We start from the raw sequence: 115,343 nt of genomic DNA, 5'->3' as shown, positions 1-115,343 counted from the left end.
GCAGAATTAATTTCGCCAAAAACTACACCTGCATCAGCAAGATATATTTTAACAATATCAATATTTTGCTGAATATCATCAACGATCAACACCCTTGCATTTCCGAAATTCAATTTCTCTTTATCCCAGTCAATTACTCCTTTTTTCTTTTTTTCTCCTTTAACGCTTTTAATGTTTTTGAGTTTTACGGTAAAGACACTACCGACACCTATTTCGCTTTTAACTGAAATAGTACCGTTCATCATTTCGATAAGTCTTTTTGAGATTGCGAGTCCCAAACCTGTTCCTCCGAAATGTTTAGCACTAATACCTGCGGCTTGCCTGAAAGAATCAAAAATAGCATTCTGATCATTTTCTGAGATACCAATTCCGGTGTCTTCAACTGAAATAGAAATATCATACATATTATTTGCGACGTCGCACTTATCCATTTGCGAAGATACTTTAACGTATCCGTTGCTAGTGAATTTAATTGAATTACCTACCAGATTCAAAAACACCTGTCTGATTCTGACTTCATCCAAAAAGAGATATTTGGGAAACTCTTCAGGAAAATCAAAAATCAATTTTAACCTTTTCTCTTCAAGTTTTTGCGAGAAAATATGACTCAAATCAGATAATATATCCCTGAGATTGACAGATTCAGAATGCAATTCAAGCTTACCGGCTTCAATTTTTGAAAGGTCTAAAATATCGTTAATCAAAGAAAGCAATGTTCTACCGCTGTTTAAAATAGTTTTAAGGTAGCTTTTAGACGACTGATCAGTGGAAGTATTAAACAGTATTTCCGAAAATCCAAGTATCGCGTTCATAGGAGTTCTTATTTCATGACTCATATTTGCAATAAATTCACTCTTTGCTTTATTTGCAGCATCAGCGATTGATTTCTGTTTAATCAACTCAACTTCAAACTTATGCCTGAAAATAGCACCGGCGATAATTTCGCCTGTAAGTTTTAGCAAATTGATATCAGCTTCATCCCAAACTTTTACTGAGTGAACGGAATCAAATCCAATAAAACCCAGAAGTATATCACTGTAATACATAGGAACAGCTATCAAAGATATAATTCCCTGAGGTTCGAGCAAATCCTTTTCTGCTTTAAACTCATCTGATATTTCTGATACTTTAGGAATATACACATGCTCATTCTTTCGAAAACTTTCTATCCATCTTGGAATCTGATCATAATGCAAATCCTGTAAGTTATCTATTTCAGATGTGATACCTTCATTACACCACTCATAAGTGTTGCTCATCAACTTTAAGTCATGATTAAAATCAAAGATATAAACCCTATCAACCTTTGTAAATTCACAAAGTTTTTTTAGAGAAAGGTTAATACTCGAATCAATATCATCTGAAGATTTTATAAGCGACGAGGATATTTCATTAATTAAAGAATGCATTAAATTCAGAGATTCTAAACGTTGTTCCGCCAATTTTTGTTCAGTAAAATCACGAATAAGTACAAGAATTTGATTTTCGACAAACTCTTTTATTCTGGCTTCATAGTATTTGGAATTACCCAGCGTATCCAAATGGTATTCGAATGATTCAAGGCTGTTGGTCTTTTTCGATAAGTTTATAGTGTCCTCAAAACCCTTTACAAGATTTTCGGGTAATATATACCGGAAATGGTTACCAAGAAATTTCTCGGGCGGAACCATTAACTGATTACGGTTTGAAGTATGGTAATCGACAATTATTCCATCTGAATTAATATTAAAAACAAGGTCAGGAATTGCATCGAGTAATGCACGGTTTCTCTGTTCGCTTTTCTTAAGTGCATCTTCGGCAATCATTCTCTGCGTAATATCGACAAAACTTTCTATTAACATATCTTTACCGTCGATACTGATTTTATTAACAGATTTTAGAATATCTAGTTTTTTACCTGTCGGAAGTATGAGTGCCCTTTCCTCTCTTTCGATAATGCAACCCAAGTCAGTTATAGGACATTTTCCCTCATCTGCAGGACATACAAAATTGTGACAGGTTAAACCTACAATCTGATTCCTATCTCTTTCCATCATTTGCAAAGCAGTAGTGTTAACGTCAACAATAATATGGGTAGCGGGGTCAATAATCATAATACCAGCCTGTACATTATCCAATATAAGTCTAATACGTTCTTCACTAATTTTAAGCAGTTCAGCGGTCCGTTTATTTTCGTTTATCTCTTTTCTTAGGAGTTCATTCGCAAGAACGAGTTCTTTAGTTTTAAGTTTGACAATTTCCTGCAGGTGCACATTAGCTTCGAAAAGAGAAAAATCGTTACCAGACAATTCTATACTTTTCTCAACTTTCAACATCAAGGCTTTTTGAATTTTTCTCGACTTTAGAAGTTCTTTTTCCAGCTCATCTATTTTATTATGGAGCTCTTCAACATTATATTTATTCGCCATATACTTAAAATTAAATATTACTTACCGAAAGCTACTCCTGTCAGGGTTTGATTAACGTGGACAAAATTGCATTGTTCTCCATACGAATTGAAACCAATGATATTTTCTTTTGAGAATATTTTGTTCATTTCTTTGGATAAATTTTTTTGTTCAACTTCCAATCTTCTTAGAATACAATCGAACACCAGAATCAAGCTTATTTCCCCTATCTGCGAGTGGATTTCAAATAATTTATTTTTTAAATTTTGGATTATATCATTACCTTTTGCAATAGTTAAAACTAAACCAGAATCTATGGCACAAAAAAATGTCAGACTAAAATCATCATTCACTTTTGCGATTGAACGAATATACCAATTCCCACCAATATTGAGCATGACAGGATATCTCGCAAAAAACTGAGGATTAAGATCATTAACTTCAATACCAAGAATTTTAGCATATTCAATTGCGGCTTTTTCACCGTTTATTTCATACACAATTCTATTGGAAGGATCAGCATCTGTAATAACGAGTTTTTGATCGACAGGTTCGAAGTGCTGAGTGTTAAATGCAATATAAGGAACTTCGGTTTCTATGATTAAGAAAACTGCTGAGTTGGTGAGAAATTCTCCGTCATTGTAAATATAGGTTTTATCGAACCTTAAATCATCACCGGAAGAGCCTCCTACAATTTCTACATTTTCAAAGGTTTTTGAAAGAATAGCGATAATATTATCTTCTTTCATTGATAATCCATCAATAATCACAATACCAATGTATTTCGCTTTATGCAAACTTGAATTCTCAAGATCTTTTAAAAAGGTGGAGTGTAATTCTCTTGCAGAAACCGAATCAAAATCAGCTACATCGGGAATAAAATACTTATGGAACTTCATATTTTTGGAAGAAATACTTGCACCTACAATACTATCATTTGAATAACCTTCAGATGATATTTCCCCCGATGTTGTGCAGCATATCACATTATTACCAAATGCATTTTTTAATTCAGTACCGAGTATTTCAAGATTATAATTAGCTGAACAGAACAAAAAGCTGAACTGTTCATTGCTAATCATCAATTCCTTTTCTAACTTTAAGACAGCTGCTTTGGGATCCGGGGACGCAGCAAAGCTTCTTCTAACTTCTAAACTTTTCATCATCGAAAAATTTGATGTTATAAAATATTAGTAAGTTTATGTTATTCTATTATATATTTCAAGTATATAAATCCTTAAAGAATGAAAATTTTTACAATAAAGGATTTGTAAATATAAATATAATTGATTAAAAAACCAAATAGTAAACAAACTAAATCTTAATTATACAACAAAAAAATCTCATATGTTGTATTCCAATTAATGTATATGATATTTGATAAAATTCTCTTAAATTATGATTAATTAAAATCTACTATGCCCAACATAGTTTCTCCCAAAAACAAGATAAAGATACTTGAAACAATACGCCAAGGAAACATTGGCGGAGGTGAGTCGCATGTTTTGGATCTTGTTCTGAATTTGAATAAAGAAGTATTTGAACCTGTAATATTGTCTTTCACAGACGGTCCGATGGTTGAAAAGCTGAGAAGTGCCAATATTAAAACATACGTGGTTCACACCGAAAAACCATTTGATAAAGGAGTAAGAGGTAAGGTTGGTGAAATTTTTGATAATGAAAAGTTTGACCTAATCCATGCTCATGGGACGCGTGCACTTTCAAATACTTATTATATTGCAGAAAAGAGAAAAGTACCGATTATTTACACGGTTCATGGCTGGTCATTTCATCCGGATCAGAACTTTTTAGTAAAAAAGCTAAGAATAATATCAGAAAGGTTTTTAATAAAAAGGACTGACTTAACAATCGTTGTATCTGAAGCTAATATGCGTGAAGGCATTAAATATTGTGGAATGAAACGGTATAAATTGGTTCATAATGGTATTAACCTTGATAAATTTAATCCAGACAAAAACTATCCAGACCTTAAGGAAGAATTAGGTATTCCAGCCGGAAAAACAACAGCTGCTTTTATTGTAAGAATGACAAAACAAAAAGATCCTTTCACTGTAATAAAAGCAGCAGCGATAACTGCAAAAAAATCGAATGAAGTGTATTTTTTAATGATAGGAGACGGAGATTTAAAAGAAGATGCGATAAAACTTGCGAAAGAATTAGGCTTGGATGAAACAATGATAAGGTTTCACAAATTTATGCAAGATGTTCCTTCTGTTTTAAATACTATTGACATATATGTATTACCTTCTTTATGGGAAGGGCTACCGATTGGACTGATAGAAGCAATGGGAATGAGAAAAGCAGTAATTGCTACACCGGCAGACGGTACAAAGGAAGTGATTCGAAACGGGGAAAACGGTTTACTTGTTCCATTTGAGAATCCTCAAGCATTATCGGAAGCAATAATATCATTTCATAATGACGAAAAACTAAGAAAGAAATGTGAATCAAACGGAAGGATAAGTGTTGAACGAGATTTTGAACTACATAAAATGATTAAAACTATTGAAGAGATTTATTTGAATATATATAAAAAGGAATGGGTTTTGTAAAAGATTCATATTGGATGAAATCAGGCATCTTTATGCTTCTAAACAGGATTACTGATTTTCTTGCAGGGTTTGGTACATTTCTGATTCTGGTTAGAATACTACCAAAAGAGGACCTCGGTGTCTGGGTACTTTACGTTACTGTGGGAGGTTTACTCGATTTCACAAGATATGCTTTTGTACAGAATGCTTTCGTAAAATATTCTGTTGCTGCCAGCGGTGAGGAATACCAAAAAATACTCAATGCTTCGTTTTTTCTAAACGCCGTAACAACAGTGATATCAATGTTATTACTACTATCTTTTGGAGGTTTGCTGAGTAAAATCTGGGCTTCAGAGAATTTGCAGTATTTGCTATATCTATATGCAATATTGATGTTAATTTACATGCCGTTCACACAGTCAATAGTTATAATGCAGTCAAAATTTAATTTCAAGAACATTTTTTATTCCCAATTCCTGAATAACGTGGGTTTTTTTATTTCGATCCTGCTTATTTATATATTTTCTATAAATGTAAATCTGTACCAGCTAGCGGGTTTACAAATATTATTTGCATTACTTGCTGCAATTTTATCTTATTTTTTAGTCAGAAAATATTTCACTATTTCGACAAAGGTAGACCGCGAATGGGTAAAAAAATTATTTCGATTCAGTAAATTTGTGTTTGGAACGACCATTACGTCAACTGTAGCTAACAGTATGGACAAGTTTTTAATCGGAGGAATTTTGAACACATCTGAGGTTGCTACTTTTAACACTTCGACTCGTGTATTAAATTTAATAGATGTACCGCTTTTTTCAATATCATCAATAGTATTTCCGAAGAGCGCAGAAAGAATAGAGAAGGACGGAAAGCAGGCGGTGAAATACTTGTATGAAAGGTCAATTGGGCTTATGCTGGCAATGGCAGTACCATTTGTAGCATTATGTTTTATATTTGCAGAACAAATAATTTTAATAATTGCCGGAAAATCTTATCTTGATGCGGTTCCTCTTCTGAGAATAGTCATATTTCTGAGTTTATTAAAACCATTCGACAGACAATCAGGTTCATTTTTAGACGCGATAGGAAAACCAAATATCAATTTTTATACGGTAATAGTTAATTTTGTTATTACAATTACTATAATGTACTTCGCATTAACGCATTACGGAGTTTTCGGTGCTGCAATCGGATTGCTCTTGTCACTCTTTATTGCTGTTGTCATTTCTCATGTAATATTGTACAAGCTATTAAAAATAAATCCATTCAATACGTTTATATATGCTTACCGATTTTATGCAGACGGTTTACAAATTTTAAAAGAACGTTTTAAAAAATCAAAGGGTTGAAAATGGGCAGATTCTTTTTACCTTCATGGTTAAAAAATCATTTATTTACTTACAGTAAAATAAATGATGTATCTCAAGATAAGATTAACAGAATTAAAGAAGGATTAAGCAAACTAAAATCAGAATCACCTGATGTTTCAATAGTTATTCCAGTCTGGAACGAAGAGAATAATATACTGAGAACTTTATCTTCCATTTCTGAAATAAGAACAAATTACAATTGTGAACTGATTTTGGTAAATAACAATTCAACAGATGATACTCAGGGTGTAATAGACTTTTTAGGTGTGCGTTCAGTATTCGAAAAAGAACAAGGGATTGCACATGCGAGGTCGGCAGGTCTAAAAGCTGCCAGGGGTAAATATCATCTATGTGCAGATGCTGATACTTTTTATCCTCCTACATGGGTTGATGCGATGGTTGAAGTATTAAAAGAAGAAAACGTTGTATGCGTATACGGTAAATACTCATTTATACCGCCTGAGAATACGAAAAGATTCGGTCTTGCAATATATGAATCAATATCTGAGATATTATTCTTTTTGAGAAAAAAGGGGCATGAATATATTAATGTACTTGGTTTCAACTTTGGATTTATAACTGAACTCGGCAGAAATATAGACGGTTTCAGGATGGAAAAATCAAGAAAAGGTGAGAATATAAAGGGTAGTACTGATTACGTACAAGCGAGTGAAGATGGTATGATGGCTATGAGGATAAGTGAATTCGGCAGAATAAAGAGAGTGAAATCTGAGAAAGCCCGTGCATGGACAGGTACTAGAAGGTTATTAAAGGACGGAAGTCTTGCAAAAGCTTTTAAAAACAGAGTAAAAGCTCAGAGCAGCAGATTGTTGGAGTACATTAAGGGTAAGTAGTGATTTGAATATTTCATTTTGGGAATAAAAAGATCATACAATTGGATACGGATAATGAACAAGATGCATAGTTTTCTGTAAAGACTTTAAAAAATAAATACATTAAATTGAGAAATAGTATTAAATATAAAACGTAACAGATTATGGACTTAGAAGGGAAAAAAGTACTAATAACGGGTGGAGCCGGATTTCTCGGTTCACATTTGTGTGATCGTTTCATTAAAGAAGGATGTCATGTAATAGCAATGGACAATCTTAGCACAGGGACATTGAATAACATTGAACATTTATTTCCATTAAAGAATTTTGAATTTTATTTTTATGATGTGACAAAATTTGTACACATACCGGGGAAACTTGATTACATTCTTCATTTTGCATCGCCTGCAAGTCCCATTGATTATTTGAAAATGCCAATACAGACTCTTAAAGTAGGGTCACTCGGTACGCATAATCTGCTTGGTCTCGCAAAGGAAAAGAAGTCCAGATTTTTAATTGCATCAACATCAGAGATTTACGGAGATCCTGACGTACATCCTCAAACAGAGGATTATTGGGGAAGTGTAAATCCTATCGGTCCAAGAGGAGTCTATGATGAAGCAAAAAGATTCATGGAAGCAATTACGATGGCTTATCACACATTTCATGGAATTGATACAAGAATAGTTAGAATCTTTAACACTTATGGTCCGAGAATGAGGTTAGATGACGGAAGAGCGTTGCCAGCATTCATGAAACAGGCAATTGAAGGACATGATATAACGGTATTTGGGGATGGAAGCCAGACCAGATCGTTCTGTTTTGTATCGGATTTGATTGAGGGTATTTACAGACTGCTTTTAAGCGATTATGTATTTCCAGTTAATATTGGAAATCCGAACGAAATTACTATTAAGCAATTTGCTGAAGAAATAATAAAACTAACAGGAACGAATCAGAAAATTGTTTATAAAGAGTTACCTACTGATGATCCCAAACAAAGACAGCCGGATATAACAAAGGCAAAGGAAATACTTAAGTGGAGTCCGAGGGTTGACAGAGCTGAAGGTCTTAAGATTACATATAACCATTTTATGAAAGTATTAGGTAAAATATAGGATAGTGGCAAGAGAATTGAGAGATAACGATGATCTTAAAGACAATAATGAGATTGAGAGAAGTATTGCTGAGTTCGATAGATTAAATTTTAAGAGCAAGGAACCGCTTGATGAAAAACTGAACGAACTAATTGAGCTTTTGGAAAAAAGTGAATTAGACAGTGATAAGGCTCAGGAATATTTATATAGAATTGAAAACAGCATTAAGAACCAGTCATTAAAGAATAAATTTGGAAAATTCAAAGATGTTGCAAATGATGATGATATTTCCAGAGACAAAATGATAAATGAGTTTGAATTTTTGTTATCATCGAGTGATTTAAATAGTGAAGATGCATTTAGATATTTAAAGAAAGAAAAGCATAAAATTCTTATATTAAGCATTCTCGGTGTACTATTCATAATTCTCGGTTTAGGAATGATAATACTACCAGCACCGCAAAATTTCGAAATGTTTACAATATTTTATTTCACAAGAGATGACGGTATTACTTTAATGGACGTAATAGCCTCTATTATAACAGTTAGTGGTATTTTTATACTTGTAAACAATTTAAGACATCTTAAATCCAATCTGTAACAATACAATATTTTATTTTCAGAACTTCTTCTCTTCTTAAAATTAATCTATACACAAATTTGACATCGAACATTTCAAAATGTAGGTAATTTCTTGATTATAAATTCATAAGTAAGCCTTCCTCTATAATCACCTGATATTTCAGAGGTTTAAATGACTGAAAAGGGGAGATGTGTGTATTTATTGATTTCTATTGAGATGAATAAATATCGCAGGCATATCGCAGACATATCGCAGGCATATCGCAGGCATACATAAAAAAGTGACTTTAATGAATAGAAACAAGAAATTTGAAGTTAAATTATGATTTATTGTACATTTAGGAAAAATCTACTAAACCTATTTAGTCTTAACCTATGATAAAAAGGTCAATAATTGTTCGATTTCAGATGATTATTATTGTTATCAAGAACGATTTGATATAGAATTTGATAGTTTAGGCTATTAATTAAATAAATTTATTTTTAGTCAACCAGCATTATCAAACTGCCGGGCTTTACTAATCATAGCAATAGCCGTGAAAAAGAAAAGGCTTGTAGGAATTTGTCCGATTGCTTCCTGAGGAAAATTAGCAACAGTGAGTACATAAATTGAGGTAAGTAATGCTCCTGATATTACTTTAAGTTTAGGACTTCGGATTCTGAAATAATCTTTAATACCTTTGTAAAAGACAATAGAAAGCATCAGACAGTAAATTAGAAGTCCAACCCACCCGAGCTCGACAGCAATTCTCATATATCCGCTGTCTGGAGGGAATGTTGCCAAACGGGAGTTTGGAGAAAATCTTTCACCCCATACACCAGTACTGCCCAGTCCCCCACCTAACGGATGTGATTGAATAAACGGCTGAATAAATTTCTGGTTCTCTACTCTGACCTGATATGACAAGTCATTACTGGGTTTAAAGGCAGTTTGAATTCTTACTATATTCGGGTTACTTGACGGAATTAAAACAATAATAACTCCAATAAAAAGTAAGACAGCTACACCTAAGAGAATTTTCTTTCTAAAAGTTAAAATTGCATAAAAAATCAGACCTGCCGGCAAAACAGCATATGCTGCTCTTGTTCCAGAATAAACCATACCCAGAAACATAAGGAAAGCTGAAGTTATCAAAATCCCTTTTACAAATTTACTGAAAGGTCCGGTGGATAAAATTATGCACATCAAACCCGTATAAGCCATGATAAAACCAAACACAGGCGGGCTTGCCAGAAACGAGAACTTTCTCATACGTCCCATAACAAAAAGCAGTTTCACTCTTTTTTCTTCTTCATAAATCCAATTATAATCGTAATTAGTGAAACCGATGTATTCCTGTGAAAGACCATACAAAGCAGCTAAAAAACTTAAGAAAAGCCAAAGTTTCAAAATAAAAATAATATATTTCTCACTGTTTATCGAATACATTACAAGATAGAACATAATCATTGTACCTGCCATGCCACGAATAGTATAAACCCAAGCTAATCTAGATTCAGCAGATGGATTAGCAATCTGAAGCAAATTGTAAATTATCCATATTGCAATAATTTTACTAATTGGATTCTTGACAAAATCCCAATTTCTTTCATTTATTTGTTTAATAAGCAGCCCAAATGACATAGTAGCTATTAAAAGGTCATTAAAAACACCCAAAGGAAAATCTATCAGCCTAATAGCGCCAATCAGGAAATATGATACGACAAGAATAACAGCAACTCCAATTCGCAAATTAAACATACAAGAGAAAATGAACGGTACACCGATTAGCATAGCGACAATAACTGCACCTACAGTAAATCCCTTCTTATATGTGATATATGCAAGCCCTGCGGAAATCAGAAGAAACAATGCATAACCAAGAGGATTATTCAGTTTTTCCTGAATTATATTATATTTCAGTAATGCGACAAATCTCTGAAGAATATTTTTATTTTCACAATCTCCTTTTAAGTTTAATATAAATTCTCTGTTTTCAGGCATAAATTAATATATTAAACTTTCTTTGCTGAAATGCCAAATAAATGTTTTCAAATAAATTCTTAGCTGAGTAATATCGCCTGTAGAATCTTTTCGAAGTATTTTCTTTATCAAGGAGCCTATTGAAAACCGCAATATCCAAATAATACAATAAAACACTACCCTTATCCGATAGATATAGTATGAATAAAACGGATAATTCTTTTTGAGAAATATATAAAGACTTTTATAATTCTGAATAAACATTTCGGATTTCTTTTGCCGTGAACTGGATTTACCGTGGTGTATTATTTCAACATCGGGAAGGAAGACAGCTTTAATATTATTCTTTCTTGCCCGATAATAGAAGTCAATTTCCTCTCCATAAATAAAATATCTTTCATCAAGCAATCCAATTTTATTCATCACTTCTCTTGAAAATAATAAGACAGCACCTCTTGCCCAGTCAATCTCTCTTAATGAGTTATGGTCCCAAGCAGAATAAATTTTTGCTTTGGATAATTTTACATTTTGAAGAATTTCAGCAACCAGTCTATTATCAATAAAAGTTTTCCAAAGAGAATAGAAACCTGAAACTGATTTCTGAAGTGATCCATCGGTATTCAGAAGTTTACAAGTAACAATTCCAACATTATGTGAATAGATATAATCAAGCATTTTATCTATTGCATTATCTTTAATAAGAGTATCGGGATTTAACAACAACAGATTCTTTCCAGCAGCAACTCTCAAAGCTTGATTATTTGCGGCAGAAAATCCTTTATTATCAGAATTTGCGATCAAATTAACATCAGGAAATTCTTTTCCTACCATATCGGCTGAATTATCCGGAGAATTATTATCAACGACCCAGATATCATAGGAATATTTTGTGGTTTCTTTAATAACCGAATTAATACAATCTTTCAGCAAATTTTTTGTATTCCAACTTACGATTATAACGGAAACATCACAAGCATTCATATTTAAAAGAATACAATTTTCATAAAAATACCGAAACATGTAAGAAAACAAAAAGCTATCACAAACTTTTCCAGCTTTTTATCCTTTTCACTTAAATCATTTTCTTTGTTATCTTCCATTCTCTTTAATTAATTTTTTCCCACTGTTTACTTTCAAAGTTGTAATGTTTAATAATTCTTGCAGGATTACCAACAGCTATGGAGAATGGTGGGACATTTTTTGTTACAACGCTACCTGCTGCAATTACAGAGTGCTTTCCTATAGTAACTCCAGCGACAATAGAGACATTAGCACCGATCCAGACCTCATCTTCAATATGTATTGGTGATGTTGTAACTTTCTGGTATTTAGGTGCAATATCTACATCTTCATAACCATGGTTTAATCCTGACATCACTACATTCTGAGCGAGAATAACATCATTACCGATATAAACCGGTCCGATAATAACATTACTCATTCCTATACGTGACCTGTCGCCAATAATTACTTCTCCAACACCATTATTAATGGTTGAAAAATCTTCAATTGTAGAAAATGATCCAAGAGAGAAATTATTAAAAGGAAGAACGTCAATACGTGTTCTTCTCCTTATTTTAGAACCCTTACCGCGTTTATGTTTGAACGGATTTAAAAACCATTTAACCCAAACCCGAGGTCTTGCTTGATTCTTGGGGGTTAACAACCGCAAGGATAATTTCTTTAATTTCGGGGATGATTTTATTTTTTCAGATAAGCTCATTTATTTATAACTTTATTTATCGAATTATAGATTTCATTTACATTATTTTCCCAAGTATGAGAGGCAGCAAAATCTTTTCTTTGCTGAATTCTTTTGGTTTCTTCGGCATCATTAATTTGTAATAATGCTTTTGAAATTGCTTCTATATAACCTTCTTTCGATTCGGGCTGGAAAGTATAATCGGAAAAGATTGACATTGCTTTTGTTTTTGTGGCGACAACGGGTTTTCCCATAGCGAGGTATTCATCTATCTTACGGGGATAATTTCCTATTGTAACCTCGTTTAATATTTGAGGATTAATGCAGACATCAAATGCCTTCACGTAAGCCGGAAGGTCATCTGGATTTTTCGGTCCTAAGAAGTGTACATTATCCAGTTTATGCAATAAACTTTTTTTAAATTCCGCATCCTCCGGACCGACCAAGACTAAAGACCAATCGGGCATGGACTCTGCAATAAAATATAATAAATTAATATCTAACCTTAATGAATACAAAGCACCGACATAGCCAATTACCGGTTTTTTAATATTTGAGATATCTTCAGGTACAAAATCAACCAAAGACTCGTTAAATTGTGAAATATCGCATCCTTGACCTACATAATAAGAATAATCATTGTATCTACTTCCAATTTCAGCGAGGTAAGTAGAGTTAGAAACAACCAAATCTGATTTCTTCATAAGTTCGCTTTCCATTTTCTTGCCGTGTGCCTTCCAATAACTTACTGCAGAAAAGAAATCACGACTGTAATATATGTATAAACGAGGTTTTAAAAGCTCTTTAAGGTAAAAGCTTCTATACATATCACCATCATTAAAAATAATATAATCAGAAAAATTTAGTTTCTCAATCGCATATTTTATCTGCCGGGCAAATCTCTTGTTGTTAACTTTATTAAACAAGTGAAATAGAACATCAGGTTTTAATTGGCTTATTGATTCAAGAATTGTTTTAGGATAGAAATTCCACATGTTGTCATTTATCCTAATTATACAATCCTCTTTCCCTTTTATTATTTTCAATCTTTTTTGAACTTCGGGAGAATTTTTCCTTTTAAGAGCAGTGCTTCTGTCTAAAGGTGAATTTACGTATAAGACTCTGTTGTTTTTGGAAAACTCGAGAGCAATATTCTTACAGTTGCTACCAATATCAAGGTCCCATGACTGCAAGCCAACGATCACAATATCCAGGTTTTTCATTTTATATCCTCCAAAACATCTTCAATATAAACAAGATGAGTGTGTTCCGTCTCTAAGAATTGTTTATTAGCTTTTTTCAAATGAAATAATGATATAACCTGTCGGTACACAAACAAGGGGATTGAGAATAAAGATTTCCAAATTCTTGCATCAGTTTTATGTAATACAAGAGACGATAAAAATGTGATTACGAAAACAGCAAAGAAAATTATTACTGTGTAAAACATATATAATGACACAAAATAATTGACAGCAAGTATAAGAACAGAAGGCAGTATAAAGATAAACAAAGGAGGTCTTAGAAGTAAAAATCCGAATAAGGTCTTATTGAAATCAAGAGAAAAGATGCCACGGAAGAAAATTCCAAATCCAAGAATAAAATACTTAAACCATGAATTAATCCAACGAGTTCTCTGTTTTTCAAGCTGAGCAGATTTACTTACTTTTTCATCATATATTACGGCATTGTTAGCGTATGCAATTCTATGTCCTGACGATACGATGTTTGCCTGAAGAATTTTATCAAATCCACCAACAATATTTTCCGGATTCAGACAGTCATTGTATAATTTTACGTCAAAAGCCATACCGGACCCCGCAAGTGAAGACGACGAACCAATATTAAACATCACTAATCTATCATAAAAATTATAATAGATGTCCCTTGCTTCATCAAGACACGCATAAGAGGTTTCAAGGTTTTTTGCTTTTCTCTCACCCTGAACAGCTTTGAAACCCGCATTAAATAAAGTATTAACATTATGCAAGAAATCAGGGTGAGCTAAATTATCTGAGTCAAAAATAATTAAAGCATCGTGTTTCCTTACAAAATTCTTAACAGCAAAATCAATGGATTTAACTTTTGAACCAATTTTGGATACGGGTTTTAATAAAACAATATTATCATTGCTATAGTTTAATAATTCAGTGTTACATTCATCGGCAACAATATATATTATGTAGTTATTATAATTCTGTTTCTGTAAAGAATCAACCAGCGGGATTATTATTTCTGTTTCTTTGTATGCAGTAATGATTGCAGCGAAATCGTATTCTTTAGAAGCTTTAATAAACTTTTTAGAAGATGAGAATAAATACAAGAGTAAGAGCACTAGCGGGAAGGCGAGATGAATAGTGAATAAAAATTGAAAAACAAAACAAATAAGCTCAAAGTACTGCATGATAAATAAATTTTAATTAATGGGGTTATTAAATCGTATCATGCCCCATACTACACCAAAAATGACGATTAAAATATTTTAACAACAAACAGTAAATCCGTATAGTAAGTTGTAAAATACTAATAAATTAAGAGAACAAAAATAAATAAAATAAATTACTTAATGATTTCTTTTTCTTTTCTGTTACTTTTATCGCTGGTTAGTCTTCTTTTCAAAATTCTCTTAACAAAAATTCTGGTTCCGCTTCTTTGTTTGTCCATTTCGCCATATATCTGTTCAAGATTATCCAGAGTAAGATTATTCAGTATTGCCCCGATAAATTTATCACTCAATCCTTTCAAATAATCGACTGAAAGCTTATCGGGTTCTTCAAGAACTTTTGTTGCAGAGAATACGCATATAATCTTCTCAGACACTGCTTCCAGTTCTTTTGAGCCTGAATAACGATTCAAGGATGGACCTTCGATAAATACATAATCATAATGCACTTTTAACACATTAAAAACACCTGCATTTAAACTCCTACCCGCAACTTCAAACGGTGAATCAAAACTGATGTTACATCCAATTGTATCAATACCTTTTAATGAAGAAACAGTAACTGCTTCTTTACCTGAGATTGTTCCTTGAAAAAATTCTTTCAATTTTGGTTCGGATTGAAAATTACGTGATATAGTATTGTTTCTGAAATTACTATCGACTAAAAGGACTTTTTTTCCGATCAAAGCCAATGAATAGGCAAGTGAAATAATGCAGAAAGATTTGCCATCTTTTTCAGAAGTGCTAGTAAAAAGTAAAACTTTTTTACTGTTCATCTTACTGTCAATTTCGCACCTTAAATTTCTCAAAAGATGTTTAAAAGTTTCATTTTCGACTGAAGTATCTGAAGCAGAGAAAATATGTTTAAGGTTTAAGGTTTTATCTTTTAAGTAATTCAAATAGCCTAAGACATTTAGTCCGGTAATTTGCCTAAATTTCTTCGGGGTTTTTATAGTCAGATCAATGTATTCGAGAACAAAAATTACAACCACACAGAGAACAAAACTTATCAATCCAGATAATATAATAATCATCATTTTTTTAGAGGGAATCGGAGGGCTTGGAATTCCTACTTGAGATTGAACCAATTTTGTATCGAGATTAGTGCTGAGGTTTGCTTCGTTCAGCTTTCCTAAAACATCGAGATACACCTTGGAAGCTACATCTACATCCCGTTCATAAGCCTGAATAGTACCTTCGAGCGGAGTATAAACATCGAATTTTCTTCTAAGTCTTTCAATATCTTTATCTATGGATTTGACCTGATTTTCAGCGACCTCTAAATCAATTTCATATGTAAGTTTCCTCATAACCAGTTCTTGCTTTGGTGCGTTTGGATTAACCAAATACTCATTTGAAGCTTCTTTAATTTTACTTTCGAGCAAAAGTCTGGTTCTAATGATAGAATCCTGAATCCTGCTGTCTTCCAAACCACTAACGATAAGCCTATCATTCAGGTATTTTAGTTTTTCTTTTAGAAGGACAATATCTTTATTTGTGGAAGATAATCCATACTCAAAAAAACTTTTTTCTGAATCTGAAAGTCGAGAATTAATATCCCTTAGAGCAGCTTTGTAACCGGGAACAGTTTTATTAACTTCTTCCCTAACAACTTCCATCCCGGCAATCTGATTGTCGATTGATTTAGTTTGTTCATAAAGATTAATAACCCTATTCTTGATTTTGTAATCTTTCAGCACAATTATTTTATCATCAAGTTCCTTTTTCTTTTGGTCAACAATTTTTGTCCAGAAATCCAGTGATTCATATTGTTTGAGTTTAAAACTACCCTTATAGTATTTAATAAATTCTTCGCATAGGACATTAACGATGAACGCAGATAAGTCCGGATTCTCACTTTCTGATTTAATACTAATATAATCGCTATTTTCAACCCGAGAAATTTTAATTTTTCCAGATAGTTCATCTTCGTCATATTTCATACTTTCAAGGACTTTCAGCAAACCGCGTTCACTTTCAAATTCATAATTCAAGGCTTTGACAGAATCCAATTTCAGAGTAAAAGTATTTATCGCATATTGTCTACCATCAGGAGAAATTTCAAGAATTAATTTACTTAAAGTTCTGAAGGGTTTATCTGAAGTCAGGTCATGAAGAATTAATCTGTACGAAACCAAATCGAGAATTTTTTTGGATTTCATTAATTCGATCAAATTACTGAATTTTTGTTCGATAACAGATTCTTTCTCCGCATTTTCCTTTGAAGAGAAATCTACATTTGAACCATCTGTGATTCCAGCAGTAATTTGAGCTTCAGAAGAATAAATATTTGGAAGATTTTTCGTAAGAAAGTATGAGATAATAATTGTAATAACAGGAACGATAATAAGAATTAATTTTCTTTTAGCCAGAACTCTAATAAAATTAATTAGATCCATATTATTTTATTTCCTCTAATGTTGTACCAAGAAATTCCTCTAGGCTAGCCTTTGCAGACACAATTTCAGCCTCACCCTTGGCTTTTTCGACGAGAGTATAAGTTAAGGCACTTAAGCTACTGTTATAATTTTCGAGAGTTTCTTCACCTTTATCAAATCTTATCCTTGACATATAACTCGTTTCAGAAGCGTCGTTAACTGCCTGTGATTTAATTTTCAACATTTTTATTGAAGTTATATAAGCAGCAAATCTTCTAATTGTTTCTGCCTTCAGAAAATTCTTTTGTCCTTCGAGGTTATACTCCTCAATTTTAAGTTTTTCTTTGGCTTGGGATATTGTTCTTGGAACGTTGAAGAGAGAACCGAAATTCAAGTATACCCCAAGTCCAACACGATAATCTATAATACTATTTGTGTTTTCCTGAGTTGGGTTCAGAAATCCAGGATAATACGTAAATGAAATACCAAGGAAATTCAGCCAAGACCATTTTTGAATACTAACTTCATCTTCGGCTATTCTAATCTTGCTTTCATAAATTCTATTTGATGGATTTTTTTGCAAAACAACTGCATACAATTTGTTAATGTATGCTGTATCAGACATAACTCTATTCAATTCTTCATCAGACATACCTTTAAACTGAGCAATTGAAACTGCTGAAAACACAGATAAAAACAATATTAATACAATACTTTTCATTCAGTTTTTACTGATATGTTTACAAGTATGAATACAGACTAAAATCACGATTAACTGCAAAGGTATTAAAATTTGTACTTACACAAACATACGAATAATTTGGTAATACTGCAACGCCTTTTTAAAAAAACAACATTTTTACTTAGAATACAAATATTAGTATAAACTACATAATAATACCGATAATTCATCAAATATCATCGTACACTGTACATGATATAAATATTATTCCAAGTTAAGTCTAAATTAAGATAACTAACAATTCTTTTTATTTCAAATAGTTCTTATCAATTTGAAATTTAAATAAGCAATTGATATATCAATTTTTATTTGTATACACTACATTTGCAAAATATGGCTTTAAGAAAACTATATTTATTTCATATTACCATATTTTTCTAACTATAAATATTTTTAATATATATTAAATTGAATTGCATGCATCAACTAAATAAAATTATTTGAAATGAAAATCGGCATATTATGCAGAGAGTTTAGTCTTTTAAGAAACTGGGAATTACGGATTATAAATGAACTAATGATTAGTCCATCGTACACAATTTCATTAATAATAAAAGACGGGAGAATCAATAAACATGAAGGTATAAACAATACATCGTATACTTCAGACAAAAGATTAAGCGGTTTTTTATTTAAGTTGCAATCAAAAATTGAGAATAAATTATTTCATGAATCTGTTTCAGTAAATAAGGAGGAAATAATAAATTACTTAAGCCGAATAGAATCAATAACATTATGTCCCCGAAGAAATGGAGTTACGGATGAATTTAGTAAAGAAGATTCAGATAAAATTAAAGAGTATAATCTTGACCTTATTCTAAAACACGAATTTGCAGAGATAAAAGGTGACATTATTAATTCAGCAAGGTATGGTATCTGGGAATTAATCCATTCTGACAACAGAATAATAAAAAATTCTCCAATAGGATTTTGGGAGATTTTCTCTCATCAAACATGCGTCGGGGCAACTTTAACAAGATTAACTAAAGATCAATGCAAAGAAATTGTAATCGAAAGAGGTTATTATATAAATGATTATAGTTACACCAGATCCCGTAATCTTGTTTATGAATATTCCGTTAATTTGTATTTAAAAAACTTAAACTTATTAAGTAAGTATAAAACAGTTGAATACAGAGAGTCCGAAGAGAATATTGCTCACTTTAGTGGAATGCCCAATCTGCTGCAAGTAATAAAATACATGTTGTTATTCTATACAAAATTGTTTAGAAATGCAGTAGAAAGAAAGATTGATAGTTTAGCATTAATGATTGGTAAAAGGCCAAAATGTTGGGCAGTTTTTACATCTGCCGGAAGTGTGTTTAATACTAAATTAGAAAATACTACGAAAATAAAGCCCTCTAAGAATGAATTCTGGGCTGATCCTTTTATATTTAAGCATAAAGGTGTAGAATATTTACTATACGAGAATTATGAATACGGTAAGAAAAAAGGGATTATATCGTGTGGTAAATTAGAAAATGATAAAATATCGGATACAGAAAACATACTAACAGGCAATTATCATTTATCATATCCCTTTATCTTTGAGAATAATGAAGGGATTTTTATGACACCTGAATCGAATCAAAATAAAAGACTAGAAATATACAAGTCGATTGACTTTCCAACAAAGTGGGAACTTTATACTACCGGTTTTGAGGGTGAGTATATAACAGATCCAACTTTTTTTACGGACTCAGAAAATAAATTATGGTTATTTGTGAATAAAAGTATTCTACCCGTCACTGACAATAATTCAGAGTTATATATTTATCAAATTGATTCACTTAGACTTAACAAAATTATCCCTCATAGAAATAACCCTGTTGTTATAGATTGCAGATACGGAAGAAATGGAGGAACCATTTTTATGAATGGTAACCAAATAATCAGGCCTTCTCAATATAACAATTTTTACGGAAGTTATGGATACGGTTTAAATTTATCAATTATAAAGAAATTAACATTAGACGAATATGAAGAAGAATTAATAACAACAATCCGACCAGTTTTCAGAAAGGGTCTAATAGGTGTTCATCATTTATGCCAAAGAGAAGACAGATTTGTTATTGACGGCAGATACAGATATTTGTGATGAATTATTTTAATCGAAGTTTTCTGAAAACACTTTCAACTTTTTCATAATAAGAATCCTGGTCAGTAAATTTAACTCCTTCACTTAATGCGTTTGAACCTAACCTATTAATACTTTCACTATCATCATACAGATTTCGGATAATCTTTTTTAATTCAGAAACCGAACCCGGTTCAAAAAGGAAACCGTTCACGTTATTTTCAATTACTTCCGGGAAGGCTGCAAAATCAGAGCCTATAACCGGTTTACCAAGGAGCATACCTTCTATAACAGTATATGGATAGACTTCATAAGCAGTTGAAGGTACTACAAGAAATTTTGAATGCTTTACGATATTTAAAGCTTCAATGCGCTCTTTATTCCCTGTAAATTCGATATTTCTTATTTTATTAAGTTCGCAGAATTCTTTTAATTCTTCAAGCATTGTACCATAACCAATAACAATAAGGTTTACTTCCGGTAAACCGGCTACAGCTTCCACAAGGGTTCTGATACCTTTACCGACTATTATTCTACCGAGATAAGAAATATATTGTTTTGTGCTAATAGGTTCATGCGAGATTCGGTTAACATCATCAATAATTGACTTGTCATAAAAATGGTTGATAGTAATTAGTTTATTTTTATCAAATCCATTCTTAATAAAAACATTGCGAATAAAATCTGAGGGACATATAAAGTAATTTATTCTATCGTATATTTTTTTAAGATTATAATAATAATTCTGTATGGATGATTGAACGCTAGGTATGAGTTTCCCGCCCTTACATTTATTCACAGTGCATTTGTAAAATTTTCCGCCAAAACATTCTTCGCAGATTTTTCCTTCTCTAAATAAAGATGTAAGCGAGCAAATAAATTTGAAATCATGTAAAGTAATAATTGTAGGAATGCTGTATTTTTTTAATATTCTCAGGAATTCATTCGTCAGATAATGATTAAGATTATTAAGATGGGCTACATCGATATTATTCGAAAGGATTAACTTCTCCAATTTTTCTCCAGCAGACGTTATATTTTTGAATAGCTTAAAAGGATTTCTTGATTTAGTATCAAATTTCTCAATAAAGAAGTCTGAATATTCTGTATATATATTTTTAGTATCTTTACTAGAGAAGGCTATCACATTATGTCCCTTATTTTTGTATAAATTTTCCATACTGTTTACGTATGTGAAATCACCTCCTGAAGGGAACCATGTCCAGCTTTGAAGCAGAATATTCATAATTATTGTTTTGTAATTTATCATTTGAAAATGTGTCTGTAAATTTTCTTTCTTAAAATATTATTCTTACTTAAGATAACTCTAATAATACCAAACCAACAATAAGACGTAAAACCTTTAATGCTATTTCTGAAATAGTATTTTTCGTTAATATTTCTAACTGCTGAAGAGAATTTATGTTTATATTCTTCTCCTCCATAACAATTGAATGATAGTCACAAATAAAATTCATACAGAATAATTTACATGGTCTATTGACTAAAATTATTACAACTGCCCAAAAATATATAAAACATACGAAACATTATGAATCACTTAACTGGTTGACGACCAATACTATAATAAACAAAGCCAAGCTCCTTCATTTTTTCAGGTGAGAATATATTTCTTCCATCAAAAATGACAGGATTCTTTAAATCCCTTTTTAATATTTCAAAATCTGGATTTCTAAACTCATTCCATTCTGTCATAATTAATAAAGCTTCAGCGTTTTTAAGCGCACTGTATTCACTTTTGGCATATTCAATAGAATCTTTAAGATAGAATTTAGATGTTTCAGTTGCAGCAGGGTCGTATGCTGAAATCGTAGCACCTTTTTCGAGAAGTTTTTTGATAATTACAACAGAAGGTGCCTCCCTCATATCATCAGTATTTGGTTTGAAAGCCAAACCCCACACAGCAAAATGCTTACCTTTTAAATCTCCGAAATGGCTGATGACCTTATTAAAAAGAACTGATTTCTGGAACTGATTTACTTTATCGACAACTGTAAGTATAGACATTTCTGATCCTTTATCTACTGAGGTTTTAATCAGAGCGTTTACATCCTTTGGAAAGCAAGAACCGCCATAGCCAATACCAGAAAACAAGAACCGTTTACCAATCCTATAATCAGTACCCATTCCTTTTCTTACAAGGTCAATATCTGCTCCAACAATTTCACAAAAATTTGCGAGTTCGTTCATGTAAGTTATTCTCATAGCGAGATAAGAATTCGCAGCATATTTAGTTACTTCCGAACTAGCAGTATTCATTTCGATTATAGGATTTCCCTGTCTAACAAAAGGTTCGTATAATTCCCGCATTATTGATAGGGCTTTACTACTGTTAGAGCCAATAACAATACGATCAGGTTTTAGAAAATCTTCAACTGCAAAACCTTCTCTTAAGAATTCAGGATTTGATACAATATCGAAATTTTCATAACCATGAGCTTTTAACTCTGATTCAACAAGCTGAGCAGTACCAACCGGAACGGTACTTTTATTTACTATGATTTTATAATCATTCGTCCCGCTTTCCATTAAAATCTTACCGATATCATTTGCCACCCCTATAACATACTTTAAATCAGCAGAGCCGTCTTCACCTTGCGGTGTCGGTAAGCAAAGAAAAATAACATCAGAATTCATCACAGCTTCTTTCAAATCACCTGTGAATGAAAGTCTATTTTTTGCAATGTTTCTATAGAAAATTATTTCCAAACCGGGCTCATAAATCGTTACTTCTGCATTTTTGAGTTTTGAAAGCTTTTCAGGGCTGTTATCAACACAGATAACCTGATTACCCATTTCTGCGAAACAAGTACCGGAAACTAAACCAACGTAACCAGTACCAATAATTGATATATTCATAAGATTTTTCCTTTACCTTTATTTAATAATATTCAAAATAGTTTAAATGTTTATTATTATTCCGCACCTGTTCTTTTTACAACCGAGATAAAAGTTTCATACAGCATTTTCAGATATCCCTTGTAGGAATTAAATTCGGTGTACTCGCCAAGATAATCTTTATCTTTATCGGTGATATTTTCCATAACAGATTGAACAGTGTCATGTAAGGCTCTTTCTTCCGCGGTAAGGTTTGAACGACCACGAGCCTGCCAAAATCCTGCAATTCCGGGTTTCCCTTTGAATCTTACCTGCGCAACTTCCGATAAATCTACACTCGAGTCATCTGCCTCGGAAATTAATCCTTTTTCGTGAAGATGAGTTGCCTCATATGACGGAAGCGCCCATACGCCAACAAGACTCATATTACCCTTAAACACATTCCAAAACAAAGGAAGCTCATCAATCGATGTTTTTCTTAATATTCTACCAATTTTAGTTATTCGAGGATCATCTTCAATCTTTACATAAGGACCAGCCTGATATTTATTCTTAAGCTTAGAGATACGTTTATCAGCATCGGTGTACATAGTCCTGAAAACATAATATTTAACAGGCTTTTCCTTGAAAAAAACATACCAGTGTTTTCCTTTTTTTTCAATTTCCGGAGATTTTAATCTTTTTGAGATATAGAATACAGGTCCTACTGAATCTAATTTAATTAAAATTGCTGTGACAAGAAACACTGGAGATAGTAAAAGCAGAGCAAAAAATGCTACAACCCTATCCGTGGCATTAATCAGAAATATATTTAACTTTGTTTTAAAAGGAACAATATAATGCGAACGTAAGACTTTATCGTCGTCAATAAAGGTTCCAAAATTTGTTGGTACACTAAGATGATAATTTTGATTCACAACGGAATCGTTTATTTCCACATTTTTACCAACGTACGTATTATTCAGTATAACACTGTCATTGATTGATGAGTTTTCATCAATAAACACTTCATTACCTATGACAACCTTACCGTTTAACACCACAGAGGATTTAATGTTACAATTATTTCCTATTATTATATTTCCGTTTAGTTTATCTAAAAAGGATTTATCAAGTTTTGTGTTTTTGTGGATAAATACTCCGGGTTTTGTTTCTAAATATTGATTATCAATATTATTGAAAACCTTAGTTGATTCAAGGTTCACCTTCCAATATTCTTCGAGACTGCCAATATCACTCCATTTACAATTTACGGGGTAGGCATAAAAGGCCACTTCACTTTTTAACAATTCAGGAAACAAATGATAACCGAAATCATATTCCACCTTAGGTGGTATAAAATCAAGAATATCGGGTTCAAAAATATAAATACCCAGATTAGCTAAATTTGACTTTGCATCTTCCTTTTTAGGTTTTTCCTGAAAGTTAGTTATTTTGTAATTGGTATCGGTAACGACAACCCCAAACTTCGAAGTTTCGTCAACTTCTTTAACGGCTATTGTAGCTTTTGAATCATGCTGTCTGTGAAATTCAAGCATAGCAGTTAGATCGATATCTGTGTAACCATCACCGCTAAGCACAACAAAAGTTTCATCGAAAAAGCTCTGGATTCTTTTGATTCCACCTGCAGTTCCGAGAAGTTTTTTCTCAATAGAATATGAAATATCAACACCGAATTGTTTACCGTCTTTAAAATAATTATCTATGTATTCGGGAAGATAGAACAAATTCATTTTAATCTTTATGATATTATGAAGCTTACATAAATTTATAATATGCTCTAATGCAGGTTTATTAGAGATGGGAAGCATAGGTTTCGGAATTGTCAACGTGAGCGGTAATAAACGAGTACCAGCCCCTGCGGATAATATCATAGCTTTCATGAGCAGCTCATTTAATTAATTTAGAAATTTTAAAAACATCTACACCAACATCAGAACGTGAGTATTCAAACCTGTCTGTTAGGGATGTAATAAGATAAAGTCCAAAATGTTCAGGAAGCGAGCAGGTTTTCAAAGACCCCTTTTTTAGTTTACATAATTGAAACAGTATAGTATTTTGATTTAATATTTTACAGTTAACTGTACTTTCAATTCCCTGATATACTGTAATTACCTGATTATGAATATGCTTTGGGAATGGTGCAGAATATACCAGAGAGGATTTATTATTGTAGAGCGGTTTAAGCCCAAAACCTTTCCCACGTGAGTATAAGCTTAGTTCAACAACATCATTATCGAGAACTATTTCAAAACAAAGGGAGGGAGAATCATTATGAATAATACAATTAGAGAACAATTCATAGCTTATAACTTTGAATTCTTCAATGAATTTTTTACCACATTCAAAATTAAGTTTACCGCTCAAATGTTCAGAGAGCAGAGCATCAAAGTCGTCGTTTACCTTATTTATTTCAGGTAAAGAAGAATTAATGGAAAAAGAACGTTTTTCCATATATGATTAATTTAATTTAAAAACTATTAATAACGTCCAGTTTGTTATCAAATACTTCAAATACCTTGTAAAGCCTTGTTAATTCAAACATTGCTCTTACAGGTGGCTGAAGACCGAGAATTTTGATATCTCCTTTTATTGCAGTAACTTTTTTAAGTCCAGAAACTATAGCTCCTAAAAATGAACTGTCAACAAATTCAACATTAGATAGATCGATAATAAGCTTTTGTTTTTTATCGACATCAATTAATTTGAACAAGAAATCTTTAAATTCTTTTACGTTTTCAGCAGTGGCCCTTTTAAGGCTGATCTCAATTATTGAAATCCCTTTTTCTTCACTAATAATAAAATTCATAATATTGAGCTTTAATTAGTTTATAAAAATTATCTTGATACTCTTTCCCATACTACATTTTGCTGTGATTTCAAATATCGCTTCAATCCGACATATGCAGCGATATTCATAGTAATAATAACATAAGGTAAATAAAAAATCTTAATCTTAATTTTCTTTTTTTCAAGTAAATAGCCGATTAACGACATAATATAAATCAATATCTGCATAACAAACAATGCAAGATATAAAGGTGAAGAAATGGTTAATAAAAAAATGTTAATTATCAATATTAGAGGCAACAAAAACGGAACCACAGCCCATCTTAAAACCCGGTGAGACACATATTGAAAAGTAAGAACCCGGTATTTAAAAAGATTAAGCAACCCCTTTAACCAGACAATTGACTGGAAGCCACCTGCAGCAATTCTTCTCCGGCGTATGAATTCAGACTTCATATCCTTTGTGGGATCTTCTTCGGCATATGCATCGGGCTCATAAACGACTCTATATCCGTTTTGAGCGACTCGCATTGACAGAACAAAATCTTCAATTATAGCATTATGTTCAATTCCGATACCCCAAAGAGACTTTCTTATCGCAAATATTTCTCCTGCAGCACCAACAGTAGTCCATATTTTGGAATCGATTTTCTTAAGATACGATTCATATTTCCAGTAGAGACCTTCTCCTTCACCGCTTGTAGAATTTACGTTTTTTCTTACTCTTTTCTCTCCTGCAACGCATCCTACCTGTTTATTTCTGAAGTGTTTTGTTAGATTTTTAATTGAGTCCTTGTTAAACATTGAGTTTGCATCAGAAAAAACAAGTATTTCCCCTGAAGCAACTGAGACGGTTCTATTGACCTGTGATATTTTACCTTTTCTTTCAATATCTTTAGTTACGAGAACTTTAAGTTTAGATATTTTATCTCCACCGCTTAAATGCTCATCTATTTTCCTTTTAGTATTTTCTCTGATCTCTTCAGAATTAGCATTAACCTCAAATAAATTCTTTTCCACCGCTTCGAGAAATTCAGCATTACGTGACTCATTTATATTTTCGAATTGCAAGAAACGTGCATACAATTCTTCTTCTTTCTCGCTAAGGTCCAGGACGAAGTTATCACCCATGAAAGCATTATAGAATTCGTTAACAGTTTCGTCATTATTGATTGTAGAATCGTAAGCAATAGCAAAAATTACTTCAAGCTTATCATACGGATAATTAAGTTCCAACGTATTAATAATTTTCTCTCGAATAATTTCTTTCGGTTCTCCGGAAGCGGAGATTATCATGCTCACATAAGGAATGTAATTATTTTCATCCGGTTCTACATATTCCTCTCTGATATAATTAACAGGTTTAGGAAAAAGCTTCATTAAGAAAGGGATTTTCGATATGATTGTGATAAGAACGCCATATCCAACATAAGAATAAATAACGATAATAACTGAGATCCAGAACAATATTTCCAAAGTGAGCGTCAAATGAATAATACCGTTTTAAAGTGTTTTTATTGTTAATAAAGTAATATCATCTTCAAAATTACTCTCTGTGTAACCTGAGAAAGTATCCTTAAGAACATTTAACCTATCAGTATCCACATCAGTAAACTCAAGAGTATTAATAACAGACGCCATACCGAACTGTATCCCCTCTTTATTTCTTGATTCAATAATACCGTCAGTAAAGAGTATTATCTCGTCATTTTTATTTACAGAAATTTCAATGTTGTTATACTCACCATCCTGAGACAAACCGAGAAGCATACCTTCGGAGTTATATACAGATACTTTACTATTTTCAGCACAGTACTTTAGAATACTTAGGTCACCAGCACCTGAATATTCTACAGTATTATTTTTGTTATTAAGAATCAAACAAGAAACTGTTGTGAATATTTCCGATATTTTGGAGTCGTTGTAAACTGTTTCATTAACTCTTTTTAGAATCTCACTTGCGGTGATTTCATTTACGGAATTAATTGATATTCTCACAGCACTTCTAATATAACCAATGAATGAAAAGGCAAAGAACCATGCGCCCCATTGTTTACCCATAATATCACCAAGTATAATGCACATTCTATTGGCATCAATTCTAATGTAGTCGATGAAGTCTCCACCCGGCATTCCCTTATAAGGAACGTGCCAGTGCTTGATTTGATACCCCTCAAAATCGGGTGCATTAGCCGGAATTACTTCCATGCTGATATTACTCGCAGCTTCCTGCAATTCGTTTAGTGCTTTTCTACGTTCTTTACGCAGATTCATTACGATGTTTTTAACTCGAATACAAATCAATTTGGGGTTCGAGGTTTTAATAATATAATCCTTTATGTCAAGGTCATAACCTTTAATGAGAGCTTCTTCCTCGTTTATGGAAGTTAGGAAAATAAAAGCAACATCTTTAAGCAACGGTTCTTTAAGTGTCATACGCCGGAATTCAAAACCGTCGACATCCGGCATCATCAAATCTGAAAGTATAATATCGGGTCTCTTATTTTTAGCAAGTTCGAATCCATCTAAAGCATTATCGGCAGTGAGGCAATCAAATCCTGTTTCTTTAAGTTCAAACTTCAAAATCTCCTTGTTGAAAATATCATCATCGACGAGCAAAATGAGAGGCTTCCTGTCTTCAACTTGATCTTCAATCTTTTCACGTACACCATAGATTTTATATATTTCAAGGCGCTTAAACAGAGCTTCCATTTTAATGTATAACTCGTCCGTATTAACAGGTTTTGTTATAAAATCATCAGCACCAAGGCTTAAGGCGTACTCCTTATCTTCTATCGCATGTTTTGAGGAAATAAAAATAAACGGAAGGGTTTTGTGCTTGGGATTTTCTCTAACTTTTTTACAAAAGCAAAATCCGTCATCACCCGGCAGAATTATATCGCTGAGAACAATATCAATATGATTAGAAGTAAGTACATCATAGCCATCACTCGTAGTACCTGCAGTAAAAGTATTATATCCCTTTTTTCTTAACGCCGTACCTAAGATTTTCTGTAGAATAAGATCATCATCAAGTATTAGAACATTTTTAGCTGTACTTTGCATTTATAAAATTGTAAGTGAATGAGATTAATGCTTATAGAATTTACAAAATTAAAAAACACTTTTCAATTGCAGTTTTTATTATATTGACAAATCTATAAGAAATATAATATGCTATTATTTATGCATTACGACACAACTACTAAAATTAATAATAAATATACTCCTTTAAAGAAAGACAAAAAAGGGAATGATAATTTACTGTTTTAAATTTAAAATATTTTACAGCGTGATAAAAAAGGATAATTTATATGGGTTTGAAGTAATAATTATGCGTACTTTATGCGCACATTATGCGCACTTTGTGCGCACTTATATAATATTGTTGATTTGATATTCATGCATTTAAAAACCCTATATAAAATTTGTTTCTAATGACTTATTTTGTAAGAAGGAAAAACTGGTTATTTGTTATACAAAAGAGACAAATTATCGAATTTTAGTACTTCGTTTCATATTTATTGAGATTTTTGTTACATGTATTATGAGAGAAATGAAGCCCAATTAAAGCAAATGAAAGTTTAATGACTCTAAATATATGGGAAGACAGCATCATTGAATTAATTTTTCAAAGTGTAAATATGTCAAAAAGTAAGATTATAAATTTGTTTGATATTTGGGGAACATTTAGTTATTTTCGGAATATAAAACAAAAAACTTCATTATGGAAAACCAGAGCAGAAACAACTATTTACCATTTGCGGTGATATTAGCGATTGGTTTTATAATAGCAGCATTTATTATTTCAGGAACATGGAGAAAGGTAGCGAGCAGCAACGTAACCATAGCTGTAACGGGATCAGCTTCGAAAGAGATAAAGTCTGATTTAGGGATATGGGATGGTTCTTTTTCGAATGAATCTCCGTCAATGACAGACGCTTATGCTAAACTTCTTGAGACGAATTCTAAGGTGAAAAACTATTTAGTATCATTCGGATTTCCTGAGGAGAAAATAGTATTTTCATCAATTAACACAACAGAGCTTTATGAGCAGAAATCGCGTGGGGAGATGTACTTAGGTGAGAGTTATAGTACAGGGAAAGTGATAGGATATAGATTAACTCAGAATGTATCGGTTGAGTCTCAGGAAGTAGAAAAGATAGACAGACTTTCAAGAACCGTTACAGAATTGATAAATCAGGGTATTTCAATAAACTCGAATCCACCGAGGTTTCTTTACACAAAATTAAGCGATTTAAAGATAGAGATGATAGGACTCGCTGCACAGGATGCAAAGACAAGGGCAGAGCAGATAGCAAAGGCAACGGGAAATAGTGTGGGTGATGTACGTTCTTCAAAAACGGGTGTTATGCAGATTAATGCAAAGAACTCCACAGAAGTATCGGACTATGGAGTCAACGATGTGTCGTCGCTTGAGAAGACAATAACAGCGGTTGTGAATGTGAGTTTTTCGCTGGATTAAAAATTGTTTAACGAAATATTTTATATGTCGTCCTTACGGGACTACACTAACTACAGATTAAGTTGCTAGAGACGATTACGAAACACTTTTGAAATAAAAAAGGCGGTCCGGAATGACCGCCTTTTGTGTTTATAAAGAGAAATTTAATTCAGAATCACTTGATAAGCATCATTCGTTTGAGGTCTGTAAAATCACCGGCGTTAATTCTATAGAAATACATGCCAGAAGATAAATTATTATAATCACGACTATCAAACTCTACTTGATAATTACCAGCAATCTTTCTTGAGTTAACGAGTGTAGCTACTTCCCTACCGAGTACGTCAAACACTTTGATTGAAACCATTGATTCCTTTGCGACAGAATAACTTATTATCGTTGAAGGATTGAACGGATTCGGATAATTCTGAGATAATGAATAAGTCATAGTCTGTTCATTACCTGATAATGAAGTAACTGAACCGAACGGGAAATTAGTCGCAAATGGTTTAGTTGTGTAATAAGCGACTACTTGATTTGTATCAGTCAGTCCAATATTTACGTTCATAGAGCCAGTTGCTGTAGAAGTAGTTCTTGCGGCAAGAATAAGTGTTCTTGCTGTATCGAGAAACTTAAACTTCAGGCTATCGAATGTAAGAGGTCCGTTAACAAAAGGATGTGATTTAAGTATAATATCGCCAGCTGAAACAACGTTATTCCTATCTTTATCCCAGTAAAGGTCGAAAGAGGTTATGTTTGAAGCAGTTGCGTTTGTGGTCATCCCAAACTTCAGTAGTTTTAATGAGCCGACCTGTGGGTTAACAGTTGTAGAGATTTTTAATCCTACGAGTTCTCTTGCAGTATCGCTGGCAGCGAGAGTGCTGTTGATAAGCATATTACTACCATTGTTAATACCTTCGAGAGTAAACTTTGGCGAGTTTGTAGCGGCGAATGCATCAATTCTTCCTGTTCCATATCTATAATCTTTTCCCGGATCGCCTTTTTCAACGGCTGTTAATTCGATTACTTTTGAAACATCTTGTGGTAACATTTCCGGATTTACCGAAAGCATCAAGGCAACACAACCTGCAGTATGGGGCGTTGCGGAAGAAGTGCCTCCGAATGAACCACCATAACCAGTACCTGAGCTTACGTAAGTAGAAATAGAACCTTCACCCGGAGCTGAAACATCGGGCTTTTTCAGACCCATAGAGTCGGGCTCAACGGGTGTAGTTCTGCTATATGGATAATCTTTATGATTTGAATCTATGGGATACGTGTAGGTACCCCAGAGTGCCCAGTTTCCCCATGTAGTAGGACCCCAAGGAGAGGAGGTAGAGATAATATCAGTAGCGCAACTTACATTACCAACACCGATAACACCGCTGACATTACCTCTTAATGTTTGTTCAGGGTGAAGCCATGGCGGAGGACAATTGCCTGCTGTAGAAATATTAAGAGGCACACCTCTATTATTACCGTCATTACTTGTTGAATTAGTATGAATCATACCACCGGCCAGAGACATATCGGTTGCTAGTCTCATAGCAGAATAATCAGGTTTAGGAGACATGCTCCATTTCCAGCTTAAAGAACTGGTAAAAACATCAACACCCATAAGCAGGGCATACTGAAAAGCAGCCATCTGCTGTGACTGTCCAGAATTGTTACGATTAAGCAAACATTTCGACTCAGGAGCGACGCCAGTCTGAGTACCCATGGTGCCATCACCGACAACGTGTCCAAGAGTAGCAGAACCATGAGATGCAGTAGTAATGTTATAACTATTAGTCGTGTAATCCCATCCTATCAGGTCATCAACTTTTCCATTACCATCATTATCTACACCATTAATATCACCCGGGTCAAAAACCGAGGTTGTCCCAGATCCCCATATAACAGTCATTCCGTTATTATTGGCATCTTCGCCAAGGTTTTGGAAAACACCTTTGACAAGGTCAGGATGTTTCCACCAGAAGCCATCGTCAGCATTACCGACAAGAACTCCTTTACCTTTATTACCTTGAGCCCAGCAATCATCGGCATTCATTAGAGTAATCCCAGGTTCGATTGCCTGAGGGCTCGTAAGCGCACCGATAAAAGGAGGAGTAGTTTGCTTAGTATCGTGAAGCTCTTCCATCGGGTATTCCGGGTCATAAGTAAGCATTATAACTTCATCAAAACTTTCCGCTAAGTCGTAAATAGTACTGACGTCAGCTTTAAGAGCAATTCTATTAATAATCCAAAGGATTTCAACATCGGCGGCGGCACCTGAAGATTTTTTACTGTCAATAAAAAACCTAACCTGTCTTTGAGACTGGTCGGCGAACCTCATCAATCTATCAATTACGATAGCACGTCTTTCTTTTTTAGGGGTATCGTAGCTGATATCGTTAAAATCATTAAGAGATAAGTGCTTATTGAATACAATCATCAGAGGGATTTTTTCATTAGGTGAAGCACTGTTTAATTTGTTTTGCAAATCAGGATGAATTCTCGGATTTGCAAAAACAGCTGTGTATAACAAAGTTATAACGAGCAGATAAGTAAGTTTCATTAAATAAGACTCCTTTAAATGTTTAGGTAACATAACGAAATTATTCGAATTAAGAAACAAAATTAAACAACTGTAGATGAAAAAGTAAAGGGTTGAATCCGAGAAATTCAACCCTCTTTAGAACTAAAAAATGAATATTAATTTATTCCGAACAAAACTGCTGATACCTCTGCCAGTTTAATTAGCGGTGCGAAGTATATACCGAGAAACATAGTAGGTCCAGCGAGAAGAAGCAGAACTACGTAGCTACCGATACCATATTTAAATTTGGGAACAACTTCTTCTTCTGGTTTCATAAGGAACATGTACTTTAGAATTTTAATGTAGAAGAACAAAGACACGACGCTATTTAACATTCCGACCATAGCCAACCAGATTAAGTTTGATTCAATCAAAGCTGAGAATAGGTAGAACTTACCTATAAATCCAGCGGTAGAAGGAATGCCTGATAGAGCAAACATAAATATACCCATAAAGACAGCGACAGCGGGAGCCTTATATCCGAAACCTTGCATGTCGGACATTTCATCAGAATCGATTTTATTAACGATAAGAATCAATGCATAGAATGCTCCAAGTGTCATAAACATGTATGCGATGAGATAAACAATCATAGCTGTAAGACCCTGCTGATTGGCAACAGTTAAACCAAGCATAATATAACCGCCCTGAGCGATAGAAGAATAGGCAAGCATTCTTTTGACACTTTGCTGCCATACTGCGGCAAAGTTACCGAAGATCATGGAAGCAACAGAAAGTACTATTATAATTTCAAACCAACCGATACCTCCAATAATCTGCAATTTACCATCAAGCATCGTGTAGCTTTTAAGGAAAGTGCTGAAAAAGAATCTAATCATAACAGCAAAACCTGCAGCCGATGAAGTAACGGCAAGAAAAGCAGTTACCGGAACCGGAGCACCTTCGTACACGTCGGGTGTCCAGAAATGGAATGGTACAGAAGATATCTTATAACCAAAACCAGCAAGTATCATGATAATCACCAAAACGATGAGCGGATTAGCTGTTATGTTAGCGGTTGTAAGGAAAAGTGAGATATCATAGATATTCATCGAACCGGTGAATCCATACAAGAGACTCATACCATAAATCATAATTCCGGACGAAGCAGCTCCGTAAATAATGTATTTCATAGCAGCTTCAGAAGATCTTTTGACTTTTTTAGTGTACCCCGAAAGAATATAGGAAGATAGACTAACGGTTTCGAGAGCAAGGTACATCATTATCATGTTGACGGAAGAAGCCATCAGATATGCTCCAATAGCCATCGCAATCATGAGGTACACATGTTCATTATGATGAGTGGAATTCTGAATCTCTTTAGAAGAGACAGTGAAAATAATCACGAATATTGTAGATATGATGAAAAGGAACTTAAAGAAAATCGAATAAGGGTCAATGACAACCATCCGAGAAAACAATATTCTTTCGGTTCCAAACTGCAAATAAGCAAAATATCCGCTGACTATTAATCCAATTATACCCACAACGGGGACGACCACTGATTTTTTCCTGAGAATAAGGTCAAGAAATATACATACAATGACAGTGGCAATTAAAACCGTTTCGGGGATAAAACTGTTTAAACTAATTAATGTTTGCTTTATTATTTGTTCTTGCACTTAAGTATAATTAAATTTTTAATTTATTCCCCAGATAAAATTAACTAACTGATTAACTGAAGTTGACATTAAGTTCAGCATGTACGAGGGTAATATTCCGAGGAGTACTACGATAATAATAAGAGGTACAGTACTGAGCAATTCCCTGCCGTTAATATCCGTCAGGTCATTCCATTTTTCGGGTAATTTACCGAAGAACAATCTTTGAATAGTCCAAAGAATGTAGGCAGCGTTCAGAATAATACCGAGAAGCGAGATGATTGCAATAACTCTAATGAATTCATTCTGGAAACCGCCAAGGAAAATAAATGTTTCGCTTATGAATGCGCTAAATCCGGGCAAACCGATAGAGGCAAACATAGCGATAGCAATAACTACAAAGTATTTCGGCATTTTGTTTGCAAGTCCTCCAAAATCATACAGTCCTCTTGTATGTGCTCTATCGTATATAATACCAACAGAAAGGAAGAGGATTGCAGTAATGGTACCATGATTGAACATCTGCAGAATAGCACCGTTAATACCGATAGTAGTGTTTGAAGCCATTCCGAGCAATACGTAACCCATGTGGGAAATGGATGAATATGCAATGAGTTTTTTGAAGTCTTTTTGAGCCATTGCACACAGAGCACCATAAATAATGTTTATTGCAGCAATGATTGCTATCGGATACATGAAATATCTGGCTCCGTCTGGAAAGATTGAATAAGAAATTCTAAGCAGCCCGTATGTACCCATTTTCAGAAGAACACCAGCGAGTATAACTGATATTGCAGTTGGTGCTTCAACGTGTGCATCAGGCAGCCATGTATGGAAAGGAAATGCAGGTACTTTAATCGCGAAACCAATAAACAAAGATACAAAAGCTAAGAGCCGCCATGTTTCATTTAACATACCAAAAATAGAATCAGGCGGGAATGTAGCGGGATCCATTAAAGTAAGCATGTTGAAAGTATGAAGACCTGTTGCGGGGTCTTTTGAACTAAAATAAAGACCGATCATGACAACAAGAATAAAAGCACTTCCAAACAAAGTGTAGAGGAAGAACTTAATAGCAGCATACTCTCTTCTTTCACCTCCCCAGATACCGATTAAGAAATACATCGGCAGGAGCATTATTTCCCAGAACACAAAGAAAAGGAAAAGGTCTAAAGCAACAAACACACCCATCATTCCTGTAACGAGGAAAAGATACATAATGTAGTATCCTTTTTCATTTCTTTTAACGCTGAATGAAGCAATTGCGCCGATAAAGGAAATCAGTGCCGTCAATAAAACCATCGGGAAAGAGATACCATCAACACCTAAAAAGTATTCAATTTTAATCCTGCCATCCCACAGGAATGCAGGAACATCAATCCAGGTTAACTTTTCCACAAACTGGAAACCGGCAAGAGTATTAATTCCTGCTTTAGCCGGATCATAGGCACTAAGCATCACAACAGACAGGACAAGTAGTAAAAACGTAAATCCTACTGTAATGTACTTGATGGATTTTTCTGCACTTTTCGGAACAAAAAGAACGGCAATCATACCCAGTAAAGGCAGAAATACCATCCATGTCAGTATCCCAATTCCAAGAAGTTTAAATTCAATCATCTCAAATATTTTTATTTATATATTAATTGCTTTTAAATAATGGTGCCGAAAGAGGGAGTCGAACCCTCACGAGATTTGAGTCTCGCTGGATTTTGAGTCCAGTGCGTCTACCAGTTCCGCCATTTCGGCATATATCATATATTTAAAGAACGTTAAAGCTAAAACAAAAACTACATAACACGGAAAACGAAATACAAAATCAGAATTCCGAACAACAAGAATGCAACATAAGTTTGAATTCTACCTGTTTGGAATTTTCTGAATATAAGACCAAAAGCACCGACAATACCGCCTGTAAGATTTACGAGACCGTCAACAGCTATATTATCGAATAGTCCGTTATATTTTGAGAAGACCCTTGTAACAGAGGAAGCACCATTTACAGCACCGTCAACTATATTATTATCGAACCAGGCACTAATTCTGGAAAGACCTATTGTAGTTGCAACAGCAATCTTGTCGTAGAGTTCGTCAAAATACCATTTATTAAGAGAGAAATTATATAACGGTTTTATTGAATCAGTAAGTTTATCAACATTGACTTTCTTCCAGTAATAAAAAACAAAAGCTGTAAGGATACCGATACCTGAAATTATGAGAGAAAGAACCATTGCGGTATAATGCGCATGATGGATGTGTTCCATGTATTCCTCAAGCGGAAGCAAATTGTACATAAAGCCTTTAGTGCCTGCGAGAAGATGTTCGGGCATCTTAACAAGATTCAGGAACCAACCTCCGTCACCTGAAAGCGGATTGAAGGAGAAGAAACCGAAAAAGGATAATACTGCAAGAGCAATTAAAGGTATAGTAATTTGTTTCGGAGACTCGTGGCAATGATCGTATTTTTCTTTGTTTTTCGGTTCACCGAGGAAAGTGAGGATTAAGAGTCTAAACATGTAGAACGCTGTCAAACCTGCAACAAAGAAGGCAAGCACCGGTACTATATAATTTATACCCCCGTTTATGGAACCGAAAGCAAGTGTAGCAGAAAGTATTGCATCTTTACTAAGAAATCCTGATGTTAAAGGCACGCCTGAGATAGCAAGAGTTGCCATTAAGAAAGTGTAAAATGTAATCGGCATCTTCTTTCTTAATCCGCCCATTTCCCTAATATCCTGAACGTGATGCAGACCGTAGATAACGGAACCAGCAGTAAGGAACAAACATGCTTTAAAAAAAGCATGTGTAACAAGATGGAAGAAACCGAATGAATAAGCACCGACACCGATTGCCATAATCATATAACCAAGCTGGCTAATAGTAGAATAAGCCAGTACTTTTTTAATATCGTTTTGTGTAATAGCAATAGTTGCAGAAATGAAAGCAGTAATAACTCCTATATAAGTAATAACCGTTAAAGCGTCAGCAGACAGCATAACGAACATTCTTGCAACAAGATATACACCAGCAGCGACCATCGTTGCCGCGTGGATTAATGCTGAGACAGGAGTAGGACCTTCCATAGCGTCGGGCAGCCAAACATGCAACGGGAACTGTGCTGACTTACCAATTGCACCGCAGAAGAGCAGAATTCCAGCAGCAGTAAGCATACCTCCTGAGAGTTTACCTGCTGAGACGCCATCAAAAATACCGTTAAAAGTAAAAGAACCAATTGTAAAAAAGATTATTAAAATACCGAGAAGAAATCCTGCATCACCGATTCGATTAACTATAAAAGCTTTCTTAGCAGCTTCCTGCGGCGCGGGTTTTTCATACCAGAATCCTATCAGCAAATAGGAACTAACACCTACGAGTTCCCAGAATATATACATCAAAAGAATGCTATTACCAAGAACGAGTCCAAGCATAGAAAATGTAAACAAACCGAGATAAGCGTAATACTTTTTGTATTTTGCATCGCCTTCCATATACTTAACAGAAAAAAGGTGGACGAATGCACTAATAGCGTTTACGACAACGAGCATAAGAGCGGTCAGGTGGTCAATCTGGAAACCGGCATAAAAGTTAGTAATACCCAGAATTTTATTTTCACCAAGATTAAACCATTCAACATTAAATTCATACTTACCGAGAACGGTCAAACTATAGAGGATAAAGAGTGAAAATCCCAGGTTAATAAAAATCAACGTTGTTGCAAACCAGTCCCCGCTTCTTGGAATTTTTCTGCCGAAGAAAGAAAGCACCAGAAAACTGAACAACGGTATCAGTAAAACAAGAACAGGTAATTTATGTAATGCAAATTCCATTATAATATAATTTTAATCTTTCAAAGTATTAGCTTCGTCAATATCGATGGTGGCGAAGTTATTGTAAAGGTTTAGGACAATACCGAGTGCAATAGCCGCTTCAGCAACAGCCAGAATCATAACAAAAATACTTAAAACCTGTCCGTCAACACCCAGTCCACCAAAATAAGAGAAAGCAACAAGATTAATATTTGCAGCGTTGAGAATCAGTTCAATACCCATCAAGACGAGTATTGCATTTCTTCTCGATATCATAGCGAACAGACCGAGTCCAAAAAGTATTGCCGATAAGACTAAATAATGATTTAAACCAATTTCCATTTTAATATAATTAAACTTTTAATCTTTTATTTTTCTTGCAAACATTGCCGAGCCGATAAGAGCAACGAGCAGAACAATAGATGCAATTTCAAAAGGAAGCAAATATTCCGTTAACAACATTTTACCTATCTGCGAAACAGTCTCTTCATTAACGGAATGCTGTTTAATGTTCCATTTAGTAGAAATAATTATAAAAACCAGAATAGCAATAATTCCGACGCTAAAAATCACAGCCGGAATCTGGTTAAGATTTTTTGTGCTAATCTGAATGTCAGTAATTTTTGCCGTTAGCATAACACCGAATAACAACAATATTAAAATACCACCCACATAAATCATAATCTGCGTGACGGCAATGAAATCGGCACGCAACAAGACATAAAATCCTGATACAGCGAATAAAGTAAAGAACAAAGCAAAAGCTGAATGGATTACATTTTTATTGAACACGACAATGATTGCTGATACGACGGTAATTGCCGCTAAAACATAAAATATTATAGTTGAATATGGCATATTATGATTCTTTATTATCTGTTTCGGGTTTTGCTTCTGAAGTGCTTTCAGGCTTAGCATCTGTTTTATTTTCTGCTTTCGCCTTTTCTTCAGCGGCTTTTTTTGCAGCTGCTTCAGTTGCTGCTTGTTTCTTCTTTTCTTCCTGTTCTAAAGCATACTTCTCATACATTGCTTTCTTTTCAATACCCTGTTCAGGAGTTAAATCAGCGAACTGATATTTCAAACCGTTTCTTTTATAAGTTGCGAATTCAAAGACATCAGTCATATAGATGCAATCAGTCGGGCATGGAAAAACACAAAGCTGACAATAGCAGCATTTAGCAAAATCGATAGTAAAGTTTGTAACGTGCAGAGCTTTTTTCTTGCCCTGAGATGTTACGCCGGTTTTACCGACAATATCACCCGGTACGACTTTAACCGTTGAGATATCTATGCAGCTAACCGGACAGGCTTTTGCGCATTGATCGCAGCCGATACAGTCTTCCATGTTAACAAACAATCTATTGCGTTCTCTTTCGGGTAATTGAAGTCGTTGTTCAGGATACTGAATAGTAACACTTTTCTGAAAAATATGCCTGAAAGTAATTCCCAAACCGATAGAAATCGAAGTGATCGCCTGATAAATATTTCTGAAATATTCTTTCATTTATAATTAGAATAAACTTTAATCATTACTGAAATAAAACCATATAAAGAGCAACAAGGAATAAATTCACAAGAGTAATCGGAATAAAATATTTCCAGCAAATTGTCATCAACTGGTCAATTCTGACTCTTGGTACAGTCCATCTAACCCAAATCTGAACACCGACAAGCATTAAACCTTTTGCCAAGAACCAAAACACCTGAAACACAGGAGTATTCAAGAACGGGATAAGGTCACCAAAAGGCGACTGCCAGCCTCCAAGGAACAGAGTACTAATAACGGCTGAAACAGCGAACATCTGAGCATATTCTGCGAAGAAGAACATAGCAAACATCATTCCAGAATATTCGATATGAACACCAGCCACAAGTTCTGAATCTGCTTCGGTTAAATCGAAAGGTGTTCTATTTGTTTCGGCGAGAGTTGAAGCAAAGAGGATTATGAATGAAATTACCATAATAGGAATCAGCAGTAATTTCCATAAATCTCCCGGACCTCCAAAAATATACCAGTTAAATAATCCGCCCGATTGAATTTCAGCATACTTTTGCATACTCAAAGTGCCTGTGAGCATAACGATAACAACCGCCGAGAGTGCGGTCGGAATTTCATAGCTTACAATTTGAGCCACAGTACGCATTCCGCCAAACAATGAATATTTATTGTTTGAAGCCCATCCCGCCATTAAAACACCTATGACACTGAGCGAAGAAATAGAGAAGAAATAAAACAATCCAATGTTTAAATCTGCTCCGATAAACACGGAACTGAAAGGTAAAACAGCATAACCCATAAAAGCAGCTGTAAATACTATGAAAGGAGCCATAGTGTACAGACCTTTATCAACCTTTGATGGATTAATAATTTCTTTCTGGACGAGTTTAATCGCATCCAAGATGGTTTGTATTAAACCGTATTTATCAGTACGATTGGGACCGATGCGGTTCGAAATCCAAGCAGAAATTTTTCTTTCAGCAAGGACCGCATACAATGCAAATACGCTAACATAAATTACAACCGGAATTGTTATTAACACGTACGTTAATAAGTTATCTCCGAACCACTGTGTAAAAATGTTTTCCAATTTAATATATTAAAATTTTTCTATTATTAATTTTACTATCTGTCAATACACCCGAGAACAATATCAAAACTCCCGAGAATCATAACAACGTCAGCAATCATGTGACCTCTTGAAATCTGATTAATAACGCTAACGTTGCAGAACGAAGGGGAACGAGCCTTTACTCTGTAAGGATTCAGGCTCCCATCGCTAACTATATAGTATGCAAGTTCGCCTTTTGGTGATTCTGTTCTGACATAAGCTTCACCAACAACGGGTTTGACTCTTTTGGGAACAGCTGACTGGACATCACCGTCGGGTATGATATCAATTGCCTGTTCGATAATCCTTAGTGATTGTTCCATTTCATGTGCCCTCACGATGTACCTATTCCAGCAATCTCCGACAGTCCCAAATTCACCGGTACCCACGCAAACATCAAAATCAAATTTATTATAAACAGAATAAGTATCATCTTTTCTCAAATCGTATTTGAAGCCTGAACCTCTCAACGTAGGACCGGATGCTCCTGCATTGATAGCAACATCGATAGGTAAGACACCAATATCAACTGTCCTTTCAATGAAAATCTTATTGTAAGTAAGTAAATCGTTTATCTGTTTAATTCGAGGTCTGAAATATGTTATAAACTCCTTAGTTTTTTTAATGAATTCGGGTGTGATATCATGAGACAGTCCGCCAACCCAGATGTAATTATAAAGCATTCTTGCACCGCAAACGATTTCAAATAATTCAAGAACTTTTTCCCTGTCGATAAAACAGTATAAGAACGGAGTGAAAGCACCGGCATCATTGCCGTAAGTACCTATAGCAACGAGGTGAGAGGCGATTCTCTGCAGTTCAGCCATAATAACACGAATGTATTCAACTCTTTCAGGGATTTCAATAGCAAGTAATTTTTCGACAGCGAGAACGTAGGCAAGTTCATTACTCATGGCGTTCACATAGTCCATTCTGTCAGTATAAGGGATTATCTGAGGATAAGTCATTGCCTCGGCATGTTTTTCAAAACATCTATGTAAGTAACCGATTTCGGGTCTTACGTCCTGCACAATCTCACCATTTAATTTTAACACCAATCTCAGAACCCCGTGAGTTGATGGGTGCTGGGGTCCCATATTAATAGTAAGTTCTTCTGTTCTTAATTCATCCATTTTTAGAATGTAAAAATTAGTATTTTATTAATAAGGTACTTTCATACCCTTGTAAAACTCCGGTACTTTATAATCTTTTCTGAGCGGGTGACCTTCCCAATCTTCGGGAAGCAAGATTCTTCTCAAATCAGGATGTCCTTCAAAAGTCAACCCAACAAGGTCGAATGCTTCTCTTTCGTGCCATTCAGCGGCAGCCCAGACATCGCTAACAGTTTTTACGACAGGATTTGATTTCGGAACGACAACCTTCACGACCAGTTTATGGTGTAGAACGTATGAATACAGATGATACACAACAGCAAGGTTATCCTTATCGTAATCAAGTCCGCTTAAACATGAAAGATTATCAAACTGCATAGATTCTTCGTCTCTGAGGAATAAAGAAACCGCATTAATTTTATCGGCTGAAACGAAGAAAAACGGGTAAACAGGTACATCTGTCTTCAGTTCTCCAATACCGTCTTCAAAAACCTTTTTTAATTTATCGTAGACTTCGTTTGTTTCCATATATTAAAATTACACTTTATTAATTATGCTTGTTTTTTAGCTAATGACTGTTCACGGATTTTTTCCTGAAGCTTTATTAAACCTTCAAGCAAAGCTTCGGGTCTAGGCGGACAACCAGGGACGTAAACGTCAACGGGAATAATTCTATCGATACCCTTTAAGACATGGTATCCGTGTTCCCAGTAAGGACCGCCGCAGTTAGCGCAGCTTCCCATTGAGAGACAGTATTTTGGTTCAGGCATCTGGTCCCAGAGTCTTTTAATTCTTGTAGCCATTTTTAAAGTAACTGTTCCAGATATTAGAATAATATCCACATGTCTTGGAGAAGGTCTTGGAATAATACCAAACCTATCGAGGTCATAATGAGATGCTGAAGTAGCCATCATTTCAATAGCACAGCAAGCGAGGCCGAAGAACATCTGCCACATAGAAGATAACCTGCTCCAGTTTAATAGTTTATCGGCGGAAGTAATAATAATATTACCGCTTTCGAATTGTTCAACTCTGTTATCGAGTTTATTAAGAATTCCCATAGATTAGATTTCGCTTTTAAAAATTTGTCTATCGAGTTTTGGAACTACCGGCTGAGGTTTATCCCAGTAGAGGTCTCCTTTAGCGTAAGCATATATGAATCCAACTATTAGAATAAACAGGAAAATTGCCATCTCAATAAAAGCAATCAATCCCATATCTTTAAAGACAACAGCCCAGGGGAAGAGGAAAATGATTTCAACGTCAAAGATTATGAAAATCAGAGCGACGACGTAGTATCGAATATTAAACCGTATCCATGTATCACCAACGGTATCTTCACCGCATTCGTAGATGGATTCTTTCCCTTTGGAGGGATACCGAGGACCGACAATTTTGCCGGCGGTAACAGCGATTGCAACAAATCCAATCGATACAATCATAAAGATTAAAACTTGTCCAAAATCTGATAACATGAGGTATATTTACTTAGTTGCAAAAATGATTTAATAAGGCAAAAGTAAATATTAATTCTAATAAATGAAACTTATTTCACCAGTATAGAAAGTGGAAAAAATTTTTGAGTTGATATTTTCAGATGTTTTTATCTTAATTCCGCCGTCGTCACAGACATCGATTACTAGTCCTTCGATTTCTTGATTTAAATCTGTTCTTAAAAACTTCACTTTTCTGTTAATCATGCAGGAATTGAGCCGCCACAGTTCCATAAGAATGTCTTTTCGTTCGAGCAAGATCAGATCATTGTAAAACTGATTTACTAAACAGGGAATTATTTCATTTAAGTTAAAATCCTTTTTAAAAAAGCTTTTGAGAGAAACTGCTTTGTGTGAGAGTTCATCGTTAAAGGTTTCCTGATTAACATTAATGCCGATTCCTATAATATATTTTTGTGGGATTTCGTTTATATCGATTAATTCAGATAGAATACCTCCAACTTTTTTACCGTTCAGCATAATATCATTCGGCCACTTCAGTGAAAAAACATTTGCAGGGTCATCTACTTGCTTACTTATGTATTCTTTAAGAGACCTTAGAACAATATATGAAGTGTAAAAATTTACAAGGTGAGGAGACTGAATGTCAAAACTTTTTACAAGAGAGATCGTTATGTTTTTGCTTTTTTCTGAATTCCAGGATCTATCGAGTCTACCCCTTCCGGCTGACTGGTGCTCTGCGATAATGAGCAAGTCATCCTCATCCTTACATGATTTAGCAAAAGTGTTTGTAGAATCGATTGAATCAAAATAGAATACTCTTTTAACACCAATTAAATCAAGATTTGAATAATCAATCATTCAGATAGCTATTTCTTACGTGCTGGTTTGTCTGGATTGCTATTATTATTATTTCTATTCTCTTTTTTCTGTTTCTTTACTGCTTTTGCGCCTCCATCATCATTGCCATCGTACTTTTCGACAGGTTCCTTTGTCACATTTTCCCTCTTTACATCCTCTTTCATGTTTTCTTCATTAACTTTTGTTCTTGTAAACTCATCGTTGTACGTTAGAGCAAGGAAGAAATCGACTCTGCCGTAACCATAGTAAATATCGAAACCACTTTTATCTTCTGACGGGTCACCTAATCCATCAACAGCAGTTTCTTTAATAATAGTTTTAATTTCAGAGCCAGTTCGGTTCATGTCCTGAGATAGAAGTAGAGAAGCGAGTCCGCTGACGATTGCAGTTGATTGTGATGTACCGCTCCAGTACGAATCGAAGTTGAATGGATTTTCATAATCAACACCGTAAATTTTATTACCCGGAGCGACGACTGAAATATGTTTTCCCCAGCAGCTTCCCCCGCCCCATGAAAATCTTTTGCATCTTTTTCCGTCAGTATCGGTTGCACCGACAGCCATCACACCGTCAAAACTTGCGGGATAGTATTTCCTTCCATCACCTTTATTCATCATAGAAGCAACGAGAACAATACCTTTATTAACTGCGTAATCAACGGCTGTTTTCAGCACTTTTGAGTAATCATCACCCCCTTCGCTCATATTGATAATCTTAGCACCGTTATCGACAGCGTATTTAATGGATTGAGCCCACCATTCGTATTCGCCTGAATTGTTGTCGCTAAGATTTTTACAGTTCATCAATTTACTGTTAGTGTTAATACCTGAGAAGCCGAATGAATTATTTGTATTTGCTCCAATAACACTTGCTATGTTTGTTCCGTGCCCGAAACCATCGCCGTTGGAATTATCATCATAAGCAAAGTCCCAACCTTTATAATCATCAACGTATCCGTTTCTGTCGTCGTCAATATTGTTATTAGGGATTTCATCTTTATTAATCCATAACCTGCCTTTTAAGTCAGAGCTTTCGTCTTCAATACCGGAATCGAGAATAGCGATAATGACGTCGTTGCTACCAGTTTCAACATCCCAAGCTTTTACGATATTAATATCTTCACCAACTTTTGTAACACCGCCAGAGCTTGGTTTAATGTTTCCCTTATTGTCAAGATACCATTGAAGCGAGAAATAAGTATCATTGGGAAACATGCTGATTACACTTTCTTTTTCACCCGCAGCTATACCCGTGAAGACGGGTTCAGCATATTCAACGTTTAAGTCTTTTGCATAGTCATCGGCAGCATTGTAAGAATCTGCGTCTGATTCGAAATGAACTACGTATATTTTAGCCATTTCAAGTTTTTGATAAAGCTGAACATCACCGTTGTTAATCTCAAATACACGACGGATTTTACTTACTTTGTATTTGGAGTTCAGAGCATCGAGGGATGGAATACCGGTAATGGTGGAAATTTTACCAGTGGCTTCGGAAACACCGAGTTCTTTTTTAGTTTTAATAAAAACCTTATTTTTTACGTACGATGAATTTCTGTTCCATTCAAAAGTATTGGATTCTCGTGGAATAAAGACCACTAATAAACAGAATAAAAATACCGATATTAATTTTAATAATTTATGTAACATGCCCTCATACGTAAAATTTTCTTCAGATTCTCTTATAATTGAACATAAAATAATATCTGAAAGTTTATATCTTTTAATTTTTAACGTTAAATCGATAAATTTGTTCCATAAAATATACAAATTTACCTTTCCACTTCGGTTTCGAAAACGACATCACCTTGAATACTAATAAACTTCATAACCGCTTTACCGCTGTAAATTCTTGCTGACAGAAAGGAATTATACTCCGGGCAAACACTGATTGTTCGATTAAATTAGTTTTACGCAGTTCGGAGCCTGCTCCGCTGACGAAATAATTCACGCTGTTTTCTTTGAGGAACTGAATATCGTGGTCATGACCGCAAATATACATTTGCACACCATATTTTTCAAATAACGGTTTGAAATACTTATTAATTTCTTTAATACTACCGTGTTTGCCGCCTGAAAGGACAGGGTGGTGTCCGATGACTATTTTCCAGTCGGCGTCACAGTTTTTCAGGCTTGATTCGAGCCATTTCAATTGCTGCTGCCAATCTGCTTCGTATAGCTGGTCTGCTGAATTATGCCAGTCGGAGTTTTTATCTGTTTTAATTCTGTATTTTTCAATGAAAGGGTTAGTATCGACGAAAAGGAATTGAATTCTTGTACCATCTGCAAGTTCTTCATCAATAGAATAATAGCTTGAGGGGAATTTCCATCTTATATTAAACTTAGATAATTCAATTTGTGCATTGGCACTATATCCGTAATCATGATTTCCAAAAGTTATATACCATGGCACCTGCAGAGAGGTAGCAGTATAAATATCGTCAAAGCTTAATTTGATAAGAGAATCCTCAACGGATTTAATTCCATATTCATAAAAGTTATCGCCTGTGGAAACAATAAATTTTACCGGAAATGATTCGGCATAATTTCCCATAGTTTCAGCAGTTTCTTTCTGCAGATGATTCCCCTGCCTACCCCAGTCACCTATGGCAATGAAATGGAGGGTACTATCCTGAGAGTAGCAATTAATTGAAATAACAAAAACGAATAATGAGATTATAAGTCTTTTCAATAGTTAAGAATTTTATTATAATTTATGAAATAAATAACTTTACATAAATGCAAAACCGAAGCAGCAAAGTTTATATTTACGATTGCTTATAATAATTTCCAAATTTAGTGAAAGACATTGAGTCAAAGAGAAGGAAGACTGTATAATATTAAATAGGGGGAATAAAGGGGATTTTTGATATAAAATGAAAGAAATTTATAAAGAAATGGGAGATTTGTTATTTGCGTTGCAGAAGCAAGCTATGACAGAGCAGGCAGAGACGGGCGAGAGAAGGAGGAGCATAGGATGTTTATGGAATGTTCATAGGATGTTCATGGGATGTTCATGGGATGTTCATGGGATGCTAAAATAGAAATATGTTTTTACAGAACTTTAGAGGGTATTTATTTTTTATAAATGACATACTTTAAAGTATATTTACATTTGTATATACTCATACTTATAATAAATATAATAATAATTTTAACAAAAGTAAAGATATAAAGAGAAAATATTTTAAAAACTTCTAAAAGGAAGGAGATTAGAGAAGAACTAAAAGTATGTTACTTAAGGAATAATTTAAAATGAAACAAAAAGCCCGGCACTTATCAGTACCGGGCTTAAATTCACAATCTGCTTACAGGTATAAGAATTGCAGATTTATTTGATTAACATCATTTTCTTAACATCAGTAAAGCCGTTCACAGAAACTTTGTAGAAGTACATACCGCTTGAGAGATTGTTAGCGTTGAAGTCCACCATATAAGTACCTGCGTTTTTAACCTCATTGACGAGGGTTGAAACTTCCCTACCGAGAATATCATAGATTTTTAATGTTACCAGACCAGATTTCGGAATAGCAAAATTAATCTTTGTAGCAGGGTTGAACGGATTAGGATAGTTCTGAGACAAAGAATATTTATCAGGAACGTTTGAAACGACGGGAGTAACAGCTGTAACGACACCGAGGTCAAGATTCCAAGTGTTAGCAATTTCAGCAGAATCTAAGCCTCTTTTGTAGAATCTGAATTCGTCCATTAAGCCGTCAATACCGGCTGAGGATGAATAACCACCGACAGAGAATCCTGTACCGGATGTAAAATTCCATGGATTTGCTTGAACAACAGTATTTTCAAGGACACCATTTTTATAGATTTTAACGCTTGTTGATGCAGAATCATAGACAATGTGTATGACGTTTGGTCCCGGGATGATATTTGGAATCTGAACATCTGTGACACCTGTACCTCTAAGAAGTGCACCACCAGAAGGGGCAACACCGCCTACAAAGCAGCGGAATGAATGACCCATATCACCGAACAGATATCTCGTTGTTGACGGTGTACCGAGGTTGCCAAGCCACATACTAATAGTAAAACTACTTGTACCTGTTGATAAATTATAACCAGTCATAATTTTAGCACTTGTAGTAGCAGTACCTGATAAGCAGCTATCAAACTGACCACCGGAAGTAAGAGTTAAAGTAGTAAGGGGGGCAGGATTTGTTCCAGCGCCCGGGATAGCAAAGTTAGGTGTCAAATTTGCTGCGGGATTATTTTCAAATCTATAATAGATTAAGTCAGGCAGTGAAAAAGCTGGAGGAGGCGTACCACTTCTTTCTATAGTAAGAGCATCAATACCGATATAGTTTGAGTTTGAGCCTGATGGTCCGCCATTTGCTACTGTGTATCTGATTGCAAATCTACCGTTTGCACTTGCAGAAGGTGCTCTGAATCCTCTCTTTTCCCAGGTTCCTGCTGCGGATACTAAAAATCTACCGAGTTCTGTCCATGTACCTGAAATGGTTGAGTCTGATGTTGAATACATTACTCTGATTGAATCGGGCCATGTGCTACCTGTTGATGTTCTTGAATAGAAATACAGTGAATCTCCGGCAAGCATTCCGCCTGTTACTTTTGGAGTTACCATCCAGACGTCGATCTGACCGGCACCTGACGTAGCATTGAAATTTGCACCAACATATCCAGTTGTAGGACCGTTGTATGCAGGAAATACTGTCTCATTGCCCTGGAACCAGAATGTAATGCCTAGCGGCACAGAGTTTTGATAGATTTTATAACCTCTTGTTCTAAGTGCTGTTGTATCGTTAGCACCGTCGAAGTTATCGGTATATACGGGTGTGCCGTAAGATACGTGCACCGGGTTATTACCAATTTGTCTCGTATCAGCAGAATTAGTATTTTTGCTTCCAAACGGGTCTTCTATAATAAATCCGAGTGAAAGTCCAAATCCAACAACTAAAAATAAAACGAGTGAGAAGAGTTTTTTCATAGCTTTTCCTTTCATTTTTATCTTTTAAGATTAATAAATAGCTATAACACATTTATAAAAAAATACCTATATTATATAACATAATTCAATAATTATTTAATATCAACATTAAAAATAATAAATCATATGTAATTGTTTTTTCCCCACTTAAATAATTTACCGCGGTCACTGCTTAAATAGGACATATTAGAAGGCATATTCAATGGATTATTGAATCATATTTAGACAAAGAAAATAAGAAAATTTTCTGTTATTGAGATTTACCATCAGACAAAGTAAGTTAGAAAAGAAAAAGCGTACCAAAATATGTATAAAAATAAAAGCCCGGGACTTTTCAGTACCGGGCTATATTAGTCCTGTTTAAACAGGATAAATAATTATTGATTTATTTGAGAAGCATCATTTTCTTAACATCGTTGAATCCATCAACAGAAATCTTATAGAAATACATACCGCTTGATAAGCTGCTTCCGTTGAAATCGACTGTGTAACTGCCTGCGTTTTTGACTTCATTAACGAGTGTAGCTACTTCTTTACCGAGGATATCATAGACTTTCATTGTAACAAGTCCAGACTTCGGAAGTGCGAAGCTAATCTTAGTAACCGGGTTGAACGGATTCGGGAAGTTCTGAGATAATGAATAGCTTGCGGGTGTTTCGAGGTTACCAATATTAGTAACTGAACACGGGTCAACCTGTATAGTAACAAGTCCAGGATTAGTTGCACCTGTAAGGGAACCGCCAGAAATTAGAATCTTTCCTTTATTTGAACCAGTAACAAAAGCATCGACTGCTTCCCAATAGTTTGATGAAGCACCATTGATACCTCTTCCAGTAAGAACTGTCGGTAACCATGAATTTGCATCAGCATCAAAGATAAATATACTGTCGCACGTACCCGGCGCAGGAGAAACTTCACCGGTTACAAAGTAGAATCTATTACCAAGTCCAACACCACCCGGTCTTGAGGAACCAGTTTTAGACATCGGAACATTAGGACCAGAAGCCCAAGTGATTGTAGAAGCATTAGCACCAATAGTACCTATTTGAACGTTCTTTGTGAATGCAGCATTATAACCAGCCATAATGAATAACTTATTACCGACGATACCGTAGGCGGCTGTTCTTCTCGCAAGTAAATTAGGAGAAGAAGTACCCCATGTATTGGATGCGATTCTGTAATAATATACTGTTGTAGCCGGAGCTGAATAAGGTCCACCCATAACAAAAATTACGCTGTCACCCCAGTTGACCGCACCATGACCAGAACGACCACCGGGCAAAGGAGCAATAGAAGTCCAGCCTGTAGCCGGAGTGTATTTATAGCATAAAGTACCAGCGGTACTAACTGTTGAACCGCCACCCATTAGATAAAGAGCATCTCCAGCCTTAACTAAAGAATGACCGGATAACGCTGACGGAAGCGGAGTACCAACTGAGAAGGTGTTTGTATTAATATTATATCTTTGTACATTTGTTGAACCAGTTGTAGCATTATCAAGATAACCTCCAGTAATATAAAGAGTATCACCAAGAATAGCACTTGCGTGAGCCCATCTTCCTAATGGAGAAGCCGGAAGAGGACCATAGCTGCAAATTGTAGTGGGATACGTCAAAGTTGGAGGTGCTCCACCGCTTCTTTCTATAGTAAGAGCATCAATACCGATATAGTTTGAGTTTGAGCCAGAAGGTCCGCCGTTCGCTACTGTGTATCTGATTGCAAATCTACCATTAGCACTTGCAGAAGGTGCTCTGAATCCTCTCTTTTCCCAGGTTCCTGCTGCGGATACTAAAAATCTACCGAGTTCTGTCCATGTACCGGAAATAGTTGAGTCTGATGTTGAATACATTACCCTGATTGAATCGGGCCATGTGCTACCTGTTGATGTTCTTGAATAGAAATACAGTGAGTCACCTGCCTGAATTCCGCCGCCCGTTACTTTTGGAGTTACCATCCAGACGTCGATCTGACCGGCACCTGACGTAGCATTGAAATTTGCACCAACATATCCAGTTGTAGGACCGTTGTATGCAGGAAATACTGTCTCATTGCCCTGGAACCAGAATGTAATGCCTAGCGGCACAGAGTTTTGATAGATTTTATAACCTCTTGTTCTAAGTGCTGTTGTATCGTTAGCACCGTCGAAGTTATCGGTATATACGGGTGTGCCGTAAGATACGTGCACCGGGTTATTACCAATTTGTCTCGTATCAGCAGAATTAGTATTTTTGCTTCCAAACGGGTCCTCCATAATAAACCCGGCTGTAAGCCCTAATCCTACAACTAATACCAAGACTGTAGTGAAGACTTTTTTCATCGTTTTCTTTCCTTTCTGTTTTGGTTTAATAAGTAATTAAATTACTGATTCAGATTAACTCTAGAATAATATATGAAAAGAACTCAAAGATTCGAGATAAAAAATACTTCCAATGTAAGTAACTTAATATTTATTTATTAAAATTTCAACGTGAAAATATGAAATTTGAATAAAGTAATAAGTTATGGAAAAGAACACATACCTTCATTGCCTCGGAAGCAGAAACAATCTTGTTTAAACTCACAAGCAAACAGATTAAAACGGAAAAGATTTTTTTAATAAGAGAAGGAATAAATACTGAATGACGGCTTAATTCTAATCAACATCAGGAAGAAAAGGAAGTAAGAAATAAAATGGAAAGCTCCATTAATAACATTGTGTAAACAAAAAGCCCGGGCTTCTTCAGCACGGGCTTTAAGATTCCTGTTCTGCAGGATTGAAAACAATTTATTTATTTGATTAACATCATTTTCTTTACTTCGCTGAAGCCGTTTACTGATACTTTGTAGAAATACATTCCGCTTGTAAGGCTGCTAGCGTTGAAATCTACTGTGTAACTTCCAGCGTTCTTTACTTCATTGACTAAGGTTGCAACTTCTTTACCGAGAATGTCATAGACCTTCATTGTAACAAGACCTGATTTCGGAAGAGCAAAGTTAATCTTTGTTGTCGGGTTGAACGGATTTGGGTAATTCTGACTTACAGAGTATGAAGAAGGAATTTCATTACTAACAACGGTAATACCGGAGATAGGTGTACCATATCTTGAAATCTTTCCATTGTTTCTGACAGCCCAGATGGTGTTACCAGTTCTTGCTTTCGTCAGATGATAAAATAAACCGTCAGGAGCAGTATATGCTGTTGACCAAACTGCACCATTGTTTGAAGAATAATGAACAGTTGTGTTCTGAGTAGCAACCCACCATTCAGTTCCTGTTCCAGCAATACCTGCTGTGTTTGTTGCAACCGGAGAAGCTAATGCTGACCAGTTTGTTCCGCCATTTGTGGTGAGGTTCAATGCATTATAACCAGCTAAACCAACAGTTTCGCTATTGAACCAAACTGAATACTGGTTAGTGAAAGTAGTAGTCTGTTGTGACCAATTTGCACCAAGATTTGAAGAATACATAAAGTAGTTGGCATTTGTACCCATCCAAACGTTGTTACCAACTATCATTAGTGCATTATTCCAGCCTGCCTGTGTTGTTGGTACTGTTGCCCAAGTTGTCCAGTTAACACCACCGTTTGTAGATTTCAAGAAAGTCCAGTTACCGCCGACAGGGTCACCGACATGATAAGCAGTATTTGCATCAGTCATCCAGAGACCATTACCGAAACCACCTGCCTGGAAATTAACTTCAGTCCAGTTTGCACCGCCGTTACTTGTTCTATAGATATAATTTCCTGCTGTTGGAGAAGCGGTTGCTAAAGCAACGTTAGCATCCCACGCAAAAATATTATAAAGAGGAGCAGAAGTTGGTAGGTTTCCGCTCACATTCGTCCAAGTTGCACCTTTATTGGTTGTTCTAAGAACTTTACCAGAAGCACCGCAAGCCCAAGCAATATCATCATTAACTGCAGAAACAGAATAAAGTGTAGTAGTTATACCTGAAACCTGCTCAGTCCATGCTGCCGTAGGCGGAGGAGTTCCACTTCTTTCGATAGTTAAAGCATCAATACCGATATAGTTTGAGTTTGAACCAGAAGGTCCACCGTTAGCTACTGTGTATCTGATTGCAAAACGACCGTTTGCACTTGCTGTTGGTGCTCTGAAGCCTCTCTTTTCCCAAGTTCCTGCTGCGGATACTAAAAATCTACCGAGTTCTGTCCATGTACCTGATACAGTCGAGTCTGATGTTGAATACATTACCCTGATTGAATCGGGCCATGTGCTACCTGTTGATGTTCTTGAATAGAAATACAGTGAGTCACCTGCCTGAATTCCGCCGCCTGTAACTTTTGGAGTTATCATCCAGACGTCGATCTGACCGGCACCTGACGTAGCATTGAAATTTGCACCAACATATCCAGTTGTAGGACCGTTGTATGCAGGAAATACTGTCTCATTGCCCTGGAACCAGAATGTAATGCCTAGCGGCACAGAGTTTTGATAGATTTTATAACCTCTTGTTCTAAGTGCTGTTGTATCGTTAGCACCGTCGAAGTTATCGGTATATACGGGTGTGCCGTAAGACACATGTACAGGATTACTGCCAGTTTGTTTTGTGGTTGAAGATGGAGACTTGCTTCCAAACGGATCATCCATAATAAATCCGAGAGTCAGACCAAGTGCGACCACAACAACTAAAACGGTTGAAAAGATTTTTTTCATCTTGTTTGCCTTTCAGTTTTTGATTTAATAAATAATTTATTTAAGTATTGAACAATATAATTAATAAAAACATTTCTTTAATATAACTGATTAATTATTAGAAAAGATTTATTCTTAACAAAAAAATGTTGACTTATAATTTAGTGTATCTTGAAATAAATATCAATATGAAAATCCTAAAATCCGAATCATAACTTTTTACTCATCTGATAGAATGATTTTAACGCGTTTAAGGTCTAGGAAAGAGATTTTTCCGGCAGGAGAGCAGAGGATTGAAATTTATTAATCCTTAATAAATAAAAAGCCCAGCACTTTTCAGCACCGGGCTTTATGATTCCTACATTCAGGAATGAAATTTACAGATTTATTTGAGTAGTAACATTTTCTTTACTTCACTAAAGCCGTTTACAGATACTTTATAGAAGTAAACACCGCTCGTAAGATTGCTTGCGTTGAAGTCCACAGTGTAATTACCTGCGTTCTTTACTTCATTGACTAAGGTTGCAACTTCTTTACCGAGAATATCATAGACCTTCATTGTTACAAGACCTGATTTCGGAAGTGCAAAGTTAATCTTTGTTGTCGGGTTGAACGGGTTTGGATAGTTTTGTGACAAAGCGTATTCCACCGGTACTGTATTACCAATCTGATTAACACCGGTTATCCAATTAGCGCCGATACTGTAAGAGAAGTTATCAACATACATTTCATCCGTTGCTGTGGCTCCAAAGAAGTCGGCAGCAGAAATTTTCTTAGGAACTGTTGTGCCACTTGCACCGGCTGTCCAACGCCATTTATGAACCATGGTTCCATTGATGAGGAACTTTGCCGAATCGACATCCAGATTCACCAACAATTTCACCGTCTGCCATGCACCGTGTGTATATGCGAACGGTACGGCAGTTGATGAACCTCCATTGAGTCTTCCGTTGTTCCCGGTGGCAGTAGCATCAAAGTAGCACTCCATGCCCCATTGGGATGATGAGCCAGCGAAGTTTGCCAAGGTATTCCAATAACCCGCTTTGCCTGTCGGTATGTAGAACTTGAAAGTAACCTCATGAATGCCATTCGTATCATTTCCAAATCGTTTTACCAGGTCGTTGTTCTGGGTAATCACAACCGACTTAGTCGGACTAAATGATTGAGCATTGGAAATAAGAGGATCTTCAGTAGTGTTGCACGGAGAGATGCTCCAAGTCGTCCAGTTTAGAGAATCCTGACAAGCCAGACGCTGACCAACGGTGTAGCTTTCGAAGTCATTGAAGTATCCTGCCGGAGCAAGGTCTTTAAGTTTATAACCAACCAGAGCATAATTCTGATAGTTGCAGAGCATAAGTAACTGATTGCCTTTAGCAACTACTTCGGCACCGCCAGCAATACCGACACCATTAATATTAATTACGTATGTATTAACAACTGCACCTGTGGTTATATTAATTTTGGTAAGTAAGTTCGTTGTATCTGTCGGAATAGAGAAATCCTGAGACCAGACCCATAAGAATGCCTGACCGGGTGTTGAAGTACTATCCCAGCCCATGCCGTACTTACCAGATAAAGTAGATGTTATAGTTCTCCGTAAGACACCAGTTGTATCATGAAAGAAAATGCTTCCGGAAAAGTTTGTATTCCAGAAACCTTTTCTATTCGGATCCCATGCAATAGCTCTTGTTGAACCGCCAGTAAGTGTAAAGGTCTTAAGCGTAGCTCCAGTATTTGGGTTTAACCTATACAAAACTGTTGTTGCCGGACCACCATAAAGGAAAGTACCGTCTGTAGTAAGGTCACGACAGTTTCCAACATAAGTTAAAGAATCAGAAAGTGTTCCGGGACCACCCCCGGGACCATTATCATTATATCTGTAAATATAAGTACTATTCCATCTATTGAAATAGTATTTACCATTGAACCACATAGCACCAACGGTTCCTGCATTCATACCGCCGACGCCAGCATAATTGAAATTAAATGCTGTCGGATAAGGGAAGCCAACCGGTGTTATAGTATCTGCCGTAGTACCGCTGTTATTCGTCCTTACGACAGGTGCTCTATCTGAATACGGGTCATCATTGAACTGAATGAAACCGTAAGCTAATGTAATTGCTACCGCAAGGATAGCCATAACTGTAATGCTCTTTTTAAGCATAATATTTACTCCTGTTTATGTTAGTAAAATTTTCATTAAATTAATTGAAATCTTCATTAATGTCAATTAAAAACAAAAAGCCCGATACTTTTCAGCACCGGGCTTTATGATTCCTATATTCAGGAATGAAAATTACAGATTTATTTGAGTAATAACATTTTCTTTACTTCACTAAAGCCGTTTACAGATACTTTATAGAAGTAAACACCGCTTGTAAGATTGCTTGCGTTGAAGTCCACAGTGTAAGTACCTGCGTTCTTTACTTCATTGACTAAAGTTGCAACTTCTTTACCGAGAATATCATAGACCTTCATAGTAACAAGCCCAGACTTTGGAAGTGCAAAGTTAATCTTTGTTGTCGGGTTGAACGGGTTTGGATAGTTTTGTGACAAAGTGTATTCCACCGGTACTGTATTACCAATCTGATTAACACCGGTTATCCAATTAGCAACCGGATTGTAAGAGAAGTTATCAACATACATTTCATCCGTTGCTGTGGCTCCAAAGAAGTCGGCAGCAGAAATTTTCTTAGGAACTGCTGTGCCACTTGCACCGGCTGTCCAACGCCATTTATGAACTATAGTTCCATTGATGAAGACCTTTGCCGAATCGACATCCAGATTCACTATCAATTTCACCGTCTGCCAAGAACCTTGTGTATAGGCGAATGGTATGGAAGTTGATGAACCTCCATTGAGTCTTCCGGTTGATGCAGCATCAAAATAGCACTCCATACCCCATTGGGATGATGAACCAGCGAAGTTTGCCAAAGTGTTCCAATAACCCGCTTTGCCGGTCGGGATGTAGAACTTGAAAGTAACCTCATGAACGCCATTTGTATCATTTCCAAATCGCTTTACCAAGTCGTTATTCTGGGTAATCACAACCGACTTAGTCGGACTAAATGATTGAGCATTGGAAATCAGAGGGTCTTCAGTAGTGTTGCACGGAGAGATGCTCCAAGTCGTCCAGTTTAGAGAATCCTGACAAGCAAGACGCTGACCAACGGTGTAGGTTTCGAAGTCATTGAAGTATCCGACAACAGGACTTCCAAGACAACTTCCATCAATCTGAGTAAATTTGAATTTCTCAGTAGTTCCCACACCAGTAGTAGTATAACCGGAAACAATATAAGCAGAACTGTCATATAAGCCGGTACCCTTAAAGTTTGATCGTGCTTGAGAATTATTTGCCAATGCCTGGAAAGATCCTGTACAAGGATTGTACAAATAAGATGTCGCTGTTAAAGTTCCTCCACTAATTGCACCCCCTGAACAGAATATTCCTCCAGCATTTCCAATTCTAACAGGAAAAGAAGCCATTCTTGTCACTGCACCAGTCGGGTAAGGAGCTATAGCGGTCCATGTAATCGTTGAAGGATTCGCAGGATTAATAGCACCTTTATAACAATTAGGTACGTAAGTTCCACCTGTTGTAGAACCACAGAAAATATAAATCGTATCACCAATAATACCACCGCCCGACATACTCATAGGAATAGGTAAATTAGTTCCAGCTGACCATGTGTTTGTTTTTGTGTTGTAAATTCTTGTAGCATTGTACTGAACTGTAGTAGTACCAAACAATCCATCTCCACCGCCAACACAATAAATCAAACTATCGTGATAAACAGCTGTTAATTGGTCGGTGCATTTACTAGTCGTCATGGGAGTCATAGTAGTCCAAGTGTTAGTAATAATGTTATATTTCATACATATACCGTATGCAGATGTAGCATTATTCCCACCAATAACATAAATCAAGCTATCTCCCTTCATAGCGACTGCCCATCCTGCAGAAATTGGATTAGGCATAACTGATACATTATTGGTCCAAGCATTAGTCTTAGAATTGTACTTGGCAACATTTGTTAATTGTGTAGATGAACCACCTCCAAATTGATAAATTAAGACTGTATCACCTCTTTTAATCGCAGCACAGCAACTTCTTGAGACTGCGTGAGGGGAAATGGGTAAAGTTGACCAAGTTCCTGTGGTAAGCGGATTATCGCTAAAATATTCAGGAACGAATGATTTCACAATTGAATTGTTGAAATCTGCATTCTGTGCATAGCACAGATATGTTGTGAAAATTAACATAACAACCAGAAAAGAAATCTTCTTCATTTTGTTTTCCTTAGGTTTAAGTTCACAAAAATTTATTTAGTAAAAATAATAATAAAAAGCAAGAACTGTCATAAAATATCCCTATAATAATTTTAAATGTCAATATAATTATATAGTTATAAAATATGATGACCGGAAGAAAAAAGGTTAAACTGAGCATTTTTACTCAATAAAAAACATGTTGCGTAATATCTGTTTTGGACTTTAAACAGAGCAATTAAGATAAGTCGATTTAAGTTTGACTTTTTAAATGTATTATAATTTTATAGATTTAGTTAAAATCGTATTATTATGCAGAATGACAAGTTACAGAATTACCTGACATTATTAGACAAATGGATGCAATATTATGGATTTGAACAAACTGTAAATGATGATACGCTTGGGATGGACAGAATATATTCGCGATACAGAACGGACATTGCGATGTTCGGGAAGTGTTCGACTTATTCTTTTGTAAAATACGTAGAAAGGGGTATTGACGGAAACTGGATGAGGCAGTTTAGTTCAAACCTTTTTGAATATGCATACAACCACAGGAAAGGCATACCGATAGGGCTGGGCGGGTCGCTTGTAGTCTATCCATTACTAATAACAGATTCGGTTTCTTTTGAACTTGCAGCATTTCTGAAGACATACACGCCAAAACACTATGCGGCATTTGAGTTTCCGGTAGTAATGGACTTCATAAATGAAACATTATATTATCTTGAAACAACACCATTGTGGGGGTCGCTGTATTTTTCGGGATTCAGGAAGGAAGTGCACAGGATTTATTCGCCTGCTGCATGGAAACAGATATCGAAAAGTATAAAAACATAAACGGATAGTCTTAAATTTATTCTCCTTATACATTTTCCACTTGCATCTCATATTAAAATATGCCATATTATTATATGGAAAAGAAGCTTACTAAAAAACAGCAGAAGATTTTAGATTTCATTCTAAAATTTACGGAGGATAATTCATATCCACCAACACTTAAGGAAATTGCCGATAAGTTCAAGATTACGGTCGGGACGATTCAAGACCACGTCTTCGCGCTTCAAAGGAAACAATATTTAATGAAAAAGCCAGATACTGCCCGCGGATTCAGAGTAGTAAAGACATCTTCGGGTGAGAAAGTAACACCTAAAACCGAAATGAACTACATACCACTTTACGGTAATGTAGCAGCGGGTGAGCCAATATTTGCATCGGATAATGTACAGGGATATGTAGCAGTCGAGAAGAGTGCAAAGGGCCACAACATTCATTTTGCATTGAAGGTAAAAGGCGACAGCATGATAGACGCGGGTATCTATGACGGGGACATTGTAATCGTCAGGAAACAGGATACAGCAGAAAACGGAGAGATAGTAATCGCATTACTCGACGATGAAGCAACTGTGAAGACATTGCGCAATAACAAGATTAAGGCATATCTTGAAGCTGCAAATCCAAAGTACAAGGCAATAATGAACAGGCCTTTTTCAATTATCGGTAAGGTGATTGAACTAAGAAGGCAATACCAGCAGGTTTAATCTAAAAGCCGGTAAAGAGCCGGCTTTTTAATTGAATACCCTATTGAAAATAAATTCTATACTCTTTTGAGATTTGTTATAATCGAACACTTCCTGAAGATCTTTAGAGGTTAAGAACTTCATTGCTTCTTTGCTATCTTCAACAAGTTTTCTGAAATCAATTTTTGATTCCCAGCATTTCATTGCGATTGACTGAACTATTTTATAGGCATCTTCCCTTTTCATTTTCTTTTCTATAAGTTTAAGCAGTAACGTCTGAGAGAATATAAGTCCTTTTGTGAGTTCAAGATTCCTTTTTAAATTCTTTTCATAAACAGTAACATTTTCTATAAGCAAGATAAACTTATTGAGCATATAATCGAGAAGGATTGTTGAATCGGGCATTATAATTCTTTCTACGGATGAATGAGAAATATCGCGCTCGTGCCAGAGAGGAATATTTTCCAATGCTGCGAGGGAATTGCTTCTAATTACCCTTGCGAGCCCAGATAGCTGCTCCGAAACGATGGGATTCTTTTTATGCGGCATTGCAGAAGAACCTTTTTGTCCTTTTGTGAAACTCTCTTCAAGTTCGAGAACCTCAGTCTTTTGCAGATGACGTATTTCAGTTGCGTATTTATCTAAACAAGAAGCAATAATAGCCAAAGTGGACAGAAACTGAGCGTGCCTGTCTCTTTGCAGTATCTGAGTAGAAATCTTTGTTGATTTTAAACCAAGCTTGCGGCAGACATATTCTTCAACTTTTGGTGATATATGTTCATACGTTCCAACTGCGCCTGATATTTGTCCGACGGATACAATTTCAATTGCATCTTTCATCCTTTTAATGTTTCTGTTATTTTCGTCGTACCATAAAGCAAACTTCAAACCGAGAGTAATCGGTTCAGCATGAATTCCATGCGTTCTGCCAATCATAGTCAACTTTTTGTATTTCAGTGCTTTCTTTTTCAGAACGGAATTCAGCTTCAACAAATCCTTAAGAATAATCTCCCCTGCCTGTTTCAACTGAACAGATAGAGCAGTATCGAGGACGTCAGAGCTTGTCATACCCATATGAATGAAACGTGAATCAATACCAACATACTCTGCAACATTCGTTAGGAAAGCAATAACATCATGCTTGACAGTTTCTTCAATTTTCAACACGCGTTTTGTATCAAACTTTGCTTTCTTTTTAATAACAGCGAGTGATTTAGCGGGTAAGTTGCCAAGTTTACACTGAGCTTCGCATGCGAGAATTTCGACATCAAGCCAAATATTAAATTTATTTTCATCCGACCAGATTTTTGCTGCTTCTTTTCTTGAGTATCTTGGTATCATAGAAGTTTCTTAAATTTCATAATGTGATTGAATATTATAAATATATCTGTAATAGAATACTAATAAAAGTCTTTTATAATTTACAATATCTTGTTTTGAAAAAACATAAAATGATACTATAAAATCCAGCTTAGCAGAACAAATAAAACAGAAAGTTTGTTTTAAAAACATAATGCATTTCAGATAAGAATCTGAAATTAAGGGTAACATCAAGAGAGGCTTTAGTTACCTTTTCCCGGTATGTAATTAGAATATTAAATATATATTAACTTAAAAAATAAAATCAGAAATGAAAAATATTCAAGTATTATTAGTTTTTCAATTCTTTTTGTTGTAACTTCTTTAGCATCTTCTCAAACGAAGGTGGAATGGAAAGAAAAAGATGATTTTCATAAGGTTATGGGCCAGACTTTTCATCCAGCTGAAGACGGAAATTACGCTCCAATAAGAGAGCGCAGCGGTGAGATGCTCGAGAAAGCAATAGCATGGCAGAAATCAGCTATACCTGCAGAATTTGCAAACATATCCAGCATAAAAGAAAATCTTGTTAAATTAGTAGCCGGCAGTGAAGCTTTGAATAACAAAATAAAAGCAAACTGCACAGACGAAGAGATTAAAACGGATTTAACCGCTTTACATGACGTTTTCCACGAGATAGTTGGTGCTTGCAGTACGACTGATCACCAGCATTAATCATCGATTGAATAAGCAATAACATCCTTTCGCAGACTGTGTATTTATACTCTCACAAAAGTTTATACTGTTGTGAGAGTATAATTTATATTATATTAATTTATAATTATTAACTCATAGGTTGTAATGCCAAGCCCGAGTTTTTCAGCGTGTTACAGAGCAAGAATTCCATTTCGCTCTTCCATACGTATTAGTAAGTCGTGTCGTTCATGAACTTTATAGATTAAATCAACGCATGCCTGATCGAGTGCAACGGATTCGAGAGATGCAAGGATACCAATATCCTTCATTGTTATTGCAGCAGGATTTGAGAAACAATCACAATCTACAGAAAGATTATTCATTACATAAATAAACAAAATTTTTTCACCGAGGTATAACATGACCGAACCAGCTGCCTCAGACATTGATTCCAGAAATTTATTCAGATGAGTTTTGAAATTTCTGCATTCTTCAAGTGTTTATCTATTAAAGCTGACAACTTATTGCAAAGTTTAACTTCTTACAGTGATTGATTGTACTTTTGAATTTCTTTAATCATCGAATCAAATTATGATTGTTTTGGAAACTTAGTAATGTCCATAAAGAAAATTTCCCAGGTGTGTCCGTCAAAATCTTCAATGGTCCGTTGCTGCATATAACCATAATCCTTCATTTCTTGAAGCTCGACTCCACCTGCTTTTAGTCCATTAGTCATCATTTGATTTACTTCGTCCAAACTTTCTAACGATAATGAAAAAAGTCCTGCTACGGTTAATTTTGTATCTGCAATGGGTTTGGCTGCAAATGATTTAAACTTTTCGTGTGTCATTATCATCACAAAAATGTTTTCACTCCAAACCATACACTTTCCTGTGTCGTCTGAAAATTGCGGATTATTTGTAAACCCTAAAGCAGTGTAGAAGTCCATAGATTTTTGAAGGTCTTTAACTGCTAAATTTATAAATATTTGTTTTGCCATTTTAATTATTGTTTTGTGATTTTCTTATGCGTCAGGTATATTAGGTTCTACTAAACGTTTTAATTTGTCTAGCGATTCCTGCCAACCTAAATAACACATTTCAATTGGTATAGCATCTGGTATTCCCTCCTGAGTTACTAAAAGTTCTGTACCACATAAAACCTTTTTAAATTTAATTGTTGTAATAATTTGTCCCAGCATATTGGGATCATCAAATTGGTCGGTATATTTTAAAAGCTCATTAGGGATAATTTCTAAATATTCGCCGCCAAACGAGTGCCCGTTACCTGTGGTAAAATTGGTAAAGCTCATTTTGTATGTGCCCCCAATCTTAAAATCCATACTATGTATTTTACAAACAAATCCATAAGGCGGCAACCAAGAAGCCATTGCGTCGGCATCTTTGAATGCTTTAAATACTTTTTCTACCGGTGCCGCAAAAACCCGATGCAGTTTTACAATGTTATTTTCCATTTTGCTGCTTTTTATGTATCAAATTTAAAACTTAAATCGTTAATACTCAAACAAGTTAAGGTTTGAATCAGTTCCTAATTTTCCAAGTGTATGGTATTAGCGGGTCGTTGTTCATCCACAGTTATTTCTTTTGAATACAGTATGAAGTAATCCTCACTAAATATTTATTGTCATCAAACTCATAAAAGTCACAAGATGAAACAAATGAAAGTCGTTTTTTATCTTTCATAAATTCTGCGGTTCCATTTATTGCAACCTTATTGTTGTCGGTGATAACGTTCAATGTACTGAAGTTTGTAGTTACTGATTTAAAATAATTACTTATTTGTTTACAATTTTGTAAAACCGCATTCTTTCCAATAAATAGCTTTTCTTCAACCACAGTCCATTCAATGTTGTCAGCCAAAAAGGGATAAGTTATATTAAAGTGGCCATTTGAAAATGCAGTTGCTATTTCTGTTATATTCATATTGTATTATTTTTAAGTAATGTTTTTTCCTTTTTGTCAGGTTAAATTGTATTTGCAATAAAGTCTATTCTTTTGAAATAGTATTAGTAACAATAAATAGCCCTTAAATCTCGACACTTCTTTTATAAATATTATTTAATTATATCCTTAATTAGAATTCGTAAAAACAAATATTTTCAAAACTACTCTATAATCACAAGTTCGTAAGTTCTGCTGCCCAAGCCAAGCTTTTCGGCGTGTTCAAGTGTATGAATCCCGTTTTTTTCTTCCATACGTTTTATTAAGTCATGACCATCATGTACCTTGTAAATTAAATCGACACATGCCTGGTCGAGAGCTACAGGGTCGATTGATGCCAGGATTCCAATATCCTTCATAGTTGGAGCTGCCGGATTTGACATGCAATCACAATCGACGGATAGTTTGTTCATTACACTGATGTATAATATTTTATCACCAAGATATAACATAACAGCACCCGCAGCTTCAGCCATTGATTCCAGAAATTTATCCTGCGGAGTTTCGAATGCCTTTGAAAAATCGCTTGTGTTATCGGTTAAACCGGCTGTGTTAATCCACATTTTTCCATTTGCTGAAGCGATACCTACGGACATATTTTTAATTGCACCGCCAAATCCCCCCATTCGATGTCCTTTAAAATGAGATAGAATAATATAAGATTCATAATTTTTAAAATGCGAGCCAACATAATTTTCCTTTATGTTTTCACCTTTTTCAAAAGGGAGAGAAACAAAGCCTTCTTCATCCATTATATCTACAGGAGCAATAGCAGTGAAGCCGTGATCTTCAGCGACTTTTTTATGCTGCTTTGAATTTGAGCGTTTACCTTTATATGCGGTATTACATTCAACTAAAGTTCCGTTGACACTTTGTACAAGTTCTTTTATTAAATCGGATGAGATATAGTTATTACCATCAGGTTCGCCTGTACCGATTTTAACGGCAATTTTTCCAGAAAGAATGAGACCCGGATCTTTATGAACAGCAATCAAACCATCAGATGTTAATTCCTTTGTCATATATACAACAGGTTTATCTGATTTCTTTATATTTTTTGGATTACTTTCAACGACAAGATTACGTTGATTCTTTATTTTATTGCTGAATATATAAAACGCGCTTATTCCTATAGAGGCGATTAAAATGAGGACGAGAAGAAATATTTTTTGTTTCATACTTAGAATCTATATTGGTAAAATACATGAAATATGGGTTTGTAAGAACAAAAACCCAATAAACTAAATATTTACAGGGTTCTATGTTTGCGGAACCGACGAGATTTCCCGATTTAGTCGTGACGATCTCTTGAGTTGTCAATTAAATCAGCTTTTTCAAATGAAGCATCCGGGTGAACAGTTTCCATAAAACCTCTCGAAAGATTATCAATCACCAGGACTTTATGTCCTTCATTTATAAGCATTTTATCTGTATGTGAACCAATATAACCTGCTCCGCCTGAAACTAAAATCACATTTGTGATGATTTCTATATAGTTAAGAAAAATATTTAATTTCGAATAAATAATTCGTGTAAAAATACAGTTTTTAAAAATCATTGAAAGTTTACTAATTTTAAGGCAAGTGATAACCTGATAATAGTCATGAGAGAAAACAGTTTGAGGTTGCTTAACGCTATGCTGAAGTATACGAAGACGAGCAGGAGGATATTGCAGAGACGGTTTAAATCCCGGGAAAGGTAAATAGATTCTGTTAATACACGGTTTTGAGCAAATTCAGGTTGCATTCAGATTGCCTTCAAGGCGTATTTAAAAGGATTATATTTAATATTTGAACAGCATTTCAATATTTTAGTAATCAAAAATTTTGTTAATTTTCAATGGAAATTTGGTATTTTGTCTATTTTTAATATTATTTGCAGCATTACTGTCGATTTGGAAGAAGTTGATTTATAAAAAAATAATGCATAATATCTGACTTTTATAAAATATTATTTTTGATTAGTTTAAAACAGTTGTAATTATAGATTAAAAATTACAAAAAATATCCCCAGACCAGGAAGATTTAATATTGTTTTTCTTTTGATATACGATATATTTAAATGTTATTTAAGATATTATTGCATCAGACTTCTAATAAATTATAATTTTACAAAATGAAAACCGTAATCAAGTTTCTATTTCCGGCAATTTTTACTTTGATCTTTTTTCCAGGTTGCCAGAATCCCGTGGATAAATCTATAACATTTTCATCTGTAGATTATTCCAAGGCACAACACTGGTTATCAATACCAGCAACTATTTATCCGGTTGATGTTTTTTATCTTTATCCGACAGCATGGACAAGTACGAGTTCTCTTCCTGAAGTATGTGCAATAGATGACACTTCGATGTTAAGAATGGCTTCATTTGCATATTTAAGACAAGCAACAGCATTTGAAGGTATTGCGAACATTTATGCCCCATTTTACAGGCAGGCAAATTTAACACCGGACGCTCTTTCCATTGTTTCTGGAACACCAACCACAGATGCAACGATGGCATTTGATTACTACATAAAGCATTTTAACAACGGACGGCCGTACATTTTAGCCGGACATTCACAGGGCTCAACAATTCTGAGCAATCTGCTCGCAGGCTATCTAAAAGATAATCCTGAGGTATATTCCCGGATGGTTGCCGCTTATGTCATAGGTTATCCTATTACTAAGGACTACCTTAACAATAACCAGCATCTTAAATTTGCAACCGGACCGGATGACACAGGAGTAATAATTTCATATAATACTGAAAAACCTAATTTAACAATAGCAAATCCATTTTTGTGGGGCTTGACAGGTATTGTTATAAATCCGATAACCTGGACAAGGGATCAAACATTGGCTACAATGGAACAAGGTTTAGGTTCATTTATGCCGGATTCGAATGAGGTATTTTCAGCCGTGCCACAATGCGCTGATGCCAGAGTGGATACATTAAAAGGTGTAATAATCGCGAATACTACTTATGCAAATTTATTAGAGCCCACGTTTCACGGCATTTATCACGGTTTTGACTATTCTTTTTATTACTTTAATATCAGGCAAAATGCCATTAATAGAATTAATCATTACTTAAACAAGTAACTTTTCAAACTTGCTTTGTATGTAATTTTGCGAAATAAATGAAAAATGCAGGGCTTATGACTCTGCATTTTGCGGAACCGACGAGACTTCCCGACTTAGTCGGGACGCCCTCCTGAGTTTTTATCAATTAGCCAATCGAAATATTTTTTACTCTTCATTTTCTTTAAATGTATTTCCCTTTTTAAAGCTTCAATTTTAGATTTTTAAGTTTCATAATATACTAATGCCCATGGAATATATGCTTTTGTAGAAATTGAATTTCCTTCATTATGTAATGCTAATCTTCTTTCGAGACAATCGGTTGAACCGATATAATATCGTCCATTTATTTCACTTTTATAATATAAGTATAATATGCCATAAACAGAAAATGCCGCTTTTGCGGCATTTTGCGGAACCGACGAGACTCGAACTCGCGACCTCCTGAGTGACAGTCAGGCGTTCTAACCAAACTGAACTACGGCTCCAATAATTTTAAAAATAGCAATATTTGTTATAAATTACAATGAAATACTGTTTTACAGTATTCTTTTATAAGAATTATGAATTAGTTGAAATTGTTATTTACAAAATTTTGTGATGTATGCTCCAGCTTTTTCATTTCCGAGAGATAAAGCCTTTTGCCAGTCTTCACATCCTTGTTCTTTGTTTCCAACACCTAAAAAGTACGCAGCACCTCTAACAAAATAACCTTCTCCGTATTCGGGATTAAGCTCAAGAGCTTTAGAAATATCACTTATTGCATTTTGATAATCCTTTAAAACACCGTAAGTATTTCCGCGGTGATAATAAGCCTGCCAGAATTCATTATTTATGTTTATTGCTTTACTAAAAAAATCCACAGCGTCTGCATACTCTTCCTTATCAGTCTTGAGCCATCCTTTACAAAAGAAGGCATATTCTGATTCAGGATACAATTTAATTATTTTTTCTCTAAGAATTCTTTTTTCGGTTGAATCTTCCAAAATCCATGATTTTTCAAACAACTCTTTAGGTTCTTCCTGAGCAATTGTTTTTAATGATATTAATGTAACAGCCGTGATAAAGAATAAAATCAGTTTTTTCATTTCTTAGTTTTGGTTTTCATATTTAACAAATCTTCTAAATACAAATTCCCGAAGTTTCGAATTTATAATAGTCCGAATTTCGAATATACTAATTACACTATTTCTTAGTTTGGAAATACGTATTATTAAGTAATAAAATACAGACTTATTATGATTTTAGTTACAGGCGGTGCGGGATATATAGGTTCTCACACGGTTAAAATGCTTATTGATAAAGGTAAAGAAATTCTGATTCTTGACAACCTATCAAGAGGATTTAAGAAAGCAATTCATCCAAAAGCAGAGTTTGAAAATGTGGATTTGCTTGATTACGATAAACTTGAAAAAGTAATACAGAAATATGAAATAAAAGAAGTGGTTCATTTTGCTGCGTTTGCATACGTTGGCGAGTCGGTAGAAAATCCCGAGCTGTACTACAATAATAATGTTGTAGGCAGTTTTAATCTGATAAAATCGGTTTCAAGAAAAGGAATAAAAAAGTTTGTTTTTTCTTCTACGTGTTCAACTTACGGAAACCCAATACAGATACCAATATCTGAAACCGAAACTACGAAGCCGATTAATCCTTATGCAAAGACTAAATTGATGATTGAGAATATTCTTGAGGATTTTCACACTGCATACGGGTTAAATTATGTGGCTTTACGTTATTTTAATGCTGCAGGATGTTCAGAAGATGGAGATATAGGCGAAAGTCACAATCCCGAAACACACCTGATTCCGCTTGTTTTACAGAGTATGTCCGATGCGAATAAGCAGCTTAAAGTTTTTGGTGACGATTATGATACTCCGGATGGAACGTGCATTAGAGATTACATTCACGTCAATGACCTTGCTGACGCACACATTCGGGCATTAGGTTATCTTAATGACAATCTTAAACCGAATGTTATTAATCTTGGAACGGGAGATGGTTACAGCGTTAAAGATATAATAAATACATCAGAAAGAGTTACAGGAAAAAAGGCAAACTACATAATGAATCCGAGAAGAGCGGGTGACCCTGCAATACTTGTTGCTGACAACAAGAAAGCAAAAGAAGTACTCGGATGGACACCAAAATATAAACTTGATAAAATAATAGATACTGCCTGGAAATGGCATTTGAACAAAAAGTACTGATAGAAGCCCCGTTAGGCTAATGGATAAACCACCAGATTCCGGTTCTGGTTTTGGAGGTTCGAATCCTCCACGGGGCACAACACATTTATATATGATTATGGATTTCAAAAATGATTTACGACTTGCTGTATTAATAGATGCTGATAATGTACCTTACGCTAATGTAAAAGCAATGCTTGAAGAGATTGCTAAATATGGTGTACCTACATTTAAAAGAATCTATGCAGACTGGACAAAACCGACTGTTTCCGGATGGAAGACAGTTCTGCTTGAGAATGCAATAACACCTGTACAGCAATACAGTTATACACAAGGAAAGAATGCGACTGACTCAGCGATGATAATAGATGCGATGGATATTCTTTATTCCGGAAAAGTTGACGGTTTTTGCATAGTATCGAGTGACAGTGATTTTACAAAATTGGCAACAAGACTCCGCGAAGCAGGTATGAAAGTATTTGGTTTCGGAGAAAAGAAGACCCCGCGACCTTTTATATCATCATGCGATAAATTTATTTATCTTGAAATACTGAGTAAAGAAGAGCTCGAAACAGAGGACGAGAAAGTTGACTTGAAGGAGAAAGAAAAAAGAGTTTTTAAAAGAAAAACAAAGTCTCAATATTCGAAGCCGATGCTAAAAGCTGACAGAGAACTTGTAAAGATGATTACAGACAGCATCGAAGACATAGCCGATGAGAACGGCTGGGCATTTTTAGGAGACCTAGGGAACCTTTTGATAAAGAAGCAGCCAAACTTCGATCCGAGGAATTATGGTTACATAAAACTTGTTCCACTTATACGTAGTTTTGGTAGGTTTGAGATTGATGAGAGAGAAATTGGCAAGGGAAAAGTTAAGCATGTTTACGTCAGGACAAAATAAGTAAGCAAATTCCGAATATTTTATTAAACTGTGTTATAATTTTTTGTTTCAAATTATTCTGACACACAAACAAATGCAATTTGAATTCAAAAATTTATAACGCACACACGTTTCACATTCCCGTTATGGGAATAGGATTTACTATAGACACTCCAATAAAAACAGCACACCTTGGTATTTCATCCGTGATTTCTCTTGTAGATGATATATTAATCGAAAAGATGAGAAAAAATTACTGTAAACTAAATAATATTGAATACTACCCTATTACGATGCAAATGGAAGACTATAGAGCGAAAAGAATTACAGCATATCTGAATCTGGTTAACGAAATCGTTGTTGAGAAATTTAATAATCTAAAGAAATCCGAATACACGCCCGGTAGTGAACTTGATAAATATTTTGATTTGCTGCCTGATAATTCGGAATTGAAAATAAATTTCAAAAATATTTTAAAACTTAATCCAGGTGATAAGATTATTCATGAATGGATAAGAAATAATATTGTAATGGGCAGCATTGATGTAAATATAATGACCAAACTTGATAAAGCGAACTACATTAACAAAGAACAGATGCTTCCTGAATTCAATGATGCTCACGCAGCTTTGCGTGGATTTGCAAACAGTAATCTGGAATCTTCAGTAGTGTTGTCGGCTGGAGTAAACACAAGACTATACGGTTACTTTGAGAACTTTAAAGATTTCTATCCTGATATTAATGGAAAGAGAAAGAAGAAAATAATACTTAAAATAAGTGATTACCGATCAGCTTACATCCAGAGTAAGATATTCGCAAAAAAGGGTCTTTGGATTTCAGAATTTCGTTTGGAATCAGGATTAAACTGCGGCGGACATGCATTTGCAACTGATGGATATTTAATGGGTCCAGTTTTAGAAGAAATCAAAAATAATCGTGATAAATTAAAAGATAATATGCATGAACTTATGTGCAAATCACTTAGAAGTAAGAGATTATTTATACCAGAAGTTCCATTCGAGCTTAAAATCACCGCTCAAGGCGGAATTGGGACTGCAGAAGAACATAATTATCTATTGAATAAGTATAATCTGGACTCAATAGGATGGGGCACACCGTTTTTACTCGTTCCGGAAGTAACAAATGTTGACAAGGATACTTCTAAATTGCTGTGCAATGCTAAGGAAGATGATTTATACCTGAGTAGAATTTCGCCGTTGGGTGTACCATTTAACAGTTTAAGAAATAACACAAAGGATATAGAAAAAAACGGATTAGCTGATAAGGGCAGACCGGGAAGTTCCTGTCCTGAAAAGTACTGCTCACTTAATACAGAATTTACGGAGCAGCCCATATGTACAGCATCAAGACAGTTTCAGAAAATCAAGATAGCTGAACTAAATGAAAAAAATCTTGACTCAAAGATTCATTTTAATATTTTCGACAGAATAGTTGAGAAAGCATGTCTGTGCGTTGGATTGAGCACTTCAGCTTTAATAGTTAATAATCTGGATACTAAAAAAACAGGACAGGGAGTATCGATTTGTCCGGGTCCTAATATGGCATATTTTTCAGAGATCGTGTCATTGAAAAAAATGGTTGACCATATATACGGTAAAGTTAACATTATTAAAAGAAAAGACAGACCTAATTTATTCATAAAAGAACTTGAACTATATATAAATTATTTCAGGGAATTAGCAGATTCAATTTCTGATTATTCAACTGAGATACAAATAAAACATATAGAGCAATTCAGAAAAAACATTAATGAAGGAATTATATATTACAAATCGCTATTTAATGATTTGAAATCAAGTTTTGAGATTGCAAAGTCAGAGATTTTAAATGAACTTGAGAGATTCGAAAATGAACTTAAAAATATTGAAATGGAATATACAGTATCTTTAGTTAAATAAATTATGTTTTTTCTCTATTATTTATATAGTTATTATTTTAAATTTATTATTAATTTTTTAAATATATGATTGATAAAGAAAAGAAGGATTTTTACTGGTCAAAAGAGCGTGAACCACATCTTTTAAGGAGAAAAGAAATACTTAATAAATATCCTGAGGTAAGGAATTTAATTGGTCCTGATATAAAACTTGCTTATACAACGGCCTTTCTTGTGATTTTTCAGTTAATATCTGCTTTCTTTATTCATAAACTTCTGGAATTACCTTATGGATTTTTATATTTCATTCTCGCAGCATATTTTATAGGTGCGACAGTAACGCATTCATTATTTCTAGCCATTCATGAGATAACCCATAATCTTGCATTTAAAGGACAGACACCGAATAACTGGCTGGCTCTGTTTGCAAACATTCCTATTGTATTTCCTTATGCAATGTCATTTAAAGTTTATCATACTATGCATCACCGGCACCAGGGAGTAGATGGAATAGATGTTGACGTACCGACATATAATGAGGCAAAGATATTCAGAGGATTTTTCGGTAAACTAATCTGGGCTTTTATACAAATACTCTTTTATGCTTTCAGGCCGGTTTTCGTACATCCTATGAAACTGAACAAATGGCAGATAATTAATCTTGTATTTCAGGTAATTGTAATTTCCGTATTTATATATTTTGCTGGATGGTATGCTTTGATTTATTTGCTGGTAGCGGATTTTCTTGCAGGAAGTTTACACCCTATGTCAGGTCACTTTATAGCTGAGCACTACGTGTTTAAAGAAGGTCAGGAAACATATTCATACTATGGTCCTCTTAATAAACTCGCATTTAATGTTGGTTATCATAATGAACATCATGATTTCCCAAGTATTCCGGGAAGCAGATTACCACAGTTAAAGAAATTAGCACCTGATTTTTACGACACGATGCATGTGCATAAATCATGGGTTATGGTATTGGTTAGATTCATTATAAATCCCCATATTGGATTGTATTCAAGGATAAAAAGGACACAATAATAACCTGTATAGATGTAATTTGTTTTTGTTAATGTCATCGCTGAATAAGTTTGATTTTAATAATTTATTTTAGAAATAAATTTTGTACGAATATAAATTTATTTTCTTACCAATACTTCAAAGTCATCCCAGAGAAAAACAGGTATTCGGTATAATTCGTCGTAGCAAATATTGTTTTCTATTTTATCAAAAGTCCAGAAAGCAAGAAGCCCCTGAAGGTTTTTGAATTGGTTAAATGTTTTAAACTTCACTTCATCATCGTTTAATATTCTGTTGAACACAGCTATGTTGTCAACAGACTTTTCTCCCATTAAAAAGCGAGGATTATCGTGGCTTCCATCTCCTGCGAAATAAATAGAGAAGAATGTTTTTGATATGTCATAAGGTAGATTACCGAAACTGTATTCAGACAGCAATATACCGTCAATAAAAATTCTGCCTTTATTTTGTTCAAGAGAATAATCATAAATAATTCTATTCCATCTGTTCCAAGCTTTATATACGATTTTCGTTCCGTTCGCCGATGTACTACCATCAATAATACTGTGACTTATATAAATGACTGAGTCATATTGAACTGTGGCATTATAACTGCGTCTAACGCCGTTATCTATTTTGAACAAATCATTTATATTTTCAAGGAGTTTAGTATCAAATTTAACATCCATCACTAACGAAAAACTTGATTTATGTTTGAATAAAGATTTGTTTAGCACAACCTGACCTTTGCCTTTTGTTTGAATGCAATAATCTTTATCTTTTTGTACAATACTTTCTTTCTTTTCCGACACTAAATTGGGTATATCAAGACTTCTCTGAGGTAATCCATATATGATTCCATACAAATCATTTATAGTTTTATCATGAATATTTTTTCCATTGCCCTCATCGAAATCATAATAACACAATAAATTTTTATTATAAGGATATTCTCTCAGATGTTTTTTTGAAAGGATTTCCTTCGGGTTGATAAATTTGTTATACAACCGAAATTCTGAAAGTTTAAGCTCCCAGCTATCTTTGCGGTAACCGTATGTCAGCATTTGAACGGGATGTATATCCCCAAAGTATAAATAATCCTCGAACTGCAATAAATGATTATCTTCTGTTTTATACTCTACAACTTCATCGTTAAGAATTAAATATGTTTTATTATTTATGTGGGATATTGCGGCAAAGTCCCATTCATTAAATCTTATTTTTGATTTTGTTTTTATTCTAGCGTGATTTGTGGGAGAAATCAAAGAACTAATTATAGTTAATTCCAATGTCGAATCAGGAGAAATGTATACGCAGAATTTAGTCTGCGACCATGATGGTGTTCCATCAGTTATAATATTGATTCTTTCATTTACTTTAAACCAGAAAGAAAAAGCAAATTCATTTTTCAGAACATTACCTTTAGGATTTATAGTTAGAATATCATCATCCGACATTTTAAGTGAATAACCGTTTTTGTAAATGTCGGAGATTCCTTTAAGGTATAATATTTTCCTGTATTCGGGATTTGATTTATTGTAAAAAATGAGTTGTGCTTCTTTATCGCCTGTGCTTTTGAATGGAATAAATTTAAGATACATTTTCTGATTTACATCGTTAATTGTGTATTCAGGAGATTCAGTTTGAACAGCATCGTCATACCAAATAACCTCGAATTCATCTTTATCTTTTCCTTCTACATCTATTGCAAGGGGTTCCTTTGAATATGAATTATTAAATAAACTCATTATTATTTGCCACTGGTCTCCGATGGCAGTTTCTCCAAACCTAATAGTATCGCCGCCCGCTTTATCTATATTGGCAAAATGCCATACTGTATCTCTATCGGGAGTGTAAGTCATTCTTGAATAATCACTTTTAGAAGGAGGCGGTTTGATATTTCTTGGAATGAATTTATATACAGAGAATGCAGTCAGCGTTATAAGCAGTATTATTAAAGTTGTATATGATAAGTTCTTGTGTTTTTGAATTGTTCGTATAGTATGCTGAATTCTTGTTTCTTCTTTTATTTGAACAATGTTTTTGTATCCTAAAAGTTCGGAAATATTTTTCACTCCGAACAGGTTAAGCTCTTTTTTTCTGTATTTCTTCTGAAGACCATTCAATATTTTCTTTGCTGATTGAAGATTATCAATCGGCAAGACAACATTTTTAATCCATGAGAAGAATGCTGCTTCTACTTTTGTTTCAATCGAACTTTCAGGCAGAGGAAGTAATTCACCGTTGCTTGAAATATTGCCCGTAAAAGCCGTATTGCATGCGATTGATAATTTTATTCTTTTATCAATATATTTTAAATATGCGGTGCAAAGGAGTAATGAGGCGCCTGCTCCAAAAGACTTGCCCTTATAAATTCCTTTTGTATCGGTAAACCTCATGCTAATCTTGGATTCAAAGGAATTAAGTGATTCTTTGAATTGTCTCAATAGAATATTTGCGGAGTCAATCAAAGGATTTTTTAACTCTTCAAAACCTTCTTCGTGAATATCTATTATGTTTTCTAAGAAAAAATTATTCTGTGTGTTTTTAGGATTTTCTGAGATAATGCAGCTAAGTTCCTGAATCATTCCGTTATTTTTCATGCTCAATTTAGCGTTGTCTGATTCCACAAGGAGTATATTCACTGAATTTTCGGAGGCTGAATTAACGATTGAGATTTCATAATCAATTCGTTTCAGTATGTCGAAAGCTTTATTAATGTGGAATAATGCAGGGTCAACGAGTGATTTTGAATCAGATATTTTATTTTTCTTACTATTTTCATCTTTCCTGTCTGTAAATATATTCTTGCTTTTTATTAAATCAAGCAGTATCAACTTTCCGTTTTCAATTTCTCCGAGATGATAGAGTAAAATTAAAAGCTGAAAATTAATTAGTTCAATCGCAGAGTTTATTTCATTTACGGCAATCCTGTCCTTTTCGATATCGAGTGATTTCCTAAGTATATACTTTGAAGCGTACAGGTAATAAGGATCGAGAAAATCCACAGCGCTGTGTTTGAAAATGTTATAAATGCAGTGTATGAAATCTTTTATGAAGTATTTGTAAAGATGATGAAAGTCGTGATGCTCGCAGAGTTTAAAGAAATTAATTATTGCTTTTAACTGGGTTTTTGGATTTGGACTTGCTTTTATTATGCTGAATGTTAGCTGATACTTTCTTATGATATCATTTAACATATTACATCAGAATAAATAGATTACGGAATTATTATCTAACAGCAGAAGAGGAACATTAATTAAATCATCAGAATAATTAATAAACTCACGTGTTTTATCGTTCATCATTACAGCTTTTAAAAAGTTCTTCGATCCATTTAATTTTATTATCAGGAATGAAGTATTAAGCTCTATAACATCTGGTCTGGTAAGATTGTTAACAGAAAGTAGAGAATATGATTTTCCGCTTACGGATATTTTTATTTTCTCTTTGTAAAGAAATACTTTGAAATTCACTTTACTTAAATTCTTTGCTGATGCACCAGAAATAATATACTCGCCGTTTACATTTGGCAGATAATATTTATTTAGTTCGGGTAAAAACAAAATCATTTCCTGAGTACTGTTTACATCGCTTAATATATTCACGCAAAGTTCATCTTCGGCAATACTAATACACTTCAAAGCATATTTATCGTCGGTGGATACGTAAAAATTAGATTGTATCATTTCGGAATCATGACTGCCTGTCGCCGATTCCGCTGCAAACAGTCGCAAGTCAGGTTCATAATTAACCTCTTCGTTTTTTACGGGAATGAATTCAATAATCTTTTTATCGGCTATTTCATTTTCCGTTTTGTATTTTGAGCGGAATTCAAGAAATTTTTTGTAGATATTATGCTCTTCTTTTGCTATTTCGCCGCCTGAGTTATTTATATCATTTAATATTTTGTTGTTATCTTCTTTCATTCAGAAAGATCATTTCGTTTTTTAGATTTTTAATTAATTCATTTTCAAACATATCAATACAGTATTGAACTTTGTTGCAAATATTTTTATCTGATGCACCAAAATGTTTTACCGTAAGATTCAGCACAGAATCCCTTTGGTTTCCCTCCTTATATTCCTCCACTATGTCGTTTATTATATTATACATACATTCAGTAAATTTTTCGGACATATTTTTCTTGTTTAAATATTTTCTGAATGCTTCATCGAATGCGAAATATGCTTCGTCAAGAATAAATTTAATGTTTAATTTTGTTGAGATACTTTCATCTTCCTGCTCATTTTTCATTACGTTTATATAATCCAGTGTAGAGAAATATTTGCAAACATAAACTAAATCATTGAATTTCACTTTGTTAGTGAAAATCCTCTGATGTTCGAGATCATTGAGTAGCTTTTTTACAAACAGTTTAGTATTAATAACATCTTTCATAAATCCGGCCCTATTGACAATACTAATTAAATCGTCTCTGCCTGCAGGCGGGCTGTCTGCTTTATTGTATTCAGACATATAAATATATTTATCCGAAAAATGGAATTCTGTTTTCAGTCCCAAGTCAGAAATCGCTTCATTTAGGTTTCTGATTACATGAAATGAGGGGGAATCAGAAGATTTAAAAAGCTGCGGAAGATTATTCTGAATAATTTTAAAAATAAATGCCTGAATATATTTCCGATACTCTTCTTCAGAATTCATATTTGCGTATGCAAGATTATGCTCGAAAAAATGACGGAATTTGATAAGAACATTATTTTCGGTTTGAAAGATTTCCGCTAACAAATCTATCGCGGCATCTCTCGGTGAAATATTATCCGGCAGATAATGACCCATTTCTTGAACTAAAAAGGCAATATAACTTTCACCTAGGTCAAGATTTTCATTTATAAAACTATCTAATTCTTGCCTCGTGGCATAACGGAAATTATTTAGGCAGACTGACATCACTGGCTAATATAAATCAACTATTAATTATTACAAATGCAAAATATTTTTCCTAAAAAATCCGGCAAGTGTGAGTATATATTATTTGAACAGTACACAAACAAGTTCTTTGTTAATATTTCCGGAAAAAGCCATGGTAAAATGACATCATAACCCACCAAATTAAAGTCCGCTTGTTTCACAGGCGGACTTTTGGGGAAGGTTTCCGAAAGATGAAATAAGGCTTTGGAAGTTTAGAGGATCATACCCTAAATTGGAAAGAGGGCTCTGAAGTCTCGATGTAGCATTTACTAAATTGGAAATAGGGATATAAAGTTTTAAAGTAGAATTGTAAAAGTTTACAATATAAAAAAGAAGTATTAATGCTATGCATCAAAAATCGAATAACCATAAAAACTATAAACTTCATAGAATATAAAAAATTAGGAAGTAAAAAATGAGAGATTTAATAAGTTATTTCATTAATATTTTCGAGACGACAAGAATCGGCGGCGAAATAGCTGCAAACACAATCAAAAATGTTGACGAAAGACACTATAATGCCGAAGACTCAATAACACTGAACTACACTTGCACGGTAGCACTGAAATTCGGGCTAAGCACGAATGAAAACACGCTCGGTGAGTCCACTGCTATGCTCGAAGCGGACGATAAGAAAACAGTGCTCGCCTCAGAACTCGGAAACACTGCCGCAGAGAACTACCTCAACGTACAAAACGAGTCACCGGAAATAAACGGCGAATATAAAATAACAGTAGAATTGTAAATCAATATTATAACATCTTTCCCATTCAACGTTACAAACGGGTATGGGAAAGAGATTTAAAACATTTTTAAAAAATTAAAAATTACAAATTATGAAAAAGACATTACAAGTATTAAGTGTTATCATATTTGCAGCATTAATATACAGTTGCTCGGCAGGTTTAAAACAGGATGCTCCTCCCCCTCCGCTAAAATCGGCAAGTTTCGATTTTGTACCACCAACCGAGGGAATTACAAAATCCAATGACATCACATTCGCTTTGTTAAATCCAAGATATGTAGAATCTTTTAGAGAAGGAAATGTGGATCCTTATAAAATATTTGCCGATAATATGGGTAAAGATTTTGTCGAAATGTTAACTGCTAGAGGATATCCATATAAAGGACCATTTTCAAATATTGATCAGATGGTTTACAATGAAAAGAAAACAACTGATTTACTTATAGAACCCGAAATTGATTTACAATTTGCAGGAAACTATTTGAAGCAGAAAACCGGAATAAATCTTCTCTCTTATGGTTCAAGTGCTGTTGAATACTATGCAGACGGGGATATGACAGTCTCTGGCAAACTGAATTTGATATTTTCAGAACCATTTACCAAAACTAAAATATGGGTTAAGAGTATCCAAATTGATGCCGTTACTTTTAAACTAAAAAGTTACTATTCATATACAACAACAAATATCCCTGTAAATGACCCTTTAGTCTGGAATTCAATTGTTGATAATTTAATGGTTATTTATAAAAATGCACTCTCAACAGCATGGAATCATTTAGAACCCGAAGAACTTGCACAGAAGAAAGAAGAAGCAAACGAAATCAAAAAGAATTCTGGATTTTTAAAGAACTAATAAAAACATTATTATGAAAAAATTATCAATAGCAATATTTATAGTATCACTTATATTTCTTTTATTTCACATAAATAGCAATTATTTAAAAAGTGAAGAAAGAGGCATCATAAACGTTTACCAATATTTGCAATGCGGACAATCATGGAGCAGTTCTCAATTAGGTACATGCAGCGGATTAACGATGTGTTCGGATGGTTGTGCAGTGGTCTGCATGGCTATGCTCTTAAAAACAAACGGGGTAAATGTTAACCCCGGACAATTAAACACATGGTTGACCAATAATGGCGGTTATAGTGGGGGATGTCTTATCATTTGGGGCACTGCCGTGCAATACCCCGGAAGCACAGTTACTTTTGCAGGCAGTATAGGATATAGCTTATCAGCAATAAAATCAAAAATTGATGCGGGAAGCCCGGTAATTGTAAATGTTACCACAACGGTAAATCATTTCATAGTTGTTAAAGGTTACAACGGAAGCGGAACCAGTACTAGTGATTTTGTTGTATTAGACCCTTTATATCAATCAGAAAGATTATTATCTAATTATAATACTATTGTTGGATTAAGAACTTTCAATAATGTTACAAGTGGTTCCGGATATGCCAAAGTTTCTCAAGGTGTTTCTGTAAATCCAAATCCAGTAATAAGCGGTGGAAGTTTACAGGCAACATTTACACTTCAGGAAACCGGCGGGGCGGCAATAACTTTTGATACAGTTGTCTGTGCCGTATTGTATAATAACAATGGATTTATTTTTGATTTAACCAAAGCAACTAACATAACTATTCCTCCAGGCGGAACTTATAACTATAATGCAACAGGTTATTTCAGCAGTTCATTGCCGCTCGGAACATATAAAGCTGTTGCAAGAGGTTACAAAATCGGAACAGGATGGTTTGATTTCACAACTACAGGAAGCGGAGTGAACCCTCTTTCGTTTCAGGTTGTTAACGCAGCATTGTTACCTCCGCCAACACTCGTTTCTCCGGGGAGTTCTTCCCCCCCGGGAAATATAATATATACACTTACTCCAACAATGCAATGGCAAGCAGTATCAGGTGCGTTGAAATATGGATTATATATTAAAGATACATTAAGCGGAATTTTAGTCTTAGACGATTCTGTATTTACAGGAACATCATATACACTTCCTCCTGGAATACTGCAGTGGAGCAGACCATACAGATGGAATATGAGAACCTATAATAGTGCAGGGCAACCTAGTTCATCTTTTTCAAGCAGATTATATTTCAAGACACAATCTCCATCAGGCATAAACCAAATTAATAATGAAATTCCAAAATCACATGAACTTTACCAAAACTATCCGAATCCGTTTAATCCTGCAACCACAATTAAATTTGATATAACGACAAAATCTGATGTTCAGATAATCATTTATGATATACGCGGCTCTGAAGTATATAATAATTACGAATCAGAATTACCTGCAGGTCAATATTCTTATCAGTTTGACGGAAGTAGTTTATCTTCAGGGTTGTACTTCTGCAAATTAATCTCTAAAGACTATTCGAAAACAATCAAATTAAATTTAATAAAATAATATTATGAAAAGAATATTAATTCTTATCGCTTTTACTTTTTTGACCTTATCCCTTTCTTATTCACAATGGACACAAATGGGGCCGGAAGGTGCAGAAGTAAGAGATTTAATTAAATCAGATTCGTATTTGTATTGCGGTACATTAAACGGTATTTATATATCTAATAATAACGGAAATAACTGGTTTCATTCCGGGCTTGAGCAAATTACGAGGATTGCTAAACGAAACAATGAAATTTGGGTGGGGGAACAATCTGGTTTGTTATATACTACTAATAACGGCCTGAACTGGATTCAGACAAATTTTGCAATACAGTTTCCAAGCAGAATGGTTAACACAATCTCTTTCTACAATAACAATATATTTGTCGCGTCTGTATTTCATGGAATTTATTTATCTTCAAACTCCGGCAATAATTGGTCTTTAATTAATAATGGGTTGCCGGCAATTCCAAATCCTGCTGATATTATTTCAATTGGCAGTAATACGTTTTATGCTGATAACGGTGGCGGTGTTTATTATTCATCTAATAATGGTCAAAACTGGATACAAAGGAACAATGGTTTGACAAATTTAAGTTTGCAATCCTTTGCAGCATCAGGAGATACATTGTTTTTAGGTATTTCGGGTGGTGGTGTATTTAAATCATATAATTTTGGGCAGAACTGGATTGAAATCAATAATGGTCTTTCTGCTTTGGGCATTTACAAAGTTTATTACAGCAGTAATAAACTGTACGCAGGAACGACACAAGGAATATTTTTCAGTTCTAACTCAGGGAATAACTGGTCAAATATCGGATTAAGCAACAGACATATTTTAACTATTGAAGTTGAAAATACAAATATTTTTGTGGGGAGTTTATCGGGTAACTACTTATCTACAAATAACGGACAGACCTGGTCACAAATAAACAATGGGATTTTAAGTCTTCGAATATATTCTTTATTTTCAAAAAGTAATTTGTTGTTTGCAGGATTAATAAATAATGGAGTTTACTGCAGCTCTGATAATGGACAAACCTGGATTGAGAAGAATAACGGAATTCCAAATAGCAGCAGAATAAAAAACATCTGCATCGCAAATGACATTTTGTTTGCAGCGGTTGCTTCATCATACGGTCCAGAAATTTACAAATCCTCAAATAATGGTAATACTTGGTCGTTATGTAATAATGGTTTCAGTGGAACAAGCTGGATATGGACTTTGCATTCATATAACGGTATTGTTTTCGCCGGTACTACAGGTTCGGGAATTTTTAAAACAACAAACAACGGTGATAACTGGTATGCTTGCAATAATGGATTGTCAAATTTATTTATTCAATCTTTTTGCAGTAAAGATAATAATTTATTCACTGGAACATCCATTGGAGTTTTTGTCTCAACTAATAATGGTGAAAATTGGGGATTATCTAGTTCCGGATTACCGGCAGGGTCTATAATCAGGGGACTCGCAGCAAAAGATGGATATGTTTTTGCTGCTACTGCAGGAAGCAAAATCTATAGAACTTCAAATAACGGAATTACTTGGATTCAAGCGAGTAATGGAATTACATCTAATGATTTGGAAAATGTTTATGCTACAAGAAATTGCCTGTTTACTTTTACAAATCAAAATGAAAACCCCAATAATAAAATTTACATTTCAACAAATAACGGAAATAATTGGTCAAGCATTCAAACAGGTTTACCTCGAAATAATACTTTAGCTTTATCACTTATAGTACACGAAGGAAATTTGTACGCAGGAACGTTTTATAACAGTATTTTTAAACGCTCTTTAAATGATTTTGTTTCATCAACCTCATCCGTTAATTTAATTTCACCCTCAAATAACGTCGTTAATGTTTCATTAACTCCAACTTTTGATTGGGATAGTATCACATCGGCAATGACATACAATATTCAGATATCAACGAATTCTGGATTTTCAACATTTATTATCGATACCGTTGGTATTTTAAACACTTCTCTTCAAATCCAGCAAGGCATTTTACAAAATGGAATTCAATATTTCTGGAGAGTGAGATCGTGCAATGAGGGAGGGTATAGTAATTGGTCTTCCGTATGGAATTTTTCAACAACATTAACAGGATTGAATCCAATAAAAGGAAAAATACCAAATTCATTTTCTCTTTCTCAAAACTTCCCTAACCCGTTCAATCCAACGACTAAAATTAAATTTGATGTGCCAAAAGCAAGCAGCGTAAAAATAACAATATTCGATATGCTCGGAAAAGAAATCTCGATTCTCGTAAATGGAAAACTAAACGCAGGCTCATACTCGGTTGATTGGAATGCAAACGATTACCCAAGCGGAGTCTATTTTTACAGAATGGAATCGGGTTCATTCAGCAACACTAAACAGATGATATTACTAAAGTAATTTAAAATTGGTTTTATATTAAACAAGAAACACCCCGCAGAAAAACTGCGGGGTGTTTCTTGTTTAATATCGTACATTACTTTGTATAAGTCAGAGTAATTTTAATCCTCTAAAAATTACAAAATTCAAAATCTCTTACCCTTTTTATTTTTCTTCGGTTTTCCTGAAAACATCTTGTTTGAAGAACGGTTTCTCTTACCTTTATCTCTGCTTCCGCTAAAACTATCTCCATCATTATAGAATCCTGTATCTGAGTATTTCCTTTCGCCTGATTTCTTATCCTTATATCCTGAAAATTTATCATCCCCTCTTCTTTTATCCTTCGATCTACTGTCGTCAAACTTCTTATCACCAAATTTCTTATCACCGAACTTCTTGTCACCGAACTTCTTGTCACCGAACTTCTTGTTACCAAACTTCTTGTTACCAAACTTTTTGTCGCCGAATCTATTTCCTCCGCTTTTACCGCCCTTCTTTCCCTTTTTATCGTATCTGCCTTCTCTGTCTTTTCTGTCATATCTACCTTCACTGCTTTCTCTACTTTCAAAATCCTGATTTTTATTAAATCCTTCATTCTTGTTATCAAGCGTTTTCTTCAGCAGTGCCGCTGCAATATCAATCGAAGAATAATCATCACCCATCATCTTCTCAACGAGGGTTACAAATTTCCCTATATGTCCCAGGTTTATTACTTCTTTTAACTCTTTTGAAAGTATCTCAATTCTTGTTTCATCAAGTTCGGTAAGCGTAGGAATATCTCGTCTTACAATTTTCAAGTCGTTTAACTTTTCAATTCTTTTTAAGCTGTGAAGCTGTCTTCCGACTACAAATGTAAATGCTATACCGGATTTACCTGCTCTGCCTGTTCTACCGATTCTGTGAACGTAATCCTCATCATCTCTCGGGAGATCATAATTAAAAACTGCTTCAACATCACTAACATCAATTCCTCTTCCCGCAACATCAGTCGCCACAAGAATCTCAGTACTGCCACTTCTGAAACTATTCATTACTTTCTCTCTTTGTCCCTGGCTTAAATCACCGTGTAATCCGTCGGCAAAATATCCTCTTGATTTAAGTATCTCAACAAGATTATCCACCTGATTCTTGGTGTTGCAGAATACCAGTGCAAGTTTAATGTCATGTAAATCAATTAATCTTGCAAGTGCTTCAGGCTTGGCTTTCTCGGGTATATCAAAATAAACCTGCTCGATTTTTGGTGCATTCAACTTGTGATGTGTTACATCCACAGTTCGCGGGTTTTTTTGATATTTTGCCATCAGCTTCTTAATCTGTTCTGGCATCGTTGCCGAGAACATTATTGTCTGTCTTGTTTCCGGAGTTTCTTTTAGAATATATTCTATATCATCCCTGAATCCCATATCAAGCATTTCATCTGCTTCATCAAGCACAACAAACCTTATTTTCTTTAGCTTGATAGATGTCCTTTGTATGTGGTCCATTAATCTTCCCGGTGTTCCGACTATTATCTGCGGGAATTTTTTTAATGCTCTTAACTGCCTGTCAATTTCCTGGCCGCCGTAAACAGGTACAACAAAAACATCATCATTGTATTTCAAAAGTTTTCTAAATTCATCAGTCACCTGTATGACAAGTTCACGTGTTGGACACAATACCAATGCTTGTATCTCCTGCTTATCTTTTTCAAGCTTTTCAATAATGGGTATTGCAAATGCTGCGGTTTTACCCGTTCCTGTTTGGGCATGACCCGTAATATCAACACCATCAAGCAGTAAGGGAATTGATTCTGATTGTATTGGAGTTGTTTCCTCAAACCCGAGATTTGATATGGCTTTCAACATCAATGGGGAAAGTGCCAACTCTTCGAACTTTAATTTCTTCATTTTGCAGTGTAAAATTTCTATTTAAAATATTGTAATAAAGTAAGATTTCTTTTTATTAATTTCAATAACTTGTATAAAATAAAAAAGCCGATTCAAATGAATCGGCTTTTTAAAATAAATCCGGCAAAACCTACTCTCCCACACAGTTGCCCATGCAGTACCATCGGTTACAAAGAGCTTAACTACTCTGTTCGGAATGGGAAGAGGTGTGGCCTCTTTGTTAAATCACCGGAAAACTCGTAATAAAGTAAATAATTATGATGCAACTAGCTATCTGAACAATAAAAAAATTGGCAAGTCGTTCGACTTATTAGTACTGCTCGGCTGAACACATCACTGTGCTTATACCTGCAGCCTATCAACCAGATAATCTCTCTGGAGTCTTATCTCCACAAGGGAGGGGAAACCTAATCTTGAAGTGAGTTTCGCGCTTAGATGCTTTCAGCGCTTATCTCATCCGAACATAGCTACCCAGCGGTGCCATTGGCATGACAACTGGTACACTATAGGTTCGTTCACTCCGGTCCTCTCGTACTAAGAGCGAGTCTTCTCAAGTTTCCTTCGCCCGCATAGGATAGAGACCGAACTGTCTCACGACGTTCTGAACCCAGCTCACGTACCGCTTTAATTGGCGAACAGCCAAACCCTTGGGACCTTCTCCAGCCCCAGGATGCGATGAGCCGACATCGAGGTGCCAAACCTCCCCGTCGATGTGAACTCTTGGGGGAGATCAGCCTGTTATCCCCGGCGTACCTTTTATCCTTTAAGCGACGGCCCTTCCACACGGAACCGTCGGATCACTAAGACCTGCTTTCGCATCTGCTCGACTTGTAAGTCTCACAGTTAAGCACCCTTATACCTTTACACTCTATGCACGGTTACCAAGCGTGCTGAGGGTACCTTTGTAAGCCTCCGTTACAATTTAGGAGGCGACCGCCCCAGTCAAACTACCCGCCTAACACTGTCCCCAATCCTGATTCAAGGATCCGGGTTAGAATTCGAACAAATTAAGGGTGGTATTTCACATTGCGACTCCACGATGACTAGCGCCACCGCTTCAAAGTCTCCCACCTATTCTACACATAATTTATCCAAACCCAATGCTAAGGTGCAGTAAAGGTGCACGGGGTCTTTTCGTCCATATGCGGGTAACCGGCGTCTTCACCGGTACCACAATTTCACCGAGCCCGTGGTCGAGACAGTGACCAAATCATTACACCATTCGTGCAGGTCGGAACTTACCCGACAAGGAATTTCGCTACCTTAGGACCGTTATAGTTACGGCCGCCGTTTACTGGGGCTTCGATTCAAAGCTTCGCCTTGCGGCTAACCTCTCCTCTTAACCTTCCAGCACCGGGCAGGTGTCAGTCCATATACATCGACTTAAAGTCTTAGCATAGACATGTGTTTTTGTTAAACAGTTGCTTGGCCCATTTCTCTGCGGCTCCGATAAATCGGAGCACCCCTTATCCCGAAGTTACGGGGTCAATTTGCCGAGTTCCTTAACCACGGCTCACTCGAGCACCTTAGAATACTCTTCTCATCTACCTGTGTCGGTTTACGGTACGGACGTCTTATTATACATATAAGCTTTTCTTGACAGCCTGATTAGGGAGAGTTTGTGGGCTTGCGCCCTCCCGTTCCGCTTTCAGAAGGGTTGCCCCAACCTACGACGTTAGACCGCCTAATCCATCAGGCGGCTCTCCTTTCACTTCTGTGTCCCTTATACTTAAATTTCGACGGTACAGGAATATTCAACCTGTTTCCCATTACCTACGCCTCTCGGCCTCGGCTTAGGGTCCGACTAACCCTGAGATGATTAACATTGCTCAGGAAACCTTGGATTTTCGGTGTTTAGATTTTTCATCTAAATTATCGTTACTCATTCCAACATTTGCATTTCTAAAAACTCCAGCACAGATCACCCTGCACCTTCGGACCGAAGTCCCTGTATAACTACAGTCGTCGTTAGAATGCTCCTCTACCACTGCAATAAATTGCAATCCATAATTTCGGCGCTACGTTTAGTCCCGTGTATTATCGGCGCTAAGTCGCTTGACTAGTGAGCTATTACGCACTCTTTAAATGAATGGCTGCTTCTAAGCCAACATCCTAGTTGTCATAGCAACTCAACATCCTTAGTCTGTTAACGTAGACTTGGGGGCCTTAAATGATGGTCTGGGTTGTTCCCCTTTTGGCAATGAAGCTTATCCCCCACTGCCTGACTCCTAGGAAACATATCTACGGAATTCGGAGTTTATCTGGGTTTGGTACCGTTGTGACAGCCCTAGCCCAATTAGTGCTCTACCTCCGTGATACTTTTACCTAAGGCTAGCCCTAAAGCTATTTCGAGGAGTACGAGCTATCACCGAGTTTGATTGGTCTTTCGCTCCTATTCTCAACTCATCCAAGCGGTTTTCAACCCACATTGGTTCGGACCTCCATATCGTATTACCGATACTTCATCCTGGTCAAGAATAGATCACTCGGTTTCGCGTCTACCGCATGATACTAACGCCCGTTTCGGACTTGCTTTCGCTATGGTTACATCTCTTAAAGATTTAGCCTGCATCATACGAGTAACTCGTTGGATCATTAAACAAAAGGCACGCAGTTATCCCGGCAAGCCGGGACTACTACCGTTTGTAAGCATATCGTTTCAGGTACTATTTCACCCTCCTGTTAGGAGTACTTTTCACCTTTCCCTCACGGTACTTGTTCACTATCGGTCACTACTGAGTATTTAGCCTTACCAGATGGTTCTGGCAGATTCCCGCAAAATCTCACGTGTTCCGCGGTACTCGGGATACTCACAAGAGTCTTAACACTTTCACTTACAGGACTTTCACCCTCTGCGGTTGACCTTTCCAAGCCATTCAGCTAATATTAAGTTTTGTAACTCTTTGACGTACTGCAAATCTGTCTGTGAGTCCCACAACACCTAAAGCGCAACGATTGCAGTCTTGACACGCTTAAAGGTTTAGGCTCTTTCCGTTTCGCTCGCCGCTACTCAGGAAATCACGGTTGTTTTATTTTCCAGCAGGTACTGAGATGTTTCACTTCCCTGCGTTTGCTTCTCTCTGCCTATGTATTCAGCAGAGGATAACTGGGCATTACCCCAGTTCGGTTGCCCGATTCGGAGATCCCCGGGTCTAAGATTGTTACCATCTCGCCGAGGCTTTTCGCAGGTAGCCGCGTCCTTCTTCGCCTTGTAGTGCCTAGGCATCCACGATATGCCCTTAGTAACTTAACCAAAAAATCTTATTGATTCAGATAGCACTAAGTATGCATCATATGAAACTTTTGAAAAAAACTTTCTTTATTACGATATTGTCAAAGAACTAGTTGTGGAGTTAAGCGGAATCGAACCGCTAACCTCCTGCTTGCAAAGCAGGCGCTCTACCAATTGAGCTATAACCCCAAATACCCTTTTATTCATTAATTAAGGAGTATTTGAAATTATATACCACTATAAACACTCCTGAATTGTGGGCCTAAGTGGAGTTGAACCACTGACCTCACGCTTATCAGGCGTGCGCTCTAACCAACTGAGCTATAGGCCCGAATAATCTTTAATAACACAAAAGCAAATAAAATGTGCGATTGGTAAACTAATAGTTTTCTCTAGAAAGGAGGTAATCCAGCCGCACCTTCCGGTACGGCTACCTTGTTACGACTTAGCCCCAGTCATTGGTTTTACCTTAGGCACTTGTTAAAGGTGACTTCGGGTACCCCCAACTTCCATGGCTTGACGGGCGGTGTGTACAAGGCCCGGGAACGTATTCACCGCGCCGAGCTGATGCGCGATTACTAGCAATTCCAGCTTCATGGAGTCGAGTTGCAGACTCCAATCCGAACTGAGACCACTTTTTAGGGATTAGCTCCACCTCGCGGTATTGCAGCCCTTTGTAGTGGCCATTGTAGCACGTGTGTTGCCCTAAGCGTAAGGGCCATGCGGACTTGACGTCGTCCCCACCTTCCTCACTACTTGCGTAGGCAGTCTCCTTAGAGTGCTCAGCATTACCTGGTGGCAACTAAGGAAAGGGGTTGCGCTCGTTGCGGGACTTAACCCAACACCTCACGGCACGAGCTGACGACAGCCATGCAGCACCTGTACAAGTTTGCCTTGCGGCACACTGACTTTCATCAGTTTTAACTTGCGTTTCAAGCCTAGGTAAGGTTCTTCGCGTTGCATCGAATTAAACCACATGCTCCACTGCTTGTGCGGGCCCCCGTCAATTCCTTTGAGTTTCAACCTTGCGATCGTACTTCCCAGGTGGAGTACTTAATGCGTTAGCTCAGACACTGGGCCTTAAAAGGCTCAACGTCTAGTACTCATCGTTTAGGGTGTGGACTACCAGGGTATCTAATCCTGTTTGCTACCCACACTTTCGTGCTTTAGCGTCAGAATCGGGCCAGTTGACTGCCTTCGCCATTGGTGTTCTATCTGATATCTACGCATTTCACTGCTACACCAGATATTCCATCAACCTCTCCCGATCTCTAGACTTGCAGTATCAATGGCAGTTCCGGAGTTAAGCTCCGGGATTTCACCACTGACTTACAAACCAGCCTGAGCACCCTTTACACCCAGTAAATCCGGACAACGCTTGCCCCCTACGTATTACCGCGGCTGCTGGCACGTAGTTAGCCGGGGCTTACTTCAAAGGTACAATCAAATCAGGACATGCCTGACTGTTTTTCCCTTTTTACAGAAGTTTACAGGCCAAAGGCCATTCATCCTTCACGCGGCGTTGCTGCTTCAGCCTTTCGGCCATTGAGCAATATTCCTTACTGCTGCCTCCCGTAGGAGTCTGGACCGTGTCTCAGTTCCAGTGTGGCTGATCATCCTCTCAGACCAGCTATCCATCGTTGCCTTGGTAGGCTGTTACTCTACCAACTAGCTAATGGACCGCAGGTTCATCTTCAGGCGCTTGTACTTTAACAACTGTCTCCATGCGGAGCCGCTGCATTATCTGATATTAGCCCGTCTTTCGACGAGTTATGTCAGTCCCGAAGGCAGATTACCTACGTGTTACTCACCCGTGCGCCACTCCTTTTAAAATATTGCTACTCTAAAAGTCGTTGACTTGCATGTATTAAGCACGCCGCCAGCGTTCGTCCTGAGCCAGGATCAAACTCTCCGTAGTAAATCAAACTTATGATTTCCTATTTGTTTAATCCTAATCGCACATTTTGTTTACTCTTGTGTTATTAATGGGCTCGATTATTTTAAAGAACGTGTTATACTTTTTAGGTATCCACAAAGATATACACTTTAAATTAAAAAGTCAAGATACTAATTTAGATTTTTTAATTAAGTTAAATTATTTCTTTGAAGATATTTGACTTATCTATAAAAATAGGAAATTTTTAAATAATTGTCAATTTATTATTACACCTATTTTCTTTAATATCCTCTCTATTAATTTAACAACCACAGTCCAAAAAAGTGCACACCTGTTCCGATTTTTTAAACATGTGTACTAAATGAATCCCTTTTTCAAATTGCTTGTTTTCTTAATTAACGTAGCGACACAGTTCCAGGTTTCTTTTGCTGATTTCATAGTTCAGATTCTTCATTTCCTTCATGGATGTTTGACAGAAAATATAATTGTTATAGTAATCTTTTTTATTAATGTTGCGTTGATTATTTTTGTACGATGACTATCACAATATTGATGTCCGCAGTTCTCATAACTCTTGCTCTCATATTCTATTCAATTGGTATATGGGCAGAAAGAGTTATCAGATATCTTAAAAAATGGCATGTTGTATTTTTCTGGCTCGGATTTATATTCGATTTGATCGGGACTTATGCTATGCACTTGCTTGCAACAAATCCTTTCGATATTACTGAACCTCATACTCTCACCGGACAGATTGCACTTTGGTTAATGCTAAGCCATGCTATATGGGCTTCTTACATCGTTATTAAGGGTAACGAAATTGCTCGCTTAAAATTTCACAAATATTCAATCGTTGTTTGGTTCGTTTGGCTGATACCATACATAAGCGGAATGTATCTCGAAATGAATAAGTGATTTTTATTAGATGAGTCCGTAATCCTTGTTTTCGGATTCTGTCTTTAGCTTTCTTTTCATAAGGTCAAGCATTGCTTTGTGGGCTGATACATCATTGAAAAGAACATCATATACTTTATGTGTTATGGGAAGTTCTATCTTGAAATTTTTTGAAAGTTCAAAAACTGATTTTGTCGTTGATACTCCCTCTGCAACCATCTTCATTTCTTTCAGTATAGAATTTAGTTTTTCACCTTTTCCTATCCTTTCTCCCACATACCTGTTTCTCGAGTGTTTCGATGAACAGGTTACTATCAAATCTCCAATTCCGGAAAGGCCGAAAAAGGTTTCCTTCTTTGCACCCAGAAGAGTTCCAAGCCGCATTATCTCCCTCATGCCTCTTGTCATTAATGCTGCCTTTGTATTGTCCCCAAATCCCGCTCCATCTGATATTCCAGCAGCTATTGCAATTACGTTCTTTAATGCTCCAGCAAGCTCTGTGCCTACTAAATCATTATTTGAATATACTCTGAAATAATCATTCGAAAAAATTTCTGATATTTGTTTTGCAAGTTTAATGTCGTTTGCAGCGCATGTCACAGTTGTTGGTATTTTTCTCGATACCTCTTCAGCATGTGAAGGACCGGAAAGACACGAAAGCTTGCTCTTGCTGACTCTGAATATGTCAGATAAGATATCCGACACAAGAAAATATGTTCCGTTCTCTATGCCCTTCGATGCACTTATGATTGTCTTGCCTCTTAAATCAAATCCTTTATAATCTTTAAAACTGTTTCTGATATATTGTGTTGGTACTGCAAATAGAAGTATTTCATTCTCATGAAATGGCTTTTCGGCTTCATAAGTGATTTTTATATTGCGTGGAATTTTAACTTTGGGCAGATAATAAAAGTTCTCTCTATATTCATCAAGAGTTTCAGCATAATCTTTATTATACTCCCACAGAGTGGTCTTGCAGCCATTCTTCGATAACAAAATGGCGAGTGTTGTTCCCCACCCGCCGGCGCCTAATACTGCCGCTTTCAATTCTTATCTCTTTTTTAATGGTGCTTTAATATCAAATATCCTTATCTTCCATAGTTTATCAAACCTGCTTTCATTTCCGTACAAAAGCCTTTTAATGTTTGCCCTGTGATTATAAATTAAGAAAATCGAAACTGCTATGCTGAAAAATATAAGTGTTTTGTATCCGTAAATTTCCACATTAAATATATTCTCTCTTATAAACATAGTCATCGGAAAAACAAATGATGCTATTATTGAACCTAACGAAACATATCCTGATGATAAAAGTATCAGTATGAAAAAGCCTGCGCTTACTGAGGCTTCAATTGGTGATAAAGATATAAGCATTCCTAAAGCTGTGTTTATTCCTTTACCTCCCTTAAATCCCGCAAATATTGAAAATGTGTGTCCTAATACTGCTGAAACCCCTGCAATAATCTTTACAAGCGTAAGGTCATCAAATGGAGTTATGTTGCTGAAAGGCAAGTTATCATACATAAGGTTTGCAAGTACCATTACAACAAGCAAACCCTTACCGATATCAAGCATTTGAACTAATATTCCGTAAGGTATTCCAAGTGTTCTGAATGCATTAGTCGAACCAAGATTTCCGCTTCCTAACTTTCGTATGTCCTTTCCTTTAAAGATTAAGCCTATTATCAAAGCAAATGGTATCGCTCCAACAAGATAACTCGACAATATTAACAGTATCAAATATAGCATGATTTAAACTTTTCTATTCACATAAATAATAAAAATTAACCTCAAAATACAAGTCAACTTAAAATCTTATATTATTTACTTCTTTTTCCCTAATACTTCATCACGTGATTTAATAAAGCCCTTTACAAAATTCTCATCAACCTCAAACACCTGGTCAACACCAGATACCCTCATCAAATATTTCTTCGACTCTTCATCCCCATACTTGAAAAACTTAAATTCTGTATCCCTCGACCAGTTTACTCTCGCCGAAAAATTTGCTTTTTCATCCTCAGAAAGTGTCGTATCTTTGAAATTTTGTGTCGTAAAATTCGTTAACATTGCTGTTATTCCGTCGAAAACGGCAGTAGATACTGTATCGTTCCCAACATAAAATTTCATCGTTGTGTCTTTTGTTACTGTATACTTTTCTGTTCCCGCATCAAAATCAATCGACTTTATCGAACCAACTGGTATCGATATTACTGCCTTATCTCTCCATTCTGAAAAATCGAATTTCACAAAATTATTGAATAGAAATTCATTGGCAAGATATACTTCGTTTCCATCAGGTTTTTTTAAGTATGTCTGTGCTGCTCCTGGTGCTGCATTCCCTACAAGAATAACTCCCGCAAGTGAACCGCCCTGATAAACGGTGACTTTAGTGTAATTTGTATCGTTAAATCCGTAAAAGTCCTTATTCCCCGGATTTGCAGATACAAGGCTTGATAGCTTGTAGTTCTTCAGACTCGATAAGGCGCTGCCGACAAACTGCTGATTAGCAGCATAAAGTACAGGAGAAGTTACATTCCACAACCCTGCTTTTTTCTCCATTATCACTTTCTTACCATTTTTTTCAATTTCTAATTTGTCAATTGAAAGTGAATCTGCTGCAAACAGTTTTTCCGATAGTTTCTGGGTCTTCTTTTCGCCCGAAGTATCGCGCATTACCAGGTATGATACAAAAGCAAGTACTATTAATACTGCTCCTAAAATATATATGTTTTTATTCTTCATAATTGTTTACTTTGATTGTAATAATTTCTTTTTGTTCTTTTTTCTGTTCCAGACATAAAATCCGACTAGTAATACTGACAATGGAGGGAATATTAGATTAAAGTACTTTATGAATTTTTTAGTCGAGTCAGAAGTCTCTTCAATAGGTGCTTCTGATGCATCCTTGCTGCGTATCTGGGTTAATCCTTCATCGTCCGAAAGATAATCAATCATGTTTACAAAGAATGTTATGTTATCTTTTGGCGGTCTCTGCTCTTCATTTCCGAATTCTGCATCTCCTACAAGTAATACCTTTGATGGCTTCTGAGACGCACTTAATTGTGCTCCCTGAAATTCTTTTACTCCCTGTGTTGTGTCTTTTGGAATAGGTTTACCGTTATAGAAACTGCTGAAGTTCCCCTCATAAACAGCTGATACAACCATCGGTTTTGAATTAAATAGGGAATCAAATGCACTCTTTGTTAAATTCTGAAACTGCTCTACGTTTAATATAAAAAATCCTTCTGCCTTACCAGATTTGTCTGACGTAGTCAGAAGCGGGGTCACCTTCAATCCTTTTCCTTCTGCTGCATTTAAATCTAATGAACTGACAAAAGATAAAATAACCGATTTTATATTTTTGAATGCTGATATTTCCTGATTAATATTCGATACATTCGGGAAGTAAGGGTAGTTTATCGATATTGGAATTCCAATCTGCGACTGAACTTGTACTTGTGAACATTGTGCGTCCCTTACTAAATCATTATTTAATACAATACCGTAACTCGATAACATATCGTCAAGATTTGTCTTTACTAAATCCCCGATTACTATCTGCTGCTGGAAGTTTGGTACTACCTTGTTAAGCAAAAACGCAACGTTACCACCTTGCATTATGTACTGGTCTATTAAAAACTTCTGCCACTCAGGAATTTCTCCCTTAGGTCCCATTACTACTAATGTAGTCAGGTCCGAAGGAATATTACGGGTGCTGTTCAAATCAATCTTTGAAAGCTCATACTGGGCTGAAAGTATATTATTTATATTCGGGAATTTTGTGTAATCATATTCTCCGTTGCCTGCTAAAAATCCCACCTTCTTTTTCTTTTCCGTCGATAATTTCTTTATCGTACTCGTTAAGTCATATTCAAGATTGGCGGTTGTTTGTATAACAGGAAGTAGTTCCTGCTTACCCTGATAAAGTATCGCCATTCCAAGATATGTATTCTTAACTTCAAGTTTGTCATTGTCTATCACTTGAATCTGAACTGGCTGAATCCCGTATTTTTGTGCTTCTTTCTGCCCCTCATCACCGCCTTCTTCTGCTGTTGGATTGTATATTTCAAAATTCAGGTTTCCGTTGGAATATGATTTGTAATCATTCAGTATATCCTGAACCTGTCTTCTCAGCGTATTATATGGTGCCGGCAGGTTGTCACTGAAAAATGCTTTAATCACTATCTTGTCCTGTAGATTTCCTACTATCTCCTTGCTTACCTGGGACAGCGTGTATGATTTATTCTTTGTAAGGTCAACACGTGTAAATATTCTGCTTGCAATTATGTTAACCGCAATAATAATCCCTATTATTATCGCTAATTTAATTAATGTATCTTTCTTTAAGTCTTTTCTGTTCATTTCTGATTTAAAATTTTAATTACCATTTACGGCTTTCTAATGACGTTTTGGTTAGTAACAATAATATTATTATTCCACTGAAATAATATATGATATCTTTTGTATCAATTACTCCTCTTGATATGCTTCCAAAATGATAATCACTGCTGATGTATTCTAATGTCGATACGAACGGTGACGGCAGAAACATTAATATTTTATTAAGCATAAATAAAATAAATATTATCAGAAAGCTAATAATAAACGCAACTACCTGATTCTCGGTAAGCGAAGATGCAAATATTCCGACACCTATGTATATTCCCGACATAAGTATTAATCCTAAGTAGGCACTGATTATCGGTCCAATATCTAACGGTCCGAGAAATTTCAAACTGATTACGTACACTACAGTCGGCAAGAGAGTCAGCGTTGCCAGTGTCAGAGTCGATAGGAACTTGCCGAGTACTATGTCAAAATCCGATAGCGGTTTTGTCAGTAATAACTCTATCGTCCCTGATTTCTTCTCTTCCGAAAATGTTCTCATTGATATTGCAGGTATGAAAAAAAGCAGTATGAAAGGTATTATGTCAAACACACTTCTCATCGTCACGATTCCGCCCACGAATAACCCGCTCGTAAAGAACCATCCTGTTATTATAAGGAATACCACCATTATAATGTATGCTATTGGTGATGTGAAATACGATTTTAATTCCTTTTTAAAAATTGTTATACTGTTATTCATTATTATTTATGTTGTTAATTTTCTAAATATGTCTTCTAATGATGTCTCTTCCTGATGCAGCTCAAGCAGCACCATGTCCATCGAAACTATCTTTCTGAATATTTCTTCCCTCACATCAATTCCCTTCGAAGCCGTCAGGTCAATCATCCACATTTTATCGGTATCTCCAAGCACTCTTACTTTCTCTACATTTTTTATTTCTTCAAGCGCTGCTACTACTTTTTCTTTACCGAATCTCGGATCTTTCTTAAGATACAGCTTTATTGCAAGCTGTCCCTGAAAACTTCTCTGCAATGAGTCGGTTGTTCCGTCTGCAACTATCTCACCGTTGTTAATAATAATAACCCTGTCGCAGGTTGCCTGAACTTCCTGAAGTATATGAGTTGAAAGCATAAGCGTCTTATGCTTTCCTAAATCTTTAATAAGTTTTCTTATTTCAATTATCTGGTTTGGATCAAGTCCTGATGTCGGCTCGTCAAGAAGTAAAACATCAGGATTGTGTATCATCGCCTGCGCGAGTCCTACCCTCTGTTTGTAACCTTTTGAAAGCTCTCCAATATCCTTGTGTTTTACCTCCTCAAGACCGCAAACCTTAACCATCTTTTTTACTGCCTCAGGCATTTCATCCTTTGGTACCGACTGCAGCTCAGCCGCATAATTAAGATAATCAATCACATTCATGTCGTTGTACAACGGATTCTGCTCAGGAAGATAACCTATCTTCTTCCTTACGCTCAACGCATCTTCATTAGTATCTATACCGTCAACATTTATAGCACCTTCATTTGGTGTTAAGTATGTTGTAATCATTTTCATCGTCGTCGACTTTCCTGCACCGTTCGGTCCCAGAAATCCTACAACCTCGCCTGACTTAATCTCGAATGAAATATTCTTTACAGCCTGTTGTTGACCGTAATACTTGCTTAAATTTTCTACTTTAATTGACATATTGAATTTTTATTAACCTTAAATTTAATTCATTTATAAAATTTTTTCAATCCTAAATCACATTTTGTTGGCGTAGTTCTTCTCGAAATAACTTAAATATTCACCTTTCATTATTCTCCTCCACCAGCTTTCATTTTCAACATACCATTTTATCGTTTCTTCAATTCCCCCGTCAAACTCGTACTTCGGTGACCATCCCAATTCACTCATAATCCTGCTTGAATCTATCGCGTACCTTCTGTCATGCCCGGGTCTGTCCTTCACGTAGGTAATCTGGTCTTCACCTTTTCCGAGTATCTTCAGTATTATTTTCACTATATCAATGTTGTACCACTCATTGTTACCGCCTATGTTGTAAACCTCCCCAATCTTTCCCTTATGAAGTACTTCCGTTATCGCTGAACAGTGGTCTTCAACGTACAACCAGTCACGGACATTCTTTCCGTCTCCGTAAACGGGAAGTTTCTCTCCGTCAATTGCTTTTGCTATCATTAACGGAATTAATTTCTCGGGAAACTGATACGGTCCGTAGTTGTTCGAACATCTTGTTGTAAGTACAGGTATCTTGAATGTATGATAATACGCATTTACAAGCAAATCAGCAGAGGCTTTCGATGCTGAATATGGACTGTTCGTAGTAAGCGGCGTCTTTTCCGTAAACTTAATTTCTGGTTTGTCTTCAGGTAATGAACCGTAAACCTCATCAGTTGAAACTTGTAAGTATTTTTCTATTCCATGTTTTCTAGCCGCCTCGAGAAGTGTTTGAGTACCTATTACATTTGTTACTATAAACTCTTTCGGTCCTAATATACTCCTGTCAACGTGTGACTCAGCAGCAAAATTTACTATCGTTTCAACTTTGTTCTCTGTTAATGCCTTCTCAACTTCTTCAGCACTGCAAATGTCGCCTTTTACAAACTTATATCTCGTGTCATTCTCTATATCGGTTAGGTTTTCAAGGTTTCCTGCATAAGTTAATTTGTCAAAATTAACTATATTGTAGTCATAGTGCTTAAGTAAGTATTTTATATAATTGCTTCCAATAAAACCGGCTCCGCCGGTTATTAATATTGTTTTCATTCTAATTTTTAAACTGTTTAATCAATAAAGAATCCAACATATACTCCGAGATTGAACATAAATCCGTCTCCTTTAATCCCGGTAGGGAAATTGTTGACTTCTATTATATCATCCGCTTTCCATTTTGAGTTCACCGTAAAAATATATCCTGCATTCAGCTTAATGTACAAAAATCTGCTCATTTGTAATCCGATTCCTGTTTGTGGTATAATAGAAAATGATGTTGTTTTAAAAGACATTGTGTTATGTCCGGTTGAGTTCGTGTCTCCCAGGTAGTTTCCTATATTCCATTCCTTAAATGCATTCGAGTAATTTGAGAGTTTTAATGTTGTTGAACCAATTCCCAGTTGACCTCCTATGCTCCAATCAAAAATCGACCCTAACTTCTTAACGTATTCAACTGATAACGAATTTGTGGAATATGATAATTCTGCTACCTTCGAGTTGTTCACAAATGTACCCGTCTTGCTTTCAGTAAAACCATATCCGGTATATCCAACTCTTAATCCCTTGACTACTGGTACATCTATAAACACACTGCCGCCCGTTCCAAAAACACCACTTGTCGAGAACTCCGGAATTCCCGCCTTCTTAATCTCAGTGTTCAGGTCTGATACTGCTGGTATATTCCATCCGAATACAGGTCCGACTGCAATCGAAAACTTATTGAATATCTGTGAATAAGAGTTACTGTAAATCAAAACGATAATCAAAACCAGAAATATCTTTTTCATTTTTTCTTATTAATTTAACTAACAAGTTACCAATTTTCAGACTTTATAAAAAGTCTATTTTCATTAAAACATTGCGTTTATTCCTATTGTAGGTAGTACCCCTATGCTTTCGTTAGCCTCAATTTTGTTAGTGTATTTATTCCACTTATATCCTGTTACATTCTTCCTGCCCGTTATATTTTGAATGTCTATATATGTGTTCAGCGTCCAGTTCGAAAATATCCACTTCTTGTCAAGTCTTAAGTCAAGTGAGTAAAAATTTGGAAGCCTTGCTGTATTATATTCTGAAACAAGTTGTGTACCGTCAATAGGATTTATCGGAGTGTATGGTCGTCCGCCTATATACCTGAACTTTCCTCCTATCGTCCAGTTTTTGCCAAGCTGGTAACCGCCGAATGTAGTGAATAATATATTATTGTCAAAATCACTTTTCCTTTCGAAACCGTCAAGCGATGTGTATCTTGCCTGAAATATCGATAGGTTCGCGTTAAAATAGTAGTCCTTCGAAAATACCTTCTGTACAAATAATTCTATCCCGTTTGCATATCCCGTTCCCGCTGATGTTAATGGCTCCAATCCAAAGTTATTCTGATTCTCAAAGTTTCCGCCGTTGTTTGAAAGTATAAAATATGGACGTTCCAGACTCACTGCGTAATTTGAATATTTCTTATAATACACCTCCACGCTCGCCTTTAAGTCTGGCATTATAATGTATTCAAGTCCCGCTATGTAGTGGTCTGCACGCATATCTTCAAGATTTTTATTAATCGGGTCGCCTATTAGCCAAACATAAGAGGGCGACTGGTAAAATATTCCATAACTTAGGTTCAGAAAAAGATTATTCAGAATGCTTATCTGTGCCGATGCCCTCGGTGATACATAATTCTTCTTCTCTATGTAATCAAAGTAATCATACCTAAGTCCTATATTCAGCTTTATCCTGTTTAGTAAAAACTGTGTCCATTGTGCAAAAGCAGCTCCCTTAAATGTATTCTGGTCGTCATTAATATTAACTGCATCAAGTATATACCTGCTTCCCGTTGCGGGATTTATGTAATAAAGTGTATCTTGTTCTTTCTTGATTTCATTTTTGAAGTTCACCAGCTTACCCTCAAACCCAACCGTCAACTGACCTGTCTTAATTGCCTGAAGATTATACTCCCCTTTTATGCTCGTCTCCCCTTCTTTAGATACATTCTTAAAGTATTCAACCTGATTAATATCCCTGCCGCTGTAATTATAATTCGTAAAAGTCCTTGTTAGATTTAAAACTGAATATGATTTCGATGATAACAGCGACTTCCATTCCGCTCCGAAAACATACCCCCATTGATCATTGTCAAGAATTACAGAATTATCCTGCTTCTTTTCTTCATCGTCATTATTAAATTTTACCTTATCTATATTGCTAATAATGTTCAGTGTAAGAAAGTTATTCTTATCAAGGTCGTAAACTCCCTTTCCTTGAAACGCCCAGTACTCTGGAACAAAACCGAATCCGGCCGCATTGAATATTAAATCAAGATAGCTTCTCCTTGCTGATATTAACCATGAACCTTTTTTCTCAGAACCTATAGGTCCTTCTAAGATAGCGCCAAATCCCGTAGCAGATAAATTAATATCTGTCATGAATTTTATTCTGCTTCCTTCTTTTTGTTTTATCTCTAATACTGAAGATAGTTTATCTCCGTATTTTGCTGAGAAACCTCCTGTTATAAAATTTACATCGCGTATGAAATCAAGATTTATAATGCTCGTCGGTCCTCCGGTTGCTCCCTGAGAACCAAAGTGATTTATGTTCGGTACGTATGAATTATCCACAACGAATAGGTTCTCCGACGGCGCACCGCCTCTGACAATCAAATCGTTCCTTCCGTCATTTACAAAAGATACACCGGGTAAATTCTGCACTACTCGTCCGACATCTTCAAATCCTCCCGGCGTAAATCGAATTTCTTCAGTTGAAAGGTTTTTCAATGAGGTGGATATATCGCCCGGCTTTGTAAACCTCTCATCTTCAACAACTATCTCATCAGTCGCTACTATATCAAGCTCTGCTACCCTGTCAGTTATCACACCCGAATTGACAATAACATTATCTATTACAAACGTAATATACCCTATCGAACTGAACCTTATGCTGTACCTGCCTGCAGGTACAATTTCAAAATAAAAGAAACCATTGTCATCGGTTCCGGTTTTTACTATCTCGGCGGTTTCTGTATTCTTTGCCTCTACTACAGCACCGATTACAGGCTGTTGATTCATTCTGTCAACTACCTTCCCTGAAATTCCCCCCTTTTCCTGAGCATTTATATTCACAGTTATCAGGGTCATTAAAATTATTATATATATTGACTTTTTCATGTATGTACATTTAAATTTTCATAATCTAAAATGATTTTTTTGCCTCATAAGTTCCTGTATAATAAAAAATATATTTCTTCTTAAATCAAATGTCATTATTAACAAAATTTGAAAGCATGTTATTCCGTTAATAGCAAATTAAAATAAAAATATTTGAAACTCACCGGTAATAACAATTCCCTTGAATTATTGAGCATTAGAATATTATATTATATTATTTGAAATAAGAATATTATCTTATATGAAAAAGGTTTTCCTATTACAAGACGAGTTTGAGGGAATTAAAATTTTATTTGATTCCTCTCCTCATCTTTTTAATATTCTAATGTCTTACCTCCGTATTGAATTTAAATAAATCGAAGTTGGTATTATTAATCAAAAATATAAAAATTAATATAAGGATTGTACTGCTTCAGATGGAATTGGACAAATTAAATCATTAAATTTGTAGAAAAGGAGATTTAAGATGTCAAAGTACAAAGTTATTTCATCGAGGGGAAAAGTTCTGATATTGAGAGAACTACTTGAGAACAAGGTCCCAATAAACCAGCTTGCTGAAAAGCACGATATTCATCCAAATGATATATATATCTGGAGAAAGAAATTAGTTGTTCAAAGTGGAATAGATAAGTACTCAAATGCAAAACCGAGAATAATAAGTGATAACGGTTCACAGTTTATATCGAAAGACTTTGCAGGATATTTAAAGATGTTGGGATTAAAACACGTAAGGACATCTATAATGTATCCGCAAAGCAATGGTAAAATAGAAAGATTCCATAGAACCATTTCCACAGAATGCATAAGGAAGAAATCAATGATTGACTTGAATGATGCAAGGAAGCAGATAGCAAACTATGTAGAATTTTATAACACAAAAAGATTACATAGTGCATTGAATTATTTAACACCGGAAGATTATGTTAAAGGAAGAAAAGATGACAGACTTAAAGAAAGAGAATCAAAACTAATAGAAGCAAAAAAGGCAAGATATGAGGCTGCTAATGTTAGTTAATTATCACAAAATATCTTTTATTAAAAGTCCAATTTCCGCTGAACCAATACAGGATAATGAAGCAATATTTTAAATTAAAACCAGCAATTAATATTAAATCAAATTAAAATATATTTCAAACTTTAATTTATATATATGAAAAATTTTAATAATTTAAACAAAATATCTATATTTCTCTTAGGTTTATTATTTGTACCATCATTATTAAAAGGGCAGGACTATTATTATAATGATTACATAATAAGTGAAGATAATATACAAAGACAAGAATACGATGCTTTTGATAATACCGGTCAACCTATTTTTAGAACTAAGCAAGTCGCATTTGTTTATTTAGATTTTCCGGATGGAAGAGTACCAGGAATTCTAAAAATACCTGAAAATAATATTGAATTAAGTAGTGTCCCAAATCGAGATGCAGTTGGGGAAATAGGATTAACAAGCACGCAAAGCCCATTTCCATCGTCAAATCCAAACTTATATGCTAATGTATTTAAGTATAAATGGTCAGACAGATGGAATATGCTTTTTTCTACTGGCATTTATCAAGGTAGTGCACATCCTGACAATCTTTCACATACTGGATATACTTCGTTAAGTAAAGAAGCATATGGAAGTTTCAAAGAGTATTTCACAGAAATCTCTAATTCAAAATTTACTGTTATACCTGCTATAACCCATTCAGATCAAGTAGAAACTATGTATAGAACGGGCATTGTAAATAATATCAAAACATTATCTAACGGTGATAAAGTTATAGAAAGTATTATGTTACCTAGAATGAAATATGCCCGGAATTTGAATTCAGGTTATTTCCCAGATTTTGATAATCTTCATGAAGGAGGTATGTATCAAATGTTAATTGATGCAGAAATGGTAGCTCGAAGAATGCACAACAATGACAGTTTAGAGTTTGAGATTGATAATTTTGATGGAATAGTTATATATGTGATAGCTGGTTCACATAGTAAATTTAAAGGTATTGGAACAGGTTCGGAAACAATTGTAAGAGGGATGTTTGATCAAATAAGTTCTGAATTTGCTGTTATTGACGGCATTACTTGCATTTCACATGAATTTGCTCATTGCGCTTTTGGATGGCAGCACACTATAGCAGGTCGAAATTGTTTAATGAATCCGAATCAGACGAAAGATATTAATTGTCCATCACATCCGAATCCAATTTTAAAATTAAGAGAAGGTTGGGTTACTCCTATTCATTTAAGCTCAAACTTAAACAGTATTGAACTCCAACCAATTGAAACGAGCAAACAGGTAGGTATTATCACAATTTATGGTAATCCATCAGCCGCACCTGATCATTTATCAGGTGAATGTTATGTTGTTGAAAACAGAAAACGACTTGGATTTGATAAAAAACTATTAACCGATAATCCCATTTCGAGTCCATATAAAGGCGGATTGCTAATATGGCATTACGGTCCATACGGAGAATTCAATTTTCCCCCCGGATTAGATTTAGAATTACATTCGTATAAATTAATAACGCCTAATGATATAGCCCCTAATGATATTTACCAAAATAGTGGTAATCAAGAATACTTTTTTGCTTATCAAAATAGTTTACAAAACCCAAGTTTCTACAATTTACTTCAAAATAGGACATTCTCTCAGGAAAACTTAAAAACCGGGATACAGATACAAAATATTCATCAAGCAGATTATAGCAATGTAAACAGTAATATTATATTTAATTTAAGTTACAATATTTCTTTACCACCAAATTATGATTATACAGTAATAAACTTTTCGCCACAAGCGCAAAACAATCTCGTTTCAACATCAGGACGAATTTATTTCCATAAAGAAAATAGATATGATTATTTCAGACTTTTTCCTGGTGCTAAAATTGATATTGCACCAAATAGCGAGTTTACAGCAAAAGGGGTAAAGGCAACTGGTGAGGAATTAAATAAAATTATTTTTTCGGGTCCCGGTTATGAAAACATATATGAATCCTTTTATTGCAAATTCAATGGTATGCGTATAAATAGTAATTTTAACACATTCGATGAAGTTGATGCTGTAGTATTCAAACATATACATTTTACAAACATCAACGATAATAAGGTTAAAATTGGGATGCAATACTGTGTTAATTGTGAAAAATATCCTGTTGAAATAGAGAATATAACGACTGATAATCCATGCATAAGGGACAATCCTTGCACAATGCAAAGCTCTTATGATATTAGTTTAATCGGCGCATTAATAAACAAGGTTAACATTAATGGTGTAAGTTTGAAATTAGGACTACTTATAACAACTCCCGAATGTAATATCAATGTTTTCAATACTTACGCAGGTATATTCGGAATTAATAAATTTACCAGTAATACAATTTTTGTATTTTATGATTGTGATTTATACGGGTCATATTCTCAATTATTAAAGGATGATAGTTACAGTAACTGGCAGGGATTAAATGTATATGGGGGTGGTATTAATTTTAACCAAGTTACAATAAAAGATGCCCACTATGGATTAATACTTAATAATTTGATGAATGAATTAAAGATTACAAACTGTACTTTTGATAATAAATATTTGGACTTGTCTGTTGATAATTATAAGTTTAATAAAATTCCCGGAAATGGTTTTATTTTTAATAATATCTTTAACCCAACTAATGACAATACTCCACAGCACATAGGAGTTTCAAATTCTAAATATATACTAATTGATCACAACAGTTTCCCGAACGTAAAAACTGCTGGTATTACTTTACTTAACTGTAACATGCCAAACGTTATTAATAATACAATTGAAAGTTCCAGTTCAGGTTTAGTTGGTATTGCTAGCTATTTATCAGGAGGAGCGTATCATTGCAATAATATTTCTGATTGCTATTATGGACTAGAGTATATAAATTCTAATCCAATTCTTTACCAAAATATAATTCATAATAACGGAATAGGCATGTACATTACTAACAATACATATCCTATTATGTCCCCTGCATATACCGGTAATCAAACAGAAAATTTAGCCGGATACAATCACTTCTATGGCAATTCGGGACAGGAAATATATATACTTAACACTGAAACTGCCACAAGTAACTTATTAATGGATGATGGTATTAATATAATTGAGGATGATGACAACAATGATTATTTAATATATATTGAAAATGAAGGTAGCTCAGAATCAGAAATAATTAAATGTACAAATAATTTTTGGGGTAATATAGGCGACCCTGGCTATAAATTGTTTCCTATAGATTACTTTTATTATAATCCATTTCTTATATCAATACCGGCGCCACCTACTAATTGTCAAATTACAACGATAAATGAAGACAATTCTTCCAAATCGCAACAAACTTTATTGTTAGGTAATGCTTTGAAATCAAGTTTGACTGGAAATTATATTACTGCTGCTAACTATGCTGAACAGTTAATAACTTCTGGTAGTGATCGTGCTTTTCAAAAAACAGGTTCCCGCTTATATTATAGTTACATATATTCAGATGGTTCTGGGATTGCAACACTACCTTCTTATTATCAGAATATGATTAATATAAACAATAATGATAGTTTACTTCAAAAGTATTATAACGGACTGAAAATTGAATCCCAGGTTATAAACGAGGAGTTACAAAACGCTCTTTTTGAGCTTGATGTTATAATTGCAAATGCTTCAAATTCTTATGAGTTACTTTATGCTAATCTTGATAAATTACGAATCTTAAGTATGCTTGATAGTTCTTCAGGTGGTGATAATAGTAATAGTATTATTTCGATACCAGAATTATACAATTTATTGAAATCGGACTTAAGTAAAATTTCTAATAAATCTATGATGAATAGCAAACAAGAGACGATCAAAATTAAATCAAGTAATTCAAAGTTTGATTATCTGCTAAAAAGAATTCCAAATAACCTTGAAGAGTTGAATAAAAAATCATACGATCATTTAAGGGAAATAATAAAAGACAAGATCATTTATGAAATATTGATTAATAACTATATTCCTGATGTTCCTCCAATTAGAAATGAAGAATATAAATCAAAGAATAAGTATGGTTCAAACAACAGTATTCCAACAAAGCATGAGCTATCGCAAAACTATCCAAATCCGTTTAATCCGTCTACAACTATTAAGTATGCATTACCGAAAGACGGATTCGTTTCTTTAAATATATACGACATAACAGGAAGGGAAATAAGAACTCTTGTAAATGAAATCAGAAAAGCAGGATACTATTCTATTACCTTAAATGTGTCGGAGCTATCAACTGGGATTTATTTTTACAGGTTAAAATCTGGTAATTTTGTTCAAACAAAGAGAATGGTTTTAATAAAGTAATTATTCTTAATTTCATTAAGGGTTGGCAGTTAAATGCCATCCCTTATTTGAAATATGATTTGTTTTAAATGTTTGTTTTCTAACGTACTTTAATAGAGATGTTTACAACTAGTATTATTTGTATAAATAAAAATAATAAACTATATGTATGCTAATAAATTTATTATTCTTAGTATGAAATTGATAGTATTAATATCAATTGTTTTCATATCTAATTCATTGTTCGCCCAACTTGTAAATGATTTCAGAGTAAACACTGATACGGCATTATCAGTACCTAAATATTTCGCTAAAATTTCTTCAAACAAAAAAAGATATTCTGTTATCGTATGGCAAAATGGGGTTAATTCACCAATAGATGTGTACGCACAAATATTTGATAGTAGCTTCAATAGAATAGGAAATAATTTTAAGGTTAATTCTACAAGTGGTTCAATAAATTCGGATGTTGCAGTAAGAAAAGATGGCTCATTTGGTATAGTTTGGAGGGGTGTTTCTGTAAGTCCTAGTGGCTCATTAATTCTTTTAAAAATATATAATAAAGATGGTATCCCTATCTCACAGGAAATTCAATTAAACGATACTATAAAAGGATTTGACCCTAACATAAGAATTGGTACAGATAATTTAAATAGATTCATTATTTCATTCGATTATACTGCTCCTGTTTCTTATCACAAAGACATCTTCTTCCAAATAGTTGATTCAAATGGCGTAAAAGTTGGTAACAATGTTAAAGTGAATCAATATTCGAGTTATGGGAAACCGGCAATTGGAGTTCAACAAAATGGCGGATTTGTAATAGCATGGGAGAGTTCGGGACCTAAACCAAACCATTTTGATATTTACAGTCAATTATTTTCTGCAAACGGTACTCCGATTGGAAGTAATCAACAAGTAAATGATATTGAGTTTGATATTGACACTTTAAATAATCAAACACAAACAGACATTGCTATTGATTCAACAGGGAATTATGTGATTTCTTTTTCTGAATTTCCATATAGTACTGGTGTAGATAGAATTAAATATCAAAGATACAACAACAGTGGCAATAAAATTGGGATTAATAAAATTATTGGTAACGGTGCTTATGAAGCTTTCGTGAGCTATGACGAAGTTGGGAACATAATATTTTTACTAAGCTACGATGGAAGCGTCGGCTATATAAACAATTTAAGAATTGATAATAATGATAATTTTATAGGAAGTTATTTCCCTGTTTCAACACAGTTTCCTAATAGCAGTAAAGGCGGTTCAGATGTTCTTTTAATTGATAAGAAAATTGTTAATGTTTGGAGAGATTTACGATTAAGCAATCAGCCTCAAATATTTTTAAATGTTCGCTCCTACATAAACCCGGATAGTGTTGTATCAATAAATAACATAAGTATGGAGGTTCCCTCAAAGTATTCATTATCACAAAACTATCCGAATCCTTTTAATCCTACGTCAGTTATTCGTTTTCAGTTGCCCTTTGTTAGTTTTATTTCGCTAAAAGTCTATGATATACAAGGGAAAGAAGTTCAAACACTCGTGAATGAATCACTAAAACCCGGAACGTACGAAGTAACGTTCGACGGCTCGCATTTAACAAGCAGTGTTTATTTCTGTAAACTCCAAACCGGTTCTTTTATTAGCGTAAAGCGAATGGTGCTTCTCAAATAATTTTGTAAATTAGGCTTTGTCCTTTATTTTACAAACTAAAACCCGTAGCTATTTCAGAGTTTTTATGATCTTTTCTCTTGACTTTCTCAAAAAATAATGCTATTTTGAAAATAGTACCAATACTGCTTAATCATCAGTATTTTAGATGCTGTTTAGTTTAATTTCTATCTTAATAACAGTATAAATTACTGATAATACAAATCTTAAAGATAATCCACGATAAAAATACGGTAATAATACGATAATTATACGATTATAGTACGGTGTAATTAGTATCAACTTGGTCTATTCTCGACTATTTCTTACCTATTTCAATAACTCAGCGATACTCTGCTAAAAAACCAAAGTTTAATCAGAAATTAACGATTTGCCAATAAATTATTAATAAATATAAAACAGAAATGCAATAATTAGGTGTTTTTCTCTATTTCTCAACTTCTTCGAATTTTCTATCATCAAAAATTAACTGTCTGCATATCTCTCTTCCTCTTTCGTCAATTTTATACAACGGCATTATCTTTCCTGCATGTACTATCACCATATCAAGCCCTGCATCTATAGCATAATGCAGAAATACTGAGTTTAGCACGTGTCTTATATTTGGATACAACCCGAATGAACAGTTGCTCAGCCCGAGTATTGTCTTGCACTTTGGCATAATCTTCTTTATCTCGCGAATTGCATTAATCGTGTTCAACCCGCTCTTGCGCAAATCTTCCTGACCCGAACCCAGCGGAAATGTCAGTGCATCAAATATTAAATCTTCTTCTCTGAAATTATGTACCTTCACAGCATGGTCTCTTATTCTCTTTGCAATTGCTACCTTCTTCTCAAGGTCATAAGCTTGCCCTTCTTCATCTATCGATAAAGCTACAACAGCAGCACCAAATCTCTTTGCAAGCGTAAGTATTTTATCCGCCTTTAAAGTCCCCTCTTCAAAATTAATCGAGTTAATTATTGCTCGACCCGCATATAGCTTTAAAGCAGTCTCAATTACATTAACCTCAGTAGAATCTATCATCAGCGGAAGCGTTACCGATGTATTAAATCGTTTTATCACTTCAGTCATATCCCTTACTTCATCCCTGCCTACAAACGCAACACACACATCAAGTATATGCGCCCCTTCTCTTATCTGCTCTTTTGCCATGTTCACCATCGCGTCATAATCTTCCTTTTCAAGAAGCTGTTTGAACTGCTTCGAGCCGTTTGCATTGCACCGTTCCCCGACAAGTATCGGTGCAGGGTCTATCGTCATCGTTGAAATACTGAACAGCGAAGATACGGATGAAGTGTAATTCCATTTTCTTTCTTTCGGTGTGTATTGCTCTGCAACTTCGCTTAAAAGTTTAATATGATTTGCATTTGTTCCGCAGCAACCCCCTACCACGTTAACTCCAAACTCACGCACAAAAAGTTTCGCCCATTTCTGCATTTCCTCAGGAGTTAAATGATAATGTGCCTTCCCGCTTACGTTCTCGGGAATTCCCGCATTCGGCATACAGAATACATTTTTCGGTGAATTGTGGCAAAGATAACGGATGTTCTCTTCCATCTCTTTCGGACCCGTTGCACAGTTCATCCCTATTATATCAATCATGTCGTATGGCTCAAGCGTTGTAAGTGCAGCCGAAATCTCACTTCCCATAAGCATCGTGCCCATCGTCTCAACTGTTACAGATACTATCACTGGCAGTTTTCTTTTCTTCTCACGGAATAATCTGTCAGCGGCTGATAGTGCACACTTTATCTGAAGCAAATCCTGACATGTCTCAATACAGAATATATCAACTCCACCGTCAAACAATCCGCTCATCTGCCTGTAATAAGACTCCTCCATATCATCAAAACTAATGTGTCCCAATGACGGTAGTTTTGTCGTCGGACCTATCGAACCCGCAACAAACCTCGGCTTTATATCAGTGGAAAACTCCAGTGCAGCTGCCTTCGCAAGCTGTGCCGCTTTCAATGATAGTTCATAATCAAGATTGGCTATGTTATACTCATTTAAAACTATTGAAGCAGAGCCGAACGAATTAGTCTCAATCACGTCCGCCCCTGCTTCAAGAAAATATCTGTGAAGTTTAGTAACTACCTCCGGTTTTGACTTGCAAAGGTACTCGTTGCATCCCTCAAGTTCTTTCCCCCCGAAATCATCGGCTGTAAGCCCGTATGTCTGCAACGTTGAACCCGTCGCACCGTCAAAAACTAATATCTTATCCTTTAGTAGTTCTAAAAAATTCTTCATCCTTTATTCTGTTATTTTTCCTTCTCTCAACTCCTTCGCAATTCTTTCGAGTTTGTAGAGATCTTTAATTGCTTCAATCATACCCTCTGAATCAACCGAAACAGTATGAGGAACATCTGTATTATATATATAATTGTCGTCAAGGCTTTCAATGTTGCCGTCAAAAGCAAGACCGATTATCTCCGCATCTTTATTTATTACAGGACTACCTGAGTTTCCTCCGATAATATCATTTGTCGATATAAAGTTTATAGGTGTTGACTTATCAAATTCTGAAGGTGGATTTTCCCATCTCTCTGAAAATGTCCATGGATACTGCTTATTAAACGAATAGTACCTGTCATAATATCCATAAAAGGTAGTCTTCGGAGGCGCGATTGTCCCATTATAATTATAACTCTTAATTACACCGTCTGAAATCCTTAATGTAAACGTTGCATCAGGCGGTATCGATGTACCATAAACTTCAAATGCTGCCCTTCCAATAAGTTCTTTATTAACTAAAATTTTATTCCGAAGTTCTTCATTCTTTTTCTTCAATTCTGCAAATCTTGGTGCAGTTTCTATTGCAAACTTAATAAATGGATCGTTAGATTTCAAAATTGCATCAGGTCCTTGTGAAAGCAGTCCCAATGCACCATCCTTGGTCGAAAGTACCGATGTACCGGCTAATGACTCGGCATTTCGATTCTCGAAAATCTTTAAAGCAGTATTGTCTTTGCCGAGTTTCTTCCGCATCGCATTAAGTTTGAAATTCATTAACGCCTTGTTTAACTCAGGATCAAAGTTTTTATAAAGTGCTTCAAGTTTTGCCGGCTCTAACGTCTCCTTTGAAAGTGCCGATGTTACAAGTCTGTCAGCAGCATTAAATTCAACTGACGACATCCTTGGATTGTTCTGATATGAATATATTTCGTTATACATTTTCTTCAGTTCGGTATTTGCATCCGAAATTTCATCCCATGCTTTACCGTATTTTGACTTGAGTGTTGGGTTAGCATCCACTGCTGCTCGGAAAGTCTTTTCGAAATGTCTCTTCTTGGCCATTAGTACAGGATCATTTAATGCCTTTACCATTCCTTTGTAAACCTTTTGAGAATTTGCCATCGAAAATAATGTGTTATTCATTTCCTTTCCTTTATCAGGATTTTTAGCAATGATATCAGTATATGTATTAACAAGCATATCAAGCATTGCTAATACATCAGGATTTGTATAATCTCTTGCTACTTCAAGCTGTGAATATGTGTTAAGTCTCTCTGTTCTTCCTGGATTACCTACTACAAATATCGGCTCTCCCGGTTTTGCTCCTCCCGGACTCCATTTATAATAATGCTCTGTCTTCAAAGGTTTACCGTCATCACCATAAACCCTGAAGAATGTCATGTCAAGATTATATCTCGGATATGTGAAGTTGTCGTAATCACCACCGAAGAATCCTGCCTGATCTTCAGGTGCCATAACTAAACGCACATCCGTATATCTCTTATATACATAAGCAGAATACACAGCACCGTTAAATAATGTAACCACCTGACATCTCAGTCCGGTCTCTGCAGCAACTCTTTTCTCAATTTCTTGTATCTTAACTTTCTTGTTCGCTACCTTCTCTTCGTTTGTCTTTCCTGTTTCAATTGCAGTTTGTACCTCATCAGTTACGTTTATGATTTTAACTAACTGATCAACAAATAAATTCGGTACTGGTCTCTCATCTTCAAGTTTCATCGCAAGAAACCCCATATTGTGAAGGTCTTCACCTTCTTTTTCTACTTGAGATACAGATTCACGACCGCAGTGATGGTTTGTCATAACAAGCCCGTCACCGGATACAAACGACGATGAACAGTAAGTCGCAAACCTAATTGCTGACATACGTACATGGTCAAGCCATTCCTGTGTCGGCTTAAATCCGTATGTCTCGTTGAAATAATCTACAGGCGGAAAATCAAATGTCCACATCTTGCCCATATCATACTTCGATGACTTTACTGTATCAAGGTTTACACCGTAGTATTGAGAGTACGAAGTACTCGAATATACTACTAACATTAATACTAAAACTCTTATTACTCTCTTAAGCATAATCAATAAATTTAATTATTTTGAAATTAGTTGTTTGTTATCTTTCCGTTTACTAACTCAGAACCAATCCTCTTTAGATTGTACATATCGTTTATTGCTTCAAGAAGTCCTCTTGAATCAACCGATACTGTCGTCGGTACATCACTCGAATAAATAAACTCTCCCGGCATGCTCTCTATATTACCGTCAAAAATAAGCCCCACTATTTCAGAATTCTTGTTAATCATCGGACTCCCTGAATTCCCCCCGATTATGTCATTTGTTGATATAAAGTTAAATGGCGTACCTAAATCAAAATCCGCGGGTGGATTAAGCCATCTACTGTGAACTTCCCATGGATACTTTTTGTCAAACGAATAATACCTGTCAAGCATGCCATAGAACGTCGTGTTAGGAGGTGCTATTGTTCCATTATAATCGTAACTCTTTATTACGCCATCAGATATTCGTAAAGTGAAAGTTGCATCCGGTGGTATCTTGGTACCGTAAACGTCATATATAGCTCGCCCTAATATCTGATTATAATATTCCTCTTTAGCACCAAATACCTGAAGTTTTCTGTATAATGACCTGAAATCCCCGCTTTTATTCTTTTCGAATATTTCTTTCTTTTGTTTCACTAATTCTGATATATCATTCCATACGTTTCCGTATTTTGCTTTCAATTTCTCATTACTGTTAACTGCTTTAATGAAATTCTTTTCGAAATCCTTTTTTCTTGCCATTAACACTCCGTCATTTAGTCCCTTCAGAGTACCCTTGTATACTTTCTGGCTGTTCGTATAGTTAAACAACTCATTATTCAATTCTTTTTCCTTATCAGGATTAGCCGCTAAAACTCTATAAAGACTGTCAACAATATTATTTATATAATTAAGTATTAACGGGTCTGTTATATCTCTTTTAAACTCAAGCTGTGAAACAGTAAGAAGTCTTGATGTAGAGCCCGGATTTCCAACAACAAATATCGGCTCTCCTGGTGCTGCCCCGTTGCTGCTCCATCTGAAAAAGTTATTTACTTTTAATGGATTTCCCGCTTCGTCATACACTCGGAAGAACGTGCAATCAAGGGTGTACCTCGGATAAGTAAAGTTATCGGGATCTCCGCCGAAGAATCCTGCATTGTCTTCTGGAGCAAATACTAACCTGACGTCGTTGTATCTTTTGTATATGTATGCTGAATATACTCCTCCATTATATAGAGAAACTACCTGACATACAACACTTGTTCCCTCTTTATACCTGCTTTCAATTTCTGTAGTCTTTTTAAACTTGAAATCATCTCTCTCTTCTATATCCTTTCCCTGATCTATCGCTGTTTGCATCTCTTTTGTAACATCAATAATCTTTATTAGCTGATCTACAAACAATCCCGGTACTTTCCTCTCATCCTCAATTTTCATCGCTAAAAAACCTTCTTTATGAAGGTCTTCTCCCTCTTTCTCTACTTGTGAAACAGATTCCCTGCCGCAATGGTGGTTGGTCATTACAAGTCCGTCTTCAGAGACAAATGATGCTGAACAGTAATCAGCAAATCTCAATGCTGACATTCTTACATTATCAAGCCATTCTTGTGTAGGTCTGAATCCGTATTCCGATTGAAAATAATCCAGTGGAGGAAAGTCAAAAGTCCACATCTTTCCATTATCGAATTTTTGTGCTTTTACGGTATCTAAATTAACTCCGTAAGTGCCTTGTGAGTATATATATATAGGTGTTAATAATACAAATAATAGTAATAATATCTTTATTGTGTTTTTCATAGTAATGATATTTAGTTGTTGATTAATAATTAAAGATTGTTATAATAATGAACTTTTTCAATCTAAAAAGAAACGGAGCTATTGCTCCGTTTCTTGCAATTCTGTCTTTTCGGCAGTCAAGACAGTCACTCAAATATATTCAAAATTTATGACCTAATATTAATCTAACGTCCTTCTCATGAACGCTGGAGGATCAACATTTTTTAGATCCTCGTCGGGGAATCCGTACTTATTTATACTCCGCTTAAATGAATTTGTTTCCTTCTCGCTTAAATCATCATTAAGCATATCTTTTACAGACGGCTGTCTTCTTGTGATAGCGGGAATGTCTAATTTTCTAATGTCATCTGGCATTTCATCAATTCTTCCCCTCGCTGTTTTTAAATTGTCCATACCAATCACATTTCCGTATTCGTTATCCGTATTATTTTCGATTGCCGTCTCTATCTGTTCTTTCTTAAATCCCGTAGCAATAACTGTTACCATAACCTCTCCGTCTATATCCTTATCATCCATTAATCCAAATATGTAATTTGCTTTATCTCCAACCGCATCTTGTACTTGACTATTGATTATATCAATTTCATCAAAACCAATATTTCCGTCTGATGCTATGTTAACAAGTACGTTCTTCGCTCCGGATAAATCAATGCTTTCAAGTATTGGATTCGACAAGGCCTCTCCAACTGCTTTCATCGCTCTTCCTTCTCCGGTCGCTATTCCTGTTCCGATTATTGCGTCGCCCGTGTTCTTCATCGTCGTCTTTACATCGGCAAAGTCAACGTTTATCTCGCCTGTCTTTGTAATAATCTGTGAGATCCCCTTTGTCGCATTATATAAAACAATGTTTGCAAGTGCTAACGCCTGATTCTTAGTTGCCTTTTCATGTATTAGTTCACGAATACGCTGGTTTGGAATTATAATTAAACTGTCCACTTCCCTTTTTAACTTTTCAATTCCATCCAGTGCTGCCTGCATCCTCGGAT

The 115,343-nt window shown here is 35.3% G+C and carries 85 protein-coding genes, 5 tRNA genes, 3 rRNA genes and 1 pseudogene (2 of these 94 running past the window's edge); 25 read left to right on the top strand and 69 right to left on the bottom strand.

The features are described from left to right. Together WC644_08995 and WC644_08990 are read right to left on the bottom strand one after the other, a co-directional pair. Positions 1-2,408 carry the 5' portion of an ATP-binding protein gene (locus WC644_08995; GenBank protein MFA5012072.1) on the bottom strand. It extends 598 nt beyond the left edge of the window, so only the first 2,408 of its 3,006 coding nucleotides appear in the window; it begins with the start codon at positions 2,406-2,408; the stop codon falls past the left edge of the window. Between the two features lie 17 nt (positions 2,409-2,425). Then, entirely contained in the window at positions 2,426-3,553 is a 1,128-nt protein-coding gene (locus WC644_08990; GenBank protein ID MFA5012071.1) for an FIST N-terminal domain-containing protein, read from the bottom strand. Positions 3,554-3,805: 252 nt separating this feature from the next. On the opposite strand from WC644_08990, the gene WC644_08985 reads away from it, so the two are divergent. The 5 genes from WC644_08985 (at position 3,806) to WC644_08965 (ending at position 8,843) form a co-directional block, all read left to right on the top strand. After that, positions 3,806-4,960, top strand: a complete 1,155-nt coding sequence (locus WC644_08985) for a glycosyltransferase family 4 protein (protein ID MFA5012070.1) — start codon at positions 3,806-3,808, stop codon at positions 4,958-4,960. After that, positions 4,948-6,291, top strand: a complete 1,344-nt coding sequence (locus WC644_08980; protein ID MFA5012069.1) for an oligosaccharide flippase family protein — start codon at positions 4,948-4,950, stop codon at positions 6,289-6,291. Before WC644_08985 ends, WC644_08980 begins: the two co-directional genes overlap by 13 nt. A 2-nt stretch (positions 6,292-6,293) precedes the next feature. After that, positions 6,294-7,166 carry a glycosyltransferase family 2 protein gene (locus tag WC644_08975; GenBank protein ID MFA5012068.1) on the top strand — a complete coding sequence of 291 codons (873 nt, stop codon included), beginning with the start codon at positions 6,294-6,296 and terminating at the stop codon, positions 7,164-7,166. Positions 7,167-7,309: 143 nt separating this feature from the next. Then, positions 7,310-8,263 carry a UDP-glucuronic acid decarboxylase family protein gene (locus WC644_08970; GenBank protein ID MFA5012067.1) on the top strand — a complete coding sequence of 318 codons (954 nt, stop codon included), beginning with the start codon at positions 7,310-7,312 and terminating at the stop codon, positions 8,261-8,263. A gap of 4 nt (positions 8,264-8,267) precedes the next feature. Beyond that, positions 8,268-8,843, top strand: coding sequence for a hypothetical protein (locus WC644_08965; GenBank protein MFA5012066.1), 576 nt, complete (start codon positions 8,268-8,270; stop codon positions 8,841-8,843). Between the two features lie 468 nt (positions 8,844-9,311). On the opposite strand, the gene WC644_08960 is transcribed toward WC644_08965, so the two are convergent. The 7 genes from WC644_08960 to WC644_08930 form a co-directional block, all read right to left on the bottom strand. After that, on the bottom strand, positions 9,312-10,808 hold the full coding sequence (locus tag WC644_08960; protein ID MFA5012065.1) for an O-antigen ligase family protein: 1,497 nt from the start codon (positions 10,806-10,808) through the stop codon (positions 9,312-9,314). Between the two features lie 3 nt (positions 10,809-10,811). Next, a complete protein-coding gene (locus tag WC644_08955) occupies positions 10,812-11,768 on the bottom strand; it encodes a glycosyltransferase family 2 protein (GenBank protein ID MFA5012064.1) in 957 nt (318 codons plus the stop codon). A gap of 124 nt (positions 11,769-11,892) precedes the next feature. Next, positions 11,893-12,510 carry a DapH/DapD/GlmU-related protein gene (locus tag WC644_08950; GenBank protein ID MFA5012063.1) on the bottom strand — a complete coding sequence of 206 codons (618 nt, stop codon included), beginning with the start codon at positions 12,508-12,510 and terminating at the stop codon, positions 11,893-11,895. After that, positions 12,507-13,712 carry a glycosyltransferase gene (locus tag WC644_08945; protein MFA5012062.1) on the bottom strand — a complete coding sequence of 402 codons (1,206 nt, stop codon included), beginning with the start codon at positions 13,710-13,712 and terminating at the stop codon, positions 12,507-12,509. Before WC644_08945 ends, WC644_08950 begins: the two co-directional genes overlap by 4 nt. Then, positions 13,709-14,893, bottom strand: a complete 1,185-nt coding sequence (locus WC644_08940) for a glycosyltransferase (GenBank protein MFA5012061.1) — start codon at positions 14,891-14,893, stop codon at positions 13,709-13,711. Before WC644_08940 ends, WC644_08945 begins: the two co-directional genes overlap by 4 nt. A gap of 155 nt (positions 14,894-15,048) precedes the next feature. After that, positions 15,049-17,331, bottom strand: coding sequence for a Wzz/FepE/Etk N-terminal domain-containing protein (locus WC644_08935; GenBank protein MFA5012060.1), 2,283 nt, complete (start codon positions 17,329-17,331; stop codon positions 15,049-15,051). A 1-nt stretch (position 17,332) separates the two neighbouring features. Next, complete coding sequence (locus WC644_08930) at positions 17,333-18,031, bottom strand: TolC family protein (protein MFA5012059.1); 699 nt, start codon at positions 18,029-18,031, stop codon at positions 17,333-17,335. Between the two features lie 466 nt (positions 18,032-18,497). Here WC644_08930 and WC644_08925 point away from each other — a divergent pair, with 466 nt between their 5' ends. After that, positions 18,498-20,150, top strand: coding sequence for a hypothetical protein (locus WC644_08925; GenBank protein ID MFA5012058.1), 1,653 nt, complete (start codon positions 18,498-18,500; stop codon positions 20,148-20,150). Between the two features lie 4 nt (positions 20,151-20,154). Here the strand turns inward: WC644_08925 and WC644_08920 are convergent, their stop codons facing one another. From WC644_08920 to WC644_08890, 7 genes are all read right to left on the bottom strand, one after another. Beyond that, positions 20,155-21,375 (bottom strand): glycosyltransferase family 4 protein, encoded by a 1,221-nt coding sequence (locus tag WC644_08920; GenBank protein ID MFA5012057.1) that lies wholly within the window; start codon positions 21,373-21,375, stop codon positions 20,155-20,157. Positions 21,376-21,686: 311 nt separating this feature from the next. Continuing rightward, on the bottom strand, positions 21,687-23,009 hold the full coding sequence (locus tag WC644_08915) for a UDP-glucose/GDP-mannose dehydrogenase family protein (GenBank protein ID MFA5012056.1): 1,323 nt from the start codon (positions 23,007-23,009) through the stop codon (positions 21,687-21,689). Between the two features lie 56 nt (positions 23,010-23,065). After that, positions 23,066-24,871, bottom strand: a complete 1,806-nt coding sequence (locus WC644_08910) for a sugar phosphate nucleotidyltransferase (protein ID MFA5012055.1) — start codon at positions 24,869-24,871, stop codon at positions 23,066-23,068. A gap of 7 nt (positions 24,872-24,878) precedes the next feature. Further along, entirely contained in the window at positions 24,879-25,442 is a 564-nt protein-coding gene (locus WC644_08905) for a hypothetical protein (GenBank protein MFA5012054.1), read from the bottom strand. A 16-nt stretch (positions 25,443-25,458) separates the two neighbouring features. Next, positions 25,459-25,797, bottom strand: a complete 339-nt coding sequence (locus WC644_08900) for an STAS domain-containing protein (GenBank protein MFA5012053.1) — start codon at positions 25,795-25,797, stop codon at positions 25,459-25,461. Positions 25,798-25,826: 29 nt separating this feature from the next. After that, positions 25,827-27,245 carry a glycosyltransferase family 2 protein gene (locus tag WC644_08895; protein MFA5012052.1) on the bottom strand — a complete coding sequence of 473 codons (1,419 nt, stop codon included), beginning with the start codon at positions 27,243-27,245 and terminating at the stop codon, positions 25,827-25,829. Between the two features lie 36 nt (positions 27,246-27,281). Beyond that, positions 27,282-28,844, bottom strand: coding sequence for a response regulator (locus WC644_08890; protein ID MFA5012051.1), 1,563 nt, complete (start codon positions 28,842-28,844; stop codon positions 27,282-27,284). A 661-nt stretch (positions 28,845-29,505) separates the two neighbouring features. Between WC644_08890 and WC644_08885 the strand changes: the two genes are divergently transcribed. Further along, positions 29,506-30,264: an SIMPL domain-containing protein gene (locus WC644_08885; GenBank protein ID MFA5012050.1), complete on the top strand. Its 759-nt coding sequence runs from the start codon at positions 29,506-29,508 to the stop codon at positions 30,262-30,264. A gap of 154 nt (positions 30,265-30,418) precedes the next feature. Here the strand turns inward: WC644_08885 and WC644_08880 are convergent, their stop codons facing one another. The 16 genes from WC644_08880 to WC644_08805 all read right to left on the bottom strand — a co-directional run bounded on the left by WC644_08880 (position 30,419) and on the right by WC644_08805 (position 46,955). Beyond that, entirely contained in the window at positions 30,419-32,800 is a 2,382-nt protein-coding gene (locus WC644_08880) for a S8 family serine peptidase (protein MFA5012049.1), read from the bottom strand. A 137-nt stretch (positions 32,801-32,937) separates the two neighbouring features. Further along, complete coding sequence (locus tag WC644_08875; GenBank protein ID MFA5012048.1) at positions 32,938-34,443, bottom strand: NADH-quinone oxidoreductase subunit N; 1,506 nt, start codon at positions 34,441-34,443, stop codon at positions 32,938-32,940. An 18-nt stretch (positions 34,444-34,461) separates the two neighbouring features. Then, positions 34,462-36,042, bottom strand: a complete 1,581-nt coding sequence (locus WC644_08870) for an NADH-quinone oxidoreductase subunit M (protein MFA5012047.1) — start codon at positions 36,040-36,042, stop codon at positions 34,462-34,464. 40 nt (positions 36,043-36,082) lie between these two features. Beyond that, positions 36,083-36,171, bottom strand: a tRNA-Leu gene (locus WC644_08865). 41 nt (positions 36,172-36,212) lie between these two features. After that, entirely contained in the window at positions 36,213-38,249 is a 2,037-nt protein-coding gene (gene nuoL / locus WC644_08860; GenBank protein ID MFA5012046.1) for an NADH-quinone oxidoreductase subunit L, read from the bottom strand. A gap of 12 nt (positions 38,250-38,261) precedes the next feature. Further along, positions 38,262-38,570 (bottom strand): NADH-quinone oxidoreductase subunit NuoK, encoded by a 309-nt coding sequence (nuoK, locus tag WC644_08855; GenBank protein MFA5012045.1) that lies wholly within the window; start codon positions 38,568-38,570, stop codon positions 38,262-38,264. A gap of 18 nt (positions 38,571-38,588) precedes the next feature. Then, entirely contained in the window at positions 38,589-39,086 is a 498-nt protein-coding gene (locus WC644_08850; GenBank protein MFA5012044.1) for an NADH-quinone oxidoreductase subunit J, read from the bottom strand. A gap of 1 nt (position 39,087) precedes the next feature. Continuing rightward, entirely contained in the window at positions 39,088-39,732 is a 645-nt protein-coding gene (locus WC644_08845) for an NADH-quinone oxidoreductase subunit I (protein ID MFA5012043.1), read from the bottom strand. 25 nt (positions 39,733-39,757) lie between these two features. Continuing rightward, a complete protein-coding gene (nuoH, locus tag WC644_08840) occupies positions 39,758-40,816 on the bottom strand; it encodes an NADH-quinone oxidoreductase subunit NuoH (protein ID MFA5012042.1) in 1,059 nt (352 codons plus the stop codon). A gap of 35 nt (positions 40,817-40,851) precedes the next feature. Further along, entirely contained in the window at positions 40,852-41,970 is a 1,119-nt protein-coding gene (locus WC644_08835; protein MFA5012041.1) for an NADH-quinone oxidoreductase subunit D, read from the bottom strand. A gap of 27 nt (positions 41,971-41,997) precedes the next feature. Further along, positions 41,998-42,477: an NADH-quinone oxidoreductase subunit C gene (locus tag WC644_08830; GenBank protein MFA5012040.1), complete on the bottom strand. Its 480-nt coding sequence runs from the start codon at positions 42,475-42,477 to the stop codon at positions 41,998-42,000. Positions 42,478-42,500: 23 nt separating this feature from the next. Then, complete coding sequence (nuoB, locus tag WC644_08825) at positions 42,501-43,010, bottom strand: NADH-quinone oxidoreductase subunit NuoB (protein MFA5012039.1); 510 nt, start codon at positions 43,008-43,010, stop codon at positions 42,501-42,503. Between the two features lie 3 nt (positions 43,011-43,013). Continuing rightward, positions 43,014-43,391 (bottom strand): NADH-quinone oxidoreductase subunit A, encoded by a 378-nt coding sequence (locus WC644_08820; GenBank protein ID MFA5012038.1) that lies wholly within the window; start codon positions 43,389-43,391, stop codon positions 43,014-43,016. Between the two features lie 90 nt (positions 43,392-43,481). Beyond that, the gene (locus WC644_08815) at positions 43,482-44,264 is read right to left on the bottom strand and encodes a biotin--[acetyl-CoA-carboxylase] ligase (protein ID MFA5012037.1); all 783 of its coding nucleotides are present in this window, start codon (positions 44,262-44,264) and stop codon (positions 43,482-43,484) included. Between the two features lie 8 nt (positions 44,265-44,272). Next, positions 44,273-45,913, bottom strand: coding sequence for a S8 family serine peptidase (locus WC644_08810; GenBank protein ID MFA5012036.1), 1,641 nt, complete (start codon positions 45,911-45,913; stop codon positions 44,273-44,275). A 175-nt stretch (positions 45,914-46,088) separates the two neighbouring features. Next, positions 46,089-46,955, bottom strand: coding sequence for a metallophosphoesterase (locus tag WC644_08805; protein ID MFA5012035.1), 867 nt, complete (start codon positions 46,953-46,955; stop codon positions 46,089-46,091). A gap of 184 nt (positions 46,956-47,139) precedes the next feature. Between WC644_08805 and WC644_08800 the strand changes: the two genes are divergently transcribed. After that, entirely contained in the window at positions 47,140-47,307 is a 168-nt protein-coding gene (locus WC644_08800; protein MFA5012034.1) for a hypothetical protein, read from the top strand. 287 nt (positions 47,308-47,594) lie between these two features. Here the strand turns inward: WC644_08800 and WC644_08795 are convergent, their stop codons facing one another. The 5 genes from WC644_08795 to WC644_08775 form a co-directional block, all read right to left on the bottom strand. Next, complete coding sequence (locus WC644_08795) at positions 47,595-49,226, bottom strand: choice-of-anchor J domain-containing protein (GenBank protein ID MFA5012033.1); 1,632 nt, start codon at positions 49,224-49,226, stop codon at positions 47,595-47,597. A 385-nt stretch (positions 49,227-49,611) separates the two neighbouring features. Then, a complete protein-coding gene (locus WC644_08790) occupies positions 49,612-51,543 on the bottom strand; it encodes a choice-of-anchor J domain-containing protein (protein MFA5012032.1) in 1,932 nt (643 codons plus the stop codon). Positions 51,544-51,994: 451 nt separating this feature from the next. Further along, positions 51,995-53,875: a choice-of-anchor J domain-containing protein gene (locus tag WC644_08785; GenBank protein ID MFA5012031.1), complete on the bottom strand. Its 1,881-nt coding sequence runs from the start codon at positions 53,873-53,875 to the stop codon at positions 51,995-51,997. A gap of 364 nt (positions 53,876-54,239) precedes the next feature. Then, positions 54,240-56,018: a T9SS type A sorting domain-containing protein gene (locus WC644_08780; GenBank protein MFA5012030.1), complete on the bottom strand. Its 1,779-nt coding sequence runs from the start codon at positions 56,016-56,018 to the stop codon at positions 54,240-54,242. 140 nt (positions 56,019-56,158) lie between these two features. Next, positions 56,159-58,144: a T9SS type A sorting domain-containing protein gene (locus tag WC644_08775; protein MFA5012029.1), complete on the bottom strand. Its 1,986-nt coding sequence runs from the start codon at positions 58,142-58,144 to the stop codon at positions 56,159-56,161. 291 nt (positions 58,145-58,435) lie between these two features. Between WC644_08775 and WC644_08770 the strand changes: the two genes are divergently transcribed. Together WC644_08770 and lexA are read left to right on the top strand one after the other, a co-directional pair. Continuing rightward, the gene (locus WC644_08770) at positions 58,436-58,966 is read left to right on the top strand and encodes a hypothetical protein (GenBank protein MFA5012028.1); all 531 of its coding nucleotides are present in this window, start codon (positions 58,436-58,438) and stop codon (positions 58,964-58,966) included. 74 nt (positions 58,967-59,040) lie between these two features. Beyond that, positions 59,041-59,667, top strand: coding sequence for a transcriptional repressor LexA (gene lexA / locus WC644_08765; protein MFA5012027.1), 627 nt, complete (start codon positions 59,041-59,043; stop codon positions 59,665-59,667). A gap of 27 nt (positions 59,668-59,694) precedes the next feature. On the opposite strand, the gene purB is transcribed toward lexA, so the two are convergent. Continuing rightward, complete coding sequence (purB, locus tag WC644_08760; protein ID MFA5012026.1) at positions 59,695-60,987, bottom strand: adenylosuccinate lyase; 1,293 nt, start codon at positions 60,985-60,987, stop codon at positions 59,695-59,697. A 363-nt stretch (positions 60,988-61,350) separates the two neighbouring features. Here purB and WC644_08755 point away from each other — a divergent pair, with 363 nt between their 5' ends. Then, positions 61,351-61,680, top strand: coding sequence for a hypothetical protein (locus WC644_08755; protein MFA5012025.1), 330 nt, complete (start codon positions 61,351-61,353; stop codon positions 61,678-61,680). A 152-nt stretch (positions 61,681-61,832) separates the two neighbouring features. Here WC644_08755 and WC644_08750 read toward each other — a convergent pair whose 3' ends face one another. The 6 genes from WC644_08750 to WC644_08725 form a co-directional block, all read right to left on the bottom strand. Beyond that, complete coding sequence (locus WC644_08750) at positions 61,833-62,096, bottom strand: DUF362 domain-containing protein (protein ID MFA5012024.1); 264 nt, start codon at positions 62,094-62,096, stop codon at positions 61,833-61,835. 134 nt (positions 62,097-62,230) lie between these two features. Beyond that, positions 62,231-62,641 (bottom strand): VOC family protein, encoded by a 411-nt coding sequence (locus WC644_08745; GenBank protein ID MFA5012023.1) that lies wholly within the window; start codon positions 62,639-62,641, stop codon positions 62,231-62,233. Between the two features lie 24 nt (positions 62,642-62,665). Continuing rightward, positions 62,666-63,115, bottom strand: a complete 450-nt coding sequence (locus tag WC644_08740) for an SRPBCC family protein (protein MFA5012022.1) — start codon at positions 63,113-63,115, stop codon at positions 62,666-62,668. A gap of 121 nt (positions 63,116-63,236) precedes the next feature. Further along, on the bottom strand, positions 63,237-63,584 hold the full coding sequence (locus WC644_08735; protein ID MFA5012021.1) for a hypothetical protein: 348 nt from the start codon (positions 63,582-63,584) through the stop codon (positions 63,237-63,239). Between the two features lie 182 nt (positions 63,585-63,766). Then, a complete protein-coding gene (locus tag WC644_08730) occupies positions 63,767-64,780 on the bottom strand; it encodes a DUF362 domain-containing protein (protein MFA5012020.1) in 1,014 nt (337 codons plus the stop codon). Positions 64,781-64,893: 113 nt separating this feature from the next. Next, positions 64,894-65,076, bottom strand: coding sequence for an NAD-dependent epimerase/dehydratase family protein (locus WC644_08725; protein MFA5012019.1), 183 nt, complete (start codon positions 65,074-65,076; stop codon positions 64,894-64,896). Positions 65,077-65,717: 641 nt separating this feature from the next. Between WC644_08725 and WC644_08720 the strand changes: the two genes are divergently transcribed. Further along, positions 65,718-66,686 (top strand): DUF3089 domain-containing protein, encoded by a 969-nt coding sequence (locus WC644_08720; GenBank protein MFA5012018.1) that lies wholly within the window; start codon positions 65,718-65,720, stop codon positions 66,684-66,686. Positions 66,687-66,889: 203 nt separating this feature from the next. Here WC644_08720 and WC644_08715 read toward each other — a convergent pair whose 3' ends face one another. From WC644_08715 to WC644_08705, 3 genes are all read right to left on the bottom strand, one after another. After that, on the bottom strand, positions 66,890-66,997 hold the full coding sequence (locus tag WC644_08715; protein ID MFA5012017.1) for a hypothetical protein: 108 nt from the start codon (positions 66,995-66,997) through the stop codon (positions 66,890-66,892). Positions 66,998-67,078: 81 nt separating this feature from the next. Then, positions 67,079-67,153, bottom strand: a tRNA-Asp gene (locus tag WC644_08710). Between the two features lie 93 nt (positions 67,154-67,246). Then, positions 67,247-67,753, bottom strand: a complete 507-nt coding sequence (locus WC644_08705) for a tetratricopeptide repeat protein (protein MFA5012016.1) — start codon at positions 67,751-67,753, stop codon at positions 67,247-67,249. 150 nt (positions 67,754-67,903) lie between these two features. Between WC644_08705 and galE the strand changes: the two genes are divergently transcribed. From galE to WC644_08680, 5 genes are all read left to right on the top strand, one after another. Beyond that, positions 67,904-68,875 carry a UDP-glucose 4-epimerase GalE gene (gene galE, locus WC644_08700; protein MFA5012015.1) on the top strand — a complete coding sequence of 324 codons (972 nt, stop codon included), beginning with the start codon at positions 67,904-67,906 and terminating at the stop codon, positions 68,873-68,875. Positions 68,876-68,880: 5 nt separating this feature from the next. After that, positions 68,881-68,952, top strand: a tRNA-Arg gene (locus WC644_08695). 20 nt (positions 68,953-68,972) lie between these two features. Further along, positions 68,973-69,755: an NYN domain-containing protein gene (locus tag WC644_08690; protein MFA5012014.1), complete on the top strand. Its 783-nt coding sequence runs from the start codon at positions 68,973-68,975 to the stop codon at positions 69,753-69,755. Positions 69,756-69,835: 80 nt separating this feature from the next. Beyond that, positions 69,836-71,653: a hypothetical protein gene (locus WC644_08685; GenBank protein ID MFA5012013.1), complete on the top strand. Its 1,818-nt coding sequence runs from the start codon at positions 69,836-69,838 to the stop codon at positions 71,651-71,653. 65 nt (positions 71,654-71,718) lie between these two features. Next, the gene (locus WC644_08680; protein MFA5012012.1) at positions 71,719-72,675 is read left to right on the top strand and encodes a fatty acid desaturase; all 957 of its coding nucleotides are present in this window, start codon (positions 71,719-71,721) and stop codon (positions 72,673-72,675) included. A 98-nt stretch (positions 72,676-72,773) separates the two neighbouring features. Here the strand turns inward: WC644_08680 and WC644_08675 are convergent, their stop codons facing one another. From WC644_08675 to WC644_08665, 3 genes are read right to left on the bottom strand one after another with little or no spacing between them, the layout of a single operon-like run. Beyond that, positions 72,774-75,854, bottom strand: coding sequence for a hypothetical protein (locus WC644_08675; GenBank protein ID MFA5012011.1), 3,081 nt, complete (start codon positions 75,852-75,854; stop codon positions 72,774-72,776). Between the two features lie 6 nt (positions 75,855-75,860). Next, positions 75,861-76,583, bottom strand: coding sequence for a hypothetical protein (locus tag WC644_08670; protein MFA5012010.1), 723 nt, complete (start codon positions 76,581-76,583; stop codon positions 75,861-75,863). After that, the gene (locus WC644_08665) at positions 76,570-77,565 is read right to left on the bottom strand and encodes a hypothetical protein (GenBank protein MFA5012009.1); all 996 of its coding nucleotides are present in this window, start codon (positions 77,563-77,565) and stop codon (positions 76,570-76,572) included. The genes WC644_08670 and WC644_08665 overlap by 14 nt, the downstream gene beginning before the upstream one ends. A 436-nt stretch (positions 77,566-78,001) precedes the next feature. Between WC644_08665 and WC644_08660 the strand changes: the two genes are divergently transcribed. From WC644_08660 to WC644_08645, 4 genes are all read left to right on the top strand, one after another. Continuing rightward, a complete protein-coding gene (locus WC644_08660; GenBank protein ID MFA5012008.1) occupies positions 78,002-78,331 on the top strand; it encodes a hypothetical protein in 330 nt (109 codons plus the stop codon). A 91-nt stretch (positions 78,332-78,422) separates the two neighbouring features. Continuing rightward, positions 78,423-79,184, top strand: coding sequence for a hypothetical protein (locus WC644_08655; GenBank protein ID MFA5012007.1), 762 nt, complete (start codon positions 78,423-78,425; stop codon positions 79,182-79,184). Positions 79,185-79,197: 13 nt separating this feature from the next. Continuing rightward, positions 79,198-80,751, top strand: coding sequence for a C39 family peptidase (locus tag WC644_08650; GenBank protein ID MFA5012006.1), 1,554 nt, complete (start codon positions 79,198-79,200; stop codon positions 80,749-80,751). Between the two features lie 4 nt (positions 80,752-80,755). Then, entirely contained in the window at positions 80,756-83,140 is a 2,385-nt protein-coding gene (locus WC644_08645; protein MFA5012005.1) for a T9SS type A sorting domain-containing protein, read from the top strand. A 425-nt stretch (positions 83,141-83,565) separates the two neighbouring features. On the opposite strand, the pseudogene WC644_08640 reads toward WC644_08645, so the two are convergent. From WC644_08640 to WC644_08615, 6 genes and pseudogenes are all read right to left on the bottom strand, one after another. Next, positions 83,566-85,005 (bottom strand): annotated as a pseudogene (locus tag WC644_08640) (DEAD/DEAH box helicase). Positions 85,006-85,123: 118 nt separating this feature from the next. Continuing rightward, a 5S ribosomal RNA gene (gene rrf / locus WC644_08635) occupies positions 85,124-85,238 on the bottom strand. A gap of 56 nt (positions 85,239-85,294) precedes the next feature. Beyond that, positions 85,295-88,259: ribosomal RNA gene (locus tag WC644_08630) — 23S ribosomal RNA — on the bottom strand. A 94-nt stretch (positions 88,260-88,353) separates the two neighbouring features. Continuing rightward, positions 88,354-88,426 (bottom strand) — tRNA-Ala (locus WC644_08625). A 68-nt stretch (positions 88,427-88,494) separates the two neighbouring features. Further along, a tRNA-Ile gene (locus tag WC644_08620) sits at positions 88,495-88,568 on the bottom strand. A gap of 65 nt (positions 88,569-88,633) precedes the next feature. After that, positions 88,634-90,155 (bottom strand): 16S ribosomal RNA (locus WC644_08615). The 16S, 23S and 5S rRNA genes sit together here with 2 tRNA genes alongside, the layout of an rRNA operon. A gap of 513 nt (positions 90,156-90,668) precedes the next feature. Between WC644_08615 and WC644_08610 the strand changes: the two genes are divergently transcribed. Then, a complete protein-coding gene (locus tag WC644_08610; protein MFA5012004.1) occupies positions 90,669-91,049 on the top strand; it encodes an HsmA family protein in 381 nt (126 codons plus the stop codon). Positions 91,050-91,055: 6 nt separating this feature from the next. Here WC644_08610 and WC644_08605 read toward each other — a convergent pair whose 3' ends face one another. From WC644_08605 to WC644_08565, 9 genes are all read right to left on the bottom strand, one after another. After that, the gene (locus WC644_08605; protein ID MFA5012003.1) at positions 91,056-92,075 is read right to left on the bottom strand and encodes an NAD(P)H-dependent glycerol-3-phosphate dehydrogenase; all 1,020 of its coding nucleotides are present in this window, start codon (positions 92,073-92,075) and stop codon (positions 91,056-91,058) included. 3 nt (positions 92,076-92,078) lie between these two features. Next, positions 92,079-92,777 (bottom strand): glycerol-3-phosphate 1-O-acyltransferase PlsY, encoded by a 699-nt coding sequence (gene plsY / locus WC644_08600; GenBank protein MFA5012002.1) that lies wholly within the window; start codon positions 92,775-92,777, stop codon positions 92,079-92,081. Between the two features lie 75 nt (positions 92,778-92,852). Continuing rightward, positions 92,853-93,773, bottom strand: coding sequence for a DUF4340 domain-containing protein (locus tag WC644_08595; GenBank protein ID MFA5012001.1), 921 nt, complete (start codon positions 93,771-93,773; stop codon positions 92,853-92,855). Positions 93,774-93,779: 6 nt separating this feature from the next. Further along, the gene (locus WC644_08590) at positions 93,780-95,393 is read right to left on the bottom strand and encodes a GldG family protein (GenBank protein ID MFA5012000.1); all 1,614 of its coding nucleotides are present in this window, start codon (positions 95,391-95,393) and stop codon (positions 93,780-93,782) included. A gap of 19 nt (positions 95,394-95,412) precedes the next feature. Beyond that, positions 95,413-96,120: an ABC transporter permease gene (locus WC644_08585; protein MFA5011999.1), complete on the bottom strand. Its 708-nt coding sequence runs from the start codon at positions 96,118-96,120 to the stop codon at positions 95,413-95,415. Positions 96,121-96,126: 6 nt separating this feature from the next. Next, positions 96,127-97,068 (bottom strand): ATP-binding cassette domain-containing protein, encoded by a 942-nt coding sequence (locus tag WC644_08580; GenBank protein MFA5011998.1) that lies wholly within the window; start codon positions 97,066-97,068, stop codon positions 96,127-96,129. A 57-nt stretch (positions 97,069-97,125) separates the two neighbouring features. After that, positions 97,126-98,148, bottom strand: a complete 1,023-nt coding sequence (gene rfbB, locus WC644_08575; protein MFA5011997.1) for a dTDP-glucose 4,6-dehydratase — start codon at positions 98,146-98,148, stop codon at positions 97,126-97,128. A gap of 17 nt (positions 98,149-98,165) precedes the next feature. Then, positions 98,166-98,882, bottom strand: coding sequence for a hypothetical protein (locus WC644_08570; protein ID MFA5011996.1), 717 nt, complete (start codon positions 98,880-98,882; stop codon positions 98,166-98,168). Between the two features lie 63 nt (positions 98,883-98,945). Further along, positions 98,946-101,249: a TonB-dependent receptor gene (locus WC644_08565; GenBank protein MFA5011995.1), complete on the bottom strand. Its 2,304-nt coding sequence runs from the start codon at positions 101,247-101,249 to the stop codon at positions 98,946-98,948. A 466-nt stretch (positions 101,250-101,715) separates the two neighbouring features. On the opposite strand from WC644_08565, the gene WC644_08560 reads away from it, so the two are divergent. The 3 genes from WC644_08560 to WC644_08550 all read left to right on the top strand — a co-directional run bounded on the left by WC644_08560 (position 101,716) and on the right by WC644_08550 (position 108,264). Continuing rightward, on the top strand, positions 101,716-102,264 hold the full coding sequence (locus WC644_08560; protein MFA5011994.1) for an integrase core domain-containing protein: 549 nt from the start codon (positions 101,716-101,718) through the stop codon (positions 102,262-102,264). Between the two features lie 135 nt (positions 102,265-102,399). Continuing rightward, positions 102,400-106,596: a T9SS type A sorting domain-containing protein gene (locus WC644_08555; GenBank protein ID MFA5011993.1), complete on the top strand. Its 4,197-nt coding sequence runs from the start codon at positions 102,400-102,402 to the stop codon at positions 106,594-106,596. A 174-nt stretch (positions 106,597-106,770) separates the two neighbouring features. Continuing rightward, positions 106,771-108,264, top strand: a complete 1,494-nt coding sequence (locus tag WC644_08550; protein MFA5011992.1) for a T9SS type A sorting domain-containing protein — start codon at positions 106,771-106,773, stop codon at positions 108,262-108,264. Between the two features lie 424 nt (positions 108,265-108,688). Here the strand turns inward: WC644_08550 and WC644_08545 are convergent, their stop codons facing one another. The 4 genes from WC644_08545 to ftsZ all read right to left on the bottom strand — a co-directional run. After that, positions 108,689-110,512, bottom strand: coding sequence for a homocysteine S-methyltransferase family protein (locus WC644_08545; protein MFA5011991.1), 1,824 nt, complete (start codon positions 110,510-110,512; stop codon positions 108,689-108,691). 3 nt (positions 110,513-110,515) lie between these two features. Continuing rightward, complete coding sequence (locus tag WC644_08540; GenBank protein ID MFA5011990.1) at positions 110,516-112,594, bottom strand: S46 family peptidase; 2,079 nt, start codon at positions 112,592-112,594, stop codon at positions 110,516-110,518. A gap of 26 nt (positions 112,595-112,620) precedes the next feature. After that, positions 112,621-114,357 (bottom strand): S46 family peptidase, encoded by a 1,737-nt coding sequence (locus WC644_08535; GenBank protein MFA5011989.1) that lies wholly within the window; start codon positions 114,355-114,357, stop codon positions 112,621-112,623. A 159-nt stretch (positions 114,358-114,516) separates the two neighbouring features. Continuing rightward, positions 114,517-115,343, bottom strand: the 3' portion of a protein-coding gene (ftsZ, locus tag WC644_08530; protein MFA5011988.1) for a cell division protein FtsZ. The gene runs 424 nt beyond the window's last position; 827 of the gene's 1,251 nt are visible here — the last part of the coding sequence; the start codon falls outside the window, past its right edge — the gene reads right to left on this strand; its stop codon occupies positions 114,517-114,519.

The sequence above is a fragment of the Ignavibacteria bacterium genome (assembly GCA_041649015.1).
In the GTDB taxonomy this organism is placed as follows: Bacteria; Bacteroidota; Ignavibacteria; order Tepidaquicellales; family Tepidaquicellaceae; genus CAIKZJ01.
This window is presented reverse-complemented; position numbering and strand designations above follow the sequence as displayed.

Coding starts and splice junctions, on each gene's coding strand:
- WC644_08990 (MFA5012071.1), bottom strand. CDS start 3,553: ATGATGAAAAGTTTAGAAGTTAGAAGAAGCTTTGCTGCGTCCCCGGAT.
- WC644_08985 (MFA5012070.1), top strand. CDS start 3,806: ATGCCCAACATAGTTTCTCCCAAAAACAAGATAAAGATACTTGAAACA.
- WC644_08980 (MFA5012069.1), top strand. CDS start 4,948: ATGGGTTTTGTAAAAGATTCATATTGGATGAAATCAGGCATCTTTATG.
- WC644_08975 (MFA5012068.1), top strand. CDS start 6,294: ATGGGCAGATTCTTTTTACCTTCATGGTTAAAAAATCATTTATTTACT.
- WC644_08970 (MFA5012067.1), top strand. CDS start 7,310: ATGGACTTAGAAGGGAAAAAAGTACTAATAACGGGTGGAGCCGGATTT.
- WC644_08960 (MFA5012065.1), bottom strand. CDS start 10,808: ATGCCTGAAAACAGAGAATTTATATTAAACTTAAAAGGAGATTGTGAA.
- WC644_08955 (MFA5012064.1), bottom strand. CDS start 11,768: ATGAATGCTTGTGATGTTTCCGTTATAATCGTAAGTTGGAATACAAAA.
- WC644_08950 (MFA5012063.1), bottom strand. CDS start 12,510: ATGAGCTTATCTGAAAAAATAAAATCATCCCCGAAATTAAAGAAATTA.
- WC644_08945 (MFA5012062.1), bottom strand. CDS start 13,712: ATGAAAAACCTGGATATTGTGATCGTTGGCTTGCAGTCATGGGACCTT.
- WC644_08940 (MFA5012061.1), bottom strand. CDS start 14,893: ATGCAGTACTTTGAGCTTATTTGTTTTGTTTTTCAATTTTTATTCACT.
- WC644_08935 (MFA5012060.1), bottom strand. CDS start 17,331: ATGGATCTAATTAATTTTATTAGAGTTCTGGCTAAAAGAAAATTAATT.
- WC644_08930 (MFA5012059.1), bottom strand. CDS start 18,031: ATGAAAAGTATTGTATTAATATTGTTTTTATCTGTGTTTTCAGCAGTT.
- WC644_08925 (MFA5012058.1), top strand. CDS start 18,498: ATGAAAATCGGCATATTATGCAGAGAGTTTAGTCTTTTAAGAAACTGG.
- WC644_08920 (MFA5012057.1), bottom strand. CDS start 21,375: ATGAATATTCTGCTTCAAAGCTGGACATGGTTCCCTTCAGGAGGTGAT.
- WC644_08915 (MFA5012056.1), bottom strand. CDS start 23,009: ATGAATATATCAATTATTGGTACTGGTTACGTTGGTTTAGTTTCCGGT.
- WC644_08910 (MFA5012055.1), bottom strand. CDS start 24,871: ATGAAAGCTATGATATTATCCGCAGGGGCTGGTACTCGTTTATTACCG.
- WC644_08905 (MFA5012054.1), bottom strand. CDS start 25,442: ATGGAAAAACGTTCTTTTTCCATTAATTCTTCTTTACCTGAAATAAAT.
- WC644_08900 (MFA5012053.1), bottom strand. CDS start 25,797: ATGAATTTTATTATTAGTGAAGAAAAAGGGATTTCAATAATTGAGATC.
- WC644_08890 (MFA5012051.1), bottom strand. CDS start 28,844: ATGCAAAGTACAGCTAAAAATGTTCTAATACTTGATGATGATCTTATT.
- WC644_08885 (MFA5012050.1), top strand. CDS start 29,506: ATGGAAAACCAGAGCAGAAACAACTATTTACCATTTGCGGTGATATTA.
- WC644_08880 (MFA5012049.1), bottom strand. CDS start 32,800: ATGAAACTTACTTATCTGCTCGTTATAACTTTGTTATACACAGCTGTT.
- WC644_08870 (MFA5012047.1), bottom strand. CDS start 36,042: ATGATTGAATTTAAACTTCTTGGAATTGGGATACTGACATGGATGGTA.
- nuoL (MFA5012046.1), bottom strand. CDS start 38,249: ATGGAATTTGCATTACATAAATTACCTGTTCTTGTTTTACTGATACCG.
- nuoK (MFA5012045.1), bottom strand. CDS start 38,570: ATGGAAATTGGTTTAAATCATTATTTAGTCTTATCGGCAATACTTTTT.
- WC644_08850 (MFA5012044.1), bottom strand. CDS start 39,086: ATGCCATATTCAACTATAATATTTTATGTTTTAGCGGCAATTACCGTC.
- WC644_08845 (MFA5012043.1), bottom strand. CDS start 39,732: ATGAAAGAATATTTCAGAAATATTTATCAGGCGATCACTTCGATTTCT.
- WC644_08835 (MFA5012041.1), bottom strand. CDS start 41,970: ATGGATGAATTAAGAACAGAAGAACTTACTATTAATATGGGACCCCAG.
- WC644_08830 (MFA5012040.1), bottom strand. CDS start 42,477: ATGGAAACAAACGAAGTCTACGATAAATTAAAAAAGGTTTTTGAAGAC.
- nuoB (MFA5012039.1), bottom strand. CDS start 43,010: ATGGGAATTCTTAATAAACTCGATAACAGAGTTGAACAATTCGAAAGC.
- WC644_08820 (MFA5012038.1), bottom strand. CDS start 43,391: ATGATTGTATCGATTGGATTTGTTGCAATCGCTGTTACCGCCGGCAAA.
- WC644_08815 (MFA5012037.1), bottom strand. CDS start 44,264: ATGATTGATTATTCAAATCTTGATTTAATTGGTGTTAAAAGAGTATTC.
- WC644_08810 (MFA5012036.1), bottom strand. CDS start 45,913: ATGTTACATAAATTATTAAAATTAATATCGGTATTTTTATTCTGTTTA.
- WC644_08800 (MFA5012034.1), top strand. CDS start 47,140: ATGAAAGAAATTTATAAAGAAATGGGAGATTTGTTATTTGCGTTGCAG.
- WC644_08795 (MFA5012033.1), bottom strand. CDS start 49,226: ATGAAAAAACTCTTCTCACTCGTTTTATTTTTAGTTGTTGGATTTGGA.
- WC644_08790 (MFA5012032.1), bottom strand. CDS start 51,543: ATGAAAAAAGTCTTCACTACAGTCTTGGTATTAGTTGTAGGATTAGGG.
- WC644_08785 (MFA5012031.1), bottom strand. CDS start 53,875: ATGAAAAAAATCTTTTCAACCGTTTTAGTTGTTGTGGTCGCACTTGGT.
- WC644_08780 (MFA5012030.1), bottom strand. CDS start 56,018: ATGCTTAAAAAGAGCATTACAGTTATGGCTATCCTTGCGGTAGCAATT.
- WC644_08775 (MFA5012029.1), bottom strand. CDS start 58,144: ATGAAGAAGATTTCTTTTCTGGTTGTTATGTTAATTTTCACAACATAT.
- WC644_08770 (MFA5012028.1), top strand. CDS start 58,436: ATGCAGAATGACAAGTTACAGAATTACCTGACATTATTAGACAAATGG.
- lexA (MFA5012027.1), top strand. CDS start 59,041: ATGGAAAAGAAGCTTACTAAAAAACAGCAGAAGATTTTAGATTTCATT.
- purB (MFA5012026.1), bottom strand. CDS start 60,987: ATGATACCAAGATACTCAAGAAAAGAAGCAGCAAAAATCTGGTCGGAT.
- WC644_08745 (MFA5012023.1), bottom strand. CDS start 62,641: ATGGCAAAACAAATATTTATAAATTTAGCAGTTAAAGACCTTCAAAAA.
- WC644_08740 (MFA5012022.1), bottom strand. CDS start 63,115: ATGGAAAATAACATTGTAAAACTGCATCGGGTTTTTGCGGCACCGGTA.
- WC644_08735 (MFA5012021.1), bottom strand. CDS start 63,584: ATGAATATAACAGAAATAGCAACTGCATTTTCAAATGGCCACTTTAAT.
- WC644_08730 (MFA5012020.1), bottom strand. CDS start 64,780: ATGAAACAAAAAATATTTCTTCTCGTCCTCATTTTAATCGCCTCTATA.
- WC644_08720 (MFA5012018.1), top strand. CDS start 65,718: ATGAAAACCGTAATCAAGTTTCTATTTCCGGCAATTTTTACTTTGATC.
- WC644_08705 (MFA5012016.1), bottom strand. CDS start 67,753: ATGAAAAAACTGATTTTATTCTTTATCACGGCTGTTACATTAATATCA.
- galE (MFA5012015.1), top strand. CDS start 67,904: ATGATTTTAGTTACAGGCGGTGCGGGATATATAGGTTCTCACACGGTT.
- WC644_08690 (MFA5012014.1), top strand. CDS start 68,973: ATGGATTTCAAAAATGATTTACGACTTGCTGTATTAATAGATGCTGAT.
- WC644_08680 (MFA5012012.1), top strand. CDS start 71,719: ATGATTGATAAAGAAAAGAAGGATTTTTACTGGTCAAAAGAGCGTGAA.
- WC644_08675 (MFA5012011.1), bottom strand. CDS start 75,854: ATGTTAAATGATATCATAAGAAAGTATCAGCTAACATTCAGCATAATA.
- WC644_08670 (MFA5012010.1), bottom strand. CDS start 76,583: ATGAAAGAAGATAACAACAAAATATTAAATGATATAAATAACTCAGGC.
- WC644_08665 (MFA5012009.1), bottom strand. CDS start 77,565: ATGTCAGTCTGCCTAAATAATTTCCGTTATGCCACGAGGCAAGAATTA.
- WC644_08660 (MFA5012008.1), top strand. CDS start 78,002: ATGAGAGATTTAATAAGTTATTTCATTAATATTTTCGAGACGACAAGA.
- WC644_08655 (MFA5012007.1), top strand. CDS start 78,423: ATGAAAAAGACATTACAAGTATTAAGTGTTATCATATTTGCAGCATTA.
- WC644_08650 (MFA5012006.1), top strand. CDS start 79,198: ATGAAAAAATTATCAATAGCAATATTTATAGTATCACTTATATTTCTT.
- WC644_08645 (MFA5012005.1), top strand. CDS start 80,756: ATGAAAAGAATATTAATTCTTATCGCTTTTACTTTTTTGACCTTATCC.
- WC644_08610 (MFA5012004.1), top strand. CDS start 90,669: ATGACTATCACAATATTGATGTCCGCAGTTCTCATAACTCTTGCTCTC.
- plsY (MFA5012002.1), bottom strand. CDS start 92,777: ATGCTATATTTGATACTGTTAATATTGTCGAGTTATCTTGTTGGAGCG.
- WC644_08595 (MFA5012001.1), bottom strand. CDS start 93,773: ATGAAGAATAAAAACATATATATTTTAGGAGCAGTATTAATAGTACTT.
- WC644_08590 (MFA5012000.1), bottom strand. CDS start 95,393: ATGAACAGAAAAGACTTAAAGAAAGATACATTAATTAAATTAGCGATA.
- WC644_08585 (MFA5011999.1), bottom strand. CDS start 96,120: ATGAATAACAGTATAACAATTTTTAAAAAGGAATTAAAATCGTATTTC.
- WC644_08580 (MFA5011998.1), bottom strand. CDS start 97,068: ATGTCAATTAAAGTAGAAAATTTAAGCAAGTATTACGGTCAACAACAG.
- rfbB (MFA5011997.1), bottom strand. CDS start 98,148: ATGAAAACAATATTAATAACCGGCGGAGCCGGTTTTATTGGAAGCAAT.
- WC644_08570 (MFA5011996.1), bottom strand. CDS start 98,882: ATGAAAAAGATATTTCTGGTTTTGATTATCGTTTTGATTTACAGTAAC.
- WC644_08565 (MFA5011995.1), bottom strand. CDS start 101,249: ATGAAAAAGTCAATATATATAATAATTTTAATGACCCTGATAACTGTG.
- WC644_08560 (MFA5011994.1), top strand. CDS start 101,716: ATGTCAAAGTACAAAGTTATTTCATCGAGGGGAAAAGTTCTGATATTG.
- WC644_08555 (MFA5011993.1), top strand. CDS start 102,400: ATGAAAAATTTTAATAATTTAAACAAAATATCTATATTTCTCTTAGGT.
- WC644_08550 (MFA5011992.1), top strand. CDS start 106,771: ATGAAATTGATAGTATTAATATCAATTGTTTTCATATCTAATTCATTG.
- WC644_08545 (MFA5011991.1), bottom strand. CDS start 110,512: ATGAAGAATTTTTTAGAACTACTAAAGGATAAGATATTAGTTTTTGAC.
- WC644_08540 (MFA5011990.1), bottom strand. CDS start 112,594: ATGCTTAAGAGAGTAATAAGAGTTTTAGTATTAATGTTAGTAGTATAT.
- WC644_08535 (MFA5011989.1), bottom strand. CDS start 114,357: ATGAAAAACACAATAAAGATATTATTACTATTATTTGTATTATTAACA.